We start from the raw sequence: 115343 nt of genomic DNA on the forward strand, positions 1-115343 counted from the left end.
TGCGTCAGACGGTGGAGTTGGAGAACGCCACCCGGACCTTGCTGGAGCAGGGTTTTGGGGTGTTCATCGAGTCCAGTGCGCATCCGGTGTTGACGGTGGGTGTGCAGGAGACGATCGAGGACTGCGGTCGCCAAGCGGCTGTCCTGGGCTCCCTGCGGCGGGATGAGGGCGGCCTGGACCGTTTCTACGCCTCGCTGGGTGAGGCGTACGTTCACGGGGTGGCGGTGGACTGGGAGGCGATCTTCGCGGGCACCGGCGCACACCGCGTCGACCTACCCACCTACGCCTTCCAACGCCAGCACTACTGGCCCGAAGCGGCGCCGCCGCAGGCGGCCACGGCAGCGGCCACGGACCCGACGGACGCCCTGTTCTGGGAGGCCGTCGAGCGTGAGGACCTGGAATCCCTCGCCGACACACTCGAGATCGAGGGCGACCAGCCGCTGAGCGCCGTGCTGCCCGCCCTGTCCTCGTGGCGCCGTACCAACCGCGAGCGCTCGACGGTGGACGGCTGGCGCTACCGCGTGACGTGGAAGCCGCTGCCGGAGGACGGCACGGCCCGGCTCACCGGCACCTGGCTGCTCATCGCACCCGAGAACACGGCCACCCACGACATCACCCGCACACTCACCGAACGCGGCGCGACCGTACACCAGTTGACCCCGACCGCCACCGACCGGGAGTCACTGGCCAAGGCGCTTTCCGCCGAGGACGCGCCGATCAGCGGTGTGCTCTCGCTGCTCGCGTTCGAGGGCCAACCCCTGTACTCCGCACTGGCGTTGGTGCAGGCGATGGCGGACGCCGAGGTCAACGCGCCACTGTGGTGTGTGACCCGGGGCGCGGTCTCGGTGGGTGCGGCTGACCGGCTGGCGGATCCGACGCAGGCGCTGGTGTGGGGCCTGGGCCGGGTGGCGTCCATGGAGCACGGGGAGCGGTGGGGCGGGCTGGTCGATCTGCCCGAGACCGCTGACGACCGCGCGCTGGCCCGTATGGTCGCCGTGCTGGCCGGGACGGACGGCGAGGACCAGGTCGCGGTCCGCCCGTCGGGATTGTTCACCCGCAGGCTGGTGCGCGCTTCGCTGGCGCAGACGCCCGTCGCGCGTGACTGGCGGCCGGACGGCACCGTCCTGGTCACCGGCGGTACGGGCACGCTCGGCGCGCACGTCGCCCGTCACCTGGCCCGCAACGGTGCCCAGCACCTGCGGCTGGTCAGCCGACGCGGTCTGGACGCCCCTGGTGCCACCGAACTCCGCGACGAGCTGGCCGAGTTGGGTGCCCAAGTCACCGTCTCCGCCTGCGACATCGCCGACCGGGACGCGCTCGCCGCACTGCTCGCCGACATCCCCGCCGACCGTCCGCTCACCGCCGTCGTGCACACCGCCGCCGTACTGGACGACGGGGTGATCGAGGGGCTGACCCGCGAGCAGGTTGACGCGGTGCTGCGGGTCAAGGTCGACGGCACGCTCAATCTGCATGAGCTGACCCGTGACCTGGATCTGTCGGCGTTCGTGATGTTCTCCTCCTTCGCGGCGACGTTCGGCGCCCCCGGGCAGGGCAACCAGGCCCCCGGTAACGCGTTCCTGGAAGCGCTGGCCGAACAGCGGCGCGCCGACGGGCTGACCGCCACCACCATCAACTGGGGCCCGTGGGGTGACGGCAGCGCGGTGGGCGGTGCGATCGGTGACCGGATGCGCCGCCATGGCATCAACGAGATGGCACCGGAGCGCGCGGTGGTCGCACTCGGCCATGTGCTGGACCGGGACGAGACCGCGCTGACCGTCATCGACATGGACTGGAAGCGGTTCGCACTCGCCTTCACCGCGGACCGCGCCCGTCGGCTGCTGCACGAACTGCCCGAGGCCCGCGAGGTCATCGACAACGCGCAGAGCGACACCGCCGACGACCTCACCGGCGGTGTGCCGCTCACCAAGCAGCTCGCCGGACTGCCGGGCACCGAACAGGAGCGACTGGTACTGGAGTTGGTGCGCGGCGCCGTGGCCGCTGTGCTCGGTTTCTCGGGCGCCGAGGCGGTGGAGGCCAACCGGGCGTTCAAGGAGCTGGGCTTCGACTCGCTGACCGCTGTGGAACTGCGCAACCGGTTGGGTGCGGCGAGCGGGTTGAAGCTTCCGCCGACGCTGATCTTCGACCACCCGACCCCGTCGGCGGTGGCCGCCTATCTGCGGGCCGAGGTGCTGCCCGACGGAGCGGCGAGTGGTGCGCCGGTGCTCGAAGAGCTCGACCGGCTGGAGGGGTTGCTCGCGGACAGCGACCCGGACAACGTCACCCGGGCCCGGGTCACCATGCGGTTGCAGTCGCTACTGGCGAAGTGGAACGACGCGGAGTCCCCGGCGGCCGAGGAGCCGACGTCGTCGGAGAACGTGCTGGACGATGTGGACCAGCTCCAGTCGGCGACCGACGAGGAGTTGTTCGCGTTCATCAACAAGGGGCTCGGCCGCGCATGATTAGCGCCGCCGGTTGAGGGGAATTCCGTCAGTGCCCGCCGCGATCGGCGGCATTGACGGAATTCTCGGCGTCGGCCAGGATGCCGTAATGCCCGTGCGCCGCCCCGGATGAATTCCGCGGGGCCGGGCGGCCCGGAACCCCGCAGGGGTGGGTAGGGGGCGGTAAGGGGTTGTCGGGATGGTTGGCCCGACCATAGCCTCCCTACGAGAAGTCGATTGAATTCATTACTGGTTCGATTGTTTCTGGTTCGTTTGTTTTCCGATGCCGTCTGCCGTAAATGGGTTGCGTTAAATGGCGAATGAAGAGACGCTGCGGGACTACCTCAAGCTGGTGACGGCGGACCTGCATCAGACCCGGCAACGCCTGCGCGAAGCCGAGGCGAAGAACCAGGACCCCATCGCCATCGTGGGGATCGGCTGCCGCTACCCCGGGGGCATCAGCTCTCCCGAGGACCTGTGGCGGCTGGTCGTCGACGGCGAGGACGTGATCAGCGACTTCCCGGCCGACCGCGGGTGGGACCTGGACACCGTCTACCACCCGGACCCGGAGCACCCTGGCACGGCCTATGTCCATCAGGGCGGTTTCGTAAGGGACTTCGCCCAGTTCGATCCCAGCGTCTTCGGAATTTCGCCGCGCGAGGCGCTTTCCATGGATCCGCAGCAGCGGCTGCTGCTGGAGACCTCATGGGAGGCGTTCGAGCGGGCCGGAATCGACCCGACGTCGATGCGCGGCAAGCAGGTCGGGGTTTTCGTCGGCACCAGCAGCCATGACTACCTCACCGCGCTGTTGAGTTCGTCGGAAGACCTTGAGGGCTATCTCGGAACCGGAAACGCGGCCAGTGTGGCATCTGGCCGACTGTCGTACACGTTCGGGCTGGAGGGCCCGGCTGTCACCGTGGACACCGCCTGCTCGTCCTCGCTGGTGGCGCTGCACCTGGCGGTGCAGTCGCTGTGCAACGGCGAATGTTCGCTGGCGCTGGCCGGTGGTGCGACGCTGATGTCCGCGCCCGGTACGTTCATCGACTACAGCAAGCAGCGCGGCCTGGCGATGGACGGCCGCTGCAAGGCGTTCTCCACCGAGGCCGACGGGTTCAGCCTGTCCGAGGGCGTCGGCATGCTGCTGGTGGAGCGGCTGTCCGACGCGCGCCGCAAGGGCCACCCGGTGCTTGCCGTGGTACGCGGCTCCGCGGTCAACCAGGACGGCGCCAGCAACGGGCTCACCGCGCCCAACGGCCCCTCGCAGCAACGCGTCATCCTCCAGGCGCTGTCCAACGCCCGCCTGACGCCCGACGAGGTGGACGCCGTCGAGGCGCACGGCACCGGTACCGCACTCGGCGACCCCATCGAGGCGCAGGCGCTGATCGCCACCTACGGCAAGGACCGGCCGAAGGACCGGCCGCTGTGGCTGGGCTCGTTGAAGACCAACATCGGCCACGCCCAGGCCGCCGCCGGTGTCGCTGGCGTCATCAAGTCCGTCATGGCGCTGCGCAACGGCACACTGCCCAAGACGCTGCACCTGACCGAGCCCACCACGCACGTGGACTGGTCGGCGGGCGAGGTCGCCCTGCTCACCGAGGCACGGCCGTGGCCGCAGAACGGCCATCCGCGCCGGGTGGGCGTCTCGTCGTTCGGCATGAGCGGCACCAACGCGCACACCATCCTGGAGCAGGCACCCGCCAACGACTCCGCGACCGACGAGGCGACGAACCCCCTGCCGTACGTCCCCGTCGCGCTGTCCGGCAAGGACGGGGCGGCGTTGCGCGCCCAGGCCGAGCGGCTTCGCCAGAGGCTTGTGGCGGAGCCGGAGTTGGGCCTGCCGGACATCGGCTACTCGCAGGCGGTCACGCGCGCGGCGCTGGACCGGCGCGCGGTGGTCGTGGCCCAGGACCGCGATGAGCTGCTCACCGGGCTGGCCGAACTCGCGGCGGGCGGTACGTCCGCCTCGCTCGTCGAAGGCACGTCAGCCGAAGGCAAGTTGGCGTTCCTGTTCACCGGTCAGGGCAGTCAGCGGCTGGGGATGGGCCGGGAGCTGTACGAGGCGTATCCCGTCTTCGCGCGGGCGCTGGACGAGGTGTGCGGGCACTTCGAACTGCCATTGAAGAAGGCGTTGTTCGGCACTGATGGTGACGTGCTGGACCAGACCGCTTACACGCAGCCTGCCTTGTTCGCGGTTGAGGTGGCGTTGTTCCGGCTCGTGGAGTCGTGGGGCCTGACGCCTGACTTCCTGGCCGGGCACTCGATCGGCGAGTTGGCTGCGGGGCATGTGGCCGGTGTGCTGTCGCTGGCGGACGCCTGCGCGTTGGTGGCGGCTCGTGGGGGCCTGATGCAGGAACTGCCGGGCGGCGGCGCGATGGTGGCCGTTGAGGCGTCCGAGGGCGAGGTTGCGCCGAAGCTCGTCGAGGGCGTGAGTATCGCCGCGATCAACGGGCCCACGTCAGTCGTGATCGCCGGTGATGAGGCCGCGGTTCTGCAGATCGCTGCCGGTTTCGCGGCGCAGGGACGGAAGACCAAGCGGCTGACCGTCAGCCACGCCTTCCACTCGCCGCACATGGACGGCATGCTGGACGCCTTCCGCGAGGTGGCCGCGCACCTCACCTACGAGGCCCCCCGCATCCCCATCGTCTCGACCCTGACCGGCGCTCTGGTCACCGCCGAGGAGATCCGCACCCCCGACTACTGGGTCCGGCACGTCCGCCAGGCCGTCCGCTTCCTGGACGGAATCCGCTGGCTGGACGGCCACGGTGTGACCACGTACCTCGAACTCGGGCCCGGTGGCGTGCTGTCCGCCATGGCACAGGCCTGTGTCACCCGCCCCGACGCCGCCTTCCTGCCCGCCCTGCGCACCGACCGTGCCGAGCCGCAGTCGCTGACCACCGCCATCGCACGCACCCATGTGCGCGGCTACGCCCTGGACTGGGAGGCGTACTTCTCCGGCACCGGGGCGCGCCGCGTCGACCTGCCCACGTATGCCTTCCAGCGCCGCAAGTACTGGCCGCGCGACCCGTTCACCAACCCGGGCGAGGCGCTCGGCGCAAGCGCGCTGGACGCGGTGAGCGCGCGGTTCTGGGAGGTCGTGGACAACGAGGACCTGGCGGCGCTCACCGGAACCCTCGGCGTGGACCCGGAGCAGCCGCTCAGCGCCGTGCTGCCCGCACTGTCCGCATGGCACCGCCAGAGCCGGGACCGCTCCACCGTGGACGGCTGGCGGTACCGGGTCACCTGGCAGCCGCTGCCGCACTCCGCCGCCAAGCCGCTCACCGGCACCTGGCTACTGGCCGTCCCCGCAGGTCACACCGGTGACGAGTGGGTGACCGCCGCGGCCCGCACCCTGGCCGAACGCGGCGCGCGGACACGGCAGTTGGTGGTCGACTCCGCGAACGAGGACCGTACGGCCGTCGCGGAGCGGCTGCGCGGCGCGATCGACGGTGACGAGATCGCGGGCGTGCTGTCACTGCTGGCGCTGGACGAGCGACCGCATGCGCGGTACTCGTCGCTGCCCGCCGGGCTGGCCGGCACCACCGCGCTGGTGCAGGCACTCGGTGACGCGGGGGTGGACGCGCCGCTGTGGTGCGCCACCCGTGGCGCGGTCCGGGTGGGCCGCTCCGACCAGCTCACCAGCCCCGACCAGGCGCAGGTGTGGGGCCTCGGCTGCTCCGCGGCCCAGGAGTTCCCGGAGCGCTGGGGCGGACTGGTCGACCTGCCCGCGGCGGCCGACGACCGCGCGGCGGCGCGGCTGGCCGACATCCTCGGCGGCCTCGCCGGAGAGGACCAGCTCGCGCTGCGCCCGCAGGGCGTCTTCGCCCGGCGGCTGGCCCGCGCCCCGCACAGCGAGCTGACCGGCACCGAGAACGGCCGCTGGTCGGCCACCGGCACCGCGCTGGTCACCGGCGGCACCGGGGCGCTCGGCGCCCACGTCGCCCGCTGGCTGGCCCGCAACGGCGCCGAGCACCTGGTACTGGTCAGCCGTCGCGGTCCGGACGCGCCCGGCGCGGAGGAACTGCGCACGGAGCTGGTGGAGTTGGGCGCCGAGGTGACCATCGCCGCCTGCGACGTGGCCGACCGGGACGCGGTCGCCCAACTGCTGCGCTCGCTGCCCGCACGGTACCCGCTGACCACCGTCGTGCACGCCGCCGGTGTGCTGGACGACGGCGTTCTGGACGCGCAGACCCCGCAGCGGATCGCGGGCGTGTTGCGCGCCAAGGCGACCGCCGCCGCCGTGCTGCACGAACTCACCCGTGACCTGGACCTGAACGCGTTCGTGCTGTTCTCCTCCTTCGCGGGCACCTTCGGCGGCGCCGGACAGGCCAACTACGCCGCCGCCAACGCCTACCTGGACGCGCTCGGCGAGCAGCGCAGGGTCGAGGGGCTGCCCGCGACCGTACTGGCGTGGGGCGCCTGGGCCGAGGGCGGCATGGCGACCGACAAGGTGGTCGCCGAACGGCTGCGACTGGCCGGAATGCCGCCGCTGGCCCCCGAGCTGGCGCTCACCGCCCTACACAAGGCGCTCGACCTGGACGAGTCGTTCTCCCTCGTCGCCGACATCGACTGGCAGCGGCTCGCCCCGGGCCTCACCGCGGTGCGCGCCAACCCGTTCATCTGCGAGCTGCCCGAGGTACGGCGCGCGCTGGAGGACGCCACCGCGTCCGGCGCCGCGGCGGACCTGTCGTCCTTCCAGCGCAGCCTGGCAGACGCCTCCGAGACCGAACGCGAGCAGCTCGCACTGGACTTCGTGCGCACCCAGGTCGCCGCTGTCCTCGGCTACCCGGGACCGGAGTCGGTCGAGCCGGGCCGGGCGTTCCGCGACCTCGGCTTCGACTCGCTGACCGCGGTGGAGATCCGCAACCTGCTGGGCGCCCTGACCGGCCTGCGCCTTCCGGCCACCTTGGTCTTCGACTACCCCAACTCCATCGCCCTGGCCGAGTTCCTGCGCGTCGCACTGCTGGGCGAGCCGGGCGCGGTGGACACCGCGCGACCGCGGTTGACGGCCGCCGACATCGCCGACGACCCCATCGCCATCATCTCGATGAGCTGCCGCTTCCCCGGCGGGGTGCGGTCGCCGGAGGAACTGTGGGAACTGCTGGCAGCAGGCCGTGACGCGGTCAGCGGGTTCCCCGCCGACCGCGGCTGGGACCTGGAGTCGCTGTACGACCCGCGGTCCGAGGCGGAGAACACCACCTACGTCAACGAGGGCGGGTTCCTCACCGACGCCGCCGGGTTCGACCCGGCGTTCTTCGGCATCTCGCCGCGCGAGGCGCTGGCGATGGACCCGCAGCAGCGGCTGCTGCTGGAGATCTCCTGGGAGGCGTTCGAGCGCGCCGGTATCGACCCGGCGACGCTGCGCGGCGAGCAGGTGGGTGTCTTCGCCGGAACCAACGGCCAGGACTACCTGCCGCTGATGCTGGCCGCCCCAGAGGGCACCGAAGGCTTCCTCGGCACCGGCAACGCGGCGAGCGTGGTGTCGGGCCGGGTGTCCTACGTGCTCGGCCTCGAAGGCCCCGCGGTCACCGTGGACACCGCCTGCTCGTCGTCGCTGGTCGCACTGCACTGGGCGATCCAGGCGCTGCGGCACGGCGAGTGCGGCATGGCGCTGGCCGGTGGTGTCACGGTGATGTCCACCCCGGCGTCGTTCGTTGACTTCAGCCGCCAGCGCGGGCTTGCCGCCGACGGCCGCATCAAGGCGTTCTCCGCCGGGGCTGACGGCACCGGCTGGGGCGAGGGCGCGGGCATGCTGCTGGTGGAACGGCTGTCCGACGCACGACGCAACGGCCATCCGGTGCTGGCCATCGTGCGAGGCAGCGCCATCAACCAGGACGGCGCGAGCAACGGCCTCACCGCGCCGAACGGTCCCTCGCAGCAGCGGGTCATCCGTCAGGCGCTGGCATCCGCCGGTCTCACGACATCGGACGTGGACGCGGTCGAGGCACACGGCACCGGTACGACGCTGGGCGACCCCATCGAAGCACAGGCGCTGCTCGCCACCTACGGCCAGGACCGGCCGGAGGACCAGCCGCTGTGGCTGGGCTCCATCAAATCCAACTTCGGTCACACGCAGGCCGCGGCGGGTGTCGCGGGCGTGATGAAGATGGTGCTGGCGATGCGGCACGGCGTACTGCCGCGGACCCTGCACGTGAACGAGCCGACACCGCACGTCGACTGGTCGGCGGGCGCCGTGGCGCTGCTGACCGAGGCGCGTGAATGGCCCGACACCGGCCGTCCGCGCCGGGCCGCCGTCTCCTCGTTCGGTATCAGCGGCACCAACGCACACACCATCGTCGAGCAGGCCCCGGTCTTCGAGGACGACACCCCCGACGAGGCACAGCCCGTGCTGGCCCCGCTGGTGCTGTCCGCCAAGCACACCGACGCACTGCGCGACCAGGCGGAGCGGCTGCGCTCGCACCTGGTCGGGCACCCCGAACTCTCCCTCACCGACGTGGCGTTCTCGCTCGCCACAGGTCGCGCCGCGTTCGAGCACCGCGCGTTCGTGGCGGTCACGGAACGCGAGGCCGTGCTGGCGGCACTGGACGCGCTGGCCGAGGGGCGCCCGGCGACCGGGGTGATCGAGGGACGGACCGCCGAGCGGAAGCTGGCGTTCCTGTTCACCGGTCAGGGCAGTCAGCGGATCGGGATGGGCCGTGAGCTGTATGAGACGTATCCCGCCTTCGCCGAGGCGTTCGACGCGTCATGCGCCTACCTTGACCAGCACCTTGAACTGCCGCTGCGTGATGTGGTGTTCGCTTCGCGCACTGAGTTGCTGGACCAGACGGCTTATACGCAGCCTGCCTTGTTCGCCGTTGAGGTGGCGTTGTTCCGGCTGGTGGAGTCGTGGGGGCTGAAGCCTGACTTCCTGGCCGGGCACTCGATCGGTGAGTTGGCTGCGGGGCATGTGGCCGGTGTGCTGTCGCTGGCGGACGCGTGTGCGTTGGTGGCGGCTCGCGGTCGTCTGATGCAGGAGCTGCCGGGTGGCGGCGCGATGGTGGCGGTGCAGGCGTCCGAGGACGAGGTCGCGCCGCTGCTGGTTGACGGCGTGAGCATTGCCGCGATCAACGGGCCGATGTCGGTCGTGATCGCCGGGGATGAGGCCGCGGTTCTGGAGATCGCTGAGCGATTTGAGCAGCAGGGGCGTAAGACCAAGCGGCTGACCGTCAGCCATGCGTTCCACTCGCCGCACATGGACGGCATGTTGGAGGCGTTCCGTGAGGTGGCGTCGCGGCTGGCGTTCGACGCGCCGCGTATCCCGATCGTCTCCAACCTCACCGGCGCCCTGGTCACCGCCGAGGAGATCTGCGACCCCGACTTCTGGGTCCGGCACGTGCGCGAGGCCGTCCGGTTCCTTGACGGCATCCGGGCCCTGGAGGCCGAGGGCGTCACCACATACGTCGAACTCGGCCCGGACGGCGTGTTGTCCGCCATGGCGCAGGAGTGCGTGCAGCGGCCGGAGGACGCGGTGTTCGCCGCCGCCGTGCGCAACGGCCGTTCCGAGCCCGAAACGCTGGTCCTCGCTCTCGGGCAGGCTCACGTCCGCGGTGCCGCCATCGACTGGACCGCGTACTTCGCGGGCACCGGCGCCCGCTGCGTCGACCTGCCCACATACGCCTTCCAACGGCAGCGCTACTGGCCGAAGCTGCCCGCGTTCCTGGCGGGTGATGTCGCCGCGATCGGGCTGGGTGAGGCCGCGCATCCGCTGCTGGGCGCCGTCGCCGAACTGCCTGATTCGGATGGTGTGTTGCTCACCGGCCGGTTGTCGCTGCAGAGCCATCCCTGGCTGGCCGACCACGCGATCACGGGTTCCGTGCTGCTGCCCGGCACGGCGTTCGTGGAGCTGGCGCTGCGCGCGGGTGACCAGGTGGATTGCGACTACCTGGAGGAGCTCACCCTTGAGGCGCCGCTGGTGCTGCCCGAGCATGGTGGGGTGCGGCTCCGGCTCGCGGTGGGCCCCGCCGACGGCGCCGGACGCCGCCCGCTGACCCTGCACTCGCGCGGCGAGGACCTGGCGGCCGACGAGCCGTGGACCCGGCACGCCAGCGGCGTGCTGGCCGCAGGGGGCCAGCCGCAGCCGTCGTTCGACCTGACCGCCTGGCCTCCCGCGGAGGCGGTCGAGGTGGAACTCGACGGCCGCTACGAGCAGTTGCTCGCCATCGGCTTCGACTACGGCCCGGCTTTCCAGGGACTGCGCAAGGCCTGGCGGCGGGACGGCGAGATCTTCGCCGAGGTGCGGTTGCCGCAGGACGCCGAGTCGGAGGCGGGCCGGTTCGGACTGCATCCGGCGCTGTTGGACGCCGCCCTGCACGCCATCGGCCTGGGCGGCCTGGGCGCTGACGACGGCCGGGGACGGCTGCCGTTCGCGTGGACCGGCGTGTCGCTGCACGCCAGCGGTGCCGCCGCGTTGCGCGTCCACCTGGTCGCGGCGGGCGCCGAGGCCGTCCGGCTGGAGATCGCGGACGCCGACGGCGCACCGGTCGCCGCGGTGGAGTCGCTGGGACTGCGGCCGGTGTCCGACGACCAGTTGCGGACCGCTGGAGCCACGTACCACGAGTCCCTCTTCCGCCACGAGTGGTCCGCCGTCCCCGCCCCGGCCGCTTCCCCGCAGGGGAGTTGGGCGGTACTGGGCGAGGTTGACCTTGGTCTCGACGCGCCGCGGCACCCTGATCTCGACGCGCTGATCCGCGCCGTTGACGAGGGCGCGGAGGTGCCCGACGAGGTCTTCGTGCCGTTCGCCCCGATCGCCGAGGTGACGCCGGAAGCCGTGCATGCGGCCGCCTGCGATGCCCTGCGGCTGGCCCAGGCCTGGCTGGCGGACGAGCGGTTCGCCGGTTCGCGACTGGTGGCGGTGACCCGTGGCGCGGTGGCGGCCGGTGCGGACGAGCTGGTCAACGACCTTGCGCACGCCGCCGTCTGGGGCCTGCTGCGCTCGGCGCAGACCGAGAACCCGGACCGCTTCGTGCTGGTCGACCTCGACGGCGATGCGATCACACCGCAGACCCTGGCGCTCGCGCTGGCCTGCGGCGAACCACAGTCGGCGGTGCGCGAGGGGGCCGTACGGACGTTGCGGTTGGCGCGCGTCCCGGCCAACGCCGACGCCGAAGCGCGGCCCTACGACCCGCAGGGCACGGTACTGATCACCGGCGCCTCCGGTTCGCTGGCCCGACTGTTCGCCCGCCACCTGGTGGCCGAGCACGGGGTACGGCACCTGTTGCTGGTCAGCCGCCGTGGCGCTGCCAGCGAACTGACCGACGAGTTGGCCGAGTTGGGTGCCACCGTCACCTCGGCAGCCTGCGACGTGGCCGACCGGGACGCACTGGCCGAGGTGCTGGCCGCCGTTCCGGCCGAGCATCCGCTGACCGCCGTGATCCACGCGGCGGGCGTGCTGGACGACGGTGTCATCGGCTCGCTGACCGAGGACCGTATGGCCGCCGTGCTGCGGCCGAAGGTGGACGCGGCGCTGCACCTGCACGAGCTGACCCGCGATCTCGATCTGTCCGCGTTCGTGCTGTTCTCCTCGTCCTCCGGTGTGTTCGGCGGTCCTGGCCAGGGCAACTACGCCGCGGCCAACGCCTTCCTGGACGCGCTCGCCCAGCACCGCAGGGCGCTCGGGCTGCCCGCCACCGCGTTGGCGTGGGGCTTGTGGGCGGTCGCGGACGGCATGGCGGGCGGCCTGGACGAGTCCGACATCAGCCGGATGCGGCGTGCGGGCCTGCCGCCGCTGACCGCCGAGGACGGACTGGCGCTGTTCGACACCGCGCGTACGGTGGACGCCGCCGCTCTCGTCCCGATGCGGCTGGACCTCGCCGCGCTGCGCACCCAGGCCACGGCGAACACCATCGCCCCCGTACTGCGCGGTCTGGTCCGCACCCCGGCGCGACGGGTCGTGGACACCGCCAGCGGCGCCCAACCCCAGTTGGCACAGCGTCTGTTGGAGCTGACGGAACAGGAGCAGCAGCGTCTGCTGCTCGACCTGGTCCGTACCCAGGTGGCCGCCGTGCTCGGCCACGCCGGGCCGGAAGCGGTCGAGTCCGGTCGGGCGTTCAAGGAACTGGGCTTCGACTCGCTGACCGCCGTGGAACTGCGCAACCAGCTCAACGCCGCCACCGGTCTGCGACTGCCCGCCACGCTGATCTTCGACTATCCCGACCCGGCCACGCTCGCCCGCCATCTGCGCACCGAGCTGACCGGCACCGCCGCGGCCGCCACGACCCCGGTGACCGCGACCCGTACCGGCGCCGACGAGCCCGTCGCCATCGTCGCGATGAGCTGCCGCTATCCCGGCGGTGTGCGCACCCCCGAGGACCTGTGGCGAATGCTCGCGGAGGGCTCCGACGGCATCACCGCGTTCCCCGGCAACCGCGGCTGGGACCTGGACGCCCTCTACCACCCGGACCCGGACCACCAGGGCACCTCCTACGCCCGCGAAGGCGGATTCCTGCACGAAGCAGCCGAGTTCGACCCGGCGTTCTTCGGCATCTCGCCGCGTGAGGCGCTGGCGATGGACCCGCAGCAGCGGCTGCTGCTGGAGACGTCCTGGGAGGCGTTCGAGCGGGCGGGCATCGACCCGCTGGCGCTGCGCGGCAGCCGCACGGGTGTGTTCGCGGGCGTGATGTACCACGACTACGGTGCGCGGCTGCACGCCATCCCGGACGAGGTCGAGGGCTACCTGGGCACCGGCAGCTCCAGCAGTGTGGTCTCCGGCCGGGTGGCCTACACCTTCGGTCTGGAAGGCCCAGCGGTCACCGTGGACACCGCGTGCTCCTCGTCGCTGGTCGCCCTGCACCTGGCGGCGCAGGCACTGCGCAACGGCGAGTGCGAACTGGCGCTGGCCGGTGGTGTCACCGTGATGTTCACCCCGGGGACGTTCATCGAGTTCAGCCGCCAGCGCGGGCTTGCCGCGGACGGCCGCTGCAAGTCGTTCGCCGCCGCGGCCGACGGCACCGGCTGGGGCGAGGGCGCGGGCGTGCTGCTGCTTGAGCGGCTGTCCGACGCCCGCAGGAACGGCCACCAGGTGCTGGCCATCGTGCGCGGCTCCGCGGTCAACCAGGACGGTGCTTCCAACGGCCTGACCGCGCCGAACGGCCCTTCGCAGCAGCGGGTCATCCGCCAGGCGCTGGCCAACGCCCGGGTGTCCGCCGCCCAGGTCGACGTGGTCGAGGCGCACGGCACCGGCACCACACTGGGCGACCCCATCGAGGCGCAGGCGCTGCTGGCCACCTACGGCCAGGGGCGGCCGGAGGGCCAGCCGCTGTGGCTCGGCTCTGTCAAGTCCAACCTCGGGCACACACAGGCCGCCTCCGGCGTCGCCGGTGTGATCAAGATGGTGCTGGCGATGCGGCACGGGCTGCTGCCCAAGACCCTGCACGTGGACGAGCCGTCGCCGCATGTGGACTGGCAGGCGGGCGCGGTCTCGCTGCTGACCGAGGCGCGTGAGTGGCCACAGGCCAACCGGCCGCGCCGGGCGGGCGTGTCGTCCTTCGGCATCAGCGGCACCAACGCGCACGTCATCATCGAGCAGGCCCCGACGACGGCCGAGCCCGATGCCACGAGCACCGAACTCCCCTACCTCCCGCTGCTGTTGTCGGCGCGTGGCGAGGACGCGCTGCGAGCCCAGGCGCGGCGGCTGCGCTCCCACGCGCAGATCGAACCCGAAGTGAGCCTGACCGACCTCGGCTACTCGCTGGCCACCACACGTGCGGCACTCGAACAGCGGGCGGTCGTGCTGGCCGGTGACCGGGACGCGGCACTGCGCGCCCTGGACGCCCTGGCTCGCGGGGAGTCCGCCCCGAACCTGTTGCGCGGCACGGCGGTCGAGGGCAAGGTCGCGTTCCTGTTCACCGGTCAGGGCAGTCAGCGGCTGGGGATGGGACGGGAGTTGTATGACACGTATCCCGTCTTCGCCGAGGTGTTGGACGAGGTGTGCGGGCATTTCGAACTGCCGCTGCGGGATGTGATCTTCGGGGCTGATGGTGGCCTGTTGGATCAGACGGCTTATACGCAGCCTGCGTTGTTCGCGGTTGAGGTGGCGTTGTTCCGGTTGGTTGAGTCGTGGGGGCTGCGGCCTGACTTCCTGGCTGGGCATTCGATCGGTGAGTTGGTGGCGGCGCATGTGGCGGGTGTGTTGTCGCTGGATGATGCGTGTGCGTTGGTGGCGGCGCGTGGTCGTTTGATGCAGGAGCTGCCGGGTGGTGGCGCGATGGTGGCGGTGCAGGCGGCGGAGGATGAGGTCGCTGAGCTGCTGGGCGATCGGGTTGACATCGCGGCGGTCAACGGTCCTACGTCGGTGGTGATCGCGGGTGATGAGCCGACGGTGTTGGAGATCGCCGCGGGTTTTGAGGAGCGGGGTCGTAAGACCAAGCGCCTGACTGTCAGCCATGCCTTCCACTCGGTTCACATGGACGGCATGCTGGCCGACTTCCGCAAGGTGGCCGAGGGTCTGACCTACCAGGCCCCGCGCATCCCGATCGTGTCCAACCTGACTGGCACGTTGGTGACCGCCGAAGAGATCTGCCTGCCTGATTTCTGGGTCCGGCACGTGCGCGAGGCCGTACGGTTCCTTGACGGCATCCGCGCGCTGGAGGCCGAGGGCGTGACGACGTATGTCGAACTCGGCCCGGACGGCGCGCTGTCGGCGATGGCCCAGGAGTACGCCACGGGCACCTTCGCCCCCGTACTGCGCGACGGCCGCGCCGAGACGCAGACCCTGACCGCCGCCCTGGCCCAGGCGCACGTCAACGGCTTCGCCGTCGACTGGAACGCGTACTTCGCGGGCGCCCGACGCGTCGAGCTGCCCACGTACGCCTTCCAGCGCCAGCGCTACTGGCTCGACGTGGGCGTGTCCATCGAGGACATGATCGCGGCCGGTCTGGACACCGCGGACCATCCGCTGCTGGGGGCCGCGGTGGAGCTGCCCGAGTCCGGTGGCTTCGTGTTCACCGGACGGCTGTCCCTGCAGACCCACCAGTGGCTGGCCGACCACGCGGTGATGGACACCGTGCTGCTGCCCGGCACCGCGTTCGTCGAGCTCGCGCTGCGGGCGGGCCAGGAGGTCGGCTGCGACACCGTGGAGGAGCTGACCCTGCACGCGCCGCTGGCGCTGCCGGAGCGCGGCGCGGTGCAACTGCGGCTGTGGGTGGGCGAGCCGGACGAATCCGGCAGGCGCCAACTGGCCCTGCACTCACGCCCCGAGAGCGCACCGGCCGACGAACCGTGGCTGCGGCACGCGGGCGGCGTACTGGCCGTCGGCCAGCAGCCGGAGCCTTTCGACCTGAGCGTGTGGCCGCCGCAGGGCGCACAGCACGTCGAGATCGACGGGTGGTACGAGGGGGCCGCCGAGGCCGGGCTGGGCTACGGGCCGGTGTTCCAGGGGCTGCGGGCCGCCTGGCGGCGCGATGACGAGTTGTTCACCGAGATCCGGCTGCCGCAGGGCTACGGCACCGACGCGGGCGCGTACGGTGTGCACCCGGCGCTGCTGGACGCCGCCCTGCACGGCATCGGGCTGGGCGGTGTGAGCCCGGACGTGGACGACGACGCGGGCCGGGCCAGGCTGCCGTTCGCCTGGACTGGGGTGCGGCTGCACGCCACGGGCGCCGACACGCTGCGGGTCCGGCTGGCGCCGAACGCGTCCGGCGGGGTGTCGCTGCGGCTGGCGGACGGCACCGGCGCGCCGGTCGCCACGGTGGACGCGCTGGTGCTGCGGCCGGTGAACGCCGAGCAGTTGACCGCGTCCCGTACCGCCCACCAGGAGTCGCTGTTCCGGGTGGAGTGGGCCGCGTTGCCGGAGGCGGCGGGAACCGTCCCCATCGGCGAACACTGGGTGGTGCTGGGCGCCGAGACGCTGGAGCTGTCCGGCGACCGCCTCGACGCCCACCCCGACCTGCCCACGCTCGCCGCGGCCGTGGCGGACGGCGCCCCGGTCCCGGAGACCGTCTTCGTACCGCTGGCGTCCACCGAGTCGGCACGCGACGTGCCGGGGGCGGCCAGGGCGGCGGCGCGGGAGGCGCTCGCGCTGGTGCGGTCCTGGCTGGCCGATGAGCGGTTCGCCGAGTCGCGCCTGGTGTTCGTCACCCGCGGCGCCGTCCGGGTACGGCCCGGAGAGGGCGTGACGGATCTGGTCCACGCGCCGGTGTGGGGACTGGTGCGCTCGGCCCAGTCGGAGAACCCCGGCCGGTTCGTGCTGGTCGACACCGACGGCACCGACGCATCGCACCGGGCGCTGGCCCCGGCGCTGGCCAGCGATGAGCCCCAACTGGGCCTGCGCGCGGGCACCGCACACGCCTTCCGGCTGGCCCGGGTCGCGGCCGTGGCGCAGCAGGCCCCGGACTTCGACGGCAACGGCACCGTGCTGATCACCGGCGCCACCGGAACCCTGGGACGACTCCTCGCCCGCCACCTGGTGGCCGAACGCGGCGTCCAGCACCTGCTGTTGACCAGCCGCCGTGGCGCCGCAGCCGAAGGCGCCGAGGAACTCGCCACCGAACTGGAGGAGTTGGGCGCGACGGCCACCTGGGCCGCCTGCGACGCGGCGGACCGGGACGCGCTGGCACGGACGCTGGCCGCGATCCCCGCCGAGCATCCGCTGACCGCCGTCATCCACACCGCTGGCATACTCGACGACGGTGTCATCGACTCCCTCACCGGCGAGCGGATCGACCGCGTACTGCGCCCGAAGGTGGACGCGGCCTGGCATCTGCACGAACTGACCCGCGACCGTGAACTGTCCGCGTTCGTACTGTTCTCGTCGGTCGGCGGCCTGTTCGGCGGCGCGGGACAGGGCAACTACGCCGCGGCGAACACGTTCCTCGACGCGCTGGCCGAGTACCGCAACGCCCAGGGCCTTACCGCCAGTTCGCTGGCCTGGGGTCTGTGGGCAGCCGCCGACGGTATGGCGGGCAGCCTCACCGAGGCCGACCTGACCCGCATGGCGCGGGCCGGAGTGGCGCCCCTGCCGTCCCACGAGGGCCTGGCACTGTTCGACCTGAGCCACGTCCTGGACGACGCGGTACTGGTGCCCATGCGCACCGACGCCACGGGCCTGCGCGCCCAGGCCGCCGCGGGCACGCTGCCGCCGCTGCTGCGCGGCCTGGTCCGTACCCCGGCCCGCCGCCCCGAGCAGACCGGCGGCACGGCCGACGGCACCGCCGCCGCCTCCTCGCTGCGGGAGCGGCTGGCCGGACTGGCGGAAGCGGAGCGCGACCGCGCGCTGCTGGACGCGGTGCGCACCCAAGTGGCCGCGGTGCTGGGCCACTCGGGGGCCGACGCGGTCGATGCCGAACGCGGCTTCCTCGACCTGGGCTTCGACTCGCTGACCGCCGTGGACCTGCGCAACCGCCTCGGCGCGGTCGCTGGCATCCGGCTGCCCGTCACGTTGATCTTCGACTACCCGACGCCCGCCGCGCTGGCCCAATACCTCGGCGGTGAACTCCGTTCGGACGACGCCGCGGTCCAGCGGTCCGTACACGCCGAACTCGACAAGTTGGAAGAGATCCTCTCCGCGATCGACTCCGACGACGCCGAACGTCCCGGTATCACCGCCCGCCTGCGAGACCTCATGTCGAAGTGGAACGAAACGCACAGTGCAACGGACACCGCTGCCGAAGAACGTGAAATCGAGTCCGCCACCGCGGACGAACTCTTCGACCTGCTGGACGAGGAACTGGGCCTGTGATGACGCGCGCTTCATGAGCACCGCAACTCCGGTCCACGGCACGGGCTTTCCGGCTCGCGCAATTCCCACCACTCTCACCACTGGGACGGCGTAAATGGTGAACGAGGAGAAGTACCTCGATTACCTCAAGCGGGCGACGACCGATCTGCGCGAGGCTCGCCGACGACTGCGCGAGGTGGAAGAACGCGACCAGGAGCCCATCGCCGTCGTCGCGATGAGCTGCCGCTACCCCGGGGACGTGCACTCCCCCGAAGACCTGTGGCAGCTCGTCGCCAGCGGCGGCGACGCGGTCTCCGGCTACCCGCAGGACCGCGGCTGGGGTACCGACGTGCTGTACGACCCGGAGCCGGACGCGGACGGCAACACCGTGCCGTACCGTCGCGAGGGCGGATTCCTGCGCGACGCCGCCGAGTTCGACCCTGCCTTCTTCGGCATCTCGCCCCGCGAGGCGGTGGCGATGGACCCGCAGCAGCGGTTGCTGCTGGAAACCTCCTGGGAGGCGTTCGAGCGGGCCGGGATCGACCCGACGACGCTGCGCGGCAGCCGTACGGGTGTGTTCGCGGGCGTGATGTACCACGACTACGCCGCGCGGCTGTTCACCGTCCCCGAGGAGGTCGAGGGCTTCCTCGGCAACGGCAGTTCCGGGAGCATCGCCTCCGGCCGGGTGGCCTACACCTTCGGCCTGGAAGGCCCGGCGGTGACCATCGACACCGCCTGCTCCTCCTCGCTCGTCGCCGTGCACCTGGCCGCACAGGCGCTGCGCAGCGGCGAGTGCGCGCTGGCCTTGGCCGGTGGCGTCACCGTGATGTCCACACCGGGCACCTTCACCGAGTTCAGCCGCCAGCGCGGGCTGGCGCTCGACGGCCGCTGCAAGTCCTTCGCCCAGGCCGCCGACGGCACCGGCTGGGGCGAGGGCGCGGGCATGCTGCTGCTTGAGCGGCTGTCCGACGCCCGCAAGAACGGCCACCAGGTGCTGGCACTGGTCCGCGGCAGCGCCATCAACCAGGACGGCGCCAGCAGCGGACTGACCGCGCCCAACGGCCCCTCGCAGCAGCGGGTCATCCGCCAGGCGCTCGCCAACGCGCGACTGTCGACCACCCACATCGACGTGGTGGAGGCACACGGAACGGGTACCACACTGGGCGACCCGATCGAGGCGCAGGCACTGCTGGCGACCTACGGCCAGGGCCGCCCGGAAGGCCAACCGCTGTGGCTGGGCTCGATCAAGTCCAACGTCGGCCACACCCAGGCCGCCGCTGGAGTCGCCGGGATCATCAAGATGGTCATGGCGATGCGGCACGGCATCCTGCCCAAGACCCTGCACGTCGACGAGCCCACGCACAACGTCGACTGGACCAAGGGCGCGGTCGAGTTGCTGACCGAGTCCCGGGAGTGGCCGCAGACCGGCCGTCCCCGGCGGGCCGCCGTCTCCTCGTTCGGCATCAGCGGCACCAATGCGCACACGGTGCTGGAACAGGCACCGGAGGAGGACGCCACCGACGCCGAGCGGCGCACCGCGCTGCCGGTGTGGCCGTTGTCGGCCAAGACCCCCGATGCGCTGCGGGAGCAGGCGCGGCGCCTGCTGGCCCAGGTGACCGCACACCCCGAGGTGGCCACCGCGGATGTCGGCTACTCCCTGGCCACCGGCCGGGCGGCGTTCGAGCACCGTGCCGTGGTGGTGGCGGGGGAGCGCAACGGCTTCCTGACCGCTCTGCAGGCGCTGGCCGACGGCCGCCCGGCGGCGGGCGCCATCAAGGGCAGGGTCAAGCGCGGCAAGCTCGCCATCCTGTTCACCGGTCAGGGCAGCCAGCGGCTGGGGATGGGCCGGGAGCTGTACGAGGCCTATCCGGTCTTCGCCGAGGCGTTGGATGCGGTGTGTGAGCGGTTTGATGTGCCGCTGCGGGACGTGTTGTTCGGCACTGATGGTGATGTGCTGGATCAGACGGCTTATACGCAGCCTGCGTTGTTCGCGGTTGAGGTGGCGTTGTTCCGGTTGGTGGAGTCGTGGGGGCTGCGCCCTGACTTCCTGGCTGGGCATTCGATTGGTGAGTTGGTGGCGGCGCATGTGGCGGGTGTGCTGTCGCTGGATGATGCGTGTGCGTTGGTGGCGGCGCGTGGTCGTTTGATGCAGGAGCTGCCAGGTGGCGGCGCGATGGTGGCGGTGCAGGCGGCGGAGGACGAGGTTGCGCCGCTGCTGGGCGAGGGCGTGAGCATCGCCGCGATCAACGGGCCGACGTCGGTCGTGATAGCTGGTGATGAGGCCGCGGTTCTGGAGATCGCTGAGCGATTTGAGCAGCAGGGGCGTAAGACCAAGCGGTTGACCGTCAGCCACGCGTTCCACTCGCCGCACATGGACGGCATGTTGGAGGCGTTCCGCGAGGTGGCGTCGGGGCTGGCGTTCAACGCACCCCGTATCCCGATCGTCTCCAACCTCACCGGCGCCCTGGTCACCGCCGAGGAGATCTGCGACCCCGACTTCTGGGTCCGGCACGTGCGCGAGGCCGTCCGGTTCCTTGACGGCATCCGCGCCTTGGAGGCCGAGGGCGTAACCACATACGTCGAACTCGGCCCGGACGGTGTGCTGTCCGCCATGGCGCAGGAGTGCGTGGCGGATATTGACGGCAAGGCGTTCCTTCCCGTACTGCGCAGCGGTCGCCCGGAGGGTGAAGCACTTGCCACCGCGCTGGCCGAAGCGCATGTGCGCGGCGTGCCGCTGGCGTGGGACGAGGTCTTCGCCGGTACCGGTGCGCAGCGCGTTGACCTGCCGACGTATGCGTTTCAGCGCGAGACTTACTGGCTTGACGCCGGTTACCCGACCGGCGACGTGACGGCGGCCGGACTTGGCGCCGCCGACCATCCGCTGCTCGGCGCGGCCGTGGCGCTCGCCGACACCGACGGCTTCCTCTACACCGGCCGCCTGGCACTCGACACCCACCCGTGGCTGGCCGACCACACCGTGATGGACACGGTGCTGCTGCCCGGCACGGCGTTCGTGGAGTTGGCGATCCGCGCCGGAGACCAGGTGGGCTGTGACCACCTCGAGGAACTCACCCTCGAAGCGCCGCTCACCCTGCCCGAGAACGGTGCGGTGGGGATACAGCTGGTACTCGGCGCGCCGGATGACTCCGGGCGTCGTGAGGTGTCCCTCTACTCCCGGTTCGAGGATGAGCCGTGGGTGCGGCATGCCAGTGGTGTGTTGGGGGTTGCCGGGCGTGTGGCGGAGTTTGACTTTGGTGTGTGGCCTCCGGTGGGGGCTGAGGTTGTTGGTGTGGGTGGGTTGTATGAGGGGTTGGCGGATGCTGGTCTTTCGTATGGTCCGGTCTTCCGTGGGGTGAGTGGGGCTTGGCGTCGGGGTGGGGAGGTTTTCGCCGAGGTTGAGTTGGGGGAGGAGCAGCGGTCGCGGGCTGGTGCGTATGGTCTGCATCCGGCGTTGTTGGATGCGGCGTTGCATGTGGTGGGGTTGGGTGGTTTCTTCGCTGACGGTGGTGCGCGGTTGCCGTTCGCGTGGAGTGGTGTGTCGTTGCATGCCGTGGGTGCTTCGGTGCTGCGGGTGCGGGTGTCGGCGGTTGGGCCGGACGCGGTGTCGTTGGCGGTGGCTGATGGTGCTGGGCGGCCGGTGGCGTCGGTTGAGTCGCTGGTGTTGCGGGGTGTGTCGGCCGAGCAGGTACGGCGGGTCCGGCACGAGTCACTGTTCCGCGTCGAATGGACCAACCTCCCCGCACCACAGGCGGTTCCGGCCGGACAGTGGGCGCTGCTCGGTACGGAGGACGAGGACCTGACGGCCGGGCTTCCGGTGCAGCGGTTCACGGACCTCGCCGAGCTGGTGGCGGCCGTGGACTCCGGATCGGTGGCGGCCCCCGATGTGGTCCTGGCCCCACAGACACGTGCCGGGACGGTCACCGAGGCGACCGAGCAGGCACTTGACCTGGTGCGGTCCTGGCTGGCGGTGGAGCGCCTCGCCGACTCGCGCCTGGTGTTCGTCACGCGGGGCGCGGTGGCTGCGGCCGCCGATGAGGCGGTCAACGACCTAACCCATGCGGCGGTTTGGGGCCTGGTGCGTTCCGCGCAGTCGGAGCACCCGGACCGTTTCATACTGGTCGACCTCGATGGCCCCGGCACACTGCTGCCAGCCGCATGCGCGTCCGAGGAACCGGAGGTCGCCGTACGTGACGGCGCCCTGCGGGCACCCCGATTGGTGCGCGTCACCACGGGCGGCGCCGCCGACGTACCGCCGTACGACCCCGACGGCACGGTGCTGATCACCGGTGCGACCGGCACCCTGGGCGGGCTTGTCGCCCGGCACCTGGTGGCCGAGCACGGGGTACGGCATCTGCTGCTGGTCAGCCGCCGGGGCGCGACGGCGGAGGGCGCCGCCGAACTGGGCGCCGCGCTGGCGGAGTCGGGTGCGAAGGTCACCTGGGCAGCCTGTGACGCGGCCGATCGCGCCGCGCTGGCGGAGGTACTGGCCGCGATCCCGGCCGAGCACCCGCTGACCGCCGTCATTCACACCGCCGGTGTACTGGACGACGGTGTCATAGAGTCGCTGACCCCCGATCGCATCAGGAACGTCCTGCGCCCGAAGACGGAAGCGGCACTCAATCTGCACGACCTGACGCGCGACTGCGATCTATCGGCGTTCGTACTGTTCTCTTCCGCCGCCGGTGTCTTCGGCAGCCCCGGCCAGGCCAACTACGCTGCGGCGAACACGTTCCTCGACGCTCTGGCCCACCACCGGCGTGCCCAGGGCCTGCCCGCCGTGTCCCTCGCCTGGGGCCTGTGGGACACCGACGGCGGTATGGCGGGCGGCTTGGACGAGGCCGACGTCAACCGGATGAACCGCAGCGGGGTTCAGGGACTGTCCGCCGACGAGGGATGCCAACTCCTCGATGCCGCAGTCGCGTTGGGCGAGCCGCTGCTTGTGCCCACTCGGCTTGACCTCGCCACCCTGCGCGCCAACGCCGTCACCGGCGCGGTGCCGCCCCTGCTGCGCGGACTGGTCCGTACCCCGGCCCGGCGCACGGCGGAGGCGGCGGACCGGTCGGCGCTGGCGCAGAGCCTCGTCGGCCTCACCGAGGCCGAGCGCGAGCGCGTACTGCTCGACCTGGTGCGCACGCACGTCGCCGCCGTGCTCGGCCATGACTCCGTGCACACCGTCGAACCCGACCGCGCCTTCAAGGAGTTGGGCTTCGACTCGCTGACGGCGGTCGAACTACGCAACAGGCTCGGTGCCGAGACCGGCATGCGGCTGCCCGCCACGCTGATCTTCGACCACCCGACCTCCCTCGTACTCGCCCGCCATCTGCACGCCGAGATCACCGGCACGCAGGGCACACCTGGCGCCGCGGTGACTGCCGCGGGAGCGGCCGCCGACGAGCCGATCGCCATCGTGGCGATGAGCTGCCGCTTCCCCGGTGGCGTGACCACGCCCGAGGAACTGTGGCAGGCGGTGGCCGAGGGGCGGGACGGGATCACCACGTTCCCGACCAACCGTGGCTGGGACGTTGACGCGCTCTACCACCCCGACCCCGACCACCCCGGCACCAGCTACACCCGCGAGGGCGGCTTCCTGCACGACGCGGGCGACTTCGACCCCACGTTCTTCGGGATCAGCCCGCGCGAGGCGCTGGCCACCGACCCCCAGCAGCGGCTGCTGCTGGAAACCACCTGGGAGGCCTTCGAACGGGCGGGCATCGACCCGGCGACGCTGCGCGGTAGCCGTACCGGTGTGTTCGCGGGCGTGATGTACCACGACTACGCGGCGGTTCTGGAGAACACCCCCGACGCGATCGAGGGTTCGCTGGGCTCCGGCGGCACCGGAAGCATCGTCTCGGGCCGGGTGTCGTACACCTTCGGCCTGGAAGGCCCGGCGGTGACCATCGACACGGCGTGCTCGTCGTCGCTGGTGGCGCTGCACCTTGCAGTGCAGGCACTGCGCAACGGTGAGTGCGAGCTGGCGCTGGCCGGTGGCGTGACCGTCATGGCCACGCCCGGAACCTTCGTCGGCTTCAGCCGTCAGCGTGGTCTGGCGGCGGACGGCCGGTGCAAGGCGTTCTCGGCGGATGCGGACGGTACGGGGTGGTCCGAGGGCGTCGGCATGCTGCTGGTGGAGCGGTTGTCGGACGCCCAGCGCCACGGTCATCCGGTGTTGGCGGTCGTGCGCGGTAGTGCGGTCAACCAGGACGGTGCGAGCAACGGGCTTACGGCGCCGAATGGTCCATCCCAGCAGCGTGTGATTCGGCAGGCGTTGGCGAACGCCCGGTTGACCGCGGCCGATGTGGATGTGGTGGAGGCGCACGGTACGGGCACCACGTTGGGTGATCCGATCGAGGCGCAGGCGCTGCTGGCCACGTATGGGCAGCAGCGGGCGGACGGCGAGCCGTTGTGGCTGGGGTCCATCAAGTCCAACTTCGGCCATACCCAGGCGGCCGCTGGTGTTGCCGGTGTGATCAAGATGGTGATGGCGATGCGGCATGGTGTGTTGCCGCAGACGCTGCACATTGACCAGCCGTCCCAGCATGTCGACTGGTCGGCAGGTGCGGTGGAGTTGCTGACCGAGGCGCGTCAGTGGCCGCGGACCGGGCGCCCGCGCCGGGCCGCCGTCTCCTCGTTCGGCATCAGCGGTACGAACGCGCACACCATCATCGAGCAGGCACCGACCGTCGCGGACGACGGCGTTGCCGCGTCGGTGACGCTGCCGGTGCTGCCGGTGGTGCTGTCCGGTAAGAGCGAGGAGGCGCTGCGCGCGCAGGCGGAGCGGCTGCGGTCCCGGGTTGCCGATAAGGACCTGGAACTGGTCGACGCGGCCTATTCGTTGGCGACGACCCGTGCGGCGTTGGAGCACCGGGCGGCGTTGACCGTCAACGATCGCGATGAGCTGCTGCGCGGACTGGATGCGGTGGCGGCGGGTGCCGACGCCTTCGGGGCGGCCCGGGGCACGGCGGACGGCCGGGGCAAGGTGGCGTTCCTGTTCACCGGTCAGGGCAGTCAGCGGCTGGGGATGGGCCGGGAGCTGTACGAGGCCTATCCGGTCTTCGCCGAGGCGTTGGATGCGGTGTGTGAGCGGTTTGAGGTGCCGCTGCGGGACGTGTTGTTCGGCACTGATGGTGATGTGCTGGATCAGACGGCTTATACGCAGCCTGCGTTGTTCGCGGTTGAGGTGGCGTTGTTCCGGTTGGTGGAGTCGTGGGGGCTGCGGCCTGACTTCCTGGCTGGGCATTCGATTGGTGAGTTGGTGGCGGCGCATGTGGCGGGTGTGCTGTCGCTGGATGATGCGTGTGCGTTGGTGGCGGCTCGTGGTCGTTTGATGCAGGAGCTGCCGGGTGGCGGTGCGATGGTGGCGGTGCAGGCGTCCGAGGACGAGGTTGCGCCGCTGCTGGTTGAGGGCGTGAGCATTGCTGCGATCAACGGACCGTTGTCGGTGGTGATCGCGGGTGACGAGTCGGCCGTGTTGGAGATCGCTGCCGGTTTTGAGGCGCAGGGGCGTAAGACCAAGCGGTTGACCGTCAGTCACGCGTTCCACTCGCCGCACATGGACGGCATGTTGGAGGCGTTCCGCGAGGTGGCGTCGGGGCTGGCGTTCGACGCGCCGCGTATCCCGATCGTTTCCAACCTCACCGGCGCCCTGGTCACCGCCGAGGAGATCCGCGACCCCGACTTCTGGGTCCGGCACGTGCGCGAGGCCGTCCGATTCCTCGACGGCGTAAAGGCGTTGGCGGCCGAGGGCGTGACGACATACGTGGAACTCGGCCCGGACGGCGTGCTGTCCGCCATGGCGCAGGAGTGCGTGGAAGGCGCCGTGTTCGCCCCCGTACTGCGCGGCGGCCGCCCTGAGCCGGAAACCCTCACCGCCGCCGTCGGCCATGCGTACGCCAACGGCGCCTCCGTTGACTGGCAGGCGTACTTCGCGAACACCGGCGCGCGCCGCGTTGACCTGCCCACGTATGCCTTCCAGCGCCGCGCCTACTGGCCTCGTCCGGCTGACGGTCCGGGTGCCGGTGATGCCGCTGGTCTTGGGCTGGTGGCGGCCGACCATCCGCTGTTGGGAGCCTCGGTCTCGCTGGCGGACGACGACACTCTGGTGTTCACGGGCCGACTGTCGCTGCGTACGCACCCGTGGCTGGCCGATCACACCGTGATGGGCACGGTGCTGCTGCCCGGCACGGCGTTCGTGGAGCTTGTGACGCATGCCGGAGACCAGGTGGGCTGTGACCACCTGGAGGAACTCACCCTCGAAGCGCCGCTCACCCTGCCCGAGAACGGTGCGGTGGGGATACAGCTGGTACTCGGCGCGCCGGATGACTCCGGGCGTCGTGAGGTGTCCCTCTACTCCCGGTTCGAGGATGAGCCGTGGGTGCGGCATGCCAGTGGTGTGTTGGGGGTTGCCGGGCGTGTGGCGGAGTTTGACTTTGGTGTGTGGCCTCCGGTGGGGGCTGAGGTTGTTGGTGTGGGTGGGTTGTATGAGGGGTTGGCGGATGCTGGTCTTTCGTATGGTCCGGTCTTCCGTGGGGTGAGTGGGGCTTGGCGTCGGGGTGGGGAGGTTTTCGCCGAGGTTGAGTTGGGGGAGGAGCAGCGGTCGCGGGCTGGTGCGTATGGTCTGCATCCGGCGTTGTTGGATGCGGCGTTGCATGTGGTGGGGTTGGGTGGTTTCTTCGCTGACGGTGGTGCGCGGTTGCCGTTCGCGTGGAGTGGTGTGTCGTTGCATGCCGTGGGTGCTTCGGTGCTGCGGGTGCGGGTGTCGGCGGTTGGGCCGGACGCGGTGTCGTTGGCGGTGGCTGATGGTGCTGGGCGGCCGGTGGCGTCGGTTGAGTCGCTGGTGTTGCGGGGTGTGTCGGCCGAGCAGGTACGGCGGGTCCGGCACGAGTCACTGTTCCGGGTCGAGTGGACCGAACTGCCGGTTGCGGAGACTGCCGAGCGGCCGATGTACACCTTGCTTGGCCCTGAGGGCCTGGCCGGGCTGGCAACTCCGGTGCCTGCCACCGTGGTTGTCGACGCCTCCACGGAGGGCCTGACTTCCGCCGGGGATGTGCACTTCGCGACCCAGCGGGCGCTGGTGTTGCTCCAGGAGTGGCTCGCAAACGAGCGCTTCGCGGACGCACGGCTGGTGTTCGTCACGCACGGTCCGGACGACCTGGCGGGGGCGGCGGTAAGGGGCCTGGTGCGCTCGGCGCAGTCGGAGAACCCGGGCCGGTTCGCCATGGTCGACCTCGACCCGTCCGCGCCGGAGCTCGATCCAGCACTGCTTGCGCTACCAGAACCGGAGCTGGCCGTTCGCGACGGCCGCGCCATGGCCCCGAGGCTGACCCGGGTCACCACGGGCAGCGCCGCCGATGTACGGCCGTACGACCCCGAAGGCACGGTGCTGATCACCGGTGCGACCGGCACTCTGGGCGGGCTTGTCGCCCGGCATCTGGTGGCCGAGCGCGGGGTGCGGCGTCTGGTGCTGGTCAGCCGTCGGGGTGCTCAGGCCGAGGGTGCCGCTGAACTGGCTGACGAGTTGGCGGGTTTGGGTGCGGATGTCGTGTGGGCGGCCTGTGATGTGGCCGATCGGGAGGTGGTGGCGGAGGTACTGGCCGCGATCCCGGCCGAGCACCCGCTGACCGCCGTGATCCACACCGCTGGTGTGCTGGACGACGGCATAGTCGAGTCGCTCACCCCGGAGCGGGTCAGCGATGTTCTGCGGCCGAAGGTGGATGCGGCGCTCAATCTGCATGAGCTGACTCGCGGGTGTGAGCTGTCGGCGTTTGTGTTGTTCTCCTCGGCGGCCGGTGTGTTCGGTAACGCGGGGCAGGGCAACTACGCGGCGGCGAACGCGTTCCTCGATGCCCTCGCCCAGCACCGGCGGGCCCAGGGGCTGCCCGCGGTCTCGCTGGCCTGGGGGCTGTGGGCCGACGAGGGCGGCATGGCCGGTGAACTCGGCGAGGCGGACCTGGACCGGATGAACCGTGGCGGCGTCTTCGCCCTGAGCGCCACCGAGGGCCTCGAACTCCTCGACGAAGCCCACGGATTGGGCGACGAAGCACTCCTGGTACCCCTGCGGCTGGACACCGCCGCACTGCGCGGCAGCGCCTCCATACCGCCGCTGCTGCGCACACTGGCAGGACCGGCCGCTCGCAGGACCGCGCAGAGCGCGGAACGCCACAACTCGCTGGCGCAGCGGCTCGCCGCCCTCCCGAGCGGGGAGCAGAGCGCCGAGCTGCTGGCGTTGGTACGCACCCAGGTTGCCGCAGTGCTGGGCTACTCGGACGCTGACGAGGTCGGACCTGACCGCTCCTTCCGTGAGCTGGGCTTCGACTCGCTGAGTGCGGTCGAGCTGCGCAACCGGCTGGGCGCCGCAACCGCTCTGCGGCTGCCCGCGACGTTGGTGTTCGACTACCCGACCCCGACCGTGCTCGCCGGGTTCCTGCATACCGAGGTACTGGGTGCGGCCCCGACAACGGCGGACGACACCGTGCCGGTCGTGGTGGCCGACGACGAGCCGATCGCCATCGTCGGCCTGGGTTGCCGCTACCCCGGTGGTGTGGAAACCCCAGAGGACCTGTGGCGGCTTGTGATGGACGGCCGGGACGCCATCGGGGCGTTCCCCACCGACCGCGGCTGGAACCTGGACGCGCTGTACGACGCGGACCCGGACCGTTCCGGCACCAGCTATGCCCGCGAGGGTGGCTTCGTCGATGACGCGGCCGGGTTCGATCCGGCGTTCTTCGGGATCAGCCCGCGCGAGGCGGTGGCGATGGATCCGCAGCAGCGGCTGCTGCTGGAGACCTCTTGGGAAGCGTTCGAGCGCGCCGGTATCGACCCGGAGATGATGCGCGGTAGCCGTACCGGTGTGTTCGCGGGCGTGATGTACCACGACTACGCCTCTCGGCTGCCGGTGCTCCCGGAGGGCGTCGAAGGCTTCCTCGGCACCGGCAACGCGGCGAGCGTGATCTCGGGCCGACTCGCGTACACCTTCGGGCTTGAAGGCCCGGCGGTGACCGTTGACACGGCGTGCTCGTCGTCGCTGGTGGCGCTGCATCTGGCGGTGCAGGCGCTGCGCAACGGTGAGTGCGAGCTGGCGCTGGCCGGTGGCGTGACGGTGATGGCGACACCGGCACCCTTCGTGGAGTTCAGCCGTCAGCGTGGTTTGGCGGCGGACGGCCGGTGCAAGGCGTTCTCGGCGGATGCGGACGGTACGGCGTGGGGTGAGGGCGTGGGCATGCTGCTGGTGGAGCGGTTGTCGGACGCGCGGAGGAACGGGCATCCGGTGCTGGCGGTCGTGCGCGGTAGTGCGGTCAACCAGGATGGTGCGAGCAATGGGTTGACGGCGCCGAATGGTCCGTCGCAGCAGCGGGTGATTCGGCAGGCGTTGGCGAACGCGCGGTTGACCGCTGCTGATGTGGATGTGGTGGAGGCGCACGGTACGGGCACCACGTTGGGTGATCCGATCGAGGCGCAGGCGCTGCTGGCCACCTACGGGCGCGAACACGGCGATGACCAGCCGTTGTGGCTGGGGTCCATCAAGTCCAACTTCGGTCATACGCAGGCCGCCGCTGGTGTTGCCGGGATCATCAAGATGGTTATGGCGATGCGGCACGGTGTGCTGCCGAAGACCCTGCACGTGGACCAGCCGACGCCGCATGTCGACTGGTCGGCGGGTGCGGTGGAGTTGCTGACCGAGGCGCGTCAGTGGCCGCGGACCGGGCGTCCGCGTCGGGCCGCCGTGTCGTCGTTCGGCTTCAGCGGTACGAACGCGCACACCATCATCGAGCAGGCACCGACCGTCGCGGATGACGGTGTCGCCGCGTCGGTGACGCTGCCGGTGCTGCCGGTGGTGCTGTCGGGGAAGAGCGAGGACGCGCTGCGCGCGCAAGCGGAGCGGCTGCGGTCCCGTGTCGCGGAGGATGAAGAACTTGAACTGGCTGATGTGGCCTACTCGTTGGCGACCACGCGCACCGCACTGGACCGGCGTGCGGCGCTGATCGCCCGCGACCGGGACGAAGCACTGCGCGGTCTGGAGGCGTTGGCGGCAGGTGCCGATGCTCCTGGTGCCGTGCTGGGGAACGCTGGGGGAGGTAAGACCGCGTTCTTGTTCACTGGGCAGGGCAGTCAGCGGATCGGTATGGGCCGGGAGCTGTACGAGACGTATCCGGTCTTCGCCGTGGCGTTGGATGCGGTGTGTGAGCGGTTTGATGTGCCGCTGCGGGATGTGATCTTCGGGGCTGATGGCGGCCTGCTGGATCAGACGGCTTACACGCAGCCTGCGTTGTTCGCGGTTGAGGTTGCCTTGTTCCGGCTCGTTGAGTCGTGGGGGCTGCGGCCTGACTTCCTGGCCGGGCACTCGATCGGTGAGGTGGTGGCGGCGCATGTTGCCGGTGTGCTGTCGCTGGATGACGCCTGCGCGTTGGTGGCGGCGCGTGGTCGTTTGATGCAGGAGCTGCCGGGCGGCGGTGCGATGGTGGCGGTGCAGGCCTCGGAGGACGAGGTTGCGCCACTGCTGGGCGACGGCGTGAGCATTGCCGCGATCAACGGGCCCTCGTCGGTGGTGATCGCGGGCGATGAGCCGACGGTGTTGGAGATCGCCGCGGGCTTCGAGGCGCAGGGCCGTAAGACCAAGCGGCTGACCGTCAGCCACGCGTTCCACTCGCCGCACATGGACGGCATGCTGGACGCCTTCCGCGAGGTCGCCGTCAGCCTCACCTACCACGCCCCCCGCATCCCCATCGTCTCCAACCTCACAGGCGCCCTGGTCACCGCCGAGGAGATCGGCACCCCCGACTTCTGGGTGCGGCACGTGCGCGAGGCCGTCCGGTTCCTCGACGGCATTCGCACCCTCGAAGAGCAGGGGGTAACGACATACGTCGAACTCGGCCCGGACGGTGTCCTGTCCGCCATGGCACAGGACTGCACGACGGCGGACGCGACCTTCACCCCCGTACTCCGGCAGGGCCGCGCCGAAGCCGAAACGGTGACCACCGCTCTGGCCCAGGTGCACGTCAACGGCGTCCCTGTCGACTGGAAGTCGTACTTCACCGGCACCGGCGCCCGCCGCGTGGACCTGCCCACGTACCCCTTCCAGCGCCAGCGCTACTGGCTGGAAGCCCCCGTCGGGCTGGTCGGTGATGTGGTCTCGGCGGGACTCGGCGAGGCGCGGCACCCGTTGCTGGGGGCGGCGGTCGAACTGCCGGATTCCGATGGGTTCTTGTTCACCGGGCGACTCGGCCTCGACACCCACCCCTGGCTGGCCGATCACACTGTGTCCGGGACGGTGCTGGTGCCCGGCGCGGCGCTGGTGGAGCTGGCGATCCGGGCCGGGGACCAGGTCGGCTGCGATGCCCTGGACGAACTCACCCTTGAGGCGCCGCTGGTGCTGTCGGAGCGTGGCGCGCTGCAACTCCGGCTCACTGTGGCCGAGCCCGACGAGACGGGCCGCCGCGCGCTGCACGTGTACTCCCGCCCGCAGGACGCGGACGGTGACGAGCCCTGGACACGGCACGCCAGCGGTGCGCTGACCCCGGGCTCGGGGCAGCCGACCGCGCTGGTGGAGTGGCCCCCCAGCGGTGCGGAGCGGGTGGCGGTCGATGGCCTCTACGACGATCTGGCCGCGATCGGCCTTGGCTACGGCCCGCTGTTCCAGGGCCTGAAGGCCGCCTGGCGGCGCGGCGACGAGGTGTACGCCGAAGTCACCATCGGCGATGAACAACGCGCTGAGGCAGGGCGGTTCGGACTGCACCCCGCGCTGCTGGACGCCGTGCTGCACGCGGTCAGCCTGGGTGACTTCTTCGCCGACAGCGCCGCAGGGGCCCGCCTTCCGTTCGCCTGGGACGGGGTACGGCTGCACGCCGAGGGTGCCTCAGCGCTGCGGGTTCGGGTGTCGGCGGCCGGAGCGGACGCGGTGGCGCTGACGGTGGCCGATGAGACGGGGCAGCCGGTGCTCTCGGTGGACTCGCTGGTGCTGCGCCCGCTGGCCGCCGACCAACTCGCCGCGGCACGCGCCGGAACGCGGTACCACCAGTCGCTGTTCCGCATCGACTGGTCCCCGCTGGCCACCTCGGCGGACGCCGTCGGGCACGGCCGTTGGGCAGTCATCGGCCGCGACGACCTGAAGCTGGGCACCGCACTGGAACTGGCGGGCGGACAGGTCGCCGGATACCGGGACCTGTCCGCACTGGCCGACGCGGTGGCCACCGGGGACCGTGCGCCGGACATCGTGTTCGTCTCCTACGTACCGGACCTCGCTGTCCGCGGTGGCATCGCGGAAGCGGCACACACCGCCACCGGCCAGGTGTTGGAGCTGCTGCGGGAGTGGCTGGCCGACGAGCGGTTCGACTCCGGTGACTTCGCCGCCACCCGGCTCGCGGTGGTGACGCGCGGCGCGATGGCGGTGGACGCCGAGGAGGACGTGGACGACCTGGTGCACTCGGCCGTGTGGGGACTGGTGCGCTCGGCGCAGGCGGAGCATCCCGGCCGGTTCGTGCTGGTCGACCTCGACGGTGAGGACGCCTCGCTCCCGGAGCTGACGGCGGCGCTGACCGTGGACGCGTCCGACGAGCCGCAACTCGCCGTGCGCGCAGGCTCGGTGTACGCACCACGGCTGGCCCGGGTGGCGGCGGTCGAGGACGCACAGCTGCCGCAGTTGGACCCGGACGGCACGGTGCTGATCACCGGTGCGACCGGCACTCTGGGCGGGCTTGTCGCCCGGCATCTGGTGGCCGAGCGTGGGGTGCGGCGTCTGGTGCTGGTCAGCCGTCGGGGTGCTCAGGCCGAGGGTGCCGCTGAACTGGCTGACGAGTTGGCGGGGTTGGGTGCGGATGTCGTGTCGGCGGCTTGTGATGTGGCCGATCGGGAGGTGTTGGCGGAGGTGCTGGCCGCGATCCCGGCCGAGCACCCGCTGACCGCCGTGATCCACACCGCTGGTGTGCTGGACGACGGTGTTGTTGAGTCGCTGACGGCGGAGCGGGTCAGCCGGGTTCTGCGGCCGAAGGTGGATGCGGCGCTCAATCTGCATGAGCTGACTCGCGGGTGTGAGCTGTCGGCGTTTGTGTTGTTCTCCTCGGCGGCCGGTGTGTTCGGTAACGCGGGGCAGGGCAACTACGCGGCGGCGAACGCGTTCCTCGATGCCCTCGCTCAGCACCGGCGGGCCCAGGGGCTGCCCGCGGTCTCGCTGGCGTGGGGGCTGTGGGCCGACGAGGGCGGCATGGCCGGTGAACTCGGCGGGGCGGACCTGGACCGGATGAACCGCGGCGGCATGGCCGCGCTGTCGGCCGCCGAGGGCCTCGCGCTGTTCGACACCGCCGGTGCGCTGCCCGACGGTCTGCTGCTGGCCGCCCGGCTCGACCTGGACGGCCTGCGCGCCCACGGCACCGTACCGCCGCTGCTGCGCGGTCTGATCCGCGCACCGCGCCGCCGCACGGCGGGTGGCGGTGCGTTGGCGGCCGGTGCGGCAACCAGCCTCGCCGAGCGGCTGGCCGCGCTGCCCGCGGCCGAGCGGGAACGGGTGCTGCTGGACCTGGTGCGCACCCAGGTGGCCGGTGTGCTGGGGCACGACGGCGCGGCGGCCGTCGAACCGGGCGCCGCATTCAAGGAGTTGGGCTTCGACTCCCTGACCGCCGTCGAACTCCGCAACCGCTTGGGCGCCGCCACCGGACTCAGGCTCGCCGCCACGCTGATCTTCGACTACCCGACGCCCACCGCACTGGCCGAACACCTTCGTAGCGCCCTGCCGCTCACCGAAGGCCCGACCGTGTTCGACGAACTCGACCGGCTGGAAGCCACGTTGGCCGAGATCTGCTCCGGCGAGGCGAACGCGGACGGGGTCAACCGGGACCGCGTGACCATGCGGCTGCGGACCCTGATGGCCAAGTGGCAGGAGGCGCAGGACGCGACCGGCGACGGTGCCTCCGATGACGACGACCACGACCTCGACACAGCCACAGATGACGAGCTTTTCGACCTGCTTGACGACGAGCTGGGCTCGTCCTGAGAAAGGACCCCTAGGCGATGGAGAATGAGGACAAGCTCCGCGACTACCTCAAGCGGGCCACCGCCGACCTGCGCCAGGTCCGTCGGCGGCTGCGCGAGGTCGAGGAGCGGAACCAGGAGCCCATCGCCATCGTGGCGATGAGCTGCCGCTATCCCGGGGGCGTACGCACCCCCGAGGATCTGTGGCGGCTGGTCGTGGACGGTACGGACGCCATCGGGCAGTTCCCCACCGACCGGGGCTGGGACGTCGAATCGCTCTACGACGCCGACCCGGACCGGCCGGGTGCCAGCTACGTCAGCGAGGGCGGCTTCCTCTACGACGCGGGCCGGTTCGACCCGGCGCTGTTCGGGATCAGCCCACGCGAGGCGATGGCGATGGACCCCCAGCAGCGGCTGCTGCTGGAAACCTCCTGGGAGGCGTTCGAGCGGGCCGGGATCGACCCCACCTCGGTACGCGGCAGCCGCACGGCGGTGTTCGCGGGCGTGATGTACCACGACTACACCGCACGGCTGGACTCCGTACCCGAAGGTGTCGAGGGGTTCCTCGGCACCGGAAGCTCCGGAAGCATCGCCTCTGGCCGGGTGTCGTACGTCTTCGGCCTTGAGGGCCCGGCCGTCACCGTGGACACGGCCTGCTCGTCCTCGCTGGTCACCCTGCACATGGCGGTGCAGGCACTGCGCAACGGCGAGTGCTCGCTGGCCCTCGCGGGCGGCGTGACGGTCATGGCGACGCCCGCCACCTTCACCGAGTTCAGCCGCCAGCGCGGGCTTGCCGCCAACGGCCGCTGCAAGCCGTTCGCGGCCGCCGCCGACGGCACCGGCTGGGGGGAGGGCGTCGGCATGCTGCTCGTCGAGCGGCTCTCCGACGCGCGCAGGAACGGTCATCCGGTGCTGGCGATCGTGCGGGGCAGTGCCATCAACCAGGATGGCGCTTCCAATGGTTTGACTGCTCCGAACGGACCGTCACAGCAGCGGGTGATCCACCAGGCACTGGCCAACGCCAATCTGTCCGCCGCCCAGGTCGACGCGGTCGAGGCGCACGGCACCGGCACCACGCTGGGCGACCCGATCGAGGCGCAGGCACTGCTGGCCACCTACGGGCAGGACCGCCCGCAGGACCGACCACTGCTGCTGGGATCGATCAAGTCCAACATCGGTCACACCCAGGCGGCGGCGGGTGTCGCCGGTGTGATGAAGATGGTGTTGGCGATGCGGCACGGAGTGCTGCCGAAGACACTGCACATCGACGAGCCGACGCCACACGTCGACTGGTCGGCGGGCGCGGTGTCGTTGCTGACCGAGACGGTGCCGTGGCCGGAGACCGGTGAACCGCGCAGGGCGGCCGTGTCCTCGTTCGGGTTCAGTGGGACGAACGCGCATGTGATCGTGGAGCAGGCGCCGGTTGGGTCGCCGGAGGTGCCGGAGGGTGCTGCGGGTGTGGCGCCTGGTGTGGTGGTGTGGCCGTTGTCCGGTAAGGGCGAGGGTGCGTTGCGGGGGCAGGCGCAGCGGTTGCTGCCGGTGTTGGACGCCCGGGGTGGGGTGCGTCCGGTGGATGTGGGCTGGTCGTTGGCGTCGGGGCGGGCGGCGTTGGAGCACCGTGCGGTGGTGCGGGGTGCGGATCTGGACGAGTTGCGTGCTGGGGTGGAGGCGTTGGCGGCCGGGCGGATGGCTGCTGGGGTGTCGTGTGGTGTGAGTGTGGGGGGTAAGGCGGCGTTCGTCTTTCCTGGGCAGGGGTCGCAGTGGGTGGGGATGGCGGTGGGGTTGCTGGATGCCTCACCGGTGTTCGCTGCTCGGATCGATGAGTGTGCGGCGGCGTTGGCACCGTTTACTGATTGGTCGTTGGTCGATGTGCTGCGGGGGGTTGAGGGTGCGCCGTCGTTGGACCGGGTTGATGTGGTTCAGCCGGTGTTGTTTGCCGTGATGGTGTCGTTGGCCGAGTTGTGGCGGTCGGTGGGCGTGGTGCCCGCGGCGGTGGTGGGGCATTCGCAAGGGGAGATTGCTGCGGCCGCTGTGGCGGGGATTCTCAGTTTGGAGGATGCCGCGCGGGTGGTTGCCTTGCGTAGTCAGGCCATTGGGCGGGTGCTGGCCGGGCGTGGTGGCATGGTGTCGGTTGGGTTGCCGGTGGCGCGGGTGCGGGAGCGGCTGGCTGCGTGGGGTGAGCAGCGGGTTTCGGTGGCGGCGGTCAACGGGCCGTCGTCGGTGGTGGTCTCCGGTGAGCCTGCTGTGTTGGAGGAGTTGTTGGCCTCGTGTGAGGCGGACGGGGTGCGGGCGCGGCGGGTTCCGGTGGACTATGCCTCGCATTCGGCCCAGGTGGAGCTCCTGCGGGAGGAACTGCTGGAGCTGTTGGCCCCGATCGCCCCGCAGCCCGCGCGGGTGCCGTTGTTGTCCACGGTGACCGGTGAGTGGGTCGAGGGCGGGGAGCTGACGGCCGAGTACTGGTTCCGTAACCTGCGTCAGACGGTGGAGTTGGAGAACGCCACCCGGACCTTGCTGGAGCAGGGTTTTGGGGTGTTCATCGAGTCCAGTGCGCATCCGGTGTTGACGGTGGGTGTGCAGGAGACGATCGAGGACTGCGGCCGTCAAGCGGCTGTCCTGGGCTCCCTGCGGCGGGATGAGGGCGGCCTGGACCGCTTCTACGCCTCGCTGGGTGAGGCGTACGTTCACGGGGTGAGTGTGGACTGGGACGCGGTCTTCCCGGGTGCTCGACGCGTCGACCTACCCACCTACGCCTTCCAACGCCAGCGCTACTGGCCGGAGGGATCCCCGTTGGAGACGGTCGAGTCGTCGCCGTCCGACCCGACGGACGCCCTGTTCTGGGAGGCCGTCGAGCGTGAGGACCTGGAATCCCTCGCCGACACCCTGGACATCGACGGCGAGCCGCTGGGCGCCGTGCTGCCCGCGCTGTCCTCCTGGCGCCGCCAGAGCCGCGAGAAGTCGACGGTGGACGGCTGGCGTTACCGCGTGACGTGGCAGCCGCTGGCCGACGAGCGGACCGCCCGACTGTCCGGCACATGGCTGCTCATCACGCCCGAGGACGCGGCCGCTCACGACATCACGCGTGTGCTGACCGAACGCGGCGCCACCGTAAGCCAGTTGACCGTCACCGACACCGACCGGGAGTCACTGGCCAAGGCGCTTGCCGCCGAGGACGCGCCGATCAGCGGTGTCTTCTCGCTGCTCGCGTTCGGCACCCGTCCGCAGGCGCTGCACGGTTCGCTCGCTCTCGTCCAGGCGTTGGGCGACGCGGGAATCGAAGCCCCACTGTGGTGCGCCACGCGGGGCGCGGTGTCCGTGGCGGCGACGGACCCGGTACGGGCTCCGGAGCAGGCGCTGCTGTGGGGCTTCGGCCGTACGGTGGCGTTGGAGTACCCGCAGCGCTGGGGCGGGCTGGTCGACCTGCCGGAGACGGCCGATGAGCGTGCGCTGTCCCGGCTGGTCGCGGTACTGGCGGGGCTGGACGGCGAGGACCAGGTCGCGGTGCGCCCGGCGGGGCTGTTCGCCCGCAGGCTTGTGCGTGCCTCGCTCGGCGCCGCGAGCCCGGTGCGCAGCTGGCGGCCGGACGGCACGGTGCTGGTCACCGGTGGCACCGGCGCGCTCGGTGGGCATGTCGCCCGCTGGCTGGCGGGCAACGGTGCCCAGCACCTGGTCCTGACCAGCCGCCGTGGACCGGACGCACCGGGTGCCGCCGAACTACGCGGCGAGATCAAGGAGTTGGGCGCCGAGGTCACCATCGCTGCCTGCGACGCCGCGGACCGCGACGCGCTGGCCGCGCTGCTCGCCGACATCCCCGCGGACCGTCCGCTCACCGCGGTGGTGCACGCGGCGGGCGTGCTGGACGACGGTGTGCTGGACGCGCTGACACCGGAGCGGTTCGCCACCGTGCTGGGGCCGAAGGCGGACGCCGCGCGCAACCTGCACGAGCTGACCAGGGAGTTGGACCTGTCGGCGTTCGTGCTGTTCTCGGGTGTCGCGGGCACGCTCGGTGACGCCGGGCAGGCCAACTACGCCGCCGCCAACGCGTACTTGGACGCCTTGGCCGAGCACCGTCGGGCGGGCGGCCTGACGGCCACCTCCGTGGCCTGGGGGCGTTGGGGCGAGAGCGGTCTGGCCGCGGGCGGCGCCATCGGCGACCGCCTGGACCGGGGCGGTGTTCCCGCGATGGAACCGCGGCTGGCGATCAGCGCGTTGCAGCAGGCGCTGGACCACGACGAGACGACGGTCGCCGTCGCCGACATCCGCTGGGAGCGGTTCGCGCCCGGGTACACCGCGGTGCGCCGCAGCCCGCTCATCGGTGAGTTGCCGGAGGTGCGGCGGCTGGCGCAGTCGGGCGCTTCGGGTGACGAGGCCGGTGCGGCCGGGTCGTCGGCGCAGGCGCTGCGGCAGCGGCTGGCCGGAATGTCGCAGGCCGAACAATCGCTGGTGGTCGTGGAGTTGGTCCGCTCGCACGCGGCCAGCGCGCTCGGTCACCCGTCGACCGCGGAGGTCGGTGCCGGTCGGGCGTTCAAGGAGCTGGGATTCGACTCCCTGATCGCACTGGAACTGCGCAACCGGCTGACCGCGGCCACCGGGTTGCGGCTGCCCGCGACGCTGGTCTTCGACTATCCGACGCCCGCCGCGCTGGCCGACTTCCTGCGTGCCGAGATCACCCAGGACGGCGGTGGCACCGCGACGGCCCCGGGCATCGCGGAGCTGGAGAAGCTGGAGTCGGCGCTGTCCGTGCTCGATGCGGACAGTGAGACCCGCGCGGACATCGCGCTGCGCCTACAGGCCCTGCTGGCGAAGTGGGGCGAACCACAGCCCGCCTCGACCGGTGCGGCCGTGACGGAAAAGCTGCAAGAGGCGACACGCGATGAGGTGTTCGCCTTCATCGAAAACGAGCTCGGGTTCGGGGACGGCCCCCGGCCATAGCGGTAGCACGACAGAGCGCGGGCATTCCCGGCGCAGGCGTTTGTGACGACAAGCATGGGTGAGGTTCCAATGGCGGATGCGGATCAGGACAAGATCCTCGACTACCTCAAGCGGGTAACGGCCGATCTGCACCAGACGCGGCAACGCCTTCGCGAGGTCGAGTCGGCGGAACCGGAGCCTATCGCGATCACCGGTATGAGCTGCAGGTTCCCCGGAGGCGTGGAGTCTCCGGAGGACCTGTGGGAGCTTGTCGCCGGGGGCCGGGACGCGATATCGGAATTTCCCACGGACCGTGGTTGGGACATCGAGTCGCTCTACGACGACGATCCCGACCAGGAGGGTACGAGTTACACCCGCGAGGGCGGGTTCCTGACGGACGCCGGAAAGTTCGACGCGGCGTTCTTCGGAATCAGCCCACGGGAAACCCTCGGCATGGACCCGCAGCAGCGATTGCTGCTGGAGACCGCGTGGGAGGTCTTCGAGCGGGCCGGAATCGATCCGGCCACGCTGCGCGGCAGCCAGGCCGGGGTGTTCATCGGCACCAACGGCCAGACGTATCCGGAGATCCTCCAGCAGGTACCCAAGGGCGTTGAGGGGTACCTGATGACCGGCAACGCGGCGAGTGTGGTCTCCGGCCGCCTGTCGTACACCTTCGGGCTTGAGGGCCCGGCGGTCACGGTGGACACGGCGTGCTCGGCCTCGCTGGTGGCGCTGCACCTGGCGGTGCAGGCGCTGCGCAACGGCGAATGCGACCTGGCGCTCACCGGTGGTGTGACGGTGATGGCCAGCCCGCGCTCGTTCGTCCAGTTCAGCAGGCAGCGCGGACTGGCCCCCGACGGCCGCTGCAAGCCGTTCGCCGAGGCCGCCGACGGCACCGGCTGGGGCGAGGGCGTGGGCATGCTGCTCGTCGAGCGGCTCTCCGACGCGCGCAGGAACGGCCACCCGGTGCTGGCGATCGTGCGGGGCTCCGCCGTCAACCAGGACGGTGCGAGCAACGGCCTGACCGCGCCCAACGGCCCCTCGCAGCAGCGGGTGATCCGCCAGGCGCTGACCAACGCCGGGCTCACCCCCGCCCAGGTCGACGTGGTCGAGGCGCACGGCACCGGCACCACGCTGGGCGACCCGATCGAGGCCCAGGCGCTGCTGGCCACCTACGGGCAGAACCGGCCCGACGGGCGACCGCTCTACCTGGGCTCCATCAAGTCAAACTTCGGCCACACCCAGGCCGCCGCCGGTGTCGCCGGTGTCATCAAGATGGTCAAGGCCATCGAGCACGGCGTACTGCCCAAGACCCTGCACGTCGACCAGCCGTCCGGCACCGTGGACTGGTCGGCCGGAGCCGTCGAACTGCTCACCGAAGCACGCGAGTGGCCGCACACCGGCCAGCCGCGGCGCGCGGGCATCTCCTCGTTCGGTGTCAGCGGCACCAACGCGCACACCGTCATCGAGCAGGCGCCCGCCCAGGACGAGGAGACCGCCGCGAACGCGGCCCCCGGCGCCGAGCGGCAGCCGCTGCCGGTGTTGGTGTCGGCGCAGAGCGAGCAGGGGTTGCGCGCCCAGGCCCAGCGGCTGCTCGACCGGGTGACCGACGAGCCCGCGCTCGGCCTGCTGGACCTCGGCCACTCGCTGGCCACCACCCGCTCCGCCCTGGAGCACCGCGCCGTACTGTTCCCCGCCGACCGCGACGAACTGCTGCGGGACCTGGACGCGTTGGCCCGGGGCGACGCCGCCGCCGACACCGTGCGGGGCACGGTCGGTGAAGGCAAGACCGCGTTCTTGTTCACCGGCCAGGGCAGCCAGCGCCTCGGCATGGGCAAGGAGCTGTACGCGACGTACCCGGCGTTCGCCGCGGCGCTGGACGCCGTCTGCGCGGCGCTGGACCAGCACCTCGAACGGCCGTTGAAGGACGTGCTGTTCGGGGCGGACAGCGCGCTGCTCGACCAGACCGCCTACACCCAGCCCGCACTGTTCGCCGTCGAGGTGGCCCTCTACCGGCACCTTGAACGGTGGGGCCTCAAGCCCGACTTCCTCATCGGCCACTCCATCGGTGAGCTGGCCGCCGCGCATGTGGCGGGGGTGTTCTCGCTGGAGGACGCCTGTGCGCTGGTGGCGGCGCGCGGCCGTCTGATGCAGCAACTGCCCGGCGGCGGCGCCATGGTGGCGATCCAGGCGTCCGAGGACGAGGTCACACCGCTGCTGGTCGACGGCGTGGACATCGCCGCGATCAACGGCCCGACCTCCGTCGTCATCGCGGGCGACGAGTCCAAGGTTCTCCAGGTCGCTTCCGGTTTCGAGCAGCAGGGCCGCAAGACCAAGCGCCTGACCGTCAGCCACGCGTTCCACTCGCCGCACATGGACGGCATGCTGGACGCCTTCCGCGCCGTCGCCGAGGGTGTCACCTACCACCCGCCGGTCATCCCGATCGTCTCCAACCTCACCGGCGCCTCGGTCACCGCCGACCAGGTGCAAAGCCCCGACCACTGGGTACGGCACGTGCGCGAGGCCGTCCGCTTCCTGGACGGCATCCGCTATCTGGAGTCCCAGAACGTCACCACGTACCTCGAACTCGGCCCGGACGGCACCCTGACCGCCCTCGCCCAGGAGGGCGTCACGGAGCCGGACGCCGCCGTCTTCGCTCCCGTACTGCGCGCGGGCCGCGCCGAGCCGCAGACCCTGGCCACCGCCGTCGCCCAGGCGCACGCGCGCGGTGTGCGGGTGGACTGGGCGGCGGTGTTCGCGGGCCGCGGCGGGCGGCGCGTGGAGCTGCCGACGTACGCGTTCCAGCGCGAGCTGTACTGGCCGGAGCAACCCACCACGTGGGCCGGTGATGTCACCTCGGCAGGGCTCGGCTCCGCCGACCATCCGCTGCTGGGCGCCACCGTCGCCCTCGCCGACGCCGACGGCTACCTGTTCACCGGCCGCCTGTCGCTGGCCACCCACCCGTGGCTGGCCGACCACGCGGTGATGGACACCGTCCTGCTGCCCGGCACCGCCTTCGTGGAGCTGGCGATCCGCGCCGGTGACCACGTCGGCTGCGAGCTGCTGGACGAACTCACCCTCCAGGCACCGCTGGTGATCCCGCCGCACGGCGGCGTGCAACTGCAACTCGCCGTCGGCGCGCCGGACGAGACCGGCCGCCGGGCGCTGACCCTGCACTCCCGGCTGGAGGACGAGGCCTGGGCCGACGGCGCCTGGACCCGGCACGCCACCGGTGTGCTCGCCCCCGCCGGCCCCGCCGCGCCGTTCGACCTGGCCGAGTGGCCGCCGCGCGGCGCCACCGAGGTCGAGGTCGAGGGGCTGTACGACTACCTGGCTGGCACCGGCTTCGCCTATGGCCCCACCTTCCAGGGCCTGAACGCGGCCTGGCAGCGCGGCGACGAGGTGTTCGCCGAGGTCCGGCTGCCTGAACCGGCCCGCAGCGACGCGGAGTTGTTCGGCCTGCACCCGGCGCTGCTCGACGCCGCCCTGCACGCCGTCGGCATCGGTTCGCTGCTGGAGGAGACGGAACACGGCCGACTGCCGTTCTCCTGGAGCGGTGTCTGTCTGCGCGCCGTGGGCGCCACCGCGCTGCGGGTGCGCCTGGCGCCCGCCGGGCGGGACACCGTGGCCGTGTCGCTCGCCGACGAGTCCGGCGCGCCGGTCGCCTCGGTGGACGCGCTGCTGCTGCGGCCGGTCGCACCGGACCAGGTGCGCTCGCACGCCGCGCGCGGAGCGTTCTACGACGCGCTGTTCCGCGTCGAGTGGACCGGCACCCCGCTGCCCGCCGCGACCACCGTCGCCGCCGGACAGTGGGCGCTGCTGGGCGACAGCGACAGTGCCGCCATCGCCGACCTCGCCGCGGCCCTGCCCACCGCCGCCACCTACCCCGACCTGGCCGCACTGGGCGACGCCCTGGCCGCCGGGGCGCCCACCCCGCAGGCCGTCGTCGTCCCGTTCACCGCGCCCGACGACGCACTGCCGCAGACCGTGCGCACCGCACTGCACCGGGCACTGTCGCTGGCCCAGCAGTGGCTGGCCGACGAGCGGTTCGCCGACTCCCGGCTGGTGTTCGCCACCCAGGGCGCCATCGCCACCCAACCCGACGCCGACGTGGCCGACCTGACCCACGCACCGCTGTGGGGCCTGGTGCGCTCCGCCCAGTCGGAGAACCCCGACCGGTTCGTGCTGGCCGACCTGGACGGACAGCAGAACTCCCACCGCGCCCTGCCCGCCGCCCTGGCCACCGGCGAGCCGCAACTCGCGCTGCGCGACGGCGCGCTGTCGGTGCCCCGGCTGGCCCGCATCCTCAACGACGGCACCCATCAGGCACCGGCGCTCGACCCCGACGGCACCGCGCTGGTCACCGGCGCCACCGGCACCCTGGGCGGCCTGGTCGCCCGCCACCTGGTCGCCGAGCACGGCATCCGGCACCTGCTGCTGACCAGCCGCCGCGGCGCCCGGGCCGAGGGCGCCGCGGAACTCGCCGCCGAACTGGAGGAGTTGGGCGCCCAGGTCACCCTGGCCGCCTGCGACGCGGCCGACCGGGACGCGCTCGCCGCACTGCTGGCCGACATCCCGGCCGAGCACCCGCTGACCGCCGTGATCCACACCGCGGGCGTGCTGGACGACGGCGTCATCGGCTCGCTCACCCCGCAGCGCATCGACCGCGTACTGCCCGCCAAGGTCGACGCGGCGCTCAACCTGCACGAGCTCACCCAGGACCACCCACTCGCGGCGTTCGTGCTGTTCTCCGCCGCCGCCGGTACCCTCGGCGGCCCCGGCCAGGCCAACTACGCCGCCGCCAACGCCTTCCTCGACGCCCTCGCCCAGCGCCGCCGGGCGAACGGCCTGCCCGCCACCGCGCTGGCCTGGGGCCTGTGGGCCGAACGCAGCGGCATGACCGGTGAGTTGGCCGACACCGACCTGCAGCGCATCAACCGCGCGGGCGTGGCCGCCCTCTCCTCGCAGCAGGGCCTGGCGCTCCTGGACACCGCCCGCGCGGTCGGCGACGCCGCCCTCGTACCCATGCACCTGGACCTGGCGTCGCTACGGCACGCCGACCCCGCCGCGGTGCCCGCACTGCTGCGCGGCCTGGTGCGCACCCCGGCCCGCCGGGTGGTGGAGTCCGGTGGCGCGGCACCCGTCGGCGCGCTCGCCGAGCGGCTGCTGCGGGTCGACGGCGCCGAACGCGACCAGATCCTGGTCGAGTTGGTGTGCGCCCAGGTGGCCGTGGTGCTCGGCTACCCCGGCCCCGAGGCCGTCGACGCGGGCCGCGCCTTCAAGGAGCTGGGCTTCGACTCGCTCACCGCGGTCGAGCTGCGCAACCGGCTCGGCTCGGCCACCGGCGTACGGCTGCCCGCCACCTTGGTCTTCGACTACCCGACCCCCGTCGCGCTCGCCGCGTTCCTGCGCACCGAGATCCTCGGTAGCGACGCGGACGCCGCCGCCCCGGTCCGCACCGCGGTGGCCGTGGCCGACGAGCCCATCGCGATCGTCGGCATGAGCTGCCGCTACCCCGGTGGCGTCAGCAGCCCCGAGGAGTTGTGGCGGCTGGTCGCCGGATCCGTCGACGCCATCTCCGAGTTCCCCACCGACCGCGGCTGGAACCTGGACGCCCTCTACGACTCCGACCCCGGGCGCGCCGGTACCAGCTACACCCGGCAGGGCGGCTTCCTGCACGACGCCGCCCAGTTCGACCCGGCGTTCTTCGGTATCAACCCGCGCGAAGCCCTCGCCATGGACCCCCACCAGCGACTGCTGCTGGAAACCTCCTGGGAGGCCTTCGAACGCGCGGGTATCGATCCGTTGTCGGTCCGCGGCAGCCGCACCGGTGTGTTCGCGGGCGTGATGTACCACGACTACCTGACCCGGCTGCCCGCCGTCCCCGAAGGACTTGAGGGCTATCTGGGCACCGGCAGCGCGGGCAGCGTCGCCTCCGGCCGCGTCTCCTACGTCTTCGGCCTGGAAGGGCCCGCGGTCACCGTCGACACCGCCTGCTCCTCGTCGCTGGTGGCCCTGCACCTGGCCGCGCAGGCGCTGCGCAACGGCGAGTGCGAGATGGCGTTGGCCGGTGGCGTCACCGTGATGTCCACCCCGGACACCTTCATCGACTTCAGCCGCCAGCGCGGTCTGGCCACCGACGGCCGCTGCAAGTCGTTCTCCGCCGACGCCGACGGCACCGGCTGGTCCGAGGGCGCGGGCATGCTGCTCGTCGAGCGGCTCTCCGACGCCCGTAGGAACGGGCATCCGGTGCTGGCGATCGTGCGGGGTACGGCGGTCAACCAGGACGGCGCGAGCAACGGCCTCACCGCGCCGAACGGTCCCTCGCAGCAGCGGGTGATCCGGCAGGCGCTGGCCAACGCCGGGCTGGCCACGGCCGACGTGGACGCGGTGGAGGCGCACGGCACGGGCACCACGCTGGGCGATCCGATCGAGGCGCAGGCCCTGCTGGCCACCTACGGCCAGGGCCGCCCGGAGGACCAGCCGTTGTGGCTGGGATCCATCAAGTCCAACTTCGGCCACACCCAGGCCGCCGCCGGTGTCGCCGGGATCATCAAGATGGTGATGGCGATGCGGCACGGTGTGCTGCCGCAGACGCTGCACGTCGACCAGCCGTCGCCGCACGTCGACTGGGCGGCGGGCGCGGTGGAGCTGCTGACCGAGGCACAGGAGTGGCCGCGGACCGGCCGGGTGCGCAGGGCCGGTGTGTCCTCGTTCGGTGTCAGCGGCACCAACGCCCACACGATCATCGAGCAAGCCCCGGCCGTTGACGACGATGGCGACGAGGCATCGGTGACGCTGCCGGTGCTGCCGCTGGTGATCTCGGCTCGCACTGACGACGCGCTACGGGAGCAGGCCGGACGGCTTCTGACCCACGTCGAATCCGACCGTGAACTCGAACTCACCGACGTGGCCTACTCGTTGGCCCTGACTCGCTCCGCCCTGGAGCGGCGCGCGGTGGTCGTCGCGGGGGACCGGGACGACTTCCTGCGGGAGCTGGCCGAGCTGGCCGAGGGACGTGGTGCGGTACGCGGTGCCGTTGCCGAGGGCAAGGTGGCGTTCCTGTTCACCGGGCAGGGCAGTCAGCGGATCGGTACGGGCCGGGAGCTGTACGGGGCCTATCCCGTCTTCGCCGAGGCGCTGGACGCGGTGTGTGGGCGGTTCGAACTGCCGCTGCGGGATGTGCTGTTCGGGGATGACCCCGCACCGCTGAACCAGACCGCCTACACACAGCCCGCGTTGTTCGCGGTCGAGGTGGCGTTGTTCCGGCTCGTTGAGTCGTGGGGGCTGCGGCCTGACTTCCTGGCCGGGCACTCGATCGGTGAGCTGGCCGCCGCGCATGTTTCCGGTGTGCTGTCGCTGGAGGATGCCTGCACGCTGGTGGCGGCGCGTGGCCGTCTGATGCAGGAACTGCCGGGCGTCGGCGCCATGGTGGCGCTCCAGGCGGCGGAGGACGAGGTCGCGCCGCTGCTGGTTGACGGCGTGAGCATCGCCGCGATCAACGGGCCTTCGTCTGTTGTGATCGCGGGTGACGAGGGTGCGGTTGTGGAGGTCGCTGAGCGATTTGAGCAGCAGGGCCGTAAGACCAAGCGGCTGACCGTCAGCCACGCGTTCCACTCCCCGCACATGGACGGCATGCTGGACGCCTTCCGCGAGGTGGCGGCGGAGCTGACGTTCAACGCCCCCCGCATCCCGATCGTCTCCACCCTGACCGGCGCCCTGGTCACCGCCGAGGAGATCGCCGACCCCGACTACTGGGTCCGCCATGTGCGGCAGGCGGTCCGCTTCCTCGACGGCATCCAGGCGCTGGAGGCCCAACACGTCAGCACGTTCGTCGAACTCGGCCCGGACGGTGTCCTGTCGGCCATGGCCCAGGACTGTGTCGCCGACCTCGACGGCAAGGCGTTCTTCCCCGTACTGCGCGAGGACGGCCGCCCCGAGGCCGAAACCCTCACCGCCGCGATCGGCCGCGCCCACACCCGTGGTGTGACCGTCGACTGGCAGGCGTACTTCGCCGGAACCGGTGCGCGTCGGGTAGAGCTGCCGACGTACGCATTCCAGCGTGAGCGCTACTGGCTTGAGGCGCCGGTCGGTTGGGTGGGCGACGTGGAGTCGGCGGGGCTCGGCGAGGCACGGCATCCGCTGCTCGGCGCCGCCGTCGCGCTGGCCGACTCCGACGGTGTGCTGTTCACCGGCCGCCTGTCGCTCGACACCCACCCGTGGCTGGCCGACCACTCCGTCATGGGCACGGTGCTGCTGCCCGGCACCGCCTTCGTGGAGCTGGCGATCCGCGCCGGTGACCAGGTGGACTGCGACCACCTGGAGGAACTCACGCTGGAGGCGCCGCTGGTGCTCACCGAGCACCAGGCGGTCCAACTGCAGATCGTGGTGGGCTCCCCGGACGATGCCGGGCGCCGCCCGCTCGACCTGTACTCGCGTCCCCAGGACTCCCCGGCCGACGAGCCGTGGACCCGGCACGCCAGTGGTCTGCTGGCCACCGGCGCGCAGCGGCCGTCGTTCACCCTGGCCGAGTGGCCGCCGTCCGGCGCCGAGCCGGTCGAGACCGAGGGGCTGTACCAGCACCTGGCCTCCGGTGGCTTCGCCTACGGCCCGGTGTTCCAGGGCCTGAAGGCCGCCTGGCGGCGTGGCGACGAGGTGTACGCCGAGGTCCAACTCCCCGACGACCGGCAGTCCGAGGCCGGTCTGTACGGACTGCACCCGGCACTGCTGGACTCCGCGCTGCACGGCACGTTCGTCCAGGAAGGCGCGGACGAGCAGGGCCGACTGCCGTTCTCCTGGCGCGGCGTGACCCTGCACGCGGTGGGTGCCGGTGCGCTGCGGGTACGGCTCGCGCCGACCGGCAGCGACGGCGTGTCGCTGCAACTGGCGGACGGCGACGGTGAGCCGGTGGCGTCGGTGCGGAACCTCATGCTGCGCCCGGTCTCCGCCGACCAGTTGGCCACCGCCCGTACCACGTACCACGAGTCGCTGTTCCGGCTGGACTGGGCGACCGTGCCGGTGGCCCCCGCCGACGCCGACCGCTGGGCGGTGCTGGGCGAGACCACGGGCGCCGCCTCGGGCCGCGCCTCGGGCGACACTTCGGGTGACACCGAACTCGCCCTGCCCGGCGCACGGTTCGCCGACCTCGCCGCGCTGCGGGATGCCGTCGACGCTGGCCTGCCCGCCCCCGAGTACGTTCTCGCGCCGCGCGTCGCGGGCACCGCCGACGACCTGGCCGCGGCGGCCCGTACCGCCACCCATGAGGCGCTGGGTCTGGTCAAGGCGTGGCTGGAGGACGAGCGGTTCGCCAGCTCCCGGCTGGTGTTCGTCACCCGTGGCGCGGTCGCCACCCACACCGACGCCGACGTGCGGGACGCGGCGCACGCACCCGTGTGGGGCCTGGTGCGCTCGGCGCAGTCCGAGAACCCGGACCGCTTCGTGCTCGCCGACCTCGACGGCGACGACAGCTCCTACCAGGCCCTGCCCGGCGCACTGGCCTGCGGCGAACCGCAGTTCGCGGTGCGCCGCGGCACCGTGCACGCCCCCCGGCTGGCCCGGATCGCCGCGACCGGCGCCCTGGTGCCCCCGGGGGGCGAGCGGGCGTGGCGGATGGACATCCAGGACAAGGGCACGCTGGAGAACCTGACGTTCATCCCGTGCCCGGAGGCGGCCGGGCCACTGGCGCCCGGTGAGGTCCGGGTCGCGGTCCGGGCGGCGGGCCTGAACTTCCGCGATGTGCTCAACGCGTTGGGCATGTATCCGGGCGACGCGGGCCTGATGGGCAGCGAGGGCGCCGGGGTCGTGGTGGAGACCGGCCCCGGGGTGACCGACCTGGCCCCCGGCGACCGTGTGATGGGCATGCTGCCCGGCGGGTTCGGGCCGCTGGTGGTGGCCGACCGCCGGATGATCGCGCCGATGCCGGACGGGTGGACATTCGCCCAGGCGGCGTCCGTGCCGATCGTCTTCATGACCGCCTACTACGCGCTGCGCGACCTCGCCGACCTCAAGTCAGGCGAGTCGCTGCTGGTGCACGCCGCCGCGGGCGGTGTGGGCATGGCCGCCGTGCAACTGGCCCGGCACTGGGGCGTCGAGGTGTTCGCCACCGCGAGCCCCGGCAAGTGGGACACCCTGCGCGGCCTCGGGCTGAGCGACGACCGCATCGCCTCGTCCCGCACCCTCGACTTCGAGGAGACGTTCCGCACGGCCAGCGACGGGCGCGGCGTGGACGTGGTACTCGACTCGCTGGCACGGGAGTTCGTGGACGCCTCGCTGCGACTGCTGCCGCGCGGCGGCCGGTTCGTGGAGATGGGCAAGACCGACGTCCGCGACCCCGAGCAGGTCGCGGCCGAGCACCCGGGCGTGACGTACCAGGCGTTCGACCTGGTGGAGGCGGGCCTGGACCGCATCCAGGAGATGCTCACCGAGCTGCTGGCCCTCTTCCGGCGCGGCGCCCTTCACCCGCTGCCGGTCACCGCCTGGGACCTGCGCCGCGCCCCCGACGCGTTCCGCTACCTCAGCCAGGCCCGGCACGTCGGCAAGGTGGTGCTCACCGTCCCCACCGACTGGGACCCCAACGGCACCGTACTGATCACCGGCGGCACCGGCACCCTGGGCGGCCTGGTCGCCCGGCACGCCGTCACCGAACGCGGCGCACGCCACCTGGTGCTGACCAGCCGCCGCGGCGCCCGGGCCGAGGGCGCCGCGGAACTCGCCGCCGAACTCGAGGAGTTGGGCGCCCAGGTCACCATCGCCGCGTGTGACGCGGCTGACCGGGACGCGCTCGCCGCGCTGCTGGCGGACATCCCCGCCGAGCACCCGCTGACCGCCGTGGTGCACACCGCGGGCGTGCTGGACGACGGTGTCGTCGGCTCGCTGACCCCCGAGCGGGTCGACCGCGTACTGCGCCCCAAGGTGGACGCCGCCTGGAACCTGCACCAGCTCACCCGCGACCTGGACCTGGCCGCTTTCGTGCTGTACTCCTCCGCCGCCGGTACGTTCGGAGGCGCGGGCCAGGCCAACTACGCGGCCGCCAACGTCTTCCTGGACACCCTCGCCCAGCACCGGCAGGCACAGGGCCTGCCCGGCACCTCGCTCGCCTGGGGCCTGTGGGCCGAAGCCAGCGGCATGACCGGCGAGTTGGACGACACCGACAAGTCCCGGATGACCCGCTCCGGAGTGCTCGGCCTGTCCTCGGCCGAGGCGCTGGAGCTGTTCGACGCCGCCCACCAGGTGGGCGACGCGCACCTGGTGCCCATGCGGCTCGACCTCGCGCCGCTGCGGCACGCCGACGCCAGCATGGTGCCCGCACTACTGCGCGGCCTGGTGCGGGCCCCGGCCCGCCGCGCCGTGGAGGCCGGTACCGGCACCTCGGGCTCGTCGCTGGTGGACCAACTGGTACGGCTGCCCGAGGCGGAACGCGACCAGGTGCTGCTGGACCTGGTACGCACCCAGGTCGCGGCCGTGCTCGGCCACGCCTCGCCCGACGCGGTGGAGGCCACCCGCGCCTTCAAGGACCTCGGCTTCGACTCGCTGACCGGTGTCGAGTTCCGCAACCGCCTCGGTGCGGCGGCGGGCCTGCGGCTGCCCGCGACCCTGGTCTTCGACTACCCGACGCCCACAGCGCTCGCCGCCTACCTGCGCACCGAACTCCTCGGCGCCGAGGCCGCGGCCGCGATCACCCAGCAGACGGCCACCGCGGTGGACGACGACCCCATCGCGATCGTCGCCATGAGCTGCCGCTTCCCCGGTGACGTACGCACCCCGGAAGACCTGTGGGAACTGCTGCGCGACGGCCGGGACGGCATCTCGCACCTGCCGTCCGATCGCGGCTGGGACATCGAGGCGCTGTACGACCCGGACCCGGACCGCCCGGGCACCTCGTACGCCCGCGAGGGCGGCTTCTTCTACGACGCCAACCACTTCGACCCGGCGTTCTTCGGCATCAACCCGCGCGAGGCGCTGGCCATGGACCCGCAGCAGCGACTGCTGCTGGAAACCTCCTGGGAGGCGTTCGAACGGGCCGGAGTCGACCCAACTCGACTGCGGGGCCAGCAGGTTGGCGTCTTCGTCGGCCAGATGCACAACGACTACGTCTCGCGCCTCAACGTGGTGCCCGAAGGCGTCGAGGGGTATCTGGGCACCGGCGGCTCAAGCAGCATCGCCTCCGGCCGGGTCTCGTACACCTTCGGCTTCGAGGGTCCCGCGGTCACCGTCGACACCGCCTGCTCCTCGTCGCTGGTCGCCCTGCACCTGGCCGCGCAGGCACTGCGCAACGGTGAGTGCACGCTGGCCCTGGCGGGCGGCGTCACCATCATCACCACGCCCGAGGTGTTCACCGAGTTCAGCCGCCAGCGCGGCCTGGCCGCCGACGGCCGCTGCAAGCCGTTCGCGGCGGCGGCGGACGGCACGGCGTGGGGCGAGGGCGTCGGCATGCTGCTGGTGGAGCGGCTGTCGGACGCCCAGCGCAACGGGCATCCGGTGCTGGCGATCGTGCGGGGTACGGCGGTCAACCAGGACGGCGCGAGCAACGGCCTCACCGCGCCGAACGGTCCCTCGCAGCAGCGGGTGATCCGGCAGGCGCTGGCCAACGCCGGGCTGGCCACGGCCGACGTGGACGCGGTGGAGGCGCACGGCACGGGCACCACGCTGGGCGATCCGATCGAGGCGCAGGCACTGCTGGCCACCTACGGCCAGGGCCGCCCGGAGGACCAGCCGTTGTGGCTGGGATCCATCAAGTCCAACTTCGGCCACACCCAGGCCGCCGCCGGTGTCGCCGGGATCATCAAGATGGTGATGGCGATGCGGCACGGTGTGCTGCCGCAGACGCTGCACGTCGACCGGCCGTCGCCGCACGTCGACTGGTCTGCCGGTGCGGTCGAGCTGCTGACCGAGGCACGGCCGTGGCCACAGACTGGTCGGGCGCGCAGGGCCGGTGTGTCCTCGTTCGGCATGAGCGGCACCAACGCCCACGCCATCATCGAGCAGGCACCGCTCGCACAGGACGAACGTCCGCGAGCGGCCCGCCCGAACACGGCTCTGCCCTGGATCCTGTCGGCGAAGTCCGCCGAAGCACTGAGCGGCCAGGCCGAGCGCCTGCGGGCTCGCCTCGTAGCGCAGCCGGACCTCGAACCCGCCGACGCGGCCTACTCGTTGGCCACCAGCCGGGCACGCTTCGAGCACCGTGCGGCGGTCGTCGCGGGGGACCGGGACGGGTTCCTGCGCGAACTTGCGGCGCTGGCCGAGGGCCGTGGGACGGTACGGGGTGCCGTCACGGACGGCAAGGTGGCGTTCCTGTTCACCGGGCAGGGCAGCCAGCGGATCGGGATGGGACGGGAGCTCTACGAGGCCTATCCTGTCTTCGCCCAGGCGTTGGACGAGGTGTGCGGGCACTTCGAACTGCCGCTGCGGGATGTGATCTTCGGGACCGGTGGCGGCCTGCTGGACCAGACTGCTTATACGCAGCCTGCGTTGTTCGCGGTTGAGGTGGCGTTGTTCCGCCTCGTTGAGTCGTGGGGCGTGAAGCCTGACTTCCTGGCCGGGCACTCGATCGGTGAGTTGGTGGCGGCGCATGTTTCCGGTGTGCTGTCGCTGGATGACGCGTGTGCGTTGGTGGCGGCTCGCGGTCGTCTGATGCAGGAGCTGCCGGGTGGCGGTGCGATGGTGGCGGTGCAGGCCTCGGAGGACGAGGTTGCGCCGCTGCTGGTCGAGGGCGTGAGCATCGCCGCGATCAATGGGCCTTCGTCGGTGGTGATCGCGGGTGACGAGGGCGTGGTACTGGAAATTGCCCAGCGCTTCGAGAAGACCAAGCGTCTCACCGTCAGCCACGCGTTCCACTCGCCGCACATGGACGGCATGCTGGAGGCCTTCCGTGAGGTGGCGTCGCAGCTGGCGTACAACGCACCGCGCATCCCGATCGTCTCCAACCTCACCGGCGCCCTGGCCACCGCCGAGGAGATCTGCGACCCCGACTTCTGGGTCCGGCACGTGCGCGAGGCCGTCCGATTCCTTGATGGCATTCGCGCCTTGGAGGCCGAAAGCGTAACCACATACGTCGAACTCGGCCCGGACGGCGTGCTGTCCGCCATGGCCCAGGAATGCGTGGCGTCGGAAGGCGCCGCGTTCGCCCCCGCCCTTCGCAACGGCCGCCCCGAGGCCGAGACGCTGGCCACGGCACTCGCCATCGCCCATGTGCGCGGCGCGGCCGTGGACTGGGACGCGTACTTCGCCGGAACCGGTGCCCGCCGCGTCGACCTGCCGACGTACGCCTTCCAGCGCCAACTGTTCTGGCTGGACGCCGGATCCGCGGGCGGCGACGTGTCCTCGGCCGGGCTGGGCGCGGCGGACCATCCGCTGCTCGGTGCGGCCGTCGAACTCCCGGACTCCGACGGGGTGGTGCTCACCGGACGGCTCTCTCTACGGACCCACCCCTGGCTGGCCGACCACGCGGTCATGGGCACCGTGCTGCTGCCCGGCACGGCCTTCGTGGAACTGGCCCTGCGCGCGGGCGACCAGGTCGGCTGCGACCTCCTGGAGGAGCTGACCCTGGAGGCACCGCTGGCGCTTCCGGAGCACGGCGGTGTGCAACTGCGGCTGACGCTCAGCGGCGCGGACGCGTCGGGGCGGCGTTCGCTTACCCTGCACTCGCGCCCGGAACAGGCATCGGACTGGCAGCGGCACGCCACCGGCATACTGGCCGAGCGCGCCCCGCAGGCCGACTTCGAGCTGGTCGAGTGGCCGCCTCCGGGCGCTCAGCCCATCGAGGTGGACGGGCTGTACGACGGCCTGGCCGCGTCCGGCTTCGGCTATGGGCCGGTGTTCCAGGGCCTGAAGGCGGCCTGGCGGCGCGGCGACGAGGTGTTGGCGGAGGTGCGGTTGGCACGGGACGCGGACCAGCAGGCGTTCCTGCTGCATCCCGCGCTGCTGGACTCCGCACTGCACGCCCTCGGGCTGCGAGCCCAGGACGCTTCCGGCCGACTGCCGTTCTCCTGGACCGGTGTGACCGTGCACGCGGTGGGCGCCACCGAGTTGCGGGTCCGACTCCGGCCCGCGGCCACGGGAGACGTGTCGCTGGTGATCGCCGACGGTACCGGTGCGCCTGTCGCCTCCGTGGAGAGCCTGGCGCTGCGCTCGGTTTCTCCGGAGCAGTTGGGCGGTCGTGGCGTGGCCGAGTCGCTGTTCCGGGTGGAGTGGTCGCCGGTCACCGTGATCGAGGGCGCGGAGCCGTCGGGCGGTTGGACGCTGGTGGATGCGGTGGGGTTGGCGGATCTGGACGCTGTACCGGGCACCGTGGTGGTCGATGGTGTCACCCCTGCCGAGGATGTGCATGGCGCGGTTCACCGCGCGCTGGAGCTGGTGCAGTCGTGGCTGGCTGATGAGCGGTTCACGTCATCGCGGTTGGTGTTCGTCACGCATGGCACCGACGATCTGGCTGGTGCTGCGGTGCGGGGTCTGGTGCGTTCGGCGGAGTCGGAGAATCCGGGGCGGTTCGGGCTGCTGGACCTTGATGGGGCGGAGTTCGTTCCGGCGCTTGTCTCCGTGCCGGAGCCGGAGTTGGCCGTGCGTGATGGCCGGGTTCTGGCGCCGAGGTTGGCGCGGGCCACGGCTGAGGGCGGTCAGAAGTCCTTCGCTGCCGATGGCACGGTGTTGATTACGGGTGCCTCCGGTGAGTTGGGTGGGGTGTTCGCCCGGCATCTGGTGGCGGAGCACGGCGTGCGGCGACTGCTGCTGGTTTCGCGTCGGGGCGCTGAGGCGTCGGGCGCTGCGGAACTGACCGCCGAGCTCGCTGAGTTGGGCGCCGATGTCACGTGGGCCGCGTGTGATGTGGCCGACCGGGACGCGCTGGCTGGGGTACTCGCCGGGCACTCGTTGACTGCTGTGGTGCACACCGCTGGCGTGCTGGATGACGGTGTGATCGGCTCGCTGACCGCGGAGCGTGTCAGTAGCGTTCTGCGCCCGAAGGTGGATGCGGCGTGGAACCTGCACGAACTGACCCGGGACATGGATCTGTCGGCGTTCGTGTTGTTCTCCTCGGCTGCTGGTGTGTTCGGTGGCGCGGGTCAGGGCAACTACGCGGCGGCGAACAGCTTCCTGGACGCGTTGGCGGAGTACCGCAAGTCCCTTGGTCTGGCGGCGAGTTCGCTGGCATGGGGTCTGTGGTCCACGGGTATGGCGGACTCGGCTGATGTCGAGCGCCTGAACCGTGGTGGCGTCACAGCACTGTCCGTGGCGGACGGCACCGCCTTGTTCGACGCGGCCGGGCGTACCGATGACGCGTGGCTGGTGCCGATACGGCTGGACCTGGCGTCACTTCGGCACGCCGACCCCGCCGCCGTGCCAGCGCTGCTGCGCGGCCTGGTCCGTACCCGGCGCACCGCCTCGGCCGCCCAGGCCGTGCCGTCCGGTGCGCTGGCCCAGCGGCTCGCCGGGCTGCCGGACGCCGAACGGGACGCGGCACTGCTGGAGTTGGTGCGCGAACAGGTCGCCTCGGTGCTGGGGCACGACTCGACGGACGCGGTGCAGGCGGGCCGGGCGTTCAAGGAGTTGGGCTTTGACTCGCTCACCTCCGTCGAACTGCGCAACCGACTGGGCGCCGCCACCGGCGTCCGGCTCCCGGCCACCTTGGTCTTCGACTACCCGACCGCCGCCGCGGTCGCCGAGTACCTGCGCACCGAAGTGCTGGGCATCGAGGCCGCCGTGGCCGAGGACGCGCCCAGCACCACCGTGGCCGCCGACGATCCGATCGCCATCATCGGGATGAGCTGCCGCTACCCCGGCGGTGTGCAGACCCCGGAGGACCTGTGGCGGCTGGTGCTCTCCGGCGGGGACGCCATCTCCGAGTTCCCGCAGGGCCGCGGCTGGGACCTCGACGCGCTGTACGACCCGGACCCGGACGGCAAGGGCACCAGCTACACCCGCGAGGGCGGATTCCTGCACGACGCGGGCCAGTTCGACCCGGCGTTCTTCGGGATCAGCCCGCGTGAGGCGGTGGCGATGGACCCGCAGCAGCGGCTGCTGCTGGAGACCACCTGGGAGGCGTTCGAGCGGGCCGGGATCGATCCGACCACCATGCGCGGCAGCCGTACCGGTGTGTTCGCGGGCATCATGTACCACGACTACGCGACCCGGATCACCTCCGTGCCCGACGGCGTGGAGGGTTACCTCGGCACCGGTAACTCCGGAAGCATCGCCTCCGGCCGCGTCTCCTACGCGTTCGGCCTGGAGGGCCCGGCGGTCACCGTGGACACCGCGTGTTCGTCCTCGCTGGTCGCGCTGCACTGGGCGATCCAGGCGCTGCGCAACGGTGAGTGCTCCATGGCGCTGGCCGGTGGTGTGACGGTGATGTCGACTCCCGGCACCTTCACCGAGTTCAGCCGCCAGCGCGGACTGGCCGCGGACGGCCGCATCAAGTCCTTCGCCGCCGCGGCCGACGGCACGAGCTGGTCGGAGGGCGCGGGCATGCTGCTGGTCGAGCGGTTGTCGGACGCGCGGAAGAACGGCCACCCCGTGCTGGCCGTGGTCCGGGGCAGCGCCATCAACCAGGACGGCGCCAGCAACGGCCTGACCGCACCGAACGGTCCGTCGCAGCAGCGGGTGATCCGCCAGGCGCTGGCCAGCGCCGGTCTGGCCAGCAGCCAGGTCGACGTGGTCGAGGCGCACGGCACCGGCACCACGCTGGGCGACCCCATCGAGGCGCAGGCACTGCTCGCCACCTACGGCAGGGAGCGCGACGAGGACCGTCCGCTGTGGCTGGGCTCCGTCAAGTCCAACATGGGCCACACGCAGGCCGCCGCCGGTGTTGCCGGGATCATCAAGATGGTCATGGCGATGCGGCACGGTGTGTTGCCCAAGACACTGCACGTGGACGAGCCGACGCCGCACGTCGACTGGTCGCAGGGTGCGGTCGAGCTGTTGACCGAGGCGCGGGAGTGGCCGCGCACCGGCCAGCCGCGTCGGGCCGCTGTCTCCTCGTTCGGCATCAGCGGCACCAACGCCCACACCATCCTGGAGCAGCCCCCGGCCGACCAGCACCGGCCCACCGCCACGGTGACGCCCCCGGTGCACACCTGGCCGCTGTCGGCGAAGTCGCACCAGGCGCTGCGCGCCCAGGCCGAGCGGCTGCGGGACCGCGTGGCAGCCGAGTCGGACCTCGAACTGACCGACGTGGGCTACTCGTTGGCAACCGGCCGTGCGGTCTTCGACCACCGCGCGGTGGTCACCGGCACCGACCGCGACGCCCTGCTACGGGCTCTGACGGCACTGGCTGAGGACGGCGTCACCGCGGGGCTGACCCGGGGCACGGTGGCCGACGGCAAGGTCGCCTTCCTCTTCACCGGTCAGGGCAGCCAGCGGCCGGGGATGGGACGGGAGCTCTACGAGACGTATCCCGTCTTCGCACAGGCGCTGGACGAGGTGTGCGAGCGGTTCGAACTGCCGCTGAAGGAGGCGCTGTTCGGCACAGATAGTGATGTGCTGCACCAGACGGCCTACACCCAGCCAGCGTTGTTCGCGGTTGAGGTGGCGTTGTTCCGGTTGGTGGAGTCGTGGCGGCTCAAGCCTGACTTCCTGGCCGGGCACTCGATCGGCGAGCTGGTCGCCGCGCATGTTTCCGGTGTGCTGTCGCTGGATGATGCCTGCACGCTGGTGGCGGCGCGTGGCCGTCTGATGCAGGAGCTGCCGGGCGGCGGTGCGATGGTGGCGGTGCAGGCGGCGGAGGACGAGGTCGCGCCGCTGCTGGTCGAGGGCGTGAGCATCGCCGCGATCAACGGGCCCTCGTCGGTGGTGATCGCGGGCGATGAGCCGACGGTGTTGGAGATCGCCGCGGGCTTCGAGTCGCAGGGCCGTAAGACCAAGCGCCTGACCGTCAGCCACGCCTTCCACTCGCCGCACATGGACGGCATGCTGGCCGACTTCCGCAAGATCGCGGAGGGGCTGACGTACGAAGCGCCGCGCATCCCGATCGTGTCCAACCTCACCGGCGCCGTGGTCTCGGACGAGGTGCGCACCGCGGACTTCTGGGTGCGGCACGTCCGCGAGGGAGTGCGCTTCCTCGACGGCGTGCGGGCGCTGGAGGCCGCGGGCGTGCGCACATACGTGGAGCTGGGTCCGGACGGTGTGCTGTCGGCGATGGCGCAGGAGTGCGTCACGGCCGAGGGCGCCGCCTTCGCACCGGCGCTGCGCGGCGGCCGTCCCGAGACGGAGACGCTGGCGGCCGCTGTGGCCGCGGCGCATGTGCGCGGCGTACCGGTGGACTGGCAGGCGTACTTCGCCGGGACCGGCGCCCGCCGCGTGGAGCTGCCCACCTATCCGTTCCAGCGCGAGTGGTACTGGCTCAACTCCGCTGCCGCACAGGCCGGTCCGGGCGACGCGGCCGGATTCGGACTGGGCGCCACGGACCACCCGCTGCTGGGCGCCGCGGTCGAACTGCCGGACGCCGAAGGGTTCGTGTTCACCGGCCGTCTCTCCCTCGACACCCACCCGTGGCTGGCCGACCACGCCGTGATGGACGCGGTGCTGCTGCCCGGCACGGCGTTCGTGGAAATGGCGCTGCGCGCCGGAGAGCAGGTCGGCTGCGAGCGCGTCGAGGAACTCACCCTGGAGGCGCCGCTGGTCCTGCCCGAGCAGGGCGGCGTCCAACTGAGGCTCTCCCTCGGTGCGGCCGACGAGTCCGGGCGGCGTTCGCTGGCCCTGCACTCCCGGGTGGAGCAGGACACGGACTGGCTGCGGCACGCCACGGGTGTGCTGGCCGAGGGTGCGTCGAAGGCGTCGTTCGACTTCGGTGTGTGGCCTCCGGCGGATGCTGAGCCGGTGGCCGTGGACGGGTTGTACGAGGGGCTGGCGGATGCCGGGTTCGCGTACGGTCCGGTGTTCCAGGGGCTGCGGGCGGCCTGGCGGCGTGGCGATGAGGTGTTCGCCGAGGTGGGTTTGCCGGAGGGTGTTGAGGATGCTGGATTTGGTCTGCATCCGGCGTTGCTGGACGCGGTGTTGCACGGTATCGGGCTCGGCGGCCTGGTCGAGGAGACCGGACAGGGACGGCTCCCGTTCTCCTGGTCGGGCGTCTCGCTGTACGCGGTGGGTGCCTCCACGGTCCGGGTGCGGCTGGCTTCGGCTGGGCGGGACGCCGTGGCGTTGCAGATCGCGGATGCGGCGGGCGCCGCGGTGGCGTCGGTGGACGCGTTGGCCCTGCGCTCGGTCTCGCCGGAGCAGTTGGGCGGTGGCCGCGATGGGGTGGCGGAGTCGCTGTTCCGGGTGGAGTGGGCGCCGGTCACCGTGGCTGAGGGCGGGCGGCCGGAGTGGGCGTTGGTCGGTGCCGGACAGGTGGCGTCGGTGACTTCGGTGCCGGGCACGGTGGTTGTGGACGATCTGACGCCTGCCGTCGATGTGCACGCTGCGGTTCATCAGGCTTTGGGCTTGGTGCGGTTGTGGCTGGAGGATGAGCGGTTCGCGGAAACGCGGCTGGTGTTCGTCACGCATGGGCCGGAGGATCTGGCGGGTGCGGCGGTGCGGGGTCTGGTGCGCTCGGCGCAGTCGGAGAACCCCGGTCGGTTCGGGCTGATCGACGGTGCGGAGGTCTCCCAGGAGTTGCTGGGCGCCGCGCTGGCGTGTGGTGAGCCGGAGGTCGCGGTGCGTGGCGGCCGGATCGAGGCGCCGAGGCTGGCGCGGGCTGTCGCCGATTCCGGTGAGGGGCTCTCGTTCGACGTCGACGGCACGGTGTTGATCACCGGTGCCAGTGGTGAGTTGGGTGGGGTGTTCGCCCGGCATCTGGTGGCTGAGCACGGTGTGCGGCATCTGCTGCTGGTCAGTCGCCGGGGTGCCCAGACAGAACTCACTGCGGAACTTGAGGAGTTGGGCGCGAACGTCACCTCGGCCGCATGTGATGTGGCCGACCGGGACGCGCTGGCCGAGGTGCTGGCAGCGATTCCGGCCGAGCATCCGCTGACCGCCGCGGTGCACGCCGCCGGTGTGCTGGACGACGGGGTGATGGGATCGCTGACCCCGGAGCGTGTCAGCAGCGTGCTGCGTCCGAAGGTGGATGCTGCGTGGAACCTTCACCGGCTCACCCAGGGTATGGATCTGTCGGCGTTTGTGTTGTTCTCCTCGGCTGCTGGTGTCTTCGGTGGTGCGGGTCAGGGCAACTACGCGGCGGCGAACAGTTTCCTGGACGCGCTGGCGGAGCACCGTAAGTCGCTGGGCCTGGCGGGCAGTTCGTTGGCGTGGGGTCTGTGGGCCACGGGTATGGCGGATTCGGCTGATGTCGAGCGGTTGAACCGTGGTGGTGTGGCCGCGCTGTCGGTGCAGGACGGTACAGCGCTGTTCGACGCGGCCGTACGCACCGACGAGGCGTTGCTGGTGCCGATGCGGCTGGACCTGGCCGGGCTGCGCGCCCAGGCGGCCAGTGGCATGCTGCCCCCGCTGCTGCGCGGCCTGGTACGTACCCCCACCCGCCGCGCCACCGCCAACGCATCGGCGACCGGCGGCGAGTCCACGCTGCTGGCCCGGCTGGCCGGACTGTCGGCGGCCGAGCAGGACGCCGTACTGCTGGAACTGGTCTGCACCCATGTCGCGGCCGTACTCGGCCACGCGGGATCCGAAGCGGTGGATCCGGCACGGTCGTTCAGCGAGGTCGGCTTCGACTCGCTGACCGCGGTCGAACTCCGTAACCGGCTGAACGCGGCCACCGGGGTCCGGCTACCGGCCACGCTGATCTTCGACTACCCGACGCCCACGGCACTGGTTCAGTTCCTGCGGGAAGAGATTCTCCAGGACGGTCTGGCAGCGGTGACACCGCTGCTCGCAGAGTTGGACAAGTTGGAAGCCTCTCTCGCGGTGGCGCTCCCCGACGATGACGGTCGGGAGCGGATCACCGCCCGCCTACAGGCCATGCTGGCCAAGTTGGGCGAGGCCCGCGGGCCGGAGGACAAGGCCGATGAGGTCGATGTCGCCGAGGAACTGGAGACGGCGACGGACGACGACCTCTTCGACTTCATCGGCAAAGAGTTCGGGATTTCCTGACGTGAACGGCTCGGCCTTTCTGGCTGCCGCGAGAGGGATGCACGTATGAACGAGGAAAAGCTCCGCTACTTTCTCAAGCGGGTGACTGCCGACCTCCATGAGACCCGGCGCCGTTTGCAGGAAGTCGAGTCGGGCGAGCAGGAGCCGATCGCCATCGTCGGGATGAGCTGCCGCTACCCGGGCGGCGTCCAGTCGCCCGAGGACCTGTGGCGGCTGGTCGCCGAAGGTGGGGACGCCGTCTCCGGCTTCCCCACCGACCGCGGCTGGGACATCGAGCGGCTCTTCGACGACGACCCCGACCAGCAGGGCACCAGCTACGTCAGCGAGGGCGGATTCCTCCACCAGGCCAACCAGTTCGACCCGGCCTTCTTCGGGATCAGCCCGCGCGAGGCGCTGGCGATGGACCCGCAGCAGCGGCTGCTGCTGGAGACCACCTGGGAGGTCTTCGAGCGGGCTGGTATCGACCCCTCGTCGGTGCGCGGCAGCCGAACCGGTGTGTTCGCGGGCGTGATGTACCACGACTACACCTCGCGGCTGCGCGCCGTCCCCGAGGGCGTCGAGGGCTATCTGGGCACCGGTGGCTCCAGCAGCATCGCCTCGGGCCGGGTGTCGTACACCTTCGGCCTCGAAGGCCCGGCGGTCACCGTGGACACGGCCTGCTCCTCGTCCCTGGTCACGCTGCACCTGGCCATCCAGGCGCTGCGCAACGGCGAGTGCTCGCTGGCGCTGGCCGGTGGCGTCACCGTGATGCCGACTCCCGGTACGTTCACCGAGTTCAGCCGTCAGCGCGGGCTGTCGTTCGACGGCCGCTGCAAGTCGTTCGCCGCCGCGGCCGATGGCACGGGCTGGGGTGAGGGCGTGGGCATGCTGCTGGTGGAGCGGTTGTCGGACGCGCGGAAGAACGGGCATCCGGTGCTGGCGGTCGTGCGCGGTAGTGCGGTCAACCAGGATGGTGCGAGCAATGGGTTGACGGCGCCGAATGGTCCGTCGCAGCAGCGGGTGATTCGGCAGGCGTTGGCGAACGCCCGGTTGACCGCGGCCGATGTGGATGTGGTGGAGGCGCACGGCACGGGCACCACGTTGGGTGATCCGATCGAGGCGCAGGCGCTGCTGGCCACCTACGGCAGGGAACGGCCGGACGGCCAGCCGTTGTGGCTGGGCTCCATCAAGTCCAACATGGGCCACACGCAGGCCGCCGCCGGTGTTGCCGGGATCATCAAGATGGTTATGGCGATGCGGCACGGTGTGCTGCCGAAGACCCTGCACGTGGACCAGCCGACGCCGCATGTCGACTGGTCGCAGGGTGCGGTCGAGCTGTTGACCGAGGCGCGGGAGTGGCCGCGCACCGGCCAGCCGCGTCGGGCCGCTGTTTCCTCATTCGGCATCAGCGGCACCAACGCCCACGTGATCATCGAGCAAGCACCGCAACTGGAGACGGAAGAGACACCGCAGGAGCCACGCGCGCTTCCGGTACTGCCCTGGACGCTGTCCGCGAAGTCGGCCGATGCGCTGCGCGCCCAGGCCGAGCGCCTGCTGACCCATCTGACCGCGCACCCGGAGCTCGGCGCGGTTGACGCCGCCTACTCGCTGGCGGTGACGCGGTCCGCGCTTGAGCACCGCGCGGCCGTCATCGGCAGCGACCGCGATTCCCTACTCGACCGGCTCACCAAGCTCGCGGCCGATGAGTTGCCCGCCGGGGTGGTACGGGGCAGGGCGGACGGCCGGGGCAAGGTAGCGTTCCTGTTCACCGGTCAGGGCAGCCAGCGGCCGGGGATGGGACGGGAGCTCCACCAGGCGTATCCCGTCTTCGCGCGGGCGCTGGACGAGGTGCTCCAGCACTTCGAACTCCCGCTGAAGGATGTGCTGTTCGGCTCGGACGGCGGTGCGCTGGACCAGACGGCCTACACCCAGCCCGCGCTGTTCGCCCTTGAGGTGGCGCTGTTCCGGTTGCTGGAGTCGTGGGGCCTGACGCCTGACTTCCTGGCCGGGCACTCGATCGGTGAGCTGGCCGCCGCGCATGTCTCCGGTGTGCTGTCGCTGGAGGACGCGTGCACGCTGGTGGCGGCGCGTGGTCGCCTGATGCAGGAACTGCCGGGCGGCGGTGCGATGGTGGCGGTGCAGGCGGCGGAGGATGAGGTCGCGCCGCTGCTGGGCGAGGGCGTGAGCATCGCCGCGATCAACGGTCCCATGTCGGTTGTCGTCGCGGGTGACGAGGCCAAGGTCCTGGAGATCGCTTCCGGTTTTGATTCGCAGGGCCGTAAGACCAAGCGCCTGACCGTCAGCCACGCCTTCCACTCCGCCCATATGGACGGCATGCTGGCCGACTTCCGCAAGGTTGCCGAAGGCCTCACGTTCGATGCCCCCCGCATCCCCATCGTCTCCGCCCTCACCGGCGAGCTGGTCACCGCCGAAGACATCCGCCTGCCCGACTACTGGGTACGCCACGTCCGCGAGTCCGTGCGGTTCCTCGACGGTGTAAGGGCGTTGGAAGCCCAGAACGTCAGCACGTTCATCGAGCTCGGCCCGGACGGCGTGCTGTCCGCCATGGCGCAGGACTGCGTCACGGACACCGACGGCAAGGCGTTCCTCCCCGTGCTGCGCGACGGCCGCTCCGAGGCCGAGGCCGTGAACGCCGCCGTGGCCGAAGCGCATGTGCGCGGGGTGGCCGTCGACTGGGCCGGATACTTCGACGGTACCGGCGCGGTTCGGGTGGACCTGCCCACCTATGCCTTCCAGCACCAGCACTACTGGCTGGACGCGGGCACCGCCTTCGGCGATGTGACGTCGGCCGGTCTGCGCTCGGCGGAGCATCCGCTGCTGGGCGCCGCGGTCTCGCTGGCCGACGCCGAAGGGTTCCTGTTCACCGGCCGCCTGTCGCTTGACACGCATCCGTGGCTGGCCGACCACGCCGTGCTGGGGGCGGTACTGCTGCCCGGCACGGCGTTCGTGGAACTCGCCGTGCGCGCCGGAGACCAGGTCGGCTGCGACCTGGTGGAGGAACTGACCCTGGAAGCACCGCTGGTGCTGCCCGTACAGGGTGGCGTCCAACTACAGATCACGATGGGCGCCCCGGACGAGACGGGTCGTCGTTCGATCACCTTCCACTCCCGCGCGGACCACGCCCCCGAAGAGGAACCGTGGCTGCGGCACGCCACGGGTGTGCTGGCCGAGGGTGCGTCGAAGGCGTCGTTCGACTTCGGTGTGTGGCCTCCGGCGGATGCTGAGCCGGTGGCTGTGGACGGGTTGTACGAGGGGCTGGCGGATGCCGGGTTCGCGTACGGTCCGGTGTTCCAGGGGCTGCGGGCGGCCTGGCGGCGTGGCGATGAGGTGTTCGCCGAGGTGGGTTTGCCGGAGGGTGCCGAGGATGCTGGATTTGGTCTGCATCCGGCGTTGCTGGACGCGGTGTTGCACGGTATCGGGCTCGGCGGCCTGGTCGAGGAGACCGGACAGGGACGGCTCCCGTTCTCCTGGTCGGGTGTGACCCTGCACGCCGTCGGCGCGTCGGCGCTACGGGTGCGGCTGGCCCCGGCTGGGCGGGACGCGGTGGCGTTGCAGATCGCGGATGCGGCGGGCGCCGCGGTGGCGTCGGTGGACGCGTTGGCCTTGCGGTCGGTCTCGCCGGCGCAGTTGGGCGGTGGCCGCGATGGGGTGGCGGAGTCGCTGTTCCGGGTGGAGTGGGCCGAACTGGCGGTTCCGGGGGACGCCGAGCGGCCGTCGTACACGGTCGTAGGCGACGGGGGCCTGGCTGCGCTGGCGACCCCACTGCCGGACAACGTGGTGGTGGACGCCTCGCCAGAACCGATGGCCTCCGTCGCGGGTGTCCACGCGATGACGCAGCGGGCTTTGGCACTGCTCCAGGAGTGGCTGGCGGACGAGCAATACGCCGCGTCGCGACTGGTGTTCGTCACGCACGGCCCGGAGGACCTGGCGGGGGCGGCGGTACGGGGTCTGGTGCGCTCGGCGCAGTCGGAGAACCCGGGGCGGTTCGTCCTGGTGGACCTCGACGTGCCGGAACTCGATCCGGCGCTGCTCACCTTGCCGGAGCAGGAGTTGGCCGTCCGTGGCGGCCGCGTGCTGGCGCCGAGGTTGGCGCGGGCCACCGTCGGGGGTGACGAGCCGTCGTTCGATGTGAACGGCACGGTGTTGGTCACCGGTGCCAGTGGTGAGTTGGGTGGTGTGTTTGCCCGGCACCTGGTGGCTGAGCGTGGGGTGCGGCATCTGTTGTTGGTGTCGCGTCGCGGGGCGGATGCCGCAGGCGCCTCGGAGCTCGCCGCTGAGCTCGCGGGTTTGGGTGCGCGGGTGTCGTGGGCGGCGTGTGATGTGGCCGACCGGGACGCGCTGGCCGGAGTGTTGGCCGCGGTTCCGGCGGAGCATCCGCTGACTGCCGTGATTCACACCGCTGGTGTGCTGGACGACGGTGTGATCGACTCGCTGACCCCTGAGCGGGTCTCCAGGGTGTTGCGTCCGAAGGTGGATGGGGCCTGGAACCTGCATGAGCTGACCCAGGGTATGGGTCTGTCGGCGTTCGTGTTGTTCTCCTCGGCCGCTGGTGTCTTCGGTGGTGCGGGTCAGGGCAACTACGCGGCGGCGAACAGTTTCCTGGACGCGCTGGCGGAGCACCGTAAGTCGCTGGGCCTGGCGGGCAGTTCGTTGGCGTGGGGTCTGTGGGCCACGGGTATGGCGGATTCGGCTGATGTCGAGCGGTTGAACCGTGGTGGTGTGGCCGCGCTGTCGGTGCAGGACGGTACAGCGCTGTTCGACGCGGCCGTACGCACCGACGAGGCGTTGCTGGTGCCGATGCGGCTGGACCTGGCCGGGCTGCGCGCCCAGGCGGCCAGTGGCATGCTGCCCCCGCTGCTGCGCGGCCTGGTACGTACCCCCACCCGCCGCGCCACCGCCAACGCGGCCGCGCCCACCGGGGCGCTGGCACAACGTCTCGCCGGGCTGTCCGAGGCCGAACGCGACCGTGCCGTACTGGAGTTGGTCCGTGCGCAGGTGGCCGCCGTACTCGGCCTGGCCGGGGCGGAAGCGGTCGAACCGCTGCGTGCCTTCAACGAGGTCGGCTTCGACTCGCTGACCGCCCTGGAACTACGCAACCGGCTGAACGCGGCCACCGGGGCCCGGCTGCCCGCCACCCTGATCTTCGACTACCCGACCCCGACCGCGCTGGCCGACTACCTGGCCACCGAGTTCCTCGGCGCCCGTGCGGGCACCGCCACCCCGGCCGTCACGGCGGCGTCGGCGGCGGATGACGAGCCGATCGCGATCGTGGCGATGAGCTGCCGCTTCCCCGGCGGGGTGAAGTCACCAGAAGACCTTTGGCAACTGGTCACCGAAGGCAGGGACGCGATATCCGGACTGCCGACAGACCGCGGCTGGGACGTGGCAGGGCTGTTCGACCCGGACCCTGACCGGCCCGGCACCAGTTACACCCGCGATGGCGGATTCCTGCACGACGCACACCACTTCGACCCGGTCTTCTTCGGCATCAGCCCCCGCGAGGCGCTGGCCACCGACCCTCAGCAGCGGCTGCTGCTGGAGACCACCTGGGAGGCGTTCGAGCGGGCCGGTATCGACCCCTCGTCGGTGCGCGGCAGCCGTACCGGTGTCTTCGCGGGCGTGATGTACAACGACTACGGCACCCTGCTGCACCGCGCTCCCGACGGCCTTGAGGGCTACATGGGCACCGCCAGCTCCGGCAGCGTGGTGTCGGGCCGGGTGTCGTACACGTTCGGGCTTGAAGGCCCGGCGGTCACCGTTGACACGGCCTGCTCGTCGTCCCTGGTCACGCTGCATCTGGCGGTGCAGGCGCTGCGCAACGGCGAGTGCTCGCTGGCGCTGGCTGGTGGCGTCACGGTGATGGCGACGCCGGGTACTTTCGTCGCGTTCAGCCGCCAGCGCGGTCTGGCGGCGGACGGCCGCTGCAAGCCGTTCGCCGCGGGTGCGGACGGTACGGCGTGGGGTGAGGGCGTGGGCATGCTGCTGGTGGAGCGGTTGTCGGACGCGCGGAGGAACGGGCATCCGGTGCTGGCGGTCGTGCGCGGTAGTGCGGTCAACCAGGATGGTGCGAGCAATGGGTTGACGGCGCCGAATGGTCCGTCGCAGCAGCGGGTGATTCGGCAGGCGTTGGCGAACGCCCGGTTGACCGCGGCCGATGTGGATGTGGTGGAGGCGCACGGTACGGGCACCACGTTGGGTGATCCGATCGAGGCGCAGGCGCTGCTGGCCACCTACGGGCGCGAACACGGCGATGACCAGCCGTTGTGGCTGGGGTCCATCAAGTCCAACTTCGGTCATACGCAGGCCGCCGCCGGTGTTGCCGGGATCATCAAGATGGTTATGGCGATGCGGCACGGTGTGCTGCCGAAGACCCTGCACGTGGACCAGCCGACGCCGCATGTCGACTGGTCGGCGGGTGCGGTGGAGTTGCTGACCGAGGCGCGTCAGTGGCCGCGGACCGGGCGCCCGCGTCGGGCGGCCGTCTCCTCGTTCGGCATCAGCGGCACCAACGCCCACACGATCATCGAGCAGGCACCGACCGTTGACGCCGACCAGCCGGATCAGGCTCCGGCCACGCCGAAGACGCTGCCCTGGGTGCTGTCGGCCAGGACCGCCGAAGCGTTGCGCGCGCAGGCGGAGCGGCTCCGTGCGCACGTCGCCGCCGACCCGACGCTGAACCCGGCGGACGTTGGCCTCTCACTGGCCACCGGACGTGCCGCGTTCGAGCACCGCGCGGTGGTGGTGGCGGGGGAGCGGGACGGCTTCCTCACCGGCCTGACTGCGCTGGCCGAGGGGCGCGATGCGGCCGGGGTCATCGAGGGCACCCCGGGCGGCGGGAAGTTGGCGTTCCTGTTCACCGGGCAAGGCAGCCAGCGACTGGGAATGGGACGGGAGCTGTATGAGACCTGTCCTGTCTTCGCCCGGGCGCTGGACGAGGTGTGTGAGCGGTTTGATGTGCCGCTGCGGGATGTGATCTTCGGCGCTGATGGTGGCCTGCTGGATCAGACCGCCTACACCCAGCCCGCGTTGTTCGCCGTTGAGGTGGCGTTGTTCCGGCTCGTTGAGTCGTGGGGGCTGACGCCTGACTTCCTGGCCGGGCACTCGATCGGTGAGTTGGTGGCGGCGCATGTTTCCGGTGTGCTGTCGCTGGATGATGCCTGCACGCTGGTGGCGGCGCGTGGCCGTCTGATGCAGGAACTGCCGGGCGGCGGTGCAATGGTGGCGCTCCAAGCGGCGGAGGATGAGGTCGCGCCGCTGCTGGTTGACGGCGTGAGCATCGCCGCGATCAACGGGCCTTCGTCTGTTGTGATCTCCGGTGATGAGGCCTCGGTTCTGGAGATCGCCGCGGGCTTGGAGGCGCAGGAACGTAAGACCAAGCGGCTGACCGTCAGCCACGCGTTCCACTCGCCGCACATGGACGGCATGCTGGACGCGTTCCGCGAGGTTGCCGAAGGCCTCACCTACCACGCCTGCCGCATCCCCATCGTCTCCACCCTCACCGGCGAGCTGGTCACCGCCGAGGAGGTCATGGAGCCCGAGCACTGGGTGCGCCACGCCCGCGAGGCCGTCCGCTTCCTCGACGCCGTCCAGGCCCTGGAAGCGCGGAACGTCACCACGTACCTCGAACTCGGCCCCGATGGTGTGCTGTCGGCGATGGCGCAGGAGTGCGTGACGTCGGACGCCGCGGCCTTCGCCCCCGCGCTTCGTGGCGGACGCCCTGAGGCGGAAACGCTGGCCCTCGCCCTGGGCCGGGCCCATGTGCGCGGCGCGACAGTGGACTGGAACGTGTACTTCGCGGGCGCCCGCCGCGTGGATCTCCCCACGTACGCCTTCCAGCACCAGCGGTACTGGATCGACGTGCCCCTGACGGCGGTGGGCGATGTCGGCTCCATCGGCCTGGGCGACGCCGACCACCCGCTGCTGGGTGCGGCGGTGGAGCTGCCGGAGTCCGACGGCTGTGTCCTCACCGGACGGCTGGGACTGCGCACCCACCCGTGGCTGGCCGATCACGCGGTGTCCGGAACGGTGTTGCTGCCCGGTACGGCGTTCGTGGAGATGGCGATCAGGGCCGGGGACCAGGTCGGCTGCGACGTGCTGGAGGAACTCACCCTTGAGGCGCCGCTGATCCTGTCCGAGGACGCGGCGGTTCAACTGCGGCTCTGGGTCGCGGAGTCCGACGAGTCCGGCAGGCGCCAGCTGGCCCTGCACTCGCGGCCCGAGGACGCCCCGGCCGACGCGCCGTGGCTCCGGCACGCCAGCGGTGTGCTGGCCTCGGGTTCGGCTCGTACGGCGGACGACCTCGCCGCCTGGCCTCCGGCTGACGCACAGCCGCTGGACGTGGCCGGTCTCTACGACCGGTTCGCCGAAGGCGGCTTCGGATACGGCCCGGCGTTCCAGGGGCTGCGGGCGGCGTGGCGGCGCGGTGAGGAGGTCTTCGCCGAGCTGCGGCTGCCGCAGGAGCAGCATGCCGACGCCGCCCGGTTCGGTCTGCACCCGGCGCTGCTCGACTCCGCGCTGCACGGTCTGGCGCTGGGCGCCTTCACCGGCGAGGCCGCGGGGATCCGGCTGCCGTTCTCCTGGACCGGTGTCACCCTGCACGCCAGCGGAGCCGCCGCGCTGCGGGTGCGGATCGCGCCGGGGGCGGACGGTTCGGTGTCGCTGACGGCGGCGGACGAGACGGGCGAGCCGGTCGCCTCGGTCGAGTCGCTGGTGCTGCGCCGGATGGACCCGGCCCAACTCGGCGCGTCCCCGGCGCGGTTCCACGAATCGCTGTTCCGGGTGGAGTGGACGGCCGTTCCGGTGGCCCAGGACGCGGCCGCCGTCCGGCGTTGGGCCGTGGTCGGCGCCGATCACGGCGGGCTGGCGGCCGTGCTGGAGACGGCCGGTGCCGTGGTCGACGGCTACGCCGATCTGGCGGCGCTGGCCGGTGTGGTGCGGGCGGGCAAGCCGCTGCCGGACGTGGTGCTCGCGCCCTGCGCCCCGGCCGAGTCCGCCCGACGGGCCACCCACGACGCGCTGGGCCTCGTGCAGGGCTGGCTGGCGGAGGAGTGCTTCGAGGGCTCCCGGCTGGTGTTCGTCACCCGCAACGCGGTGGCGGGCGTGCCGGATCTGGCGCACGCGCCGGTGTGGGGCCTGCTGCGCTCCGCCCAGACGGAGAACCCGGGGGCCTTCGGCCTACTGGACGTGGACGGCCAGGACCTCCCCTACGCCCTGCTGTCGGCCGCCGTGTCGGGCGGCGAGGAGCAACTGGCGGTGCGCGAGGGCGCGTTGTACGCGCCGCGCCTGGCCAGGGTTCCGGTCGCCGCCGAGCCGGGCCGGGCGTCGTTCGACCCGGACGGCACGGTGCTGGTCACCGGTGCCACCGGTGCGCTCGGCGGACTGGTCGCCCGGCACCTGGTGACCGAGCACGGCGTACGGCATCTGCTGCTGACCAGCCGCCGTGGCTCCCAGGCCGATGGCGCCGCGGAACTGAGCGCCGAGCTGGCCGAGTTGGGCGCACAGGTCACCTGGGCGGCCTGTGACGCGGCGGACCGGGAGGCGCTGGCCGGTGTGCTGGGGGCGATCCCGGCCGCGCATCCGCTGAACGCCGTGGTCCACACCGCCGGAGTGCTCGACGACGGGCTGATCCCGTCGCTGACCGGCGACCGGATCGACACGGTGTTCCGCCCGAAGGTGGACGCGGCGACCAATCTGCACGAGCTGACCCGGGACCTGGACCTGACCGCCTTCGTGCTGTTCTCGTCCGCCGCTGGCACCTTCGGCACCCCCGGTCAGGGCAACTACGCGGCGGCCAACGCCTTCCTGGACGCGCTGGCCGAGCGGCGCCGGGCCGAGGGCCTGCCCGCGGTCTCGCTCGCCTGGGGCCTGTGGGCGCAACGCAGCGCGATGACCGGCGAGTTGGCCGACGCGGATGTGCGCCGGATGGCCAGGGGCGGTCTGCTGCCACTGCCGACCGAGCGCGGCCTGGCGCTGTTCGACACCGCCTGCGGGCAGACCGAGGACGCCGTGCTGGTGCCGGTGAACCTGGACACCCGGCAGTTGCAGGCCGCCGACGCGTTGCCCGGACTGTTCCGCGGGCTGGTGCGCGGTGCCGCACGGCGCGCCGCCCGGTCCGGGCAGACCGCACAGGCGGAGGCGGGCACCTGGCTGCGGCGGCTGGCCGGGCTGGGCGAGACCGAGCAGGAGAGTGTGCTGTTGGGGCTGGTGCGCGAGCAGGTCGCCGTCGTGCTGGGCTACGCCTCGCCGGACGAGGTGAGCGCGGAGCGGGAGTTCCTGGAACTGGGCGTGGACTCGCTGACCGCGGTCGAGCTGCGCAACCGGCTGGGCGCGGCCACCGGGCTGCGGCTGCCGCCGACGCTGCTGTTCGACCACCCGACGCCGACGCTCACCGCCCAGCGGCTGCGCGCCGAACTGGCCGGTGCGGCACCGGAGGCCGAACGACCCGCGGACGATGAGCCGACCGGCGGGGTGTTCGGTCAGATGCTGCGGCAGGCCGGTGAACTGGGTAGGTCCGGTGAGTTCATGGGGCTGTTGATGGAGGCGTCCCGGTTCCGTCCGTCGTTCGCGTCGGCGGCCGAGCTGCGCAGGGCGCCGAGCCTGGTGCGGCTGTCCTCCGGTGAACGGCAGCCGGGTCTGGTCTGCTTCTCCTCGATCCTGTCGATCTCCGGACCGCACCAGTACGCCCGGTTCGCCGCGGGCTTCCGGGGCCGCCGGGACGTGTGGGCGCTGGGCGCGCCCGGCTTCCTCGCCGGTGAGCAGTTGCCGGCCAGCAAGGAGGCGGTGATCGAGGCGCAGGCCCAGGCGGTGGTAGGGCACGCGGACGGCAGGCCGTTCGTGCTGCTCGGCCACTCCTCGGGCGGGATGCTGGCGCACGCAGTCGCCGCGCGGCTGGAGTCGGAGAGGGTGGCGCCGCAGGCGGTGGTGCTGATCGACATCTACTCGCACGACGACGACGCGATCGTGGGCATCCAGCCGGGCCTGGCCGAGGGGATGAACGAGCGACAGGAAAGCTATGTGCCGGTCGATGACACTCGGCTGCTGGCGATGGGCGGCTACTTCCGGCTGTTCGGCGACTGGAAGCCGCAGCCGATCAGCACTCCCACGCTGCTGCTGCGGGCCGGGGAGCGGCTGTTCGACTGGTCCAGGGACGGTGACTGGCGGTCCTACTGGGACCTGGAGCACACCGCCGTGGACGTGCCCGGCAACCACTTCACGATGATGGAGCGGCACGCCGAGACCACCGCGCGGGCGGTGGACGACTGGCTGGCCGGGCGCTGACGGCACGCCGAAGGGCCGGGCTCCGGTGGGAGCCCGGCCCTTCGGCGTTGGTCTCGGCTACCTGGCGCGTGAGCGGTCGCGTTCCCGTTCGCGGGAGCGCTTGGTCAGGCCGACCGCCACGACCTCGAAGTTGTCCTTGGTGCAGTCCAGCCGGTGGAAGAGGTTGTCGGGACCGGTGACGCACACCTTGGTCACCCCGGCGCCCTTCAACGTGGCCACCACGTCGGGCCAGTTGATCGGCCGGTCGAAGGTGTCCAGCATCATCGTCCGCATCTCGCTGGCGGAGTTGATGACCGTGCCGTCCTGGTCGGTGACCACCGGCAGCTTGGGGTCGGCCAGTTCGTACGCCGCGAACACCTCCTCGGCCTCACGACGCAGCGCGCGGAACGCGGGGGCGTGGACCGGGGGCCGCATGGAGTACATCGAGTAGCCACCGGCCCTGCTGATCGCCTGCTTGAGACCGTCGAGCTCCTTCTCCCGCACCGAGAGCATGTGGAAGCCGTTGTCGAGGTATCCGGAGAACTCGTACCACTCGCCGCGCTCGTCGAAGTCGGCCAGGATCTCCCGCAGCCGCTCCTCGGGGGTGCGCACGAACGAGTGGGTGATCACGTCGGTGTGCTCGCGGCGGAAGAAGTCCTCCTCCAGCAGGGCCAGTTCGGCGGTGAGCCGTACCACCTCGGCGAAGGACAGACTGCCGACGTAGGCTGCCGCCGCCTTCTGCCCGAAGCTCGGGCCGACGCAGAAGTCCGGGCTGATGCCCAAGGTCTCCTCGGCCTTGTCGGCCAGCGCCATCGAGTTGACCAGGAACGCCACCTGGCTGAACTCCGAGTAGTCCTCGGTGGCCTCCCGGAAGTTGTCGAAGACCGAGGTGCCCAGCGCCTCATCGGCTTCGGCCAGCCGACGCCGGGCGTACGGGTCGAGCATCAGGAACTTGCCCACCTCGGAGAATCGGGACGGTCCCATGCCGGGGAAGACTATGGCGGTACGGGCCTGTTCGGATGCGGTCATGATGTGGTGCGCCTTCTTGGTCGGTTGCGGTGTGTTCGGCACCGCCGGTCCGCGCCGCGGGGGCAAGCCCCCGCGGCTCCCTTAGTCCTGTGCCCTGCGGCGGAAGCCCCGGATGCCGATGAAGCCGTAGATCAAGGTGGCCGCGGCGATCGCGGCGATGCAGATCGGCAGCGGAATCGAGTGCGGTCCTGCCTTCGGTAGCAGCAGTCCGCGCATCGCCTCACTGACGTACGTCAGCGGGTTGAGGGTGCACAGGATCTGGAACCACCGGATGTGGGACAGGCTGGCCCACGGGAACTGGGTGGCCCCGGTGAACATGATGGGTGTCAGTGTCATCGCGAAGACGATGCTGATGTGCCGGGCGGGCGCCAGGGTGCCCAGCATCAGCCCGACCGCGCCGCCCACGATGCCGCCGAGCGAGATGATGCCGAGGGTCGCCGGGAGGGTGTGCAGCGGCCAGGAGACATGGTCGAGCAGCCCCAGACCGATCGGGATCATCACCAGCGAGCCGATCACTCCGCGCATCGCACCGAAGATGATCTTCTCGATCGCCACCAGCACCACCGGGATCGGCGCCAGCAGCCGGTCCTCGATCTCCTTGGTGTACGAGAAGTCGATGGCCAGCGGGAGCGCGGTGTTCTGCAGCGAGACCAGGAAGCTGTTGAGCGCCACCACACCGGGCAGCAGCACCTGTTGGAACTCCGGGTTGGTGTAGCCGAGGTTGCTCAGCACCTTGCCGAAGACGAACAGGATGAAGAACGGCTCCACCAGCACCTGGCCGAGGAACGGTGCGATCTCCCGGCCGGTGACGAAGATGTCCCGCCACAGGATGAAGTAGAACGTCCGCCAGCGGGTCGCCCGGCGCCGGTGCCGTCCGCTGCGGGACGGCTGCGGGGTGACGACGGTGGGCTCCGGCTCCTCGGCGGGCAGTGTCGGCGAGGCCGCGGAATCGGACGTGGAGGTGGGTGCGGTGGTCATCGCATCTCCCTACCGGTCAACTCGACGAAAACGTCTTCCAGGGTCGAATTGCCGACGCTCATGTCCTTGATTTCACAGTTCGCTTCGGCCAGTGCCTTGATGACGGTGGGCAGGATCACCGAGGAGGCGGCATCGGAGTAGACCTTCAACCGCACGTCCGCGGGCCCGGTTTCATGATGGAACTCGAATCCGTTCTCGCCGAACTCGGCGCCCGCGAGCGGATCCGTCTCCTCCTGTCGGACGATTTCGACGTTGGCCACCGAATCGATCCGCTTCAGCATTTGGATGACGCTGTCCGGGCCGGAATGCGGCGGCGTGATGGTCACGCTGACCGAGGTGTTGGAGAGCTTCTCCATCAGCGCCTGCGGAGTGTCCAGGGCCAGCAGCCTGCCGTGGTCGATGATTCCGACCCGGTCGCACAGTTTCTCGGCTTCGTCCATGTCGTGGGTGGTGATGACCACCGTCACGCCGCGGCTGCTGAGTTCGGCCACCCGCTCGCGCACGAAGAGCTGGGACTGCGGGTCGAGACCGGTTGCCGGTTCGTCCAGGAAGAGCACCCGGGGCCGGTGCATCAGCGCCCGGGCGATCATCACCCGCTGCGCCTGACCACCGGAGACCTCGTCGGAGCGGGCGTCGCCGTGGTCGGTGAGGCCGACGAACTCCAGGCTCTCGTCGGCCAGTCGGTTGCGCTCGGCGCGCGGCAGCCCGTGGTATCCGGCGTGGAACACCAGGTTCTGGCGGATCGTCAGGGAGCGGTCGAGGTTGTTGCGCTGCGGTACGACGGCGAATGACTGGCGGGCCACCGCGGGCTTGGCGACCACGTCGACGCCCTGTACGAACGCCTGCCCGCCGCTCGGCGCCACCCGGGTGGTGAGGATGCCGATGGTGGTGGTTTTTCCGGCTCCGTTCGGGCCAAGGAACCCGAAGACCTCACCGTGGTTCACGGTGAAGCTGAGGTTGTCCACGGCGGGATGTTCACGATCGGGATACTTTTTGACCAGCCCGTCGACTAGGACGGCATAATCCAGCGGACGTATTGTGTTCATTGACCCTGCGAATCAGGCTGGACGCGATAACGGCAGCACCGGCGTTCTGCCGCGAGGGTCGCACGTGCGGCGGGCTGCGTCGTTGTGCGCCGACGGATTGGGAAGCAATATGGTGCGTGCCATGTCTAGCACGGCTGCCCGCACCACGGGCCTACTGGGCCGTTAAGTTAGGGGTCGGTGCCGCTGGCTAGGGGTGCTTAGGGGGAAATTCCGGGTGTTGCGACTCCCCGGAATAACGCCCTAGCATCGCCGCGTGACCGCGTCGAAGGATTCTGCGCAAAATTTGGCGGCGGGGCATCCGCCGTACGACGCGCCTCGCGAATTCGCGTCCGCCGCACCAACGCCGCCGCCTTCCGCTCCCGCGTTCCGCTGGCTGGTGGTGGGCGCGGGCGGCACGCTGGGACGCGAGGTGACCGCCCGGCTGGCAGCCCGAGGCGCCGACATCGTGGCGCTGGGCCGTGACGGGCTGGACATCACCGATGCCCGCGCCGTCGAGCGTGCCGTCGCCGACCACCGCCCCCAGGCCGTGGTCAACTGCGCCGCGTGGACCGCCGTTGACGACGCGGAGGCCCAGGAGGCCGCCGCCGCGCGGATCAACGCCGACGGCCCGCGCAACCTGGCCCGCGCCTGCGCCGCCTCCGGCGCCCGGCTGCTGCACGTCTCCACCGACTACGTCTTCGGCGGCGCCCCAGAGGACTTCGGCACCCCCTACGGCGAACTGGCCACGCCCGCACCGCACACCGCGTACGGGCGCACCAAACTCGCTGGCGAGCGGGCGGCGTTGGCCGAACTCCCGCACGCCACCACCGTGGTGCGCACCGCCTGGCTGTACGGCAGATCCGCCTCCGGCACCGCGACCACCGGCTTCGTCGGCACCATGGCCCGGATCGCGCGGCACGAGGAGCGCACCGTGGACGTGGTGGACGACCAGCACGGCCAGCCCACCTGGGCGGGCGATCTCGCCGACCGGTTGGTCGCGCTCGGCGGGCTGCCGCTGGAGCGGTCCACCGGGATCTTCCACGGCACCGGCGGCGGCCACACCACCTGGTACGCGCTGGCCCGTGCGGTGTTCCAGCTGGTGGGCGCGGACCCCGAGCGGGTGCGGCGGATCGACAGCGGCCAACTGGTGCGCGCGGCGCGCCGCCCGGCGTGGAGCGTGCTGGGCCACGACGGGTGGGCGAAGGCGGGCCTGCCCCCCTTGCGGCACTGGCGCGCGGCGCTCACCGAAGCGCTCACCGATGCGGCCGCGGACCCCAAGACCCCGGTAGCGGAGGCGCGTTGAGCCATGAAACCCCTGTCCATCGACGGCGCCTGGGTGTACCAGCCGCGGCAGTTCGACGATGACCGCGGCACCTTCCTGGAGTGGTTCCAGGGCCAGCGGTTCCGGGAGGCGACCGGCCGTCGGCTGGACCTCGCGCAGGCCAACTGCTCGGTGTCCCACCGCGGGGTGCTGCGCGGGGTGCACTTCGCCGACGTACCGCCCAGCCAGGCCAAGTACGTCACCTGTGTGCGCGGCGCGGTTCGCGACGTGGTGGTGGACGTGCGGACCGGCTCGCCGACGTTCGGCGAGTGGGAGGCGGTGGAGCTCAACGACTGCGAACGCAACGTGGTGTTCCTGTCCGAGGGACTCGGCCACGCCTTCCAGGCACTGACCGACGAGGCGACCGTCGTCTACCTGTGCTCGGCCGGATACAACCCGGGCCGTGAGCACGGCATCAACCCACTCGACCCGGACCTGGGCATCGAGTGGCTGGACGGTGTGGATCCCGTCCTGTCGCCCAAGGACGCCGCCGCCCCGAGCCTGGCAGCGGCCCAGGCGGCCGGTGTGCTGCCGTCCTACCAGGAGTGCCGGGCGTTCTGGCACTCCCTCGCGTCCGCCACCGGCGCGGCCAGCGAGAGCACCGAGCCGATCGAGGAGACCCCGTGAAGGCGCTCGTCCTGTCCGGGGGTTCGGGGACCCGGCTGCGTCCCCTGACCCACACCTCGGCGAAGCAACTCGTCCCGGTGGCCAACAAGCCCATCCTGTTCTACGTGCTCGAAGGCATCGCCGAGGCGGGCGTCACCGAGGTGGGCATCATCGTGGGCGACACCGCGCCGGAGATCCAGGCCGCGGTCGGCGACGGCTCGGCCTTCGGCCTTTCGGTCGCCTACATCCCGCAGGAGCGGCCGCTGGGCCTGGCGCACGCGGTGCGCATCGCGCGGGACTGGCTCGGCGACGATGACTTTGTCATGTACCTGGGTGACAACTTCCTGGTCGGCGGTATCACCGACCAGCTGGCGGACTTCCGCAGCACCGCGCCCGACGCCCAGATCATGCTCACCCGGGTCAGCGACCCGTCCGCCTTCGGCGTCGCAGAACTCGACGGTGCGGGGCGGGTGATCGGCCTGGAGGAGAAGCCGGAGTTCCCCAAGAGTGACCTGGCGCTGGTCGGGGTCTACTTCTTCACCCCCGCCATCCACGACGCCGTGGCCGCCATCTCCCCGTCCGCACGCGGCGAGTTGGAGATCACCGACGCCATCCAGTGGCTGATCGACCATGACGCCAAGGTGCGTTCCTCGGTGGTCACCGGCTACTGGAAGGACACCGGCAACGCCACCGACATGCTGGAGGTCAACCGGACGGTGCTCGATCGGCTGGCCCCGCGCTGTGAGGGCACCGTGGACGAGGAGAGCGAACTCGTCGGCCGTGTCGTCGTCGAGCCGGGCGCCTCGGTGACCCGCTCCCGCATCGTCGGCCCGGCGGTCATCGGCCGCGGCACCCGCATAGACGGCTCCTACATCGGGCCGTTCACCTCGGTCGCCGACCACTGCACCATCGCCGACAGCGAGATCGAGTACTCGATCGTGCTCACCGGCGCCACGATCGACGGCGTCCGCCGGATCGAGGCGTCCATGATCGGCCGTGATGTGGCCGTCACGCCCGCCCCCCGTACCCCGCAAGCCCACCGCCTGATCCTCGGCGACCACAGCAAGGTGCAGATCCGCTCATGAAGCTCCTGATCACCGGCGCGGCCGGTTTCATCGGCTCCCACCTCGTGCGCACCATCCTCGGCCCGGACCGGCCGCTGGGCGACGGCGTGCGGGTCACCGTGCTGGACAAGCTCACCTACGCCGGCTGCCTGGAGAACCTCGCGCCGGCCCAGGACGCACCCGGCTACGCGTTCGTCCGCGGCGACATCACCGACGCCGCCCTGGTCGACCGACTGGTCGCCGAGCACGACGCGGTGATCCACCTGGCCGCCGAGTCGCATGTGGACCGCTCCATCGAGGCGGCACAGGACTTCGTGCACACCAACGTGCTCGGCACCAGCACCCTGTTGGACGCGGCGCTGCGGCACGGCACGGCGCCGTTCGTGCACGTGTCGACCGACGAGGTCTACGGCTCCGTCCCGTTCGGCTCGTCCACCGAGGACGACCCGCTGCGCCCCAACTCCCCGTACTCCGCGTCCAAGGCCGCCAGCGACCTGATCGCGCTGTCCTACCACCGCACCCACGGGCTGGACGTGCGGGTGACCCGCTGCTCCAACAACTACGGCCCGTACCAGTACCCGGAGAAGGCCATCCCGCTGTTCGTCAGCCGTCTGCTCAGCGGCCGGAACGTGCCGCTGTACGGCGACGGCGGCAACGTACGGGACTGGCTGCACGTCGACGACCACTGCAGAGGCCTGCTCGCGGTGCTCACCGCGGGTAGACCCGGCGAGATCTACAACATCGGCGGCGGCACCGAGCTGACCAACAAGCAGCTCACCGAGGTGCTGTTGGAGGCGTGCGGGGCGGACTGGGACCGGGTGGACCTGGTCGCCGACCGCAAGGGGCACGACCGCCGGTACAGCGTCGACTGGACCAAGATCCGTGACGAGCTGGGGTACCGGCCGGTCCATGACTTCCGCCTGGGCATCGCCGAGACGGTGGAGTGGTACCGCAAGAACCACAAGGTGTGGACCCCCCTCAGGCAGGGGCCGCCGACCACATGACGGAAGAGACCACGCCCGATGACATCGGCCTGATCAGGATCCTGCAACCGGCGACCCCGAGCAGCTTCCGCCTCGTGTGCTTCCCGGGTTTCGTCAACTCCACCGCCTACTACCTGGCGTTGGCCGAGCTGCTGCTGCCCACCGTGGAGGTACTGGTCGTCCAGTACCCGGGGGACGCGGGCGACCCCGACGACCTGTGCCACGGCGAGGGCGAACCGGTGCAGGACGACGAGGAGCTGGCGGACCGGATCTTCGAGGCGCTGGGCGACTGGACCGACCGCCGCCTGGCGTTCTTCGGCCACCGTGACGGCGCCTACCTCGCCTACCGGGTGGCCCAGCGGCTGGAGCGGGAGACCACCGCGCTGTTCATGACGCTGTTCGTCTCCGGCCGCAACGCCCCCGGGGTGCACGCTCCGCTCGGCCCGCCGACGCTGAGCTGCCGCATCGTCGCGCTCACCGGCAACCACGATCCGCGCACCACACCCGCGGGGGTACGGGCCTGGCGGCGGTGCACCAGCGGGCGGTTCGACCTTGAGGTCCTGCCCGGCGCACAGCGCTTCCTCGACAACAGCAAGCGCGAGGTGGTCAACCTCGTCCATGACCAACTCATGTCGATATCGATCGAGAACATCGAAAACATCGCCAATGTCAAGACAATTCAAGCCGAGTAGGACAAGGGAGCCTACGGATGACCGCGAGAATATTTGCAGTCGACTCGGTACAGACCCTCGATGACTTCGAGCGCGACGCGCTGCGCGTCGCCGCGGTGATCCGCGACGGCGGAGTCGGCACGGGCGACCGCGTCATGCTCAAGGCCGGGAACTCTGCCGCGTGGGTGTGCGTGCTGTACGCGCTGATGCACGTCGGTGCCTCGATCGTGCTGGTCGACCAGCAGGAGCACGTCGAGGAGACCCGGCGGATCGCACTGCGCACCGGCGTCAAGAAGACCTTCGTGGACGACGACGCGCCCATCGACGCCGAGGCCGACCCCGTCCACCTCTACGAACTGCTGGTCGCCGCCGCCGACCGCCCGGCCGACGCCGGGCAACTGTCGTTCGACGCCTGGGGCGAACTGCCGGACGGCCTGATCATGTGGACCTCGGGCTCCACCGGCACCCCCAAGGGGGTCGTCAAGTCCGGCGCCAAGTTCCTGCGCAACCTGGAGCGCAACGCCGCACAGGTCGGTCACCGCGGCGATGACGTACTGCTGCCGCTGCTGCCGTTCGCCCACCAGTACGGCCTGTCGATGGTGCTGATCGCCTGGCTCACCCGGTGCTCGCTGGTGATCGCCCCCTACCGGCGGCTGGACCACGCGCTGCGGATGGCCGGGCAGACCGGCACCACGGTGATCGACGCGACGCCCTCCAGCTACCGCAGCATCCTCAACCTGGTGACCCGCAAGCCAGCGCTGCGCGTCCATCTGGAGTCCACCCGGATGTTCTGCGTCGGCGCCGCGCCACTGGACGCGCCGCTGGTCGCCGCCTACACCGAGGAGTTCGGCCTGCCGCTGCTGGACAGCTACGGCAGCACCGAACTGGGCAACATCGCCTTCGCCACCCTGGACAACCCGGTCGCCACCGGCCGCCCCATGGAGGGCATCCGGGTCAGGATCGTGGACGAGGACGGCCGCCCGGTGCCCGCGGGAGAGGCGGGCGAGATCCAGGTCGACACCCCGGACGCGCTGGAGGGCCACCTCGCCGAGGACGGCACGCTCATCCCCGCCCCGACCGGCTGGCAGCCCACCGGTGACCTCGGCCACCTTGACGAGCACGGCAACCTGTTCGTCCTCGGCCGCAAGCTCGCCGTGCACCGCATGGGCTACACGCTCTACCCCGAGCTGATCGAGCGCAAGGTCGAGGCCGCGAAGTGCCCGGTACGCGTGGTGCCGCTGCCGGACGAACGGCGCGGGGCGCAGCTGGTGTTCTTCGTGGAGGACGAGCAGCGGCGGGACGCCGCGCACTGGCGGGAGGTGCTCGACGCACTGCTGCCCGCCTATGAGCGGCCCAACCGGGTCATCGTGCTCGACGCGTTTCCGCTCAACCGCAACGGCAAGCCGGACAAGCGCCGGTTGGAGGCCCTCGCACAGGAATAGCGGCCATGCGAAGGGGCGGGGTTGACGGAAACCGATCCGCCAACCCCCCTTTCGTTATTGGGCCTTAGGTGTATTCGGCTCAGACGTAGGGGAGTTCCACCGGCGCCAGTTCATGGAACAGATCGCCCGGCCCCGGATTGTGCGGATGCGTACCACCGCCAAGGTGGTTGACCACCCCCCACACCGCGTTCAACGCGGTCGTCACCGCTCCCTCGGCGAAACCGGCCGTCCAGGAGACGTCATCACCACACAGGAAGAAACCGCGGTGCTGCGGGTCCACCGTGTCCTGCATGAACTGGGTGAACAGCCGCCGCTGGTAACGGTACTGGCCGGGCAGGTTCGACTTGAACGCGCCCATGAAGTGCGGTTCCGTCTCCCAGGTGATGGTGATCGGGTCGCCGATGATGTGTGAACGGATGTCGACGTTCGGATGGATCGCCGTCAGACCGGTCAGCAGCGCCTCAAGCCGCTCGGCCGCGGAAAGCGTGGCGTACTTCAGCGAATCGTCGTTCCAGGTGTACGAAAGGCACATGACCGCGGGCCGATCCGGACCGTCCTCGAAGAGGTAGACACCGCGCGGCATCCGGTCGGTGAGCGTCATGCCCATCACATCGTGCCCGGTGTCCGGATCGGCATCCCGCCAGAAAGGCCGGTCGACCAGCACGAAAAGCTTTGACGACCCCATGTAGTGGGTGCGCTCCACCGCGGTCCAGTGCTCGGTGGGCAGAATCCGCGGATCGCAGTCGATGCGGTGCAGCAGCGTCCACACATGAGGGGTGAAGACGACCGCCGGATACTCCCGAACGGTGTCGTCCGCGTCCGTCACCGAAAAGCCGTCCGGGGTACGGCGGATCCGGGTGACGGCGGGCCGGGGAGCACCGCCATGCAGCGCGGCCAGTGAGGTCCCGGCGGGCCAGTGCGCCAGGTCGGCGGGGCTGTGCCGCCACAGTCCGCGCGGCACCTGCTGGCAGCCGCCGGCTATGCCCACCTGGTTGTCGTCCGCCTCGGTGAACACCACCCGCAGGATCTCCAGGAACGAGTTGGGGAAATCGGTGTCCCAACCGCCGGTGCCGAATCCCACCTGGCCGAAGATCTCCCGGTGCCGGAACGACTGGAACGTGGGGGAGGTGGCCAGGAAGCCGTAGAACGACTGGTCGTCGAACTCCATGACCAGCCGGTTCCACACCAGTTTCAGGGTTTCCACATCGCCGCGCCGCATCGCGTCACGCACCGTGGACAGTTCGGCCCGCTCCTGGAGCGCCTTGTCCCAGGCGTCGGCCACTTCCTGGTAGATCCCGGGCAACTCCTCGACCGAACGCGCGGTATGGCGGCGGCCATTGAGGTCGATGACCGTGCTGGGGGTGCTCGGTGCCAGCGGATTGGGAAACGGAAAGGTGCGCAGGCCCAGCAGGTCGATGTAGTGGAACAGCGACCGGGCGGACAGCGGAAAACGCATCGCGCCCATTTCGGCGACCCGTTCGGGGTCCTCGGGAAACGGCACGGAACGCATTCGGCCGCCCAACTGCTCGGCCTCGTAAAGCACCGGGCGCAGCCCGAGTCGCATCAGCTCGTAGGCGGCGGTGATACCCGCCATACCGCCGCCGACGACGGCGACCTCGGTTCCGGCCGTGCCCGGCGGCAGGCTGCCGAGCCCGGCCGGATGGCGTAGCCAGCTGTCGTACGAGAACGGAAAATCCGGCACGAGCATGAACTCACGCTATTTTCCGCCGCGTTGTGCGGCCAACCCCTACCGACCCTGGTTTCCGGTGGCGGTCGGGGTGGAATTCAGCGATTCCATCGCGGGCAGTGCGATGGCGGTGACGATCAGCCCCCGCCTGGCCGCCCAGCGGCCGGAGAACGCGTCCACCCACCGACCGGAGGAGTGGCGTGCCGGACGCAGCACCCGCGCGTCGAACGTACCGGAACTGCCCGAGACGTTGGTGGCCTCGGTGGCGAAGGCGAGCCGCGCGTCAGCGAAGTCGAGTTCGCTGCGCATCATCGGGTACCACGCCTTGTAGACGCACTCCTTGGCGCTGAACAGCAGCCGGTCCCGGTGCACCGAGCCGGGCGCCGCCGCCCGTACCCAGGACAACTCACTGGGCAGCGCGATCGACTCCACCACTCCGGCGCGCAGCGGGAGATCCGGTTCGGCGTCTATGCCGACGGTGGCCATGTCCGTCGCCCTGGCCAGCGCCGCCGCCCGGTAGCCGTCGCAGTGCGTCATGCTGCCGACGATCCCGTCCGGCCAGCGCGGCGCGTTGCGCACCCCCGGCAGCACCGGCGAGGGCGGCAGACCGAGCTCCGCCAACGCCCGCCGGGCACAGGACCGTACGGTGGTGAACTCCCGCCGCCTGCGCTCCACCGAGTTACCGAGCAACTCCCGTTCCTGCGGGAAGAGTTGGTCCTCGCCGCAGTCCTCGAACGCCTCGGCGCAGGCCACCGTCGCCGGGAGCAGTTCGCCTATCACGCGCCGTCCTCCTTGTCCTTGCCGTCCTCCGGGTACGGCAGGATCTGCCGCAGCAGCCCGCGCGGATGGCCGCGGCGCCGCCACTCGCGGGGATAGCCGATCGAGACCTCCTCGAACCGGATTCCGTCGTGCCAGGTCGTCCTGGGGATGTGCAGATGCCCGTAGACCATCACCGCGGTGTTGAACCGGCGGTGCCAGTCGGCGGTCAGCTCGGTGCCGCACCACTGGGCGAACTCCGGGTGCCACAGCACGTCCGTCGGCTCACGCACCAGCGGATAGTGGTTGACCAGCACCAGCGGCACCGAGGGATCGTGCGCCGCCAGCCGCCGCTCGGTCTCCCGCACCCGGGCCCGGCACCAGGCGTCGCGGCTCGGATACGGGTCCGGGTGCAGCAGGTACTCGTCGGTGCACACGATGCCCGCCTCGTGCGCCCGGGCCAGCGACTCCTCCTTCGTCGCGGTGCCGGGCACCCGGAAGGTGTAGTCGTACAGCAGGAACAGCGGCGCCACCGCCACCGGCCCCTGCGCTCCCCGCCACACCGGGTACTCGTCCTCCGGGGTGACCACACCCAGGCCGCGGCACAGTTCCACCAGGTGCCGGTAGCGCTGCTCACCGCGCAGTTGCCGCGGCTCCTCGCGCGGCGTCCACAGCTCATGGTTCCCCGGCGCCCAGATGACCTTCGCGAAACGGTCGGTGAGCAGCCTCAGCGCCCACTCGATGTCCTTCGTCAGCTCACCGACGTCCCCGGCGACGATCAGCCAGTCGTCGTCGCTCGTCGGGCGCAGCGACTCGGTGATGGGGCGGTTGTCCGGCATGCCGATGTGCAGGTCGCTGACGGCGAGCAGCCGTCCGTCGGGTCTGCCGGGTGTGGGGCCGGGCGCCGGGGTGTCAGGCGCTGTGTGCGACATCGCTGTCCAAACTGACCGGGAGGTCCTGGCGGTGACTTATGTTGATCTTGCGGTAGACGCGGGTGAGGTGCTGCTCAACCGTACTGATCGTGATGAACAGCTTGGCCGCGATCTCGCGGTTGGTGTAGCCGTACACGGCCAGCGAGGCGACCCGTCGCTCCGCGTCGGTGAGCGAGGCCACCGCTGCGCTGTCCGCCCGTCCGGCGCTCGCCGACTCCCCGGCCGCCTCCGACGAGCCGCCGCGCACCGAGGTGGGTTGCAGCGAACGGTACAACTCCTCGGCGCCGCAGCCCTCAGCCATCCGCCAGGCCCGGCGGACCAGCAGCCTGCCCTTGGCCACCTCGCCGAGCTGCTTGTGCGCCTGGCCCAGATCGGCCAGCGCCCGGGCCATCTCGTAGCAGTCGCCGCCCGACTGCAGCGCGGTGATCGCCTGGCCGAGCAGTTTGGGTCGCTCCGCGGGCGGCAGGGTCGAGGCCAGCAGCCGCCGTGCCATGCCGCGGATCCGCGGCTGCGACTCGGGGGCGCGCGCGAGCTGGTCCTTGGCCCACTCGGCGGCCTTGTCATGGTTGTCCAACGCCAGCCATGTCTCCGCCATGCCCAACCGCCATGGCGCCAGGGCTGCCGAGTCCATGCCCCAGGCGCGCATCCGCTCGCCGCAGGCCGCCAAGTCGGTCATCGCGGCGTGGTGGCGGCCGGTGGCCAACTGGTGGCGGCCGCGCGCGTACAGGTAGTGCGCGCCGTACCGGGTGGCGTACATCGCCTCCGGTACCGGGGACTCCAGCAGCTCAGCCGCGGTGTCGTGGTGGCCCATCGCGGTCCTGGCCTCGACCAGGGTGGCCAGCGGCATGCCGATGCCAACCCCCCAGCCGTTGGCCGGAAGCTGCTCCAGGGCCTGCTCGGCGCACTCGACCGCCTTGGTCAGATGCCCGCGGCGGTACGCGATCTGCGCCCGTACCGCGTTGAACATGGCCAGCCAGCTCGGCGCGTTACGGGCATCAGCCTCCGCCAGCAGCCGGTCGCACCACAACGTCGCCGGACCCAGCCGCTCCGTGTACACCAGCGCCAGCAGCGCCGTCTTGAGCACCTGCCGGGACAGATCGGTCAACCGCGTGCTGCGCAGGACCTGTTCGGCCTGCTCGGCCACGGCGTCCTCGGGCTCCTGGCGCAGCGCCGCCTGGAGCGCGCTGAGCGCCTTCAGCGGCATCGCCGCCGCGGTGGTGATGCGTCCGCTGTGCTCCTGGCCCGGCCATTCCTTGACCTTGCCCAGCGTCCCGGGGTACGTGGTGGTCAACAGCACTCGGGCGGCCTGTAGTTGGCTGCCCAGCTGGGCGTCGGGCTCCTTGGCCATCACCTCGTTGACCTGGCGGATCGCGGCTGCGGCATCGTCCATCTGGCCGTTCCACAGCATGCCGAGCGCCAACTGCAGCGTCTGGCTGGGCGGCAGCAGACCGGCCCGCGCGGGCGCAGCCAGCGACTGCAACTGCTGTGCCGACGCGGACGGCTTGACCCGCCAGAGGATCTCCGCCAGCTCCGCCCTGATCGCCAGCCGCTGCTGGTCGTCGGGGCAGCGCCGCTCGGCGGTCTGCAGACAGCGGGTGGCGAACGCGACCTCGTCGTCGGTGAGCGCCCAGCGCGCCGCCTCCCGCAGCACCTCCGGTACCCACTCCTCGTGGGGTGCGGGCGGCTCGTGGTCGATCAACTGGTGTGCGACGGCGGTCGGACTCGCGCCGTCCTCGTACAGCAACCGCGCGGCCCGCCAGCGCAGTTGGGCGGCCGACTCGGCGGGCAGGTCCTCCAGTACCGCCTCGCGCACCGCCTCGTGGCGGAACGCGGTGCCCGACGCGTTGAGGATGCCCGCTTCGGCGAGCGCGGCGATGGCCTGACGAGTGATCAGCTCCTCAAGCCCTACCAGGCCGCACAGCAGTGGTACCGCCTCGGCAGCGCCCAGCACCGCGATGCCCCGGGCGGTCGACACGCTGTCCTCGCCTGCGCGGTGTACGCAGGCCAGTGCGGCCTGCCGGAACATCTCGCCCGCCTTTGGCGTCAGCGCCGTCCGGCCGCCGGTGCCCGGGGCCGGGCGCGGGGTGTCGTCCAGATAGCCGTGCAGCAGCAGCGGGTTGCCACCGGTGGCCGCGTGGAAGGCGGGGGTGAGCCGGTCGGCGTCCACCGTGCCGAACACGTCGGCCAGCAGCCGGTTGACGCCCTGTTCGGACAGCGGACCGAGTCGTATGTTGCACCGGTCGAGCTGGTGGCGCAGCTCCCTGACCGCGGCGGGTGTGCCGCCGCTCCGGCCGCCGCAGGCGACCAGCAGCGCGGGCCGGTTGGCGGGTAGTCGGCGGACGGCGTACGCCAGGCAGGTCAGCGACTGCGGGTCGGCGAACTGCACGTCGTCGATGGCGATCAGCAGCGGTTGCTGGGCGGTGAGCTCCGCGAGGATGCGGTGGAACCCGCGCAGGATGGCCAGCGGTACCTGAGGGTCCGGTTCGCCCGGGTGTGGGCCGTGCTCGGACGGCAGTGGGAACAGCAGCGGTGGCAGGCCGTCGGCGAGTGGCGGCAGCCCCTGGAGCAACTGCTCCAACACCGCGTAGGGGAAGGCCTGTTCCGAGGGCGCGGCGACCGCGCTGAGCAACTGGACGCCGGAGGACATGACATGCTCCGACACGTGGTTCAGCAGTGCCGTCTTGCCCGAACCCGCGGCCCCGCTGATGACACCGATGCGGCCTCGGCCGTCCGATCTCCCGGCGAAAAACCGGGTGAGCCGAGCCCTCTCCTCATCCCGCTCGATCAACAACTCTTCAATTCCTTCCCCGTTAAACACGCGCAGAAATCCGGGGGCCGTCAAGGAGGCCGGTCAGGTGACGTTCCGCTACCGGCGGTTGAGTTACCGAACGGTAGTCCTGGAGGTTCCGGAATACGTCTCACGCCTCGCGGGCTCGTAATACCCCTAAGTGGGCCACGGATCGTGCTCCTTCCCCCGCATGCTCCCCAGGACGACGCCAACCCGCTGCGCGGTTCAGGTCAGTTACGCGCAGGGTTGGTCACATGACGTCGACCGGTGCCTCTGGCCGAAGGCTCATTGGGAACTCTAGCAACGACCCCCACCGGCGAAGAAAAGCATGGGCGAGGTGCGCGCCACGTGAAAGTAACGTGGAAATCACCAGCCGGTGAACGGCCTGTTGAATCGATATGGGGCCGATGTCACGGTCATCGGGCCAGTGGCCTGATCGAGTCGGTCGTGACCGCTGGTCACGGCGGTTTAGGGGGTGGTGGGCGGGCGGTAGGGGGCGATGGTGGTGGAAGTCTCACCGCTGTGAGGGTTTGAATCGTCGAACGTGGGTGCGGAAGGCCCCGCAGACGCCGATGCCGACCCACGGCTTCGGACCACTATGTCGCCCGCACACCGGGCCGGGGGTGGAGCTGACCATGACGACGATGATCGAGGCCACGCCTTGGGACGGTGACGCCTACGGGCGTGTGGCGGAGCTGCGCGCGATTCGTGAGCAGGTGCGGCGGGGGCCGAGTGAGCGGGCGACTGAGGCGCAGCATGCCAAGGGGAAGTTGACTGCGCGTGAGCGGATCGAGCTGTTGCTGGATGCGGGGTCGTTCCACGAGGTGGAGCCGTTGCGGCGGCATCGTGCGTCGGGGTTCGGGTTGGAGGCGAGGCGGCCGTACACCGATGGTGTGATCACGGGGTGGGGGACCGTGCATGGGCGCACGGTGTTTGTGTACGCGCATGATTTCCGGATCTTTGGTGGTGCGTTGGGTGAGGCGCATGCGCAGAAGATCCACAAGATCATGGACAAGGCGATCGCGGCGGGTGCGCCGTTGGTGTCGCTCAACGATGGTGCGGGGGCTCGGATCCAGGAGGGTGTCAGCGCTCTTGCTGGCTACGGTGGGATCTTCCAGCGCAACACCAGGGCTTCGGGGGTGATCCCGCAGATCTCGGTGATGCTGGGCCCGTGCGCCGGAGGCGCCGCCTACAGTCCGGCGTTGACGGATTTTGTGTTCATGGTGCGGGAGACCTCGCAGATGTTCATCACCGGGCCGGATGTGGTGCAGGCGGTGACGGGGGAGAAGGTCTCGCAGAACGGTCTGGGTGGTGCGGATGTGCATGCCGAGACCTCGGGCGTGGCGCACTTCGCGTACGACGACGAAGGCACCTGCATCGAGGAAGTCCGATACCTGCTGTCGCTGCTGCCCTCCAACAACCGCCAGATGCCGCCCGCGGTGGACTGCCAGGACCCTGCCACCCGGCGCGGTGACGCGTTGTTGAGCCTCGTGCCGGTGGACGGCAGCCGTCCATATGACATGCGCAAGGTGATCGAGGAGATCGTCGATGACGGCGAGTTCCTTGAGGTGCATGAGCGGTGGGCGACGAACATCATCTGTGCGCTGTCTAGGCTGGATGGGCAGGTGGTGGGGATTGTCGCGAACCAGCCGCAGACGTTGGCGGGTGTGCTGGACATCGAGGCGTCGGAGAAGGCCGCGCGTTTTGTGCAGATGTGTGACGCGTTCAACATTCCGATCGTGACGTTGCTGGATGTGCCGGGGTTCTTGCCGGGGGTGGATCAGGAGCATGGCGGGATCATCCGGCATGGTGCGAAGTTGTTGTACGCGTACTGCAACGCCACGGTGCCGCGGATCTCGCTGATTTTGCGCAAGGCGTATGGGGGTGCGTACATCGTGATGGACTCGCAGTCCATCGGTGCGGATTTGACCTATGCCTGGCCGACGAACGAGATCGCGGTGATGGGTGCCGAGGGCGCGGCGAACGTGATCTTCCGTCGGCAGATCGCGGAGGCGGATGATCCGGACGCGATGCGGGCGGCGATGGTCAAGGAGTACAAGTCCGAGTTGATGCATCCGTACTACGCGGCCGAACGCGGCCTGGTCGATGACGTGATCGATCCGGTCGAGACCCGCGAGGTGCTGATCCGCTCGTTGGCGATGCTGCGTACCAAGCACGCTGATCTTCCGTCCCGCAAGCACGGCAACCCGCCGACGTAAAGCCGACACCCCCCACACGAGAAAGGCACCGGCTACCACCATGAGCCCGAACAACCACGGCGTGATCCCACCCCGCGGACCAGAGGTGACCGAACGGACCCTGACCTACGCGGGGTTAGCGACGTTCGGCAGGGTGCCCCGACTGGACGAGGTGGGGGAGACGGACATCGCGGTGGTCGGGGTGCCCTTCGACTCCGGCGTCTCCTACCGGCCCGGGGCGCGGTTCGGCGGCAACGCGATACGTGAGGCGTCCCGCCAACTGCGCCCGTACAACCCGGCGCAGCAGGTCTACCCGTTCCACTTCGCCCAGGTCGCGGACGCCGGGGACATCACCGCCAACCCGCACAACCTCCACGAGGCGGTGGAGACCATCGAGTCCGCCGCCAGTGAACTCATCGACAGCGGCGCCCGGTTGATGACGCTCGGCGGTGACCACACCATCGCGCTGCCACTGCTGCGGGCGGTGTCCCGTAAGCACGGTCCGGTCGCGCTGCTGCACTTCGACGCCCATCTGGACACCTGGGACACGCACTTCGGCGAGAAGTACACCCACGGCACGCCGTTCCGCCGGGCGGTGGAGGAGGGCATCCTCGACACCTCCGCCCTCTCGCACGTGGGTACCCGAGGCCCGATCTACCACCAGGACGACCTGGACGAGGACGCCAAGCTGGGCTTCGGCATCGTCACGTCCGCCGATGTGATGCGGCGCGGTGTGGACGAGGTGGTGCAGCAGCTACGCGAACGCATCGGCGAGCGCCCGCTCTACATCTCCGTCGACATCGATGTCCTGGACCCGTCCCACGCCCCGGGCACCGGCACCCCCGAGGCGGGCGGCCTGACCTCGCGCGAACTGCTGGAAATCATCCGCGGCCTGTCCGCCTGCCACCTGGTCTCGGCCGACCTGGTCGAGGTGGCCCCCGCCTACGACCACGCCGAGATCACCGCGGTGGCGGCCTCGCACACAGCGTACGAACTGGTCACCATCATGTCCCGACAGATGGGCCCGGCCCGCTGGTCGGGGCAACGGGGCGGTAGCTAGGCCGACGCGGCAAGCCCGGGGCGTGGCTGGCGCCCCGGGCTTTGACGTGTGTGGATGCCTTCCCCGTGACGTCGGTTCACCTGAGTGGAACCGACGTGGGAAGAGTAGCGCCTGGGCGCACCACCGTGCGGGACCTCGGTGACCGAGGCGGCCTGGCCATTCGGCTGCGGGAGGCGATCGCCGCGGGGGAACTCCCCGGCCCCAGGATCGTCTCGGCGGCGACGCCGTTGACCCAGCCCGGCGGGCACTGCTGGTTCCTGGGCGGTGAGGTCGAAGGCGAGGCCGCGATACGCGAGATGGTGCGGCGCAACGCGGACGCGGGCGCGGACGTCATCAAGGTGATGGCCAGCGGCGGCGGACTCACCAAGGGCGGGCCAGCCGTCTGGCAGCCGCAGTTCACGGCGGCCGAACTGCGCATGGTGGTGGAGGAGGCCCAGCGCTTCGGGCTGCCGGTCGCCGTGCACGCGCACGGTACCGAAAGCATCGCCGCCGCGGTGGCCGCCGGTGTGCGCACCATCGAGCACTGCACATGGATGTCGGAAGGCGGGAAGTTCGACATGCGTCAGGAGTTGGTCGACCAGATCAACTCCCGTGGCGTTTACGTGTGCACCGCCACCAGCCCCAACTGGCGGGCCCTCGCACAGCGGGTGGGCGAGGAGCGGGCCGAGCAGATGTTCACCTCGATGCGCTGGATGGCCGAACAGGGCGTACGTTTCATCGCGGGCACCGACGCGGGCATACCGCGCGCGACCTTCGACTCCTTCGTGAACACCCTTGAGTTCCTGAAGTACCTGGGCCTTTCCCCCGCCCAGATCATCGACTCCGCCACCACCAACGCCGCCCAGGCCCTGGGCATCGCCGCCACCACCGGCCGTCTGAAGGAAGGCTTCCGCGCCGACCTGGTCGCCGTCCAGGGGGACCCGCTGGAGCACCTGGCCGCCCTACGCGACGTACGCCTCGTGGTGTCCGCCGGGCAGCGCGTGGACCTGGACTGAAGCAGGTCGGGCTCAGCTCCACACCCCGAAGACCACGCCCGCCACCGTCGCCCCCAGGGCCGTGCCCGCGGTCACCTGGGCGAGGGTGTGGTCGCGCAGTGCGACACGGGACCAGCCGATCACCGGCACCAGGGCGAAGAGGGCGAGCAGCCAGGGGCCGTAGGCGAGGGCGAGCATGATGACCGAGCCGGCGGACACCGCGGTGTGGACGGAGATCTTCCACACCGTGGTGATGGCCAGGATCGCCAGCAGCGTGGTCAGCATCGCCGCGACCAGTGCGAGCATCTCCCGCGGCGCGCCCAGGAGCGCCATCAGCGCGATGCCGAGCACCACGGAGACCACCACGCCCGGAATCAGGATCAGCCGGTCCTGACGGCGGCGGGCATGGCGGTCCCCCCAATAGCCCTTCCGCTGCCCGAACTTGATCCACAGCGTGGGGATCCCACCCGCGAACACCGCGGCGAACACCCCCCAGCCGACCCCGGCCAGCCGGTCCGCGTGCCAGCCGATGAGCAGGGACACCGCGATGATCCAGTTCTTGGGTTCGAGTCCGTCCGTCACCAGGCGAGCCGGTCGGGATTCCGTCTCGGTCAGCAGGGTCACATGTGTTCCTTCGAGTGGGTGCGGGCCGCGGGGGAGTGGTAGGCCTCGCTGAGGATGAGCAGCCGGGCGACTTCCGCGTCGAAGTCGAGGGCCATGCCTGCCGAGGGGGTTGTCCGGCGTTCCGAATCGCGCACGACATCCGCGCCGTTGAGCTTCGCCGCGCACGCGGTGCGCAGCCAGATCGCCTCGGCCAGGGCGGCCCGCCGCTCCCCCTGGACGCCGGAGAGCCGCGCGGTGCGCTCGGCCTGCCTGCGGATGTGTTCCGGTACGTACGAGGAGAGCACCAGCACCGCGTCCCGGATCTCGATGACGGTACGGTGCAGCCGCACCCGGGGGGTGAGGTGCGAGCGTGCGTCCAGCACGATGTCCGGTACGGCGCTGGTCAGTTCGGCCCACAGCGGCTGGATCCGGCGCAGCGCCCGCCAGTCGCGGACCGAGCGCCACAACACCCCGACGGCGGGCAGTGAACTGCCCACGACGATCAGGGAGATGGCGGCGTTCTCCACCGCGTCCGCCACCGTGGTGGCCGTGGTGCCGATGATGTGCGGACGCAGGAAGCCCAGCAGCATCAAGACCGTGCGCAGCAGGCTGTAGCAGGCGCCGAGGGCGGTTCCGGCGCCCAGCAGGCGCAGCCCGGTGCGCAGCCAGGCGGCCCCGGCGTGCCGGCTGTACCCCCAGAACAGCCAGGTGGCCACGGTCATGGCGATGCCGAGGCAGCCGGTGAAGACCATGCAGTAGGCGGTGCCCGACAGGGAACCGACGTTGGCCTGGTAGAAGTCGCTGACCTCGAGCGGCCGCGGGGTGAGCGCGAACAGCACGGTCATCGCCGTCATGGAGACCGTCGCCAGCGCGGTCAGGGCGCGGCGGGCCCTGGGCAGCGACCGGGGGCGGGCGATGGCGACGACGAAGTCCAAGATGGCCGCCGAGCCGACGATGCCCAGCAGGTTCTTGCCGAGCGTGGACAGGTTGTGGACACCGGCGAGCCGGTCGACGGAGTCGACCACGCCGGGGTCTCCCAGTGTGCAGGCGGCGGCGATGGAGGCGAACGCGGTCCACAGCGCGCGTTGCCGCGGTACGCGCGCCGCGGCGGGCAGCCGCCAGAGCGTGACCGCCCACAGCAGGGCGAGGACGGTGTGCTTGACGGTGTTCATAGCCCCCGCGCCGGGTGTCCGAAGGCGTCGTTGAGGCGGGAGAGCACATCGGCCGCCTCGTTTGACGTGGAGCCTGTCTCGTTGCGGCTGGCGCGTTCGAGGATCAGCGTGGCCAGCGTTTCGGCGTCCTTCTCCTGGCGGTTCGCGAACTTCGTACGGCCGAGGAGATGGACGATGCGGTCGGGCGACAGCCCCAGTTCGTCGTCCCGCTCGGTGGCGGCCGCGGCGGTGCTGCGGATGCGCGCGGCTTCGGAGCGGACGATGTCGGCGATGGGCAGCGCGGGGGCGTTGGCGTTCCGCACGGCCTGGGTGGTGCGGGTCAGCAGGTTCTGGAAGTGCTCGGTGGCCGGGGGGAGTTCGTCCACGGCGGCGTCATCGGCGACGTCCAGTTCGGGGGCGACATGGCCGAGCAGCATGTGCGCGATCTCGTGCAGCACGATGTGCACCTTGAGGATGTCGGCCGCGCTCGCCTCGTAGAAGACGATGTCCGCCGCGTCCAGGCCGAGCCAGATGCCGCAGGGCAGGTCCGGGTCCGCCGGACCGTCGAGCGGCAGCAGGTGCAGTGGGCGGCCGCGCTGCTCGGCGATGCTCGCGCAGAACTCCTCAAGGCTGAACGGCTGGGGGATGACGAGCCGTTCGGCGAGATCGGCGAACTGCTGTTGATGCGGGCGTCTCCACCACTTCATGCCCACCGCCTCATTTCAGCCACCCGACACCAAAACCGGCCGGGCGGACCGTAGAAACGTTTCGGAGCGCACCCAAACCACTCGCGACCAGTACTCTAAGCGGAATAAGCCGGTCAGCACGAGGCGGGGCGCGGTGGGATCAGGCTCTGCGGCGCCTGGTCCGCTGGGGCTTCACCTCCGGCAGCCCCTCGGCCTGCCGGAAGCCCTCCACGATGCCCTTGATGCCGCGCAGTGACTTGGCCGACAGGCCGCTCAACCGGAACGCGACGGCGCGGACCTCCCGGTCCTGTAGCGCGTCGGCCAACTCGTCGCCCGCGTCGGCCTGCTCGGTGCTCTGCTTGATCTCCCGGATGCGGGCCTCGACCGCGCCGGAGACGGTGTCGTCCAGGAAGTAGGCGGTGGGCACGCCGAAGAAGGCGGCCAGCGCGCGCAGCGAGTCGACGCTGGGGTTGGTGACCTTGCCGGTGCGGATGGCCTGGACCGTGCCGTGCGACACCGTCGGGTCGCCCTCGCTGGCCCGCTGCCGGATCTGGTCCGCGATCTCCTGGTAGGTGAATGGGCCGCGCCCCTTGGGGTGGATCTCCCGGATCAGGTAGTCGAGCTTCTGCGCGATCGTGCGCGGTTCGGTGGTCGAAGTCCGGTCACCCATCGCCTTGATCACTACTCCCCGCGCCCGTGCCGTCCGTGTACTGAAGTCTGCAGCATCCCATTATCCCCATCCTCTCAACTAGAGGGAATCTGTCACCTGACAGCCCATCACCCGGGCCTTCTCATCTAGTTGACTTGACAGCAGTATCGGGGGCGGAGGTATGTTCCTGGCATCGCATCTAGTTCGCTAGACGCCACGGGGGAGTCGGTCACGGGGGAACATCTAACTGACTTGCGCGTCCGGCGACTGGGTGCGGTGTATGGATAGCGGTCCGGGGCTTCGCGCCTCGGACCGCGAACCGTGCGTCCGGCAGCGGCGGCTCATGTCCCCGCGTGCACGTACGCCGCCCAGATGTGGGGGCGGTCGGCGATCCGGCGACGGAGCTCCCGGACGGTGTGGTGGAGGGCGTGCGCGGGGGAACTGGCGTCGTCGCCCGTCATGCGGCGGTAGAAGGCGCGGGTCACCTGGTCCGCGTGGGTGCTGTCGATCTCCCAGAGGGTTCCTACGGCGGCGGGGAAACCGGCGAGAAGGAACGCGCTGGTGATGTGGATGGCCTCATCGGACAGCCGCTCGGAGCTGCGCGCGGTACCGCACGCCGCGAGGAAGGCGAGCCGTGCCGACCCCGGCCGGGCCCGGCAGATCTCCAGCACGGACAGCGGCTCACCGCTGGGCAGATGGAGCAGTGCGCCGGACGGCTCCAGCGGGTCGGTGGCCGCGTGACAGCCGAAGTGCGCCCACGGGGTGCCGCCCAGTGCCGCCAGGACCGCCGCGCGGGTGGCGGCGGTGCCGACCAGTGGCGCGCCCGCGCCCAGCAGTCCGGCCGCGTACTCGGCCGCCGCCGCCACGCCGGGCAACTCGTCCTCCGGCGCGGCGACCAGCAAGGCGCCGGTGTTGTCGGCGGCGTCGCGGTGCGCGGCTTGGGCGCGCGCGTACGCCAGGGTCTGGAAGCCGGGCACATACGACGACACCACGGCGTCCAATGCCGCGCCGCAGTCGCCCAGTTCGCACTCGGCCAGCGTGCACTGCGCCGCGTGGAGCGGCAGGGCGCTGAACGACCCCGTGGGCACCCACCAGATCCGCGGCCACCTGCCGCCGTCGGCAACTCGCTGGCGTGATCCGACGAGGTCCAGGACCGGGCCCACGACCTTGTGCCAGGTCCACGCCAACACCTCGCGGACCGTGGCACCGGCGGCGATCAGTTCCGCCGGGGACGGCCGCGCCGGGCCGTGGGCGTTGGTGGCGTCGACGGCGCCGCGCAGCCGCCGGGCCGCGTCGGTGATCTCGTCCGACTCCGCTTCGAGGCGAAGCGCCGTGATGTCCCCGGCCGTTACGACGAGGGCGTGGCAGTAGCGTCGCGCGTGGTTGAGCACGACGATCGGGCCGTCGGTGGCGAGGGAGCGCAACTGCTCGGCGGACAGCGGACGCAGGAAGCCGTCCAACCCCGGCTGGGCGCGGATGCGCTCGACCAGTTCGTCGAGCTCCCGCGACGCGCGGAGCTTGGCCAGCCGGGACCACTCGGCGTGCCCGGCGGGAGCCGGTTCCGGCGCGTCGGTCTCGGCGGCGAGCTGGTCGGTGAGCCGCTCGAACTCGTCAGCCAACTCCGGGTGCCCGGACCGCAGTTCACTCAGATCGGCGCGGGACTCGATCCGCCTCGACAGCAGCAGTCCGCGCCCGCGTACGAGCACTTCGGTCGCGCGGTCGACCTCAGGCCCCGCGACGACCCGGAAGAGTTCGCCGAGCTGGGGCAGGTCCTCCGGCAGACGCCCTTCGGCCAGGGCCGACTTGATGTTCTCCCCGAGGCGGTGCACCGAGGCGGCGGCCTCGTGGCCGAAAGCCTCCAGCAGGACCAGCTCGATGACCGAGCGGATGTCCCCCTCGAACGTCGTCAGGCCGTGCTCGGCGGACCGCTGGTCGCTGCCCCGGTCGGTGACGGCGGCCATGGCCTCGACCGCCGCGTCCAGATGGTCCAGCGCCACATCGATGCCCTTACCCCGCCTCAACGCACCGGCCGCGGCCCCGATCTCACCGTGCGCCCGGAACCACACCGGAATCCCGCGGTCGCGCCCGGCGGCGGGATCGTCGATGCCGGAAAGGCGGCGGCCAAGGCTGGCCAGCATGGCCTGTACGGCGTTCGCGGGGGCGGGGGTCTCGGGCGGCTGGTCGGACGGGGAGAGCGCGGGCAGGCTTCCCGTGCCGACGACACCGATGAACGTGCGCGTCATGTCGGCCCAGCCGTCGGGTGCCTGCGCCGCCACGGCGCCGAGCACCTCCTCGGCCTCGGCCACCAGGCGGGCCGAGTGCTCCTGGTCGGCGGCGCGCACCGCGACGGCACGCTGGGCGAGCGCCCGCACCAGCGTGGAGGCGGTGAACAGCCGCATCGGGTGCCCGGGCGGACACGCCGCGAACGTCTCGCGGAACCGGTCGATGTCCTCGTCGGTGAGGTCGGGTTTCGGACCACCGCCGGGCCCGATGGAATCCACCAGGTTGAGCAGCGCGTCGCCCAGCACGTCGAGCCCCGGATGGGGAGTCGCCTCGGCGACGAGTTCCTTGAGCCGCCCGGCGAGCTCTCGGGCACGTACGAGCTGCCCGGGTTCGTGGCCGAACAGGTAGTTCTCCACGGCGTTGAAGAACTGCGTACGGGCAGACAGCAGCGCCAGGTCGGCATCGGTGGCGCCGCCCTGTGCCGCCGCGCTGGCCAGCAGCGCCGACGCCTCCCGAGCGGCTTCCGCGTCGAAGCGCCCGATCGACGACATGGTCAGCGCGGAGGCGAGGATCTGGTCGAATCCCTCGGGGTGCTCGGACCCGTGTGCGCGTGCGTGCCGCAGCAGCGGGACGGCCTCGTCCACGGGACCTGGGTCGCCCTGCGCGGAGGCATGGGCGTAGAGCGCCATGCCGAGCACACCGCCCAACGACGCCCCCAGGGAGTCGTCCTCACCGATGTCCGCGAGCATGTCCCGCATAACCGCGATGTCGGAGTCGAGGTGCTCGCGCCCGTCGAGGCGGATGTCGGCCATGCGGGAGACCAGGGAGACCAGCTTCGCCAGCTCCCCGTTGGCCGCGTCGTCCTCCGGTACGCCGATGGGCACCGTCGACACGGCGACGGGCAGCGCGGCGTCGAAGATGCCGCGGCGCAGCAGGCCGAGCGGCAGGAAGTCGGCCGGGGCGGCGGCCGCCACCTCGTCGGTCAATGCGGCCGCCTCGGCGGCGAGTTGGGCCGCCCGCTCCGGCTCGGTCTCCCGTAGCGCCTGTCCGCGTGCTCCGGTGAGGGCTGCGAGTACGGCGGCGTAGGCGTAACGGTGCGGCGCATCGGCGGGGAGTGCGGCAACGGCGGTGCGATACCGGGCGATTCGCTCGTCGGACACCGGACCGGAGGGTAACGCGATGGCGATGTCGAGCACTTCGAGATCGATGTCCGGGGCAGGCCCGCCGTGCTCCCTGACCCGCTCCAGGACGCGGCCGAGCAACGGCCGGGCGTTGTGGAAGCGTAGCGGATCGTCACCGTCCATCACGGCCATCAACTGCCGCAGTTCGGCGAGGAGTTCGCTTTCGGCGTCGGGCAGGGGAGTCGTCGCGCTGGCGGTGGCGAGCAGGTCGAGCGCTTCACGGGCCGCCGAGAGGTCACCGCGCTCGCCCGCGAAGGCATGGAGCGCCTGGCCCAGGGTGGCGGTGACGACAGGGCGGGCCGGATGGTCGGCGGGGGTGTGCGCCAGCGCGGTGCGCAGTCGCCGTACGCCGCAGGCGACCCGGGCCGCGTCATGCTCGCGTGCGCCCGCTTCGGTGATGCTCGCGCCGATGCGCAGGTCCCGCTCTCCCGGCCAGGTGGTGGGCACGGCGTACAACTCGCGCAGCAGGCGCAGGCCTTCGGCCGCCTCCGGAGTGAGCGCGCCGTCCGGGGCGGCGGCGACCAGTCGCTCGACCTCGGCGAGCGGCGGCTCGCCCAGTAATCGCGCGGCGTCCAGCACCGTCCCGAGGGCGATCCGGCCTGCCTCGGCCGCCGCCGGGCCCGGGGAAGGCAGCCGCTCGCACACCGCGGCCGCGTGTCGGGCCGCGGTGGCCAGGGCGTGGGGGTCCGCCGCGAGCTGGAAGCGCAGGACGTTGAGGCCGAGGCCGTGGAACGCCAGCTCGGCGAACCCCTCGTGGTCTTCGGGCAGTTGCTGGCGTGCCGTGTCGGACCAGGCGAGCGCCCGGTCCAGCGCGGTGAGGCGTTCGGCGGCCGTGAGGTCCGGGGCGTTGCCCGCGGCATCGCCGTACGCCGAGCTGACGAGATAGGCGAACCGTGCGTCATGCGCTGGATCCGCGGGGTCGAAGGCGTTCCGCAACGGCTGCGGAAGTTGCGCGTCCGCGGGCACCCGCGGACACAGGAACCCGAAGGCGCTGAACGCGATCGTCATGTTCCGCTGCGCGTCCGGGTCCTCGGGGCCCTGGTGGCGGAGCCAGAAGGTCCAGCAGACGGCGGCGACCGCGGCGAGGTCAACCGTTTCCCCGGGCGCCGGTGCGGCCTCGCGCAGCAGGGCCAACGCGTCGCTCACCGCGTCCGGTCCGCGCAGCGGTGCGGCGGACGAAGCATTCTGAGCCGTTGTGAGGCGTTCGACGACCCGATCCCGAAGCTCAGTCATCGCGCATTACAGTAATGTGGTCGCGTCACAACGGGCAGTGTTTCTCGGGACTTTCGGGGAGTCCGCTATGGGAGACGGGGCTAAGGCACGCAGGGTGTACGAGGACGCCGTCGAGTACCTGTGCCGCAACATCGACGCGCTGCGCGAGCTCATCGGCCCGGAACTGTGGGAGAGCCGCTTCGCGGTCGTCCGGGACGTCGACCCCTCCACCGGTGAATGGCGAGACGCTGTCCGCGAGTTGCACGAGGCCGCCGAAACGGCCGGGATCCCGGGCGGTCTCGGCCTGCGGGCCACGATGGGCGTGGGTGACTGGCCGTCCGGGCCCACACCGCGGTCGGTCGGCTGGGTGTGCCCGACGGGGCGGTGCGCCCGGGTCGACCTGCGTGCGGGGGAAGCCGCTCAGGCACCCGCGTGTGCCCTGGTCGGCCAGCCGATGCGCCTGGTGGACGGCTGAGGCCGGTGGGACTACTCGTCGAACTCCAAAAGCGGATACCCGACGGGTGGTTCCTGCGGCGGTTCCTGCCCGCCGCGTTGTTCGTCCTGGTCGCGACCGTGGGCGGCGGCCAACTCGGCCAGCACCACTGGGACGACCTGGCACTCGCCCGCGAGCGGATCGCCGGTGCGCTGCCGGTGAGCGGCGGTACGGGCACTCACGCGCTGGCGTCTCTCGTGCTCTACGCGGTGGCGGTGGTGGGCGCCGCGTTCGCGGTACCGGTGGCCGCGCGCGCGATCGGCGCGTTGGCCTCGGGGGCCTGGCCCTGGTGGCTGATGCCGCTGGGACGGCGGCTGACCGCGTGGCGCGTGCGGCGCTGGGCGCATCCCGAGGAGATCGGCAAGGAGGCGGTACGGGCACGCGCCGCCGGAAGTCCCTTGCACGCCGACCGACTTGACGCGCGCAGGGCCCGTACCGGTACGACCGAGCCCCGCTGCCCGACCTGGTCGGGCGACCGGTTCCGAGCCACCGAGGCCCGGGTCAGGGCGGAGACGGGACGCGATGTCGCGGGCGAGTGGGCCACGCTGCTGCTCACGGCACCGGACGCCTCCCGCACCGCCCTGAGCGAGGCCCGTGACGCCTACGACGCCGCCTGCGAGGCCCTCGCCTGGAGCGCCGCACTCACCCTCCTCGGCCCTTGGTGGTGGCCAGCCGCCCCGGCCGGTGCCGTGCTCTGGCTGCACTCCTGGCTGTCGCTGCGCGGCGCGGTCCGGTCACTGTGCACAACGGCAGAGGCGGCCTTCGCGGGCCAGCGGATGGGGGGTTGAGGGCTCTCACATCGGTCGCCGCGCACACCGACTCTCACCAGGCCTGCGGCCTCTTCACGGACGGCCGCCGCCCCAGCCGACGGCCGTCCGCATCTTCCCGATAGCCAACGGCCAGCCAGCGGGGGCGAGTTGTACTTGACGGGGCCTTTTCTAGAACCATCGTTCTAGACAAGGCCCCGTCGTCGTGCGAGCAGGACTACACGTGCACCACCTCGCCGACAAAGGGGGGACGCACGCGGACGGGGCGCGGAACACGACGCCGCTGTCGGCGAGTTGGATCTTAGACCGTGGGGGACTCCGTCTGCTGACGCCCCGCCTGCCCTGGAGCCACCGAAATAGGCGGTTGGCATTCTGGTCAGGGACGCCTCATATGTAGTCGCACGGGCTCGGCAAGGGCGGAAGTCGCCCCTGGGAAGTCGGCCAGCCGCATGGCGACCGTGGCCACGGCGAGCCGCTCGGGCAGCGCGGCGGAGAACTTCAGCCCCCGCACCGCGCGGCGGTCGACGTCCGGCAGGACCAGCGAGTTACCGGCCCCGGCGCGAGCCGCGCGCCACATCTCGGGAGTCAGGTCTTCCCGGAGTCGCACCCAGTAGTCCGTGGGACGTTGCACGGGATCGGCTACTGCGGCAAGGGTCGCCGCCAGCGTCGCGTTCGCGCGGTAGCCCGCCCAGGTCCACCACCGTACGTCGTCTCCTACTCGGGTCAGCAGCGTTCCCGCCGGGTGGACAAGGTCCGGTGCGTCGTCCTCCCGCCAAGTGCGCAGACACGCCAGAGCACGCCGGGTGAGCGACACTGGTGGGTCAGCTCCGAGCAACACCTCGCGCATGGCTCGCGTCAGCTCGTACGACAGCCCGGCGATGCCGCCGGAAGTCCATTTCGCGATCCCCCCGCTGTCGGCCGGCTCGACGAAGACTCGCTTGCGCGTCCAGTCGATGAACGTCACCTGCCAACTGCGCCCTGCCAGCAGCAGTCGCCGCGGCCCCGGACGTTCCTCGGTCAGTACTGATGGATCCGTCCGTCCGATCTCGGCGCGTCCCGACAACACGGTGAACTGCGGTGGCGCGGTGAAGGAGGCGGTCAATTCGATGAAGTGCCGGCGCCCGAAGCGTTTTTCGGCTTCCGGCCCTATGAACAGCAGCCCCCCGTCCTCGTCCAGGAATCCCTCGCGGACCAGGTGGCGAAGGATCGGCTCCGCTGAGGAGTCGAACGGAGCGAGCCCGTTCCATTCGCCTTGCCACAACTGGTCCCCCATCTTGTGTTCTTGCAAGGCGAGAGCGAGAAGCTGCTGCGCCACCAGGTGGCGTGGTTCCGGTGGAGAGCTCACCCTCTCCACCCAGCCACGCCCCCACAGCAGGAGCAGCCCGGCAGCGTGCAGAAGCGTCTCCTTGCGCGTCGTCACGAACAGGCAGTTGCGGACGGTGCCAGCGCGCCGACCCGTTCGGCCGATGCGTTGCAGGAACGAGGCGACAGTGCCCGGCGAGTCGACCTGGATCACCCGGTCCAGATCGCCCACGTCGATACCGAGTTCAAGGGTCGACGTCGCGATGATCACGCAGTCGCGAGCCTCGGCGAACGCCTGCTCCGAACGTGCCCGTTCCTCCGCGGAGAGCGAGGCGTGGGAGAGATAGGCGGTGACACCACGGGCACGCAGCGCGGCGCCGAGCTCCTCGACCTGACGCCGGGAGTCACAGAAGACCAGGCGCTTCTCGCCGTGGTGCAGCGACGCGATGAGTTTCGCGGCGTTGTCGAGGGAGGCCACGTAGTCGAGTTCCACGTCCCCGGGCGGGGGAGTGTTCGGGAGCTGGACAGTGGGATGAGCGGGTGCGATGACGCGCCCCGCGCGGTTCCCGGCCCCAGCTCCTTGGAGCCAGGTCAGCAACTGCTCCGGATTGCCCACGGTAGCCGACAGTCCAATCCGCTGGATGCGCCGTCCGCTGATCCGTTCGAGGCGTTCCAGCACGGCGAGCAGGTGCCATCCCCGGTCGTCGCCAGCGAAGGCGTGCACCTCGTCCACGATCACCGTCCGCACGTTGCCGAGCAGGTGAGCGTGATCGGTTTTCACGCCGATGAGCATGGATTCCAGGGATTCGGGGGTGGTGAGCAGGATGTCGGGCGGATCGGTGCGGATGCGTCTGCGGTGGGACTCCTTGATGTCGCCGTGCCAGATCGCCGCGCGTCGGCCGAGCCACTGCGAGTACGTGTCGACGCGGGTGATGAGGTTGTTGAGGAGCGCTTTGAGCGGGCAGAGGTAGAGCACGGAGACTCCGTGCCACCGGTGTCGGGCCATGGCCGACAGCAGGGGGAAGCAGGCTGCTTCCGTCTTACCGCCCGCGGTTGGGGCGAGGAGCACCGCGTCCTCGCCGTCCATCAGCGGTTTGATGGCAGCCCGTTGCAACGGCCGCAGGTCCGGCCAGCCAAGGGTGTTGACGATGTGATGGAGGACGACGGGATCGAGACGTTCCATCGGGTCGCCCGGACAGGAGGCTGGGGAAGACGTCATCCGGCGTCCGCTCCGCTGTCGTCCGGATCGACGTCGTCCAAAACCACGTCGTCAGCGGAGGCCGCCGGGGCAGCCGCGAGATTCCGTTCCTCTGGCGTGAGTTCGGCCCCGGTGAGGGTGAGGTGGTAGTGCCGTCGCGGGTCGAAGTCCTCGAACTGGTCGATCCGGTCCAGCACGTCGCCCACGAGCTTCTTGAGGTACAACCGGGGCGCCACGCCCACCTTTCCGCCCAGCGCACCGCTGACGGCCTGTGCCAGGTCGGCCAGATAGGCGTCGTCCGCCAACTCGCGCACGCGCCGCGGACTCGTCGCGCCGGATGCGTACAGGTCACGAATGGTGCGGCCGAGCCCGATCAGCGAATCGAGGGTGAACCCAGGAAGTCGCAGTTGCACCGCGCGAGGGTTGTCGAAGCGCGGGTCCGTGGTGAAGTCCGTGGCGAGCCGTTGAGACAGTGGCGCGAGCCGCTGGACGCCTTGCGTCCCGTCGTAGAAGGCGGGCGTTCCGGTGATCAGCAGGTACAGCCCCGGAAAGCGACCGGAATGCACCTCGTCGATCAGTTGTCGCAGGGCGTTGAGGGCCTTGTCTCGGGCGTCGGACCGTACGCGCTGAAGCGTCTCCACTTCGTCGAGCACGACGAGGAGGCCGCAGTGTCCGGAGTCGCGCAGCACGGTCAGCAGCCCCTGGAGGAAGCCGAGGGCGCCGAAGTGGTCCAGATCGCCGCGTACCCCCGCCGCACGGCGGGCGGACGCGGCCACGTGCGGCTGGCCGCCGAGCCAGGCGAGGATTGCCGCGGCGGTTCGCTCCTCGCCCGCGTCGAGCGCTGCGCGGTAGCCGCGCAGCGCGGCCGCGAAGGTCGGGGCGTGCCGGGACACTTCGTCCAGCCGCAGGGCCATCAGCTCGTCGACCGCGGCGGCCAGCCCTTCCTCGGTGGCGCCCGCCGCGAGGGCGTCCTCCTCCAGGGCGTAGAACCACGCGTCCACGACCGGTCGCAGGGCGCTCGGGGGGAAGCTCGATGTGGTCATGCGCTCGGTGAGGCGCCGGTAGACGGTCTCCAGCCGGTGCAGCGGCGTCTCGTTCTCCGAGATCTGGATTTCGGCGATGGCGAAATTCCGCCTTCGTGCCCGCTCTCCCAGCCATCGGCTGAAGAAGGTCTTTCCCGAGCCGTACTCACCACGTACGGCCTTGAACACCGATGCACCGGAGGCGACCGCGTCGAGTTCGGCGTCCAGGGCCGCCTCGAACCGCCCGAGCCCGGTAGCGAACAACCCGAGCCCGCTCTCCGGTACGGCTCCGCGTCGCAGCGCGTCGATGACGTCGCGCCGACGCGTCGCGCTGATACCGGAGTCGGACTTCGCGGGGCTTGGTGCGTTCACATGTCCAGTGTCCCATCGGCCGGACGAGAGCTCGGTGGTTGGCCGAAAACATACGGTGTCGACACGTAGAGTCACGCTCACGCTTGACGGGCACGAACACCGGTGGTTCGAATTCTCGGTTACACCGATCGCGCACAGGGGTGGGGGAAACGCACCGTGGCACTTGACAGTCCCAAGCTCCAGGAAGTTCTGGAGGACATCCAATCCGGGGAACTGCAGCTCCCGGACTTCCAGCGTGACTGGGTGTGGGACGACGAACGCATCCGGGCCCTCGTCGGCACGGTGACGCTGGACTACCCGCTGGGCGTCGTCATGACTCTGCAGACCGGCGGCCACTCCCCGTTCCGCGCCCGCACGTTGACCGGCGCCGAAGCGGCGGGAGCGGTCAACCCCAGCCTGCTGCTCCTGGACGGACAGCAGCGACTCACCTCCCTCTTCCAGGCTCTCCACAGCGATCAACCGGTCAGGACCAAGGACGCGCGCAACAAGCCGCTCGAGTGCTGGTACTACGTGGACATCGCCAAAGCCGTCGGCACCCCGGCCGACCGCGATGACGCGATCGTGTCCGTGCCCGAGGACAAGGTGCTGAGCATCTCGCGCAAGGAGCGGCTCGACCTGAGCAGTACGGAACTGGAGTGCCGGGCGGGGTACTTCCCGTTGCACTTCGTCTTCGACATCCAGCGGGTGAACGTCTGGCAGCGGGCCTTTGTGATGGCCGACGACGCGAACTGGGACCTGTGGTCGAAGTTCGAGGAGCACGTGCTCAAGCACGTGCGGTCCTTCCTCATTCCGATGATCAAGCTGTCGTCCACCACCACGCTGGACGCGGTCTGCTCGGTCTTCGAGCGAGTGAACACCGGCGGTGTTCCGCTCAACGTCTTCGAGCTGCTGACCGCAAGCTACGCGGGCGACCGTCAATACGAGCGTGAGCACAACGACTACTACCGCCTGCCGGACGAGTGGCGGGACATCAAGAAGAGCCTCGCCGCCGCGTACCCGGTGTTCGACGGCGACGGGCTCAGCAGCAGCGACTTCCTCCAGGCTGTCACCCTGGTGCTGACGTGGGAACGCAAGCAGGAGGTCCGAGGAGCCGCGGTGTCCTGCAAGCGGCGGGATCTGCTGAAGCTGCCGCTCGCGGACTTCCGTCGGCTCGCGCCCCGGGTGGCCGAGGCGTTCGAGTGGGTAGGGGACTTCCTCCAGCGGCAGTGCATCGTCCGCAGCGGTGATGTGCCCTACCGCACGCAACTGGTCCCGCTGGCCGCCGTACGCGCCATCATCGGCGACCGTATCGACGAGGACTCCGCGGCTGGCGAGAAGATCAACCGCTGGTACTGGTGCGGTGTGCTCGGCGAGATGTACGGCGGTTCGACGGAGAGCCGCTTCACCCGGGACGTGGAACAGCTCATCGGCTGGCTGCGGGGCGAGCCCTACGTCCCGGACACGATCACCGAGGCGGTCTTCGTGTCGGACCGCCTGGACAGCCTCACCACCCGCAACAGTGCGGCGTACAAGGGCATTTACGCGCTGCTGGCCAAGCAGGGCGCGGTGGACTGGTACTACAACGAGGCGCCGCTCAATCCGGCTCTGCTGCTCCAGTACGCCGTGTCCGTCCGTCAGGTGTTTCCCAAGGAGTGGTTCACCCGTCAGGGGATCAAAGACCAGCGAGCGAACTCGATCGTCAACAAAACACCCCTGTCCTACCGGGCCGGTCGCATCATGACCGGCCCGCCCGGGGTCTACCTCAAGTCGCTCGTCGCCGAGTCCGGAATGCGCCCGGAGTGGTTCGACGACATCGTCGCCACTCACCTCATGGATCCGGTCGCGCTGCACGAAGACGACTTCGAGCGCTTCTACGCCGACCGGTCCAGGCAGCTGCTTGAGCTGGTGAACAACGCCATGGGCAAGCGCACGGTCTTCCGCGACGCGTCGGACCGGTGACGCGATCATGACCGACTCCACAAACCGGCGGGAAGCGCTGCTCGCGCTCAAAGGCAAGACCGTGTCGTTGCCGGACCTTCTGGCGGTCTTCGGCTTTCGGGTGCGCAACTACCAGACAGTCCCGGTGGTTACCGCCGAGCTGAAGGACGCGGGCTTGGCAACGGTGCCGTCCTTCGCTGTCTGCGGCCTGAAGGAGAAGCTGCTGGTCGTCGCCGAGACCGCCGAGACCGCCGAGGTCCACCAGGACGCCGACGAAGGGGACGAGGACGGCGAACTACTCCAGGGCACGCTTCCGCAGCATTCGTTCAAGATCGGCGATCTGCCCTCGGCGCGCGCCGGTGTGGTCTCCGTGTCGCCCAGCTCGCAACTGTCAGACGCCACCCACATCATGCAGGCCAAGAACTACTCGCAGATTCCGGTGATCGACGGCACGTCCGGCCTTCGCGGCGTCATCACCTGGAAGTCAGTGGCCGCGAAGTACGCCACCGGCACCGTGCCGACGCTCACCAACGCCATGGTCGAGGACGTGCCAGTCGCCCTGGTGAGCCAGGAGCTGTTCCCGCTTCTGCCGCTGTTGATCGAGGCCGGCTATCTTCTGGTGCTGGACGAGAACGGCTCCTACAGCGGAATCGTGACCGCGGCTGACATCACCGCTCGCTTCCACGCCACCGCCCTACCGTTCTTCCTCGTCGGGGAGATCGAGTTCGGGCTGCGCAAGTGCCTGGGAGCCAAGCTCAGCCCCGACGCGATCCGGGCCGTGCAGCACAAGAACAAGCAGACCGGGAACATCGCCGATCTGATGTTCGGCCAGTACGTCAGGTTGCTGCGGGAGGACGAGAACAACCCAACGCTGAGCGCCCAGGCGGACGCCAACTGGGCAGCTTTGGGCTGGACAGGTGTCAGCAGGAGGCAATTCGTGCACGCCCTCAGCCGCGTGAAGGACATCCGCAACAAGATCGCACACTTCGACAACGAGCCGCTGACCGAACAACTCATCACCGAGCTGGTCGAGTTCTCCGGGTTGCTCAAGATGTACATGTGACCGCGCTGCACATGTGATCAGGAGCCCGGTCCCCGGCCCAGCTCGAACTGCTCCCGCAGTAGCGCTCGATTGAGCCGAAGCGTGCGCCCGTCGGCCAGCATCTCCAGTACCTGGACGCCGTCGAAGTTGAGCAGTTGCCGCAGCACCGCGCAGAAGCCGTCCGCGCGCGATGTGGGCAGCCCGATCCGCTGGGCGAGGGCGGTCACCGGCAGTGTGCCGCCCGCGCCCAGCAGTTCGCGCACCGCCTGTTCCACCTTTGCCGGATCAGGCTTGCGGGCCAGGGACTCCCGCTGCGCCTGGAACAGCTCGGAGTCGACCAGTGCGGTGACCAGGGCGTCGTCCGGAGCGATCGCCTCCGCCTTGAACAGCGCGTGCTCGCCGTCGGGCACCATCGTGACCTCGAACAGCGACTGGGCGCCGGAAGCCGAGGCATCGAGGCTCTGGCGCCTTGTGGTAGCACGCCTGGCAGGTCTGGATCTGGTCTTCGGACCGGGCGCCGACGTGCGCTTGTCCGCCTGCGTGCTGGCGTTCCACCAAACCGGTTGCTGGCCGCCCAGTTCTCGCCAGCCCCTGGGCGGTTCCGCGCCGAAGCGCATGAACGCCAGGACGGGGATGGCGACTTCGGCGAGCGAGGCACCGCCGTGGTAGCCCGCCTTCAGCGCCGTGTAACGGGAGTCGGCGTCCCACAGCGCGACGATGGACCCACCGGTTTCGGGCGACACCACACGTGGGCCGCTGAGTTCTATCTCGTTCTCACCGATCGGGCCGCCGGGCGCGCGGTGCCGTGCCGACAGGGGTGTCGCCGCCTCGACGCGGACGCCGTACCGGTCGATGACATGACCGTGGTCGCTGGTGAGAATGACGGCCCTGCCCTGCACGGCGGCCTGCGACAGCAACTCGCGAAGCCCGCCTATGTCGGCGGTTCGCCAGGATGCGTCGCCGAGCTTCTGCTCTTTGGCGAGCCGGTCGTCGATGGTGTTGAGCACCACGGCGACATGCGTGCTCTCGCTGCTCATCGCCTCTTGCAGCGCGGGGCTGAACGCGTCGCCACCGCTGTCCGCGCGCAGGTCGTCCTTGTGGAAGACGGCGACGTCCCTGCCGCCCCAGAACGCGTGCCGGCGGAAGATCGCGGCCTCGTCGCGCTGCGAGCCGGTCATCAGCCGCCCGGCGAAGAGGGAGGTGCGGGACACCGCGGTGACGGTGGGCAGGGCGGCCGCCATGCCGCGCCGGCGCGGGGTGTCCTTCGCACCGCGTACCGGGTCGTACTCCGCCCAGTCCCGGCGCAGTTCCTCGCCGAACTCCGCCGCGATGGCCGCGCTCATCCCGTCCAGCACGATCAGCAGCACCCGGACGTCGTCGTCCTTGACGACCGGTGCCACGACGCGGGACAGGAACGATTCTACGGTGAGCATCGTCCCCGTGTCGCCGCCGGTAGAGGCCCACGTTCCGAAGTCGCGGGCGAATCGTTGGTCGATCGCCCGACGCCGCTCGCGGACCGTGGAGCACAAGGCGTCGTAGGCCGCTTTGAGTTCATGCGTCGGATCGCCGCCCGCCGCCACGTGCTCCAGAGCCAGATCGACCCAACCCGTTTCCGCCACATGGCCGTTGATCGCGTCCGTAACGCTCTGCGTCGTCTCATCGGCGTGGTCAGCTGCGGGTCCGGTCGCGAGCCACCGTGTCAGCCGCTGAGCCATCCTGGCCCGCTCCACGCGCACGTGTGCGTCCTCGTCGGCCGCGAGCCGATGCCGTTCCAGCTCCCGCACGGCGAACTCGACCCGCGCCGCGTCCCGGGCGGCCAGAGCATGCCCGACAGCGGTGAAACGCGCCTCAAGTCCAGCCCGCAACAGGGGACTTGTGCCGCACGCCCGCTCCGCGCCGAACTGCCGGCTCAGCGCCGAGGCACGGTCCAGGACGGCGGCGGTCATACGGCGAGCCGCGGCCATGTCCTCGGCCGAGCCGGACCGGCCGGACGCCAGCAGCGCCGTGACGAACTCCTCGCAGGCTCGCCCGAAGGCGGCGACCATGGCGTCCAGCAACTGCCCCTGGGCGGGCGGCGGATCACCGAACCACCGCTCGGCCCGGCCGCGCGCCCGGTAGTCCTCGGCGTCCGCCGAGTCGTCCGCGTGTACCCACAGCGCCGCGCACACCAGGCCGAACGCCACGGCATCCGACCCGTGTTCCGCGGCGACCAGGGCGAGCAGCGCGCGGCCCGCCAGCCCAGCCTGCTCCTCCTCGCCGAGGAACCGGGTCAGCCCGTCCTGCTCCGGCGCACGCAGGGCCAGGAACCGCTCCGGCCCGCACGGGGCGAGCGACCAGCGCAGCAAGGTGTGCACGTCCAGCTCCACCGCGCCCGCGACGCCGCCGGGGGATCGGCCTTCCACGTCCGGGTCGTAGACGCCCGCGCCCAGGCGGCGCAGCGCCAGCGCGGCCAGCGCGTACCGCCGCGGCAGCAGGCCCTTGCCCAACTGTGGCCAGCCGCCCGGCGGCGTCGCGTCCAGTAGTGCCTCGGCCGCCCAGTTCTCCGCGGCCAGTGCGCGATCGGTGCCCTGCGCGCCGAACGCCTCGCGCACCACGTCCCAGATGTCCACGGCGTTGACGCGCTGCTTGTGGACCCGGGCCAGCAGGTCGGCGCCGAGTTCGGACTCCTCACGGTCCGTCAGCACCACCAGTACTTCCGGCCCGGCCGCGCCGGGCGCGAGGTGGCCCAGCACCAGTTCGAGGACGGCGAGCGGCGAGCCGCCGGTGGCGACCCTGGCACGCCGCTCACCCCAGACGATCTGAGCGGCGCCGTCCCAGACAGGGGCAGCCCGCAGCAGAACGGCCTTGCGCTTGCCGGTGGCCAGCCCGGACTGCGAGGCCAGGTACTGCGTCACCGTGGTGGTGTTCAGCCGCACTGCGCTGGTACCGGCGTGGGTGGTGCCCGTCGTGGTGCTCGTGCTCACTCGCCCTCCACCACGCGCCAGCTGATCTCGATGACGGCGTCCGGTTCCCGGGCCGCCAACTCCTCCAGTTCGGCGCGCAGTTCCGCGATGGCGCGGGACGCCTTGGTACGGCCGCCGCCCGAGCGCCGCACCCGCCGCTCACCCGGTGTGCGCTCGGTGCGCGCCTCGGGTACGGGCGGATGGCTGCTCGGCGTCGTCAGGTCCACCGAGCCGGGACCGGGACGGACGGGCGTGGGCCGCTCCGCCCGTGATGCCTCGGCGACGGAGTGCGCTTCGACCCTGCTGCGTTCCTCCATCACCGCCACGACCGCCCGCCTGGCGTCCCGCAGGGCGTCCGGCAGGTTGGCGGTGCGCTGGTCGGCGCGGGCCGCGTTCCGCAGCGCGTCCAGCGCCGCCTGGCCCTTCGGCCCGTAGCCCGGGGCGAGCCGCAGCATGTCCCACGCCGCGTTCGCCAACGCGGAGGCGACGGCCTGCGCCTGCACGATCGACACCCCGTACCGGGGCGCGGGCGCACCCGCCAGGTCGAACCCGGCCAGCGCGGCGACGGTCTGCCGGGCGGAGCCGGTACCGCTCGCCGAGCCCTGGTCGGTGGCGAGCAGGGCGTCGAGCAGCGCCAACGAGCGTCGGGCCAGGGCGAGTCGGCCGGAGTCGTCGGTCTCGTCGAGGCCGAGCAGTGCGGCGTGCTGCTCCAACTGCTCCACGAGATCCGCCGCGTGGGGCTGGTACGCGCGCGCCTTGCCCAGGATCTGCCGGGCGAACTGGCTGACGATCCGCCCGCGCCGCAGCGTCGGAGCCTTCTCGCCGAAGATCTCCTCGTACCGCCGCCGGGCCTCGTCCCACACCGACTCGTCGGGCAGCGGCTGGGCACGCAGCGCGTCCCCGGCCTTGATCTGGCCCGGTTCGGGCGCCGGGTCGAGCAGGCCGCCGGCCCGCACCCACACCCGGTCGTCCATCTCCGCGTAGGAGGCGATCACCAGGTTGGCGAGATGCGGGGCGAGCCCCATCGCCTGCGGCCGGTCGATCCACTCGGTGAGCCGTACGACGGACAGGTCGCCGGTGACGCCCTCGGTGCTCGCCTGCCGCAGGAAGTGGTCGCGCCAGCGGGTGGACAGCTCGAAGTACGCCTCCTTCTGCGACCCGAGTCCCAGCGGCATGGCGATGTGCCGCATGGCGTCACGGTCCTTGGCCGGTACCTCCACCCGCCGATCCGCGGCTTCGGTGGCGGCGCGCAGATGTGTGAAGACCGTGCGTACCTCGGCGGGCCTGACGGCCACGTCCTTGCCCTCCGGGTCGAGGTCGGGGTGCGCGGGGAACTGGTGGGCCAGCAGCTTGCCCGCGATGTGCCGGGCCGCGTCGCGCAGCGACTGCCCGACGGACGGCTTGAGGTCCGCCACGTCAGGCAGGGGCACGAGGTGGTCGTCGTGGCCGAGTTCCACGTCGGTGGGCTTCTTCTCGGCAAGCCCGTACGCCTGCTTGAGCGCGGCCTTCACCGTCTTGGTCAGCGAGGTGCGCTGGCCTTCCAGGAGCGCCTTGGCGCGTGCGCGGTTGTCGGCGTTGAGGTGCGAGGCGTACTGGGTGTCGAACCTGCGGGCGTCGGCGAGCGCGTAGCTGATGGTGACCAGACGCCGGAAGTCCCTGTACCGGGAGTCCGACAGCTCGGCCGGAATCCACGCCACGGTCCGCGGCCGTTCCCCGGGCTTGTCGCGAAGGTCGCGCACCCGGTTGACGTCCTCGGTCGGCCCGTACTCACCTTCGTGGTGCGGCAGTCCGACGACCAGCCGCCACAGGGACTCGTCGCTGGGCGAGAAGTCGTGGTCCGGCACGCTGTCCGGGTCGGCGATCTCGCCGATCACCACCTCCAGCGTGCGGTCCGAGCCCCGCCAGACCAGAGTGAGTTCGTCGGCACCCATCCGGCCTTCGTGCAGTTCGAAGCCGATCTCCTCCGCCAACAGCCGCTTGAGCAGCGCCCGCCGGTTGCCGGGGTTGTCGTTGACGTTGGCGTTGGCGATCACGGAGTCGACGTCCACACCGGCCAGTTCCAGGCGGACGCCCGGGTTGGCCTGGGTGCCGGTCTCCTTGATCTCGGGGAAGCGGGACGCCCACTCGGTGACCTTGAACTTGATCGCGCCGACCTCGGCCCCCGGGATCGGCGAGACCACCGAGCCGTGGTTGAGCGCGCCGAGCCGCCGGATCGTGAGATCGCGCAGGGCCGGGACGCTGGGCGCCAGGGCGGACAGCAGCAGGGTGCACATCAGCCGGTTGTCCCCGATGAAGTTCCGGCACTGCTGCGCGAGTCGGCCGTCCACGTCATCGGGGTGGTGCAGGTAGCGTTCGACATCCTCCTCGGTGACCTCGGACTGGCCGAGCAGGTAGGGCCGCAGCTTGGTCCGGTACAGCTTGTCGGCGGCCTTGAACTCCGCCTTCAGCTTGTCCACGAACGGCTCGTCGCCACCGTCCGCGATCACCTGGTACAGGTCGCCGAGCGGGATGAGTTGCTCCAGCCGCGCGTCGTCGCGGTGGTCGGCGAGGAGCTGCCCCATCAGCTTCAGACCGGTACGGGACCGCTGGAGCGCGGAGGAGATGTGGACCAGGGTGTCCATGAAGGCGGGGGAGAAGGGGTACGTCAGTCGGAACGACTCCTCGTCCGCGCCGGTCGTCCCCTCCTCGGAGCCGAGCAGCACGTCCCACACCGCCGGTCCGCCGGACCGCTTGGCCTTGGCGAACGCGGCGTCGATCCGGGCCCTAGCCTCGTTGTCCTTGGGCTTCAGCAGCCGGGCGTGGGCGATCTGCGGGAGGTTGCGGTCCTCCAGCGTGATCTTGTCGAACCGGCCCGAGGCGAGGTTGAGACTGTCCTGGATCGCGGTCTCGGCCGCGCCGGACAGTTCCTCGCCGACCAGCTCGCGCAGGTCACGCTGGCGTGCGATGAACGACACGATCGGCAGGGCCCGCCGGGAGTCCGCGCCCTCCACGAAGTTGGTGATCTTGTCCGCCTCGCGGGAGACGAACTTCTGGTCGTGGATGCGGTTGGCGAGCCACAGGATCAGCTCGTCCATGAAGAGGATGAGCCCGTCGTAGCCGAGCCCCTTGGCGTGCGCGGCGATCACCGCGAGCCCGGCGTCCAACGAGACGAACCCGTGCTCGTCCTCCGCCGCGTTCTGGGCGAACCCCGGGAACCAGCCCGCGATCGCGTCGTGTACCAACTTGGCGCGCAGCTCGGCGGGCGTGCTCGGGTTGACCACGTCGAGGTTCACCTCGTCGCCGTCCACCTGCTCGGCGGCGAGCGCGGTGTCCACCAGCCCGGGCGTCCAGGAGAACCCGTCGCCCCACTCGTCGTCCTCGTCCGTCCCGTCCTCACCGCCCAGGCCCGCGATGAACTGCTCGTCGCCCACCCGTTCCCGCAGCCGCCGGATGTCCGCGAAGAGTGAGTCGGTCCGGTACACCTGGGGGGTGGGGGCGTTGGGGTGTAGCGCCTTGACGTGCGAGACGTAGCCGCCGAGGATGCGCTGCTCCAACGACTTGGCGCCGAGCATGTGGTACGGCACCAGCAGGAAATTCTTCCGCTGTCCGGCGCCTCCCGCGCCGGACAGCCATGTGTGCTTCGCCAGCACCGGATCGAACTCGGTACGCGCGAGGGCGGCTTGGTCACCGCGCAACAACGCGTACAGAACCGCCATGAAATGGGACTTACCGGAACCGAAGGAGCCATGCAGGTACGCCGCCTTCGACGTCTGTCCGTCCAGCGCCGCCCGGATCAGCCCCAGCGCCTCGTCGAAGTTCTCCAGCAGCCGCTCGGTGACCACGTAGTCCTGCAGCGCCCGGGCGCTGCCCTCCTCGGTGACCGCCTCGGCGAGCTTCAGGACGAAGTCGGAGGTGGAGATCGACGGCTTGATGTCGATCACATCGCGGAGCAGCGGCGGCTGGTCGGTGGCGCTGGGTGACATCGCTTCTTCGGCTTCTTTTCCGTCTGTTGTGTCTCGTTTGACCCGGGAAAAATTAGCGGGTACCCGCCATCCTTTCATTCGTCAACCGTGTTCGTCTTCCTGTCGTCCGTGATGCGGCGGAAGGCGAACGGAGAGGGTTGGGGAGCGGGGCGCGTCGGCTGTCCGAGGGGGCGCTCTGTGCCCCGCGTCTCTTTGTGGGGTGGGGGCGGGTGCGGCCTCACCCTCTGTGCAGCCGTACTCCCGTGATGACGGACTTTCCGCACGGACGGCGTGGCACGACGGCCCAGGCTGTGGAAACCCTGTCGACCAGGACCAGCCCTCTGCCGTCGCAGGCGTAGGGATTGGACGTCCTGGTCACGGGCCAGCCATCTCCTGGGTCGGACACGGCCAGCCAGTAGTGGCCGTCGGTGGGCCAGAGGATCAGCTCGACCAGTTGGTCTTCGTTGTGAGGAGCTCCGTGCCGGATGGCGTTGGTGACCAGTTCGGAGGTCAAGAGGCTGAGGTCGTCGGCCAGTTGAGTCGCGCTGTCGGCGGGCAGCGCGTCGGCGACGGCTCGCCTGGCACGGGGTACAGAGGCCGGGTGGGCGGGGAACGTCCAATGGGAGGGGATGGTGGGGACGCGCGGCTGCGTTGCGGTGGGTGCGGACACGGGAGACGGCGAGCGAAACGGGACGGCGGGCATGGCTCAACCCCTTGATGACGTTGGGCGATTGGGCGCGTGCACGTGTCGCACGCGGTACGTACGCGCTCCCGGCCGCGCCGGTGGCCTACCTCCCTGGGCGCGAACGCCCCCGCCCCAGGGCAGGCGGGCACGCTCACGCGGTGCGCTTCCGGCGGTTGCGGTGTGTGGCTTGCGCGTGACTAAACGCTAGCGGCTGGCGGTGCAAATTG

Annotated in this window: 35 protein-coding genes and 1 pseudogene; 19 read left to right on the forward strand and 17 right to left on the reverse strand. The window is 70.9% G+C overall.

Annotated elements, in window-relative coordinates:
• The 6 genes and pseudogenes from NON19_RS14560 to NON19_RS14585 form a co-directional block, all read left to right on the forward strand.
• Positions 1 to 2459 (forward strand): SDR family NAD(P)-dependent oxidoreductase (locus tag NON19_RS14560; protein WP_255928090.1); only part of this gene is annotated, 2459 nt, incomplete at its 5' end.
• Between the two features lie 292 nt (positions 2460 to 2751).
• Entirely contained in the window at positions 2752 to 18108 is a 15357-nt protein-coding gene (locus NON19_RS14565) for a type I polyketide synthase (protein WP_255928092.1), read from the forward strand.
• A 94-nt stretch (positions 18109 to 18202) separates the two neighbouring features.
• Positions 18203 to 34066: a type I polyketide synthase gene (locus tag NON19_RS14570; RefSeq protein WP_255928094.1), complete on the forward strand. Its 15864-nt coding sequence runs from the start codon at positions 18203 to 18205 to the stop codon at positions 34064 to 34066.
• Positions 34067 to 34083: 17 nt separating this feature from the next.
• Positions 34084 to 38973: a type I polyketide synthase gene (locus NON19_RS14575; RefSeq protein WP_255928096.1), complete on the forward strand. Its 4890-nt coding sequence runs from the start codon at positions 34084 to 34086 to the stop codon at positions 38971 to 38973.
• A gap of 69 nt (positions 38974 to 39042) precedes the next feature.
• Positions 39043 to 60960 carry a type I polyketide synthase gene (locus NON19_RS14580; protein ID WP_255928098.1) on the forward strand — a complete coding sequence of 7306 codons (21918 nt, stop codon included), beginning with the start codon at positions 39043 to 39045 and terminating at the stop codon, positions 60958 to 60960.
• Between the two features lie 84 nt (positions 60961 to 61044).
• Positions 61045 to 72237 (forward strand): annotated as a pseudogene (locus NON19_RS14585) (SDR family NAD(P)-dependent oxidoreductase); the annotation flags it as partial.
• A 57-nt stretch (positions 72238 to 72294) separates the two neighbouring features.
• On the opposite strand, the gene NON19_RS14590 reads toward NON19_RS14585, so the two are convergent.
• The 3 genes from NON19_RS14590 to NON19_RS14600 form a co-directional block, all read right to left on the reverse strand.
• The gene (locus tag NON19_RS14590) at positions 72295 to 73245 is read right to left on the reverse strand and encodes an ACP S-malonyltransferase (protein ID WP_255928102.1); all 951 of its coding nucleotides are present in this window, start codon (positions 73243 to 73245) and stop codon (positions 72295 to 72297) included.
• An 81-nt stretch (positions 73246 to 73326) separates the two neighbouring features.
• Complete coding sequence (locus NON19_RS14595) at positions 73327 to 74223, reverse strand: ABC transporter permease (protein ID WP_255928104.1); 897 nt, start codon at positions 74221 to 74223, stop codon at positions 73327 to 73329.
• Positions 74220 to 75188: an ABC transporter ATP-binding protein gene (locus tag NON19_RS14600; RefSeq protein ID WP_255928106.1), complete on the reverse strand. Its 969-nt coding sequence runs from the start codon at positions 75186 to 75188 to the stop codon at positions 74220 to 74222. The genes NON19_RS14595 and NON19_RS14600 overlap by 4 nt, the downstream gene beginning before the upstream one ends.
• 454 nt (positions 75189 to 75642) lie before the next feature.
• Between NON19_RS14600 and rfbD the strand changes: the two genes are divergently transcribed.
• From rfbD to NON19_RS14630, 6 genes are read left to right on the forward strand one after another with little or no spacing between them, the layout of a single operon-like run.
• Positions 75643 to 76551 (forward strand): dTDP-4-dehydrorhamnose reductase, encoded by a 909-nt coding sequence (gene rfbD, locus NON19_RS14605; RefSeq protein ID WP_255928184.1) that lies wholly within the window; start codon positions 75643 to 75645, stop codon positions 76549 to 76551.
• A gap of 3 nt (positions 76552 to 76554) precedes the next feature.
• Positions 76555 to 77196 (forward strand): dTDP-4-dehydrorhamnose 3,5-epimerase, encoded by a 642-nt coding sequence (rfbC, locus tag NON19_RS14610; protein WP_255928108.1) that lies wholly within the window; start codon positions 76555 to 76557, stop codon positions 77194 to 77196.
• Positions 77193 to 78260, forward strand: coding sequence for a glucose-1-phosphate thymidylyltransferase (locus tag NON19_RS14615; RefSeq protein ID WP_255928110.1), 1068 nt, complete (start codon positions 77193 to 77195; stop codon positions 78258 to 78260). The genes rfbC and NON19_RS14615 overlap by 4 nt, the downstream gene beginning before the upstream one ends.
• Positions 78257 to 79243: a dTDP-glucose 4,6-dehydratase gene (rfbB, locus tag NON19_RS14620; protein WP_255928112.1), complete on the forward strand. Its 987-nt coding sequence runs from the start codon at positions 78257 to 78259 to the stop codon at positions 79241 to 79243. The genes NON19_RS14615 and rfbB overlap by 4 nt, the downstream gene beginning before the upstream one ends.
• Entirely contained in the window at positions 79240 to 79914 is a 675-nt protein-coding gene (locus tag NON19_RS14625; RefSeq protein WP_255928114.1) for a thioesterase II family protein, read from the forward strand. Before rfbB ends, NON19_RS14625 begins: the two co-directional genes overlap by 4 nt.
• A gap of 17 nt (positions 79915 to 79931) precedes the next feature.
• Entirely contained in the window at positions 79932 to 81335 is a 1404-nt protein-coding gene (locus NON19_RS14630; protein WP_255928116.1) for a class I adenylate-forming enzyme family protein, read from the forward strand.
• Between the two features lie 79 nt (positions 81336 to 81414).
• Here NON19_RS14630 and NON19_RS14635 read toward each other — a convergent pair whose 3' ends face one another.
• Genes NON19_RS14635 through NON19_RS14650 form a run of 4 tightly spaced genes read right to left on the reverse strand, consistent with a single transcriptional unit; the run spans position 81415 to position 87498 of the window.
• Positions 81415 to 83043 (reverse strand): flavin monoamine oxidase family protein, encoded by a 1629-nt coding sequence (locus tag NON19_RS14635; protein ID WP_255928118.1) that lies wholly within the window; start codon positions 83041 to 83043, stop codon positions 81415 to 81417.
• Positions 83044 to 83082: 39 nt separating this feature from the next.
• A complete protein-coding gene (locus tag NON19_RS14640) occupies positions 83083 to 83802 on the reverse strand; it encodes a 4'-phosphopantetheinyl transferase family protein (protein ID WP_255928120.1) in 720 nt (239 codons plus the stop codon).
• Positions 83799 to 84710, reverse strand: coding sequence for a metallophosphoesterase family protein (locus NON19_RS14645; protein ID WP_255928122.1), 912 nt, complete (start codon positions 84708 to 84710; stop codon positions 83799 to 83801). Before NON19_RS14645 ends, NON19_RS14640 begins: the two co-directional genes overlap by 4 nt.
• Positions 84691 to 87498 carry a helix-turn-helix transcriptional regulator gene (locus NON19_RS14650; RefSeq protein ID WP_255928124.1) on the reverse strand — a complete coding sequence of 936 codons (2808 nt, stop codon included), beginning with the start codon at positions 87496 to 87498 and terminating at the stop codon, positions 84691 to 84693. The genes NON19_RS14645 and NON19_RS14650 overlap by 20 nt, the downstream gene beginning before the upstream one ends.
• A 635-nt stretch (positions 87499 to 88133) precedes the next feature.
• Between NON19_RS14650 and NON19_RS14655 the strand changes: the two genes are divergently transcribed.
• The 3 genes from NON19_RS14655 (at position 88134) to NON19_RS14665 (ending at position 91751) form a co-directional block, all read left to right on the forward strand.
• On the forward strand, positions 88134 to 89717 hold the full coding sequence (locus NON19_RS14655) for an acyl-CoA carboxylase subunit beta (protein WP_255928126.1): 1584 nt from the start codon (positions 88134 to 88136) through the stop codon (positions 89715 to 89717).
• Positions 89718 to 89757: 40 nt separating this feature from the next.
• Positions 89758 to 90756: an agmatinase gene (speB, locus tag NON19_RS14660; RefSeq protein WP_255928128.1), complete on the forward strand. Its 999-nt coding sequence runs from the start codon at positions 89758 to 89760 to the stop codon at positions 90754 to 90756.
• Between the two features lie 95 nt (positions 90757 to 90851).
• On the forward strand, positions 90852 to 91751 hold the full coding sequence (locus NON19_RS14665) for an amidohydrolase family protein (RefSeq protein WP_255928130.1): 900 nt from the start codon (positions 90852 to 90854) through the stop codon (positions 91749 to 91751).
• A 12-nt stretch (positions 91752 to 91763) separates the two neighbouring features.
• Here the strand turns inward: NON19_RS14665 and NON19_RS14670 are convergent, their stop codons facing one another.
• The 5 genes from NON19_RS14670 to NON19_RS14690 form a co-directional block, all read right to left on the reverse strand.
• Positions 91764 to 92354: a phosphatase PAP2 family protein gene (locus NON19_RS14670; protein WP_255928132.1), complete on the reverse strand. Its 591-nt coding sequence runs from the start codon at positions 92352 to 92354 to the stop codon at positions 91764 to 91766.
• On the reverse strand, positions 92351 to 93505 hold the full coding sequence (locus NON19_RS14675) for an MAB_1171c family putative transporter (protein ID WP_255928134.1): 1155 nt from the start codon (positions 93503 to 93505) through the stop codon (positions 92351 to 92353). Before NON19_RS14675 ends, NON19_RS14670 begins: the two co-directional genes overlap by 4 nt.
• The gene (locus NON19_RS14680; RefSeq protein WP_255928136.1) at positions 93502 to 94191 is read right to left on the reverse strand and encodes a hypothetical protein; all 690 of its coding nucleotides are present in this window, start codon (positions 94189 to 94191) and stop codon (positions 93502 to 93504) included. Before NON19_RS14680 ends, NON19_RS14675 begins: the two co-directional genes overlap by 4 nt.
• A 139-nt stretch (positions 94192 to 94330) precedes the next feature.
• Positions 94331 to 94840, reverse strand: a complete 510-nt coding sequence (locus NON19_RS14685; protein ID WP_255928138.1) for a helix-turn-helix domain-containing protein — start codon at positions 94838 to 94840, stop codon at positions 94331 to 94333.
• A 320-nt stretch (positions 94841 to 95160) separates the two neighbouring features.
• On the reverse strand, positions 95161 to 99456 hold the full coding sequence (locus tag NON19_RS14690) for a CHAT domain-containing protein (protein WP_255928140.1): 4296 nt from the start codon (positions 99454 to 99456) through the stop codon (positions 95161 to 95163).
• A gap of 67 nt (positions 99457 to 99523) precedes the next feature.
• On the opposite strand from NON19_RS14690, the gene NON19_RS14695 reads away from it, so the two are divergent.
• Positions 99524 to 99910 (forward strand): hypothetical protein, encoded by a 387-nt coding sequence (locus NON19_RS14695; RefSeq protein WP_255928142.1) that lies wholly within the window; start codon positions 99524 to 99526, stop codon positions 99908 to 99910.
• A 5-nt stretch (positions 99911 to 99915) separates the two neighbouring features.
• Positions 99916 to 100716, forward strand: coding sequence for a hypothetical protein (locus NON19_RS14700; protein WP_255928144.1), 801 nt, complete (start codon positions 99916 to 99918; stop codon positions 100714 to 100716).
• A gap of 355 nt (positions 100717 to 101071) precedes the next feature.
• On the opposite strand, the gene NON19_RS14705 is transcribed toward NON19_RS14700, so the two are convergent.
• Together NON19_RS14705 and brxD are read right to left on the reverse strand one after the other, a co-directional pair.
• Entirely contained in the window at positions 101072 to 103216 is a 2145-nt protein-coding gene (locus NON19_RS14705; protein ID WP_255928146.1) for a DEAD/DEAH box helicase, read from the reverse strand.
• Positions 103213 to 104589 carry a BREX system ATP-binding protein BrxD gene (brxD, locus tag NON19_RS14710; protein ID WP_255928148.1) on the reverse strand — a complete coding sequence of 459 codons (1377 nt, stop codon included), beginning with the start codon at positions 104587 to 104589 and terminating at the stop codon, positions 103213 to 103215. Before brxD ends, NON19_RS14705 begins: the two co-directional genes overlap by 4 nt.
• A gap of 156 nt (positions 104590 to 104745) precedes the next feature.
• On the opposite strand from brxD, the gene NON19_RS14715 reads away from it, so the two are divergent.
• A complete protein-coding gene (locus NON19_RS14715; RefSeq protein WP_255928150.1) occupies positions 104746 to 106527 on the forward strand; it encodes a GmrSD restriction endonuclease domain-containing protein in 1782 nt (593 codons plus the stop codon).
• Positions 106528 to 106534: 7 nt separating this feature from the next.
• Positions 106535 to 107569, forward strand: coding sequence for a CBS domain-containing protein (locus NON19_RS14720; RefSeq protein WP_255928152.1), 1035 nt, complete (start codon positions 106535 to 106537; stop codon positions 107567 to 107569).
• Between the two features lie 17 nt (positions 107570 to 107586).
• Here the strand turns inward: NON19_RS14720 and pglZ are convergent, their stop codons facing one another.
• The 3 genes from pglZ to NON19_RS14735 form a co-directional block, all read right to left on the reverse strand.
• The gene (gene pglZ / locus NON19_RS14725) at positions 107587 to 110511 is read right to left on the reverse strand and encodes a BREX-2 system phosphatase PglZ (RefSeq protein ID WP_255928154.1); all 2925 of its coding nucleotides are present in this window, start codon (positions 110509 to 110511) and stop codon (positions 107587 to 107589) included.
• On the reverse strand, positions 110508 to 114452 hold the full coding sequence (gene pglY, locus NON19_RS14730; protein ID WP_255928156.1) for a BREX-2 system ATPase PglY: 3945 nt from the start codon (positions 114450 to 114452) through the stop codon (positions 110508 to 110510). The genes pglZ and pglY overlap by 4 nt, the downstream gene beginning before the upstream one ends.
• A 217-nt stretch (positions 114453 to 114669) precedes the next feature.
• Positions 114670 to 115101 (reverse strand): ATP-binding protein, encoded by a 432-nt coding sequence (locus tag NON19_RS14735; protein WP_308213692.1) that lies wholly within the window; start codon positions 115099 to 115101, stop codon positions 114670 to 114672.
• Positions 115102 to 115343 lie beyond the last annotated feature (242 nt).

It is taken from the genome of Streptantibioticus rubrisoli, assembly GCF_024436055.1.
GTDB lineage: Bacteria > Actinomycetota > Actinomycetes > Streptomycetales > Streptomycetaceae > Streptantibioticus_A > Streptantibioticus_A rubrisoli.

Excerpts from the sequence above, each read along its gene's own strand:
- NON19_RS14690 (WP_255928140.1), bottom strand. The coding sequence starts at position 99,456 with ATGACTGAGCTTCGGGATCGGGTCGTCGAACGCCTCACAACGGCTCAG.
- NON19_RS14680 (WP_255928136.1), bottom strand. The coding sequence starts at position 94,191 with ATGAAGTGGTGGAGACGCCCGCATCAACAGCAGTTCGCCGATCTCGCC.
- NON19_RS14685 (WP_255928138.1), bottom strand. The coding sequence starts at position 94,840 with ATGGGTGACCGGACTTCGACCACCGAACCGCGCACGATCGCGCAGAAG.
- NON19_RS14590 (WP_255928102.1), bottom strand. The coding sequence starts at position 73,245 with ATGACCGCATCCGAACAGGCCCGTACCGCCATAGTCTTCCCCGGCATG.
- NON19_RS14570 (WP_255928094.1), top strand. The coding sequence starts at position 18,203 with ATGGTGAACGAGGAGAAGTACCTCGATTACCTCAAGCGGGCGACGACC.
- rfbB (WP_255928112.1), top strand. The coding sequence starts at position 78,257 with ATGAAGCTCCTGATCACCGGCGCGGCCGGTTTCATCGGCTCCCACCTC.
- NON19_RS14705 (WP_255928146.1), bottom strand. The coding sequence starts at position 103,216 with ATGACGTCTTCCCCAGCCTCCTGTCCGGGCGACCCGATGGAACGTCTC.
- pglY (WP_255928156.1), bottom strand. The coding sequence starts at position 114,452 with ATGTCACCCAGCGCCACCGACCAGCCGCCGCTGCTCCGCGATGTGATC.
- rfbC (WP_255928108.1), top strand. The coding sequence starts at position 76,555 with ATGAAACCCCTGTCCATCGACGGCGCCTGGGTGTACCAGCCGCGGCAG.
- NON19_RS14580 (WP_255928098.1), top strand. The coding sequence starts at position 39,043 with ATGGCGGATGCGGATCAGGACAAGATCCTCGACTACCTCAAGCGGGTA.
- NON19_RS14575 (WP_255928096.1), top strand. The coding sequence starts at position 34,084 with ATGGAGAATGAGGACAAGCTCCGCGACTACCTCAAGCGGGCCACCGCC.
- NON19_RS14595 (WP_255928104.1), bottom strand. The coding sequence starts at position 74,223 with ATGACCACCGCACCCACCTCCACGTCCGATTCCGCGGCCTCGCCGACA.
- NON19_RS14635 (WP_255928118.1), bottom strand. The coding sequence starts at position 83,043 with ATGCTCGTGCCGGATTTTCCGTTCTCGTACGACAGCTGGCTACGCCAT.
- NON19_RS14630 (WP_255928116.1), top strand. The coding sequence starts at position 79,932 with ATGACCGCGAGAATATTTGCAGTCGACTCGGTACAGACCCTCGATGAC.
- speB (WP_255928128.1), top strand. The coding sequence starts at position 89,758 with ATGAGCCCGAACAACCACGGCGTGATCCCACCCCGCGGACCAGAGGTG.
- NON19_RS14565 (WP_255928092.1), top strand. The coding sequence starts at position 2,752 with ATGGCGAATGAAGAGACGCTGCGGGACTACCTCAAGCTGGTGACGGCG.
- NON19_RS14720 (WP_255928152.1), top strand. The coding sequence starts at position 106,535 with ATGACCGACTCCACAAACCGGCGGGAAGCGCTGCTCGCGCTCAAAGGC.
- NON19_RS14645 (WP_255928122.1), bottom strand. The coding sequence starts at position 84,710 with ATGTCGCACACAGCGCCTGACACCCCGGCGCCCGGCCCCACACCCGGC.
- NON19_RS14625 (WP_255928114.1), top strand. The coding sequence starts at position 79,240 with ATGACGGAAGAGACCACGCCCGATGACATCGGCCTGATCAGGATCCTG.
- NON19_RS14695 (WP_255928142.1), top strand. The coding sequence starts at position 99,524 with ATGGGAGACGGGGCTAAGGCACGCAGGGTGTACGAGGACGCCGTCGAG.
- NON19_RS14675 (WP_255928134.1), bottom strand. The coding sequence starts at position 93,505 with ATGAACACCGTCAAGCACACCGTCCTCGCCCTGCTGTGGGCGGTCACG.
- NON19_RS14655 (WP_255928126.1), top strand. The coding sequence starts at position 88,134 with ATGACGACGATGATCGAGGCCACGCCTTGGGACGGTGACGCCTACGGG.